Source organism: Stenotrophomonas sp. STEN063, from assembly GCF_056854515.1.
Genome location: NZ_JBXFWF010000005.1, coordinates 1 through 94,632 on the forward strand (window position 1 = coordinate 1; position 94,632 = coordinate 94,632).

87 protein-coding genes, 1 tRNA gene and 1 riboswitch are annotated in these 94,632 nt (G+C 62.9%); of the genes, 48 read left to right on the forward strand and 40 right to left on the reverse strand.

Annotated elements, in window-relative coordinates:
• The first annotated feature begins 161 nt into the window (after positions 1 to 161).
• Both AC1VWL_RS02485 and AC1VWL_RS02490 read left to right on the forward strand, forming a co-directional pair.
• Positions 162 to 881, forward strand: a complete 720-nt coding sequence (locus tag AC1VWL_RS02485; protein WP_482985623.1) for a 2OG-Fe(II) oxygenase — start codon at positions 162 to 164, stop codon at positions 879 to 881.
• 65 nt (positions 882 to 946) lie between these two features.
• The gene (locus AC1VWL_RS02490; RefSeq protein ID WP_482985624.1) at positions 947 to 1,300 is read left to right on the forward strand and encodes a hypothetical protein; all 354 of its coding nucleotides are present in this window, start codon (positions 947 to 949) and stop codon (positions 1,298 to 1,300) included.
• Between the two features lie 593 nt (positions 1,301 to 1,893).
• Here AC1VWL_RS02490 and AC1VWL_RS02495 read toward each other — a convergent pair.
• Genes AC1VWL_RS02495 through coaBC form a run of 3 tightly spaced genes read right to left on the reverse strand, consistent with a single transcriptional unit; the run spans position 1,894 to position 5,966 of the window.
• Positions 1,894 to 4,245: a phosphomannomutase/phosphoglucomutase gene (locus AC1VWL_RS02495; protein WP_482985625.1), complete on the reverse strand. Its 2,352-nt coding sequence runs from the start codon at positions 4,243 to 4,245 to the stop codon at positions 1,894 to 1,896.
• Positions 4,246 to 4,260: 15 nt separating this feature from the next.
• The gene (gene dut / locus AC1VWL_RS02500; RefSeq protein WP_282272235.1) at positions 4,261 to 4,728 is read right to left on the reverse strand and encodes a dUTP diphosphatase; all 468 of its coding nucleotides are present in this window, start codon (positions 4,726 to 4,728) and stop codon (positions 4,261 to 4,263) included.
• Positions 4,725 to 5,966 (reverse strand): bifunctional phosphopantothenoylcysteine decarboxylase/phosphopantothenate--cysteine ligase CoaBC, encoded by a 1,242-nt coding sequence (gene coaBC, locus AC1VWL_RS02505; RefSeq protein WP_482985626.1) that lies wholly within the window; start codon positions 5,964 to 5,966, stop codon positions 4,725 to 4,727. The genes dut and coaBC overlap by 4 nt, the downstream gene beginning before the upstream one ends.
• A gap of 97 nt (positions 5,967 to 6,063) precedes the next feature.
• Here coaBC and radC point away from each other — a divergent pair, with 97 nt between their 5' ends.
• The 7 genes from radC (at position 6,064) to AC1VWL_RS02540 (ending at position 15,027) form a co-directional block, all read left to right on the forward strand.
• The gene (gene radC / locus AC1VWL_RS02510) at positions 6,064 to 6,738 is read left to right on the forward strand and encodes a RadC family protein (protein WP_481533166.1); all 675 of its coding nucleotides are present in this window, start codon (positions 6,064 to 6,066) and stop codon (positions 6,736 to 6,738) included.
• Between the two features lie 196 nt (positions 6,739 to 6,934).
• Positions 6,935 to 8,623, forward strand: a complete 1,689-nt coding sequence (gene argS / locus AC1VWL_RS02515; protein WP_482985627.1) for an arginine--tRNA ligase — start codon at positions 6,935 to 6,937, stop codon at positions 8,621 to 8,623.
• 21 nt (positions 8,624 to 8,644) lie between these two features.
• Entirely contained in the window at positions 8,645 to 9,529 is an 885-nt protein-coding gene (locus tag AC1VWL_RS02520) for an SPOR domain-containing protein (protein ID WP_482985628.1), read from the forward strand.
• Between the two features lie 662 nt (positions 9,530 to 10,191).
• Positions 10,192 to 10,944, forward strand: a complete 753-nt coding sequence (locus AC1VWL_RS02525) for an SDR family NAD(P)-dependent oxidoreductase (protein WP_482985629.1) — start codon at positions 10,192 to 10,194, stop codon at positions 10,942 to 10,944.
• A gap of 457 nt (positions 10,945 to 11,401) precedes the next feature.
• Positions 11,402 to 12,442: a helix-turn-helix transcriptional regulator gene (locus AC1VWL_RS02530; RefSeq protein ID WP_482985630.1), complete on the forward strand. Its 1,041-nt coding sequence runs from the start codon at positions 11,402 to 11,404 to the stop codon at positions 12,440 to 12,442.
• Positions 12,443 to 12,498: 56 nt separating this feature from the next.
• Positions 12,499 to 14,106 (forward strand): hypothetical protein, encoded by a 1,608-nt coding sequence (locus tag AC1VWL_RS02535; protein ID WP_482985631.1) that lies wholly within the window; start codon positions 12,499 to 12,501, stop codon positions 14,104 to 14,106.
• Positions 14,107 to 14,130: 24 nt separating this feature from the next.
• Positions 14,131 to 15,027 (forward strand): hypothetical protein, encoded by an 897-nt coding sequence (locus tag AC1VWL_RS02540; protein WP_482985632.1) that lies wholly within the window; start codon positions 14,131 to 14,133, stop codon positions 15,025 to 15,027.
• 346 nt (positions 15,028 to 15,373) lie between these two features.
• On the opposite strand, the gene AC1VWL_RS02545 is transcribed toward AC1VWL_RS02540, so the two are convergent.
• Entirely contained in the window at positions 15,374 to 15,814 is a 441-nt protein-coding gene (locus tag AC1VWL_RS02545; RefSeq protein WP_482985633.1) for a PepSY domain-containing protein, read from the reverse strand.
• A 120-nt stretch (positions 15,815 to 15,934) separates the two neighbouring features.
• Between AC1VWL_RS02545 and AC1VWL_RS02550 the strand changes: the two genes are divergently transcribed.
• Genes AC1VWL_RS02550 through AC1VWL_RS02560 form a run of 3 tightly spaced genes read left to right on the forward strand, consistent with a single transcriptional unit; the run spans position 15,935 to position 18,230 of the window.
• Positions 15,935 to 16,243, forward strand: coding sequence for a PepSY domain-containing protein (locus tag AC1VWL_RS02550; protein ID WP_482985634.1), 309 nt, complete (start codon positions 15,935 to 15,937; stop codon positions 16,241 to 16,243).
• Positions 16,243 to 16,905 (forward strand): response regulator transcription factor, encoded by a 663-nt coding sequence (locus tag AC1VWL_RS02555; protein WP_482985635.1) that lies wholly within the window; start codon positions 16,243 to 16,245, stop codon positions 16,903 to 16,905. Before AC1VWL_RS02550 ends, AC1VWL_RS02555 begins: the two co-directional genes overlap by 1 nt.
• On the forward strand, positions 16,902 to 18,230 hold the full coding sequence (locus AC1VWL_RS02560; protein WP_482985636.1) for a sensor histidine kinase: 1,329 nt from the start codon (positions 16,902 to 16,904) through the stop codon (positions 18,228 to 18,230). The genes AC1VWL_RS02555 and AC1VWL_RS02560 overlap by 4 nt, the downstream gene beginning before the upstream one ends.
• An 85-nt stretch (positions 18,231 to 18,315) precedes the next feature.
• On the opposite strand, the gene speA is transcribed toward AC1VWL_RS02560, so the two are convergent.
• On the reverse strand, positions 18,316 to 20,205 hold the full coding sequence (gene speA / locus AC1VWL_RS02565; protein WP_482985637.1) for an arginine decarboxylase: 1,890 nt from the start codon (positions 20,203 to 20,205) through the stop codon (positions 18,316 to 18,318).
• A gap of 263 nt (positions 20,206 to 20,468) precedes the next feature.
• Here speA and speE point away from each other — a divergent pair, with 263 nt between their 5' ends.
• Positions 20,469 to 21,326, forward strand: a complete 858-nt coding sequence (gene speE, locus AC1VWL_RS02570; RefSeq protein WP_282267936.1) for a polyamine aminopropyltransferase — start codon at positions 20,469 to 20,471, stop codon at positions 21,324 to 21,326.
• A gap of 266 nt (positions 21,327 to 21,592) precedes the next feature.
• Complete coding sequence (locus AC1VWL_RS02575; RefSeq protein ID WP_482985638.1) at positions 21,593 to 22,249, forward strand: RIO1 family regulatory kinase/ATPase domain-containing protein; 657 nt, start codon at positions 21,593 to 21,595, stop codon at positions 22,247 to 22,249.
• Between the two features lie 152 nt (positions 22,250 to 22,401).
• On the opposite strand, the gene AC1VWL_RS02580 is transcribed toward AC1VWL_RS02575, so the two are convergent.
• Complete coding sequence (locus AC1VWL_RS02580; protein WP_057628415.1) at positions 22,402 to 22,740, reverse strand: P-II family nitrogen regulator; 339 nt, start codon at positions 22,738 to 22,740, stop codon at positions 22,402 to 22,404.
• Between the two features lie 156 nt (positions 22,741 to 22,896).
• On the opposite strand from AC1VWL_RS02580, the gene ubiK reads away from it, so the two are divergent.
• From ubiK to AC1VWL_RS02595, 3 genes are all read left to right on the forward strand, one after another.
• Positions 22,897 to 23,154 carry a ubiquinone biosynthesis accessory factor UbiK gene (gene ubiK / locus AC1VWL_RS02585; RefSeq protein ID WP_482985639.1) on the forward strand — a complete coding sequence of 86 codons (258 nt, stop codon included), beginning with the start codon at positions 22,897 to 22,899 and terminating at the stop codon, positions 23,152 to 23,154.
• Positions 23,155 to 23,164: 10 nt separating this feature from the next.
• Complete coding sequence (locus AC1VWL_RS02590; protein ID WP_482985640.1) at positions 23,165 to 24,679, forward strand: YifB family Mg chelatase-like AAA ATPase; 1,515 nt, start codon at positions 23,165 to 23,167, stop codon at positions 24,677 to 24,679.
• 226 nt (positions 24,680 to 24,905) lie between these two features.
• The gene (locus AC1VWL_RS02595) at positions 24,906 to 26,432 is read left to right on the forward strand and encodes an esterase/lipase family protein (RefSeq protein WP_482985641.1); all 1,527 of its coding nucleotides are present in this window, start codon (positions 24,906 to 24,908) and stop codon (positions 26,430 to 26,432) included.
• A gap of 54 nt (positions 26,433 to 26,486) precedes the next feature.
• On the opposite strand, the gene AC1VWL_RS02600 is transcribed toward AC1VWL_RS02595, so the two are convergent.
• A complete protein-coding gene (locus tag AC1VWL_RS02600; RefSeq protein WP_482985685.1) occupies positions 26,487 to 28,214 on the reverse strand; it encodes an aminotransferase-like domain-containing protein in 1,728 nt (575 codons plus the stop codon).
• On the opposite strand from AC1VWL_RS02600, the gene AC1VWL_RS02605 reads away from it, so the two are divergent.
• The 13 genes from AC1VWL_RS02605 to AC1VWL_RS02665 all read left to right on the forward strand — a co-directional run bounded on the left by AC1VWL_RS02605 (position 28,123) and on the right by AC1VWL_RS02665 (position 41,397).
• Entirely contained in the window at positions 28,123 to 29,379 is a 1,257-nt protein-coding gene (locus tag AC1VWL_RS02605; protein WP_482985688.1) for a hypothetical protein, read from the forward strand. The two genes, AC1VWL_RS02600 and AC1VWL_RS02605, sit on opposite strands and share 92 nt — an antisense overlap.
• On the forward strand, positions 29,379 to 30,335 hold the full coding sequence (locus tag AC1VWL_RS02610) for a hydroxymethylglutaryl-CoA lyase (protein WP_482985642.1): 957 nt from the start codon (positions 29,379 to 29,381) through the stop codon (positions 30,333 to 30,335). Before AC1VWL_RS02605 ends, AC1VWL_RS02610 begins: the two co-directional genes overlap by 1 nt.
• Positions 30,336 to 30,814: 479 nt before the next feature.
• Complete coding sequence (locus tag AC1VWL_RS02615) at positions 30,815 to 31,321, forward strand: RNA polymerase sigma factor (RefSeq protein ID WP_482985643.1); 507 nt, start codon at positions 30,815 to 30,817, stop codon at positions 31,319 to 31,321.
• Between the two features lie 107 nt (positions 31,322 to 31,428).
• Positions 31,429 to 32,385 (forward strand): FecR family protein, encoded by a 957-nt coding sequence (locus AC1VWL_RS02620; protein ID WP_482985644.1) that lies wholly within the window; start codon positions 31,429 to 31,431, stop codon positions 32,383 to 32,385.
• Between the two features lie 185 nt (positions 32,386 to 32,570).
• The gene (locus AC1VWL_RS02625) at positions 32,571 to 35,657 is read left to right on the forward strand and encodes a TonB-dependent receptor (RefSeq protein ID WP_481533107.1); all 3,087 of its coding nucleotides are present in this window, start codon (positions 32,571 to 32,573) and stop codon (positions 35,655 to 35,657) included.
• 85 nt (positions 35,658 to 35,742) lie between these two features.
• Positions 35,743 to 36,582 carry a HupA family protein gene (locus AC1VWL_RS02630; RefSeq protein WP_481533108.1) on the forward strand — a complete coding sequence of 280 codons (840 nt, stop codon included), beginning with the start codon at positions 35,743 to 35,745 and terminating at the stop codon, positions 36,580 to 36,582.
• Between the two features lie 94 nt (positions 36,583 to 36,676).
• Complete coding sequence (locus AC1VWL_RS02635) at positions 36,677 to 38,188, forward strand: surface lipoprotein assembly modifier (protein WP_482985645.1); 1,512 nt, start codon at positions 36,677 to 36,679, stop codon at positions 38,186 to 38,188.
• Positions 38,189 to 38,222: 34 nt separating this feature from the next.
• Complete coding sequence (locus AC1VWL_RS02640) at positions 38,223 to 38,831, forward strand: biliverdin-producing heme oxygenase (protein WP_482985646.1); 609 nt, start codon at positions 38,223 to 38,225, stop codon at positions 38,829 to 38,831.
• Positions 38,831 to 39,202, forward strand: a complete 372-nt coding sequence (locus AC1VWL_RS02645) for a YbaN family protein (RefSeq protein WP_482985647.1) — start codon at positions 38,831 to 38,833, stop codon at positions 39,200 to 39,202. Before AC1VWL_RS02640 ends, AC1VWL_RS02645 begins: the two co-directional genes overlap by 1 nt.
• An 11-nt stretch (positions 39,203 to 39,213) precedes the next feature.
• Positions 39,214 to 39,531: a hypothetical protein gene (locus AC1VWL_RS02650; protein ID WP_482985648.1), complete on the forward strand. Its 318-nt coding sequence runs from the start codon at positions 39,214 to 39,216 to the stop codon at positions 39,529 to 39,531.
• Positions 39,528 to 40,226, forward strand: a complete 699-nt coding sequence (exbB, locus tag AC1VWL_RS02655; protein ID WP_482985649.1) for a tonB-system energizer ExbB — start codon at positions 39,528 to 39,530, stop codon at positions 40,224 to 40,226. The genes AC1VWL_RS02650 and exbB overlap by 4 nt, the downstream gene beginning before the upstream one ends.
• Before the next feature lie 2 nt (positions 40,227 to 40,228).
• Positions 40,229 to 40,651 (forward strand): TonB system transport protein ExbD, encoded by a 423-nt coding sequence (exbD, locus tag AC1VWL_RS02660; protein WP_481533114.1) that lies wholly within the window; start codon positions 40,229 to 40,231, stop codon positions 40,649 to 40,651.
• Positions 40,648 to 41,397 (forward strand): energy transducer TonB family protein, encoded by a 750-nt coding sequence (locus tag AC1VWL_RS02665; protein ID WP_482985650.1) that lies wholly within the window; start codon positions 40,648 to 40,650, stop codon positions 41,395 to 41,397. The genes exbD and AC1VWL_RS02665 overlap by 4 nt, the downstream gene beginning before the upstream one ends.
• Positions 41,398 to 41,560: 163 nt before the next feature.
• Here the strand turns inward: AC1VWL_RS02665 and AC1VWL_RS02670 are convergent, their stop codons facing one another.
• From AC1VWL_RS02670 to AC1VWL_RS02680, 3 genes are all read right to left on the reverse strand, one after another.
• On the reverse strand, positions 41,561 to 44,710 hold the full coding sequence (locus AC1VWL_RS02670) for a TonB-dependent receptor (RefSeq protein WP_482985651.1): 3,150 nt from the start codon (positions 44,708 to 44,710) through the stop codon (positions 41,561 to 41,563).
• Positions 44,711 to 44,788: 78 nt separating this feature from the next.
• A complete protein-coding gene (locus AC1VWL_RS02675; RefSeq protein WP_482985652.1) occupies positions 44,789 to 45,772 on the reverse strand; it encodes a FecR domain-containing protein in 984 nt (327 codons plus the stop codon).
• Positions 45,773 to 45,777: 5 nt separating this feature from the next.
• A complete protein-coding gene (locus tag AC1VWL_RS02680; protein WP_296246780.1) occupies positions 45,778 to 46,287 on the reverse strand; it encodes a sigma-70 family RNA polymerase sigma factor in 510 nt (169 codons plus the stop codon).
• 448 nt (positions 46,288 to 46,735) lie between these two features.
• Here AC1VWL_RS02680 and AC1VWL_RS02685 point away from each other — a divergent pair, with 448 nt between their 5' ends.
• On the forward strand, positions 46,736 to 49,066 hold the full coding sequence (locus tag AC1VWL_RS02685) for a TonB-dependent receptor (protein ID WP_482985653.1): 2,331 nt from the start codon (positions 46,736 to 46,738) through the stop codon (positions 49,064 to 49,066).
• Positions 49,067 to 49,911: 845 nt separating this feature from the next.
• Entirely contained in the window at positions 49,912 to 50,163 is a 252-nt protein-coding gene (locus tag AC1VWL_RS02690) for a hypothetical protein (protein WP_065868077.1), read from the forward strand.
• A 90-nt stretch (positions 50,164 to 50,253) separates the two neighbouring features.
• On the opposite strand, the gene AC1VWL_RS02695 is transcribed toward AC1VWL_RS02690, so the two are convergent.
• The gene (locus tag AC1VWL_RS02695; RefSeq protein ID WP_482985654.1) at positions 50,254 to 50,820 is read right to left on the reverse strand and encodes a TetR/AcrR family transcriptional regulator; all 567 of its coding nucleotides are present in this window, start codon (positions 50,818 to 50,820) and stop codon (positions 50,254 to 50,256) included.
• 277 nt (positions 50,821 to 51,097) lie between these two features.
• Between AC1VWL_RS02695 and AC1VWL_RS02700 the strand changes: the two genes are divergently transcribed.
• On the forward strand, positions 51,098 to 52,798 hold the full coding sequence (locus AC1VWL_RS02700) for a serine hydrolase domain-containing protein (protein ID WP_482985655.1): 1,701 nt from the start codon (positions 51,098 to 51,100) through the stop codon (positions 52,796 to 52,798).
• Positions 52,799 to 53,283: 485 nt separating this feature from the next.
• Here AC1VWL_RS02700 and AC1VWL_RS02705 read toward each other — a convergent pair whose 3' ends face one another.
• Positions 53,284 to 54,354, reverse strand: coding sequence for an SDR family oxidoreductase (locus tag AC1VWL_RS02705; RefSeq protein WP_482985656.1), 1,071 nt, complete (start codon positions 54,352 to 54,354; stop codon positions 53,284 to 53,286).
• Between the two features lie 71 nt (positions 54,355 to 54,425).
• On the opposite strand from AC1VWL_RS02705, the gene AC1VWL_RS02710 reads away from it, so the two are divergent.
• Positions 54,426 to 54,812 (forward strand): MerR family transcriptional regulator, encoded by a 387-nt coding sequence (locus AC1VWL_RS02710; RefSeq protein ID WP_482985657.1) that lies wholly within the window; start codon positions 54,426 to 54,428, stop codon positions 54,810 to 54,812.
• Here AC1VWL_RS02710 and AC1VWL_RS02715 read toward each other — a convergent pair.
• From AC1VWL_RS02715 to AC1VWL_RS02730, 4 genes are all read right to left on the reverse strand, one after another.
• Entirely contained in the window at positions 54,802 to 55,137 is a 336-nt protein-coding gene (locus AC1VWL_RS02715; RefSeq protein WP_482985658.1) for a carboxymuconolactone decarboxylase family protein, read from the reverse strand. The genes AC1VWL_RS02710 and AC1VWL_RS02715 overlap by 11 nt on opposite strands.
• Positions 55,110 to 56,381, reverse strand: a complete 1,272-nt coding sequence (glyA, locus tag AC1VWL_RS02720; RefSeq protein WP_482985659.1) for a serine hydroxymethyltransferase — start codon at positions 56,379 to 56,381, stop codon at positions 55,110 to 55,112. Before glyA ends, AC1VWL_RS02715 begins: the two co-directional genes overlap by 28 nt.
• A 193-nt stretch (positions 56,382 to 56,574) precedes the next feature.
• The gene (locus AC1VWL_RS02725) at positions 56,575 to 57,390 is read right to left on the reverse strand and encodes a YggS family pyridoxal phosphate-dependent enzyme (RefSeq protein WP_482985660.1); all 816 of its coding nucleotides are present in this window, start codon (positions 57,388 to 57,390) and stop codon (positions 56,575 to 56,577) included.
• Positions 57,390 to 58,625: a benzoate/H(+) symporter BenE family transporter gene (locus AC1VWL_RS02730; RefSeq protein ID WP_482985661.1), complete on the reverse strand. Its 1,236-nt coding sequence runs from the start codon at positions 58,623 to 58,625 to the stop codon at positions 57,390 to 57,392. The genes AC1VWL_RS02725 and AC1VWL_RS02730 overlap by 1 nt, the downstream gene beginning before the upstream one ends.
• A 104-nt stretch (positions 58,626 to 58,729) precedes the next feature.
• Between AC1VWL_RS02730 and pdxR the strand changes: the two genes are divergently transcribed.
• The 5 genes from pdxR (at position 58,730) to AC1VWL_RS02755 (ending at position 63,848) form a co-directional block, all read left to right on the forward strand.
• Positions 58,730 to 60,226, forward strand: a complete 1,497-nt coding sequence (gene pdxR / locus AC1VWL_RS02735) for a MocR-like pyridoxine biosynthesis transcription factor PdxR (RefSeq protein ID WP_482985662.1) — start codon at positions 58,730 to 58,732, stop codon at positions 60,224 to 60,226.
• Positions 60,227 to 60,771: 545 nt separating this feature from the next.
• Positions 60,772 to 61,635, forward strand: a complete 864-nt coding sequence (locus AC1VWL_RS02740; RefSeq protein ID WP_482985663.1) for a hypothetical protein — start codon at positions 60,772 to 60,774, stop codon at positions 61,633 to 61,635.
• Between the two features lie 73 nt (positions 61,636 to 61,708).
• The gene (locus AC1VWL_RS02745) at positions 61,709 to 62,083 is read left to right on the forward strand and encodes a helix-turn-helix transcriptional regulator (RefSeq protein WP_482985664.1); all 375 of its coding nucleotides are present in this window, start codon (positions 61,709 to 61,711) and stop codon (positions 62,081 to 62,083) included.
• 11 nt (positions 62,084 to 62,094) lie between these two features.
• Entirely contained in the window at positions 62,095 to 62,385 is a 291-nt protein-coding gene (locus tag AC1VWL_RS02750) for a hypothetical protein (protein WP_482985665.1), read from the forward strand.
• A complete protein-coding gene (locus tag AC1VWL_RS02755) occupies positions 62,385 to 63,848 on the forward strand; it encodes a YfjI family protein (RefSeq protein ID WP_482985666.1) in 1,464 nt (487 codons plus the stop codon). The genes AC1VWL_RS02750 and AC1VWL_RS02755 overlap by 1 nt, the downstream gene beginning before the upstream one ends.
• Positions 63,849 to 64,025: 177 nt before the next feature.
• On the opposite strand, the gene AC1VWL_RS02760 is transcribed toward AC1VWL_RS02755, so the two are convergent.
• From AC1VWL_RS02760 to AC1VWL_RS02780, 5 genes are all read right to left on the reverse strand, one after another.
• A complete protein-coding gene (locus AC1VWL_RS02760) occupies positions 64,026 to 64,763 on the reverse strand; it encodes a MobA/MobL family protein (protein ID WP_482985686.1) in 738 nt (245 codons plus the stop codon).
• A gap of 242 nt (positions 64,764 to 65,005) precedes the next feature.
• Complete coding sequence (locus AC1VWL_RS02765) at positions 65,006 to 65,629, reverse strand: hypothetical protein (RefSeq protein WP_482985667.1); 624 nt, start codon at positions 65,627 to 65,629, stop codon at positions 65,006 to 65,008.
• Positions 65,630 to 65,719: 90 nt separating this feature from the next.
• Positions 65,720 to 66,673, reverse strand: coding sequence for a toxin-antitoxin system YwqK family antitoxin (locus tag AC1VWL_RS02770; protein WP_482985668.1), 954 nt, complete (start codon positions 66,671 to 66,673; stop codon positions 65,720 to 65,722).
• 373 nt (positions 66,674 to 67,046) lie between these two features.
• Positions 67,047 to 67,262 (reverse strand): hypothetical protein, encoded by a 216-nt coding sequence (locus AC1VWL_RS02775; protein WP_062168854.1) that lies wholly within the window; start codon positions 67,260 to 67,262, stop codon positions 67,047 to 67,049.
• Positions 67,263 to 67,284: 22 nt separating this feature from the next.
• Positions 67,285 to 67,983: a J domain-containing protein gene (locus AC1VWL_RS02780; protein ID WP_482985669.1), complete on the reverse strand. Its 699-nt coding sequence runs from the start codon at positions 67,981 to 67,983 to the stop codon at positions 67,285 to 67,287.
• A gap of 134 nt (positions 67,984 to 68,117) precedes the next feature.
• Between AC1VWL_RS02780 and AC1VWL_RS02785 the strand changes: the two genes are divergently transcribed.
• Complete coding sequence (locus AC1VWL_RS02785) at positions 68,118 to 68,492, forward strand: helix-turn-helix domain-containing protein (RefSeq protein WP_312917247.1); 375 nt, start codon at positions 68,118 to 68,120, stop codon at positions 68,490 to 68,492.
• 247 nt (positions 68,493 to 68,739) lie between these two features.
• Here the strand turns inward: AC1VWL_RS02785 and AC1VWL_RS02790 are convergent, their stop codons facing one another.
• Positions 68,740 to 69,234: a JAB domain-containing protein gene (locus tag AC1VWL_RS02790; RefSeq protein ID WP_482985670.1), complete on the reverse strand. Its 495-nt coding sequence runs from the start codon at positions 69,232 to 69,234 to the stop codon at positions 68,740 to 68,742.
• Complete coding sequence (locus AC1VWL_RS02795) at positions 69,231 to 70,190, reverse strand: DUF932 domain-containing protein (protein ID WP_482985671.1); 960 nt, start codon at positions 70,188 to 70,190, stop codon at positions 69,231 to 69,233. The genes AC1VWL_RS02790 and AC1VWL_RS02795 overlap by 4 nt, the downstream gene beginning before the upstream one ends.
• Positions 70,191 to 70,728: 538 nt before the next feature.
• Between AC1VWL_RS02795 and AC1VWL_RS02800 the strand changes: the two genes are divergently transcribed.
• Both AC1VWL_RS02800 and AC1VWL_RS02805 read left to right on the forward strand, forming a co-directional pair.
• Positions 70,729 to 71,508 carry a hypothetical protein gene (locus AC1VWL_RS02800; RefSeq protein ID WP_482985672.1) on the forward strand — a complete coding sequence of 260 codons (780 nt, stop codon included), beginning with the start codon at positions 70,729 to 70,731 and terminating at the stop codon, positions 71,506 to 71,508.
• 266 nt (positions 71,509 to 71,774) lie between these two features.
• The gene (locus tag AC1VWL_RS02805; RefSeq protein ID WP_482985673.1) at positions 71,775 to 72,434 is read left to right on the forward strand and encodes a hypothetical protein; all 660 of its coding nucleotides are present in this window, start codon (positions 71,775 to 71,777) and stop codon (positions 72,432 to 72,434) included.
• Positions 72,435 to 72,957: 523 nt separating this feature from the next.
• Here AC1VWL_RS02805 and AC1VWL_RS02810 read toward each other — a convergent pair.
• The 5 genes from AC1VWL_RS02810 to birA form a co-directional block, all read right to left on the reverse strand.
• Entirely contained in the window at positions 72,958 to 74,175 is a 1,218-nt protein-coding gene (locus tag AC1VWL_RS02810; protein WP_303748442.1) for a tyrosine-type recombinase/integrase, read from the reverse strand.
• Positions 74,176 to 74,347: 172 nt separating this feature from the next.
• A tRNA-Thr gene (locus AC1VWL_RS02815) sits at positions 74,348 to 74,423 on the reverse strand.
• Between the two features lie 105 nt (positions 74,424 to 74,528).
• On the reverse strand, positions 74,529 to 75,353 hold the full coding sequence (locus AC1VWL_RS02820) for an SPOR domain-containing protein (RefSeq protein WP_482985674.1): 825 nt from the start codon (positions 75,351 to 75,353) through the stop codon (positions 74,529 to 74,531).
• 9 nt (positions 75,354 to 75,362) lie between these two features.
• A complete protein-coding gene (locus AC1VWL_RS02825; protein WP_482985675.1) occupies positions 75,363 to 76,100 on the reverse strand; it encodes a type III pantothenate kinase in 738 nt (245 codons plus the stop codon).
• A complete protein-coding gene (gene birA, locus AC1VWL_RS02830) occupies positions 76,097 to 77,062 on the reverse strand; it encodes a bifunctional biotin--[acetyl-CoA-carboxylase] ligase/biotin operon repressor BirA (RefSeq protein WP_482985676.1) in 966 nt (321 codons plus the stop codon). The genes AC1VWL_RS02825 and birA overlap by 4 nt, the downstream gene beginning before the upstream one ends.
• A gap of 125 nt (positions 77,063 to 77,187) precedes the next feature.
• Between birA and AC1VWL_RS02835 the strand changes: the two genes are divergently transcribed.
• On the forward strand, positions 77,188 to 77,475 hold the full coding sequence (locus AC1VWL_RS02835) for a hypothetical protein (RefSeq protein WP_481614669.1): 288 nt from the start codon (positions 77,188 to 77,190) through the stop codon (positions 77,473 to 77,475).
• Between the two features lie 8 nt (positions 77,476 to 77,483).
• A complete protein-coding gene (locus AC1VWL_RS02840; RefSeq protein WP_482985677.1) occupies positions 77,484 to 78,230 on the forward strand; it encodes a M90 family metallopeptidase in 747 nt (248 codons plus the stop codon).
• Positions 78,231 to 78,439: 209 nt separating this feature from the next.
• On the opposite strand, the gene AC1VWL_RS02845 is transcribed toward AC1VWL_RS02840, so the two are convergent.
• From AC1VWL_RS02845 to AC1VWL_RS02865, 5 genes are all read right to left on the reverse strand, one after another.
• Positions 78,440 to 79,867: an ATP-binding protein gene (locus AC1VWL_RS02845; protein WP_282267579.1), complete on the reverse strand. Its 1,428-nt coding sequence runs from the start codon at positions 79,865 to 79,867 to the stop codon at positions 78,440 to 78,442.
• A 23-nt stretch (positions 79,868 to 79,890) separates the two neighbouring features.
• The gene (locus tag AC1VWL_RS02850; RefSeq protein WP_057627010.1) at positions 79,891 to 80,574 is read right to left on the reverse strand and encodes a response regulator transcription factor; all 684 of its coding nucleotides are present in this window, start codon (positions 80,572 to 80,574) and stop codon (positions 79,891 to 79,893) included.
• Positions 80,575 to 80,647: 73 nt separating this feature from the next.
• Positions 80,648 to 81,031: a PepSY domain-containing protein gene (locus tag AC1VWL_RS02855; RefSeq protein WP_343229762.1), complete on the reverse strand. Its 384-nt coding sequence runs from the start codon at positions 81,029 to 81,031 to the stop codon at positions 80,648 to 80,650.
• Between the two features lie 199 nt (positions 81,032 to 81,230).
• Positions 81,231 to 82,238 (reverse strand): tRNA dihydrouridine(20/20a) synthase DusA, encoded by a 1,008-nt coding sequence (dusA, locus tag AC1VWL_RS02860; protein ID WP_482985678.1) that lies wholly within the window; start codon positions 82,236 to 82,238, stop codon positions 81,231 to 81,233.
• Positions 82,239 to 82,460: 222 nt separating this feature from the next.
• Positions 82,461 to 82,808: a DUF3307 domain-containing protein gene (locus AC1VWL_RS02865; RefSeq protein WP_482985679.1), complete on the reverse strand. Its 348-nt coding sequence runs from the start codon at positions 82,806 to 82,808 to the stop codon at positions 82,461 to 82,463.
• Positions 82,809 to 83,103: 295 nt separating this feature from the next.
• Between AC1VWL_RS02865 and AC1VWL_RS02870 the strand changes: the two genes are divergently transcribed.
• Together AC1VWL_RS02870 and pncA are read left to right on the forward strand one after the other, a co-directional pair.
• A complete protein-coding gene (locus AC1VWL_RS02870; RefSeq protein WP_343229761.1) occupies positions 83,104 to 83,436 on the forward strand; it encodes an SMR family transporter in 333 nt (110 codons plus the stop codon).
• A 387-nt stretch (positions 83,437 to 83,823) separates the two neighbouring features.
• Positions 83,824 to 84,444 carry a bifunctional nicotinamidase/pyrazinamidase gene (pncA, locus tag AC1VWL_RS02875; RefSeq protein ID WP_482985680.1) on the forward strand — a complete coding sequence of 207 codons (621 nt, stop codon included), beginning with the start codon at positions 83,824 to 83,826 and terminating at the stop codon, positions 84,442 to 84,444.
• Positions 84,445 to 84,472: 28 nt separating this feature from the next.
• On the opposite strand, the gene purU is transcribed toward pncA, so the two are convergent.
• A complete protein-coding gene (gene purU, locus AC1VWL_RS02880) occupies positions 84,473 to 85,324 on the reverse strand; it encodes a formyltetrahydrofolate deformylase (RefSeq protein WP_481507815.1) in 852 nt (283 codons plus the stop codon).
• 98 nt (positions 85,325 to 85,422) lie between these two features.
• Positions 85,423 to 85,686 carry a DUF2798 domain-containing protein gene (locus AC1VWL_RS02885; RefSeq protein WP_481507814.1) on the reverse strand — a complete coding sequence of 88 codons (264 nt, stop codon included), beginning with the start codon at positions 85,684 to 85,686 and terminating at the stop codon, positions 85,423 to 85,425.
• Positions 85,687 to 85,825: 139 nt separating this feature from the next.
• On the opposite strand from AC1VWL_RS02885, the gene AC1VWL_RS02890 reads away from it, so the two are divergent.
• Complete coding sequence (locus AC1VWL_RS02890; protein WP_482985681.1) at positions 85,826 to 86,764, forward strand: LysR family transcriptional regulator; 939 nt, start codon at positions 85,826 to 85,828, stop codon at positions 86,762 to 86,764.
• Between the two features lie 37 nt (positions 86,765 to 86,801).
• Here AC1VWL_RS02890 and AC1VWL_RS02895 read toward each other — a convergent pair whose 3' ends face one another.
• The 5 genes from AC1VWL_RS02895 to AC1VWL_RS02915 form a co-directional block, all read right to left on the reverse strand.
• Positions 86,802 to 87,911: an NADH:flavin oxidoreductase/NADH oxidase gene (locus AC1VWL_RS02895; protein WP_482985682.1), complete on the reverse strand. Its 1,110-nt coding sequence runs from the start codon at positions 87,909 to 87,911 to the stop codon at positions 86,802 to 86,804.
• 74 nt (positions 87,912 to 87,985) lie between these two features.
• A complete protein-coding gene (locus AC1VWL_RS02900; RefSeq protein WP_482985683.1) occupies positions 87,986 to 88,846 on the reverse strand; it encodes an NAD-dependent protein deacetylase in 861 nt (286 codons plus the stop codon).
• Between the two features lie 11 nt (positions 88,847 to 88,857).
• Complete coding sequence (locus AC1VWL_RS02905; RefSeq protein WP_282267570.1) at positions 88,858 to 89,262, reverse strand: acyl-CoA thioesterase; 405 nt, start codon at positions 89,260 to 89,262, stop codon at positions 88,858 to 88,860.
• 205 nt (positions 89,263 to 89,467) lie between these two features.
• Positions 89,468 to 90,487 (reverse strand): ribonucleotide-diphosphate reductase subunit beta, encoded by a 1,020-nt coding sequence (locus tag AC1VWL_RS02910; protein ID WP_303748362.1) that lies wholly within the window; start codon positions 90,485 to 90,487, stop codon positions 89,468 to 89,470.
• A gap of 143 nt (positions 90,488 to 90,630) precedes the next feature.
• On the reverse strand, positions 90,631 to 92,940 hold the full coding sequence (locus AC1VWL_RS02915; protein ID WP_482985687.1) for a ribonucleoside-diphosphate reductase subunit alpha: 2,310 nt from the start codon (positions 92,938 to 92,940) through the stop codon (positions 90,631 to 90,633).
• A gap of 271 nt (positions 92,941 to 93,211) precedes the next feature.
• Positions 93,212 to 93,428, reverse strand: a riboswitch (cobalamin riboswitch).
• Between the two features lie 269 nt (positions 93,429 to 93,697).
• On the opposite strand from AC1VWL_RS02915, the gene AC1VWL_RS02920 reads away from it, so the two are divergent.
• Positions 93,698 to 94,522, forward strand: coding sequence for a DUF2884 family protein (locus AC1VWL_RS02920; protein WP_482985684.1), 825 nt, complete (start codon positions 93,698 to 93,700; stop codon positions 94,520 to 94,522).
• Positions 94,523 to 94,632 lie beyond the last annotated feature (110 nt).

The following is a 94,632-nucleotide window of genomic DNA, read 5'->3' on the forward strand; positions in this document are numbered from 1 at the left end:
GAGCCATGCTCGGCAGGGGCACTACCGGTACAGCCCCACTGCCGAGCATGGCTCGGCACTACCTCGGCATTGCTCGGAAAACCTCTGCCGAGCATGGCTCGGCACTACACATGCGGGTCGCTTCAGGCCACCATCGGCGGACATGCACTGCGAGGCTGCCGATGACTGCTGTTGATTTCATTGAGGTCTACGACAACGCCCTGTCCGCCGACGACTGCGCGGTCATCGTCGAACGTCTGCGCCACAGCACCCAGCTCAAACCCGGCCAGGTTGGCAGCGGCGTGTTCCCCGAACTCAAACGCAGCCACGATCTGCGCATCAGCGGTAACGACGGCTGGCGCGATGTCGAACAGCGCCTGCAGCAGGCGGTGTTCAACGGCATGCTGCAGTACCTACGGCGTTATCCACAGGTGCTGATTTCGCCCTTGATGCTGCAGGTACCCGATGCGCAAGGCCAAGCGCGCCGCCTGAGCGCAGATGATTTCCAGGGTATGGACGATGCCGCGCTATCCGAACTCGCGCGCACCTGCCTGCGTCCTGGCGCGATCAACCTGCAGTGGTATACGGCGGGCGAGGGCGGCTACCCCTACTGGCATTGCGAGCTGTTCCCACGCGACCCCGGCGGCGAAACCCTGCACCGGCACCTGTTGTGGACGCTGTACCTCAACGATGGATTCGCAGAAGGCGAAACCGAATTCCTGTTCCAGCAACGCAAGGTTGTGCCGCGCACCGGCAGCCTGTTGATTGCGCCTACCGCATTCACCCATACCCATCGCGGCAATCGCCCGCAGGGTGGGGACAAGTTCATCGCCACGAGTTGGATCTTGTTCCAGTCAGCGCAGCGTTTATATGGCGAGCCGACAGGAACCGGTGGGACATGAGATTCCTCCCGCTTGCTCTGACTTCTCTGTTGCTGTCAGCCTGCGCTTGTCCGCCGGCGCCAGCGATGAAACAGGCCGCACCTGCGGTCAACAGCTTTTGTGAGCGCCACATCGGTGTTCCTCAACCCGTTTCCCTCGGCGAGCTCCTCACAAACGGCCAGGAGTACGAAGGGCGTGCTGTCTCTGTTTCGGGGTATTACTCACATGGCTTCGAATACTCCGCGCTGTATTCGGATGCAGGCGTTGATATCTACGCGCGTGATTACACCAAAGGCATTTGGATTGATGGCCTTTCACCTCTCCAAGCCGACCCGGAAACTCATGTACTTCTAACAGGTGTCTACACAAAAAAAACAGGAGGTCATTTGGATAAATGGCCAGGCAGTCTCTGCGTTGTGCAGGTACGACCTGCATCCTGAGCAGTGCGTTTTGGTAGACCGGAGCCATGCTCCGCTGGGACGTTAGGAGTGACCAATGTGGGAGCGGCGTCAGCCGCGAAGCTGATGATCAATCCAAGCTGGAGATACTGGCAACTTCATTGCTATCGGCTTCGCGGCTCACGCCGCTCCTACAAGCTGCATCACGCTCGGCTGGAGCTTTACCGGCTGGCCAACCGCTGTAGGAGCGGCGTCAGCCGCGAAGCTGGTGAAACAACAGGCGTTCGTTGATCTGAGATTGCTGGATACGGAAGCCACTGTGGCTTCGCGGCTGACGCCGCTCCCACAGGCAAGCGCAAGCAGAAGCAACGGCAACCCCTCCCCGGCCCTCCCCTTGGCTGCGCCAAAGGGAGGGAGACAGGCGGCTGCGCTTCGATCTGACAGGCTGCGCGCACTACACCCCCTCCCTTTGGCGCAGCCAAGGGGAGGGTTGGGGAGGGGTGCTTTTCGCTGCAGTCCAAAGCCCTCCAACAAAACTTGCTATGCAAGAAAGCAACTGACGAATGGCGGAGGTCCAGAAAACAAAAAGCCGCCCACGCGATGCGTGGACGGCTCTTGCAGAACGACACCGCCGATCAGAACCCCAGCTCAGTCCCCACCGGCAACACCTGCAGCAACTGCTCGCGGAACACGCCCTTGATCCGCTCCAGCGCCGCTTCATCATTGGCCTCAAAACGCAGCACCAGCACCGGCGTGGTGTTGGAGGCACGCACCAGACCCCAGCCATCGCTGAAGTCGGCACGCAGGCCGTCGATCGTCGAGATGCGCGCGCCTGCGAACGGCGAGTCCTCAACCTGCGCTGCAGCCACGATCAAGGCCACCTGCGCATGCTGCGTGCCCTCTTCCACCGCCACCTTCAACTCCGGCGTGGAGATCGCATCCGGCAACTCGTTCAATACCTCGGACGGTTCTTCATCACGCTGCGCCAGAATCTCCAGCAGGCGTGCCGCCGCATACAGGCCATCATCAAAGCCGTACCAGCGTTCCTTGAAGAAGAAGTGGCCGCTCATCTCGCCCGCCAGCTCGGCATCGGTCTCGCGCATCTTGGCCTTGACCAGCGAATGCCCGGTCTTCCACATCATCGGGCTGCCGCCGTTGCGCAGAATGTAATCGGACAACTTGCCGGTGCACTTCACGTCGTAGATGACCATCGCGCCGGGGTTGCGCGCCAGCACATCGGCGGCGAACAGCATCAGCAGACGGTCGGCGAAGATGATCTTGCCGTCCTTGGTGACCACGCCGAGGCGGTCGCCATCACCATCGAAGGCCACGCCCAGGTCCGCGTCGAAGCGCTTGACCATCTGCACCAGGTCTTCGAGGTTGTGCGGGTCGCTGGGGTCCGGGTGGTGGTTGGGGAAGTCGCCATCCACTTCGCAGTACAGCGGGATCACCTCGGCACCAATGGCTTCCAGCAACTGCGGCGCCACTGCGCCGGCCACGCCATTGCCGGCATCGGCAACGACCTTGAGCGGACGATCCAGCTGCACGTCATCGGCGATGCGCTGCACGTAGTCGCTGATGACCTCACGTTGCTGCAGGCTGCCTTCGTTGTCGGCATGCTGCAGGCGGCCTTCCTGGATGCGCTTGTACAGGTCGGTGATGGCGTCGCCGGACAGCGTCTCGCCACCGATGACGATCTTGAAACCGTTGTAGTCCGGCGGGTTGTGGCTGCCGGTAACCGCCACGCAGCTGCCAGCGCGCAGGTGATAACTGGCGAAATACACCACCGGCGTCGGTGCCATGCCGATATCGATCACATCGCAACCAGCGCGGCGCAGGCCGGTGATCAAGGCATCGGCCAGCTCCGGCCCGGACAGACGACCATCGCGGCCCACCACCACATCGCGCAAACCCTGCGCCTGCATTTCGCTGCCGATGGCCTGGCCAATCAGCGTGGCGACATTGGCATTCAACTCGGCACCAAGCACACCGCGGATGTCGTAGGCACGGAATATGACCGGCAGGACCGCGTCCGCACCCGGCTCGACGCGCGCCGGCGGCGCATCAGCAGCGCGCGCATTGGCCGAGGCCGGCAGCGGTTGCGGGTCCTGCTCCAGCGCTTCCTGCAGGGTCGGGCCGCTATCGTCGGCTTGCACGGCGCTCCTGCGCAGGACGGGTAGATTCGCCAAGCGCTTGCGGCCCAGCAACAACAGCAACGCAATCGCCACCAGCAACAACGCCACGATACCGCTTGGAATCACTCCCAGGCCCATCAAGCCGGCGCTGGCATCCGGCAGCTCAGCGACAACGCGCAGGCCGGTATCGCCGACCGGGCGCGCCAGTGCATCGGCACTGTTACCCAGATCGGTGGCGCCCTTCTGGACGATGGTGAAACCACCCTGGCGCAACCCGAGAAAGGCGCTGTTCGGCGAATCGATGCCATCAAACACGGAGGTCAGCCGGGTCAGCGGCTGACGGATGTAGATCACCGCCGGTTTGCCCTGCAACAGCACCGGTGCGGCCAGGCCCAGCCTCGGGCTACCACCATCGCGGACCACCAGCGCTACCGGCTGGCCGGTGGCCATGGCCTGTTCCAGCAGTGCCAGTCGCGAGTAGCCGAACGCCGCCGGATCGGCATACGCCTCGGTCAGGCTGGCGTCGAGAACCTGCGCGTCTTCCACCCCGGTCCACTTGTCACGTACCGCCAAGGCGACGGCAGCTGCATCACCGCTGGCCAGCGCGGCCTTGACCGGCTCCAATGCCAGCTGCTTGCCGAACTGCGCAGTCTGCGTAGCCAGCGCCTGCTGCACGCCAGCCACGGCCTGATCGCGGGATTGCTCAAGCCCGGCACTGGTACCGGACTGCATCCATTGATCTACCGCACTCCAGCCGAACCAGGCGGCCAACAACAGCAGCAGTAACGCCAGCAGTGGCGTTGATCGACCCAGCGCTGGACGTGGCCGCCCGCTCTCATTCCCTTGGCTCATCGTGCGTTCCCCCTGTCAGCGCACCCCGGTGTGGCCGAATCCACCCGTTCCACGTGCACTGTCGATGAAAGTATCTACTACCTGCAACGTCACCCGTGCAATCGGCATCACCACCAACTGCGCGATCCGGTCGCCCGGTTCAATGGTGAAGGCGTCGCGGCCTCGGTTCCACACACTGATCAGCAGTGGCCCCTGGTAATCGGCGTCGATCAGGCCGGTGCCATTGCCCAGCACGATGCCGTGGCGGTGGCCCAGCCCGGAGCGCGGCAGAACCACCGCACACAGGCCAGGATCGGCGATATGGATCGCGATGCCGCTAGGCAGCAGGGCCGCATCGCCGGGCTCCAGCGTCAGCGCCGCTTCGGTCGCCGCGCGCAGGTCCATGCCGGCGCTGGCCTCGGTGGCGTAGGCCGGCAGCGGCCAGCTGTCGCCGAAGCGCGGGTCCAGCAATTTCACCTGCAAGGGCTGCAGTCCATTACTCATGCGTCCAACCTCTCGGCAATCAAATCCAGTAATTGTTCGGCCAGCTGGGTCTTGGCGGTGCCCGGGAATTCGCGCAGGCCGCCGTTCCAATAGGCCACGGCTGCGTTCTGGTCGCTCTCGAAACCATTGCCAGCGATACCGACCTGGTTGGCGATGATCAGGTCCAGGTGCTTGTCGGCCAGCTTGCCGCGTGCGTACTTCTCCACATCGTGGGTTTCGGCGGCGAAGCCCACCACCAGCTTCAAGGCCTGCTCCTGCACGGCCACTTCGGCCAGGATGTCGGCGGTGCGCACCAGTTCCAGGGTCAGGGTCTGGCTGCCGGCGGTCTTCTTCAGCTTCTGCGGCGAGACCTGGCGCGGCGTGTAATCGGCCACGGCGGCCGCGCCAATGTAGATATCGGCTGGCAAGGCACCGAGTACGGCCTCACGCATCTGCGCGGCCGAGCGCACGTCGATGCGCTGCACACCGGCCGGCGTGGCCAGCTGTACCGGTCCGCTGACCAGCACCACCTGCGCGCCCTGGCGGGCGGCGGCGGCGGCCAGGGCATAGCCCATCTTGCCGCTGCTGCGGTTGCCGACATAGCGCACCGGGTCCAGATCTTCGTAGGTGGGACCGGCGCTGATGAGCACGCGCATGCCGTTCAGGCGGCCCGGCTTGGCCGGGGCCTGCGGGGCCAGGTTGCCGGCAAGCGCAGCAATGATGGTTGGTGCTTCACTGACCCGACCCGGGCCGGATTCACCTTCGGCCAGCGGGCCGTCCTCCGGCCCGATCACCTGCACGCCGCGCTCGCGCAGCAGTGCCATGTTGGCCTGGGTAGCCGGATGCAGCCACATGCGGTGATTCATTGCCGGGCACACGGTCAGCGGCGCGGTACTGGCCAGACACAGCGTGGTCACCAGGTCGTCGGCATTGCCGTGCGCCAGCCGCGCCAGCAGGTCGGCCGTGGCCGGGGCGATGAGGATGCGGTCGGCCCAGCGCGCCAGTTCAATATGGCCCATGGCCTGCTCGGCGGCGCTGTCCCACAGCGTGGTCCGGGTGGGATGGCCCGAAAGCGCCTGGAAGCTCAGCGGAGTGACGAACTGCTGCGCACCAGCCGTCATCGCCACCTGCACGGTGGCGCCGGCATCACGCAGCCGACGCACCAGCTCCAGCGACTTGTACGCAGCGATGCCACCGCCTACGCATAGCAGCAGCTTCTGTCCTTCCAAGGGGCGGGAAGTGGGGGAAACGGCGGTCACGGATGGGGATTCCTAGGTACAGAAGAAGGGTTAGCTTAACCGAAGGCTTTGTTACGCCTGATCCAGTTTTTGGCAAATGGCGGTGAATCTGCCACTCATGCATATCCGTGATTGGCCCAGCGCTGAACGCCCGCGCGAAAAACTGCTGGCACGTGGCGCAGCCGCACTTTCCGACGCTGAACTGCTGGCGATTTTCCTCGGCTCGGGCCTGCGCGGGCGCGATGCGGTACAGACCGCGCGCGAGCTGCTGCATGCGCACGGCCCGCTGCGGGCACTGCTGGACCGCAGCGCACCGCAACTGGCCAGATTGCCGGGGCTGGGTCCTGCCCGCGCCTGCCAGCTCAGCGCCGCGATGGAACTGGGCCGGCGCCATCTGGCCGCCGGGCTGGAGCGCGGCGATGCGCTGACCGACCCAGCCGCTGCCGGCCGCTACTTCGCCCAGCGCCTGCGCCACCGCCCGCAGGAGGTGTTCGCCGTGCTGTTCATGGACAACCGCCACCGGGCCTTGGCCTTTGAAGAGTTATCCACAGGGACGGTAGACAGCGCCGAAGTACATCCGCGTGAGGTCGTCCGCCAGGCCTTGGCCCACAACGCTGCGGCGGTGATCGTCGGCCACAACCACCCGTCCGGGAATCCTGAACCGTCGGCGGCCGACCGCGCCATCACCGCACGGCTGCAGCAGGCCTTGGCGCTGGTGGATATCCGCCTGCTCGACCATTTCGTGGTCGGTGACGGCGCGCCAGTGTCGCTGGCCGCGCGGGGCTGGGTCTGAACGCCTCAGCCTGAACCCCCTCCGGCCTACCCCGGCCCCCAGATCTGTCCGGTCGGACACCGGAATCCCCCTTGAACGCTGGTCGCCACAGCTTTTCTGTTTTTTTGACATTGCTGACCCCGGCAGGCCTGCCGCGGGCGGCCTCGTCGCAGGTCAGGTAAAATGGTCAGTTCCGCGCTTCAAGCAGAATAGTCACGTGAAAGCCCAACTCCGCGCCCTCATCGGCCAAGGCATCGAAGCCTTGCGCGCCAACGGCACCTTGCCTGCCGACACCCTGCCGCCGGATTTCGTGGTCGAGCGACCCAAGACCCGCGAACACGGTGATTTCGCCACCAATGCCGCCATGCTGTTGGCCAAGGCCGCGCGCAGCAATCCGCGCGCCGTTGCGCAGGCGCTGCTTGCCGCATTGCCGGCCAGCGACGACATCGTCAATGTCGAGATCGCCGGCCCTGGCTTCATCAATTTCAAACTCTCGCCGGTGGCTTACCAGCGCGAAGTGGTCAGCGTGCTCAAGGAAGCCGACGATTACGGCCGCAACCTGAGCGGCAACGGCCGCAGCGTCGGCGTCGAATACGTGTCGGCCAACCCGACCGGTCCGCTGCATGTCGGCCACGGCCGCGCCGGTGCGATCGGCGATTGCATTGCCCGCGTGCTGGAAGCCAACGGCTGGAACGCCAAGCGTGAGTTCTATTACAACGACGCCGGCGTGCAGATCGAAAACCTGGCCAAATCGGTGCAGGCGCGTGCACGTGGCTTCAAGCCGGGCGACGAGCAGTGGCCGGCCGAAGCCTATAACGGTGAATACATCGGCGACGTGGCCAAGGCCTACCTGCTGGGTGAGACCGTGGACCTTGAGGGCAGCCAGGTCGTCGGCGCCAAGGATGCTGAGAACCTGGAGGAAGTCCGCCGCTTCGCCGTTGCCTACCTGCGCAACGAGCAGAACCTGGACCTGGCCGCATTCGGCGTGGATTTCGATATCTACTTCCTGGAAAGCTCGCTGTACAAGGACGGCAAGGTCGCCGAGACCGTGCAGCAGCTGATCAGCTCCGGCCACACCTACGAGGAAGGCGGCGCGCTGTGGCTGCGCTCCACCGATTTCGGTGACGACAAGGACCGCGTGATGCGCAAGTCCGACGGAACGTTCACCTACTTCCTGCCGGACGTGGCTTATCACCTGAGCAAGTGGCAGCGCGGTTACGAACGCGCCATCACCGAACTCGGCGCCGACCACCACGGCTCGCTGGCGCGTGTGCGCGCCGGCCTGCAGGCGCTGGACCTGGGCATCCCCAAGGGCTGGCCGGAATACGTGCTGCACCAGATGGTGACGGTGATGCGCGGCGGCGAGGAAGTGAAGCTGTCCAAGCGTGCCGGCAGCTACCTGACCCTGCGTGACCTGATCGAGGAAGTGGGCAGCGATGCGGTGCGTTGGTTCCTGATCGCGCGCAAGCCCGACTCGCAGCTGACCTTCGACATCGACCTGGCCCGCCAGCAGAGCAGCGACAACCCGGTGTTCTATGTGCAGTACGCGCATGCCCGCGTGTGCTCGCTGCTGCGCCAGGCGCAGGAAAAGGGCCTGGACTACAAGCAGGCCGACGGTCTGGCCGCGCTGTCGCGCCTGGGCGACGACGCCTCGCTGGAACTGATGAACGAAATCTCGCGTTACCCGGAAGTGGTGGAAGCGGCCGGCATCGCGCTGGAACCGCACCAGATCGCGCAGTACCTGCGTGAATTGGCACACGCTTTCCACACGTGGTATCACGGCACCCCCGTGCTGGTGGATGATGCAGCCGAGCGCAACGCCAAACTCACCTTGGCCAGCGCCGCGCGGCAGACCCTGGCCAATGGCCTGAGCATCCTGGGCGTCAGTGCCCCGGAAAAGATGTAAACACCTGGAGACGCAGTAGACATGGCAGCACGACGCGGCAAAACCCAAGCCCGGCGCAACAACGACAATGGCACGCCCGGCTGGGTGTGGCTGGTTGCCGGCGTGGCGATTGCGGCGGTGGTGTTCCTGGCGGCGCCGAACCTGTTCAAGAAGGACGGCGACGGTTTCCTGCGCGTAGGCCCGCAACCCAACCCGGACGCACAGCCGGCACCGGTTGCTGACGCCGACGTCGACGCCGGGGTGGAATCGAACAAGCCAGCCACGCCTGCCGGTGCCAAGCCGGAGGAAAAGCCAGCCACCCAGTACGACTTCTATACCCTGCTGCCGGGCACGGAAGTACAGATGTCCGATGCCGAGCTGGCCGCCAGTGCCAAGGCCGAGGAACAGCGTCGTGCGGCTGCGGCCCGCGCTACTGCAGCAGCAACGCCAGCTACCCCTGCCACGCCGCCGACCGAGGCGCAGCGTGCACAAGCTGCGCTGGAAGGTCGTCCGTTGCCGGCACCGGTGAGCGAGACGGTTCGCCAACCAGCGCCGATCAGCGAAACGGCGGCACGTCCGGCGCAGGTTGCCAGCGTTACTCCAGCACCTGCGGCTACCGCACCAAAGCCCGCACCTGCTGCGGCTGCGCCAGCGGCGACTGTTGCAGCTGCCACACCGGCAGCAGCGACCGAGAATGTTCGCTACATCCTGCAGGCAGGTGCGTTTGGTGCGTCGGGTGATGCCGAATCGACCAAGGCCAAGCTCGCGATGATGGGCCTGGCGGCGCGGGTGGAATCGGCACAGATCAACGGCAACACCGTATACCGCGTGCGCATGGGCCCGTATGGCACCGCCAGCGAACTGGCCGAGGCCAAGGCCAAGCTCAACGGCACTGGCTTGCAGGCCATGGCGATCAAGGCGCAGTGAAGTCGCCTACGGCGGCTTCACCCCAAATTTTGTGAAACAAACTTTGGGCCCCGTGCCCGTTACACCCACAACCCCGCGCCTGTCGGCGCGCCCCCTTTAACTAAAGGGGGCTGTTGCGACTGACAGGTCGCTCGAAGCGCTTCTCAATCATTTAGGCCCTGACATCGTTTTGATGTTGGGGCTTTTTGTTGGTGCCGTTGTAGCGTCGGTACGTGCAGGCACCTGGGGCTTTGAGTGCGCGTTTGCTCGAGAGCTGGTTTCTCTTCCGCGGTTGATTTCCTGCGAAGAGCACCCCTCCCCAACCCTCCCCTGCGCCTGCGGCGCAAGGGAGGGAGCGAAGCGCGGCTTCGCTCCGCATCGCTGCGAGCTGGTCGATCGCACAGTCAGCCCCCTCCCTTGCGGCGCAGGGGAGGGTTGGGGAGGGGTGCTTTGGAGCTTGGCTTTGGCTCTTGGCTGTGGCTCTTGGCTTTGGCTCTTGGCTTTGGCTCTTGGCTTTGGCTCTTGGCTTTGGCTTTAGCTTTAGCCCTTCTCCCACCTGCGGGGGAAGGGTTGGGATGAGGGGGCGCTTTAGCTTTGGCCCTTGCTTGAGGCATCAACCTCCCCCCACACCCCCACCGCCGCAAAGTGCGAAAATCGGAATCCCCTGCCCCAAGGATTCCGCAATGTCCAAGACCGCTTTGATCACCGGCGCCACGTCCGGCTTCGGCGCCGCTGCTGTCCGTCGTTTTGCTGCGGCTGGCTGGAAAGTGATCGCCACCGGTCGTCGTGCCGAGCGCCTGCAGCCGCTGGTTGAAGAATTCGGCGCCGACAAGATCCACGCCGCCGCCTTCGACATCCGCGATGCCGCCGCAATGGAGGCCACTCTTGCAGCGTTGCCGCCGGCCTTCCGCGACATCGACCTGCTGGTCAACAACGCAGGTCTCGCCCAGGGCACCGCTGCAGCCCAGCACGCCAGCCTGGAAGATTGGCGCACGATGATCGACACCAACATCACCGCGCTGGTCACGCTGACCCATCACCTGCTGCCCAAGCTCGTAGAGCGCCGCGGTGCGATCATCAACATCAGCTCCACCGCCGCGCTCTACCCGTATCCAGGCGGCAATGCCTATGGCGGCACCAAGGCCTTCGTCAGCCAGTTCTCGCTGGGCCTGCGCTCGGACCTGCACGGCACCGGCGTGCGCGTGACCGCGATCGAGCCGGGCATGGCCGAAACCGAATTCACCCTGGTGCGTACGCACGGCAACCAGGCCGCATCCGATCAGCTGTACGGCGGCGCGAATCCGATGACCGCCGAAGACATCGCCGAGCAGATCTTCTGGGTGGCGACGCTGCCCGAACACCTCAACGTCAACCGCATCGAGTTGATGCCGGTGAGCCAGTCGTTCGCTGGCTTCCAGGTGGCCCGCCAGAGCTGACCATCCTTGGCGATCCAGCACCCCCACGAAGCCCCGGGATCGCAAAGATCCCGGGGCGTTTCATATGCGCCACGCCAGCGGATCTGCTGCAACACCGGACTAAACTTCCGCGCCGCCATGCCGATACCAAGGTGCAGTGCCAAACTGGATCAAGCGTCCCGCGCGGCCATGAAGGAAACATCACGCTGTCGCAGCAAGGAACAAAGGATTGCGTTTCATGGAAGTCACTTTCACACGTACCCGCTCCGCGCTTGTTGAACCGGCCTCGAGCCCTGCGCTTCGCACCAGCACAAGCACTGCCAGGCCGTCGCTGTTCAAGTGATGGCATCGCCACCACGCCGTGGTCCGGGAAGCACCGAAGCGACCGGCGACATGATCTGTCGCCACATGTCCGCAGGCTTGCCTGGTAGCTGCAGTAACCGACTGCCCATGCAGCCATCCCAACTGGTCAGAGCTGATGCCCGATAACGATCCCAAGGACCCTCTCGTACGCAACCTGGTGACGCTCGGGCTTATTCCACGCCATCGCGGCAAGACCACCCAGGAACTGCTGGCGGCATTGAAGGACCGTGGTTTCAACATCACCTTGCGCACCTTGCAACGTGACCTCAACGACAAGCTCAGCCGCCACTTCCCGATCATTCCCGTCGAGGACGGCAAAGTGGTGCGCTGGTGCTTCGACCGTGATGCCCATTTCAACCAGCCTGCACCCGATCCTGCCGAAGCGCTGGCCATGCACCTGGCCGAAGACCATCTGAAGCAGATCCTGCCGCCAGCTGTCCTGGCATCGCTGCAGCCGCAGTTCACCCAGGCACGGCAACATCTGCAATCGCTGGAGCACAACACCCTGAGCAACTGGGCACGCAGCGTGCGGGTACTACCCAATGGCAAGGCCTTGTTGCCAGCCGGGGTCGCACCGCAGGTATGGGAGCAGGTCGCCAACGCACTGCTGGAACGCCGCCAACTGCAGATTGCCTACCTGAGCAGGGTGAAGGGTGAGCCCAAGACCCTGCAACTTCACTGCAAGGGCCTGGTATCTCGCGGCCCAGTCACCTACCTGTTGGCCAACGTGGGTGACTACACCGACATCCGCCATTTCGCATTGCACCGGATCCAGTCCGCATCGGTCATGGATGCGCAAGCCCGGGACGAGGACTTCGATCTGGACGCCTATCTGCCGACGGCCGCTTTTACTCCCAGGCAGGGTACCGGCGTGGTGGAACTGGTTGCCGACGTCCACCCGCAGCTCGCGCAGACATTGCGCGAAACACCACTCAGGAAGGACCAGGTGTTGCAGCGGCTGCCCGATAGCGACTGGGAGCGGCTGTCCGCGCACGTCGCCGATGACCAGGAAACGCTGTGGTGGGTATTCGGCCTCGCTGAAAACATCCTCGTGCATGCACCCGAGTCCCTGCGCAGCCGCATCGAGGACAAGCTTGGCAGGACCGCCCGCATGTATGGGCTGGCGACCACCAGCACACCGCTGTCATCCCCTTGAATGCTGGACCGGAAGTTGCCAGCACCGCATCAACATGTGAGCAGACGAACCCGAGCATGAACACATCAGCCCCCAGCCAACTGGTCATCGAGATCGACGAGGAAGTCGCCGTTCTCATCGCCGAAATCAACGCCAGCCCCGGTGTGTCGTGCAGCGATTTCGCTGACAACCTGAAAGATGTCGTAATTGACTCGGTACTTGGCCCGTTTGGGCTGAGCAGGTCCATGTTCTCCGACAAGGATGGTGGCAGCATCACCACCGCACACAACTTCGAGGAAGCACTTGCAGACGGCAAGGAGCACCTGATCGCACCGCGTGATGCCGAACGCCTGCAATCGCTGAAGGAATCCCGCGAGAACCGGATCGATCGCAGCGCCGGCAACAAGCAGCAAGGCATCGCGCCGGGCAAGCACCATGCCTATGACCAGGCCTTGGAGCAAGCGATGCCGCTGAAATCCGCGACACCTGATACCAAGGATGCGTACACCGGCCGCGATATGAAGACGCCGTCGCGTGACCATGTAATCCCGGTTGGCGAGATTGAGCGCTCGGCCAAGGGACAGCTGGCACAGACGCCCGAAGAGCGCGTGCAGACCGCAACGCTCAAGGAAAACCTGGTCTGGACCGAGAAGTCCCTCAATTCGTCCAAGCAGGACAGTGACCTGATGCTCTGGGCCACCGCGGAGACGGCACCGTTGGCCGGAACCAATGATCGGCGCTACGGCATCGACATGGAGAAGGCACAGGAGATCTACGAAACATCGAAGAAGGCGGTGGAACGGAAGCAGAACCTGGCCATGCTCAGGAAGCAGTCAAAGGAGTTCCTGATCGAGGGCGGCTCGGAAGCCGGCAAGCTCGCCCTGCGGCAGATCCTGGGCATGATCCTGAAAGACCTGGCTTCCGGCCTGATCGACGACGTCAAACAACTGGTCCGCGATGGCTTCCAGAGCCTGAAACAGCTGGCCGAACTGCTGAAGGCCCGGCTGCTGGCAACCGCCAGTACGCTCAAGGAGAAATGGGCTGATTTCCTGAAGGAAGGCGGCATGGCCGGCTTCGCCGGACTGCTGTCCAACCTGATCACGCTGCTGATCAACAGCTTCGTGACCACGGCCAAGCGCATCGTGACCATCATCCGCGAATCCACCCTCGCCGTGATCCGTTCCATCAAGTTGATCGCGCTGCCGCCGGAAGGCATGAGCGGTAGCGATATCGCCATGGAAGTCCTCAAACTGCTCTCCGGCGGCCTGGTCACCGCGGCCACCTTGCTGCTGCAGGAATCGGTGGCCAAGGCAATCGAATCAATCCCGCTGCTGACGCCGTTTGCCCAGGATATCTCCTCGGTGCTGGTGGCCATCCTCAGCGGAACGATGGGCCTGCTCACCGTGCTTGCCTTCGACCGCCTGAAGGAACACATCGCATTCCAGAACAAGCAGCTGGCCGACGTGCATCGCGGCCATGCTGTTGCCCATCTCAAGATGAAACAGACGCTGATGATGTTCGACCATTCATATGCGCATGTGGTTGCCACCACCACCCAGATGCAGCTGGAGCTCTCCAGCACATGGATGGAGATCGAGGAATCCTCGCAACACGCCCACGTCGCAATCGATGGCTATGCGAGCGCCGTGGACAAACTGCGCTTGTTGGCCAAGCGCGCCCCGTAACCCGGCACTCATGCAAGCAGCTCAATGACTATCAGCACCGACGAAACCCATGCATCCGCCCGCAGCACTGCACTTGCCGCCCAGGAAGAATCGCTGAAGGCGCGGTTCATGGCACAGCGCTTCTTCAAGGAAATCGAGTCGCTTGAAGAAGAGATCAAGCAGTCAAAGAATCTCTCCCGTGCCATCGAGGAGCGCGGCATCTGGCAGCGTTTGACTTCCAGCACCGCCAAGGACCTGAGCGAGATCGCCAAGATCCAGGGCAACATCAACAAGCGCATGGTGGAGCTGATCCAGGAAACCATTCGCTTGAACATGCTCAGCTACGCCGGGCTTGTGGTGTTGATGAAGGAAATGCGCGCCGGCATCGATGGTGGCTTCAAGGATGCCAACGGCAACATCACCCGGCTTGGCAAAGAGGGTCGCGACCTGGCGGAAACGGCAACCAGCATCATCTCTGGAATCCTGGACAGCTCGCAGGACACCCAGGATCGGATCGACAGCAACGCGCAAGGCATCCAGGACCTTGTCAATCGCCTCGACGCAGAAGCGCAACTGGCAACCGTACGCAGCAACGCCCTCGATGCAACGATTGCAGCACTGTCCCAACGCAGCCAAGAGAACGACACACTCGACCAATGGCAGAACGAGGCACTTTCCAGCCTGCGAGCCGAGTTGCATGAGAAGCAGGAACTGGATACGTCGCGTGACGCCGTCATCGACAAACAAGCCGGCGAGCTCGCATCCCAGGCTCACCTCCTCAGCACGTTCGAACGCGCACTCATTGCGCAGCAATCGGCTAGCGAGCTGAAGTTCGCTACGCTGATGAAGGCGCATGTGCGGATGCGCACCACCTTCATTGCTCTATTTGCGCTTGCCTTGGGTTGGTTGTCGGCAGTCAGTTGGCACGTATTCCTGCGCTGAGCCGATGGTCCGGATGGCTCACGAACAAGCGCAGTGGGCCGGCGAAAGCACGCATGGCGACATGGATTGTCGCCAAGCTCGCCCAAGCTTGATCACCGCCCGGCGCATCCGATGCCCGGAACCTTCAGCAGAGTCAAAGGGAGCACGCATGTACAAATTCATTGGCGGCGTTGTTGTATACGGTTTCGCGCTGGTTGGCCTCGCCGTCTATCTGGACAGGGCGCACGGAGATGGCCGCTTGTTCGCCAATGACTGACAGGGAGAACGCGGCTGCCTGCAATCGCAGGCAGCACGGCCTTGTTCAGAGCGCATGGGTGGCACACTGCGGGTTCGGCCGAGGCCCAGCTCAGTCCAGCCAGCCATCACGCTCGCTGTGCAGGATGCGGCCATCGACGCCGCTCATGCGCACTTCCACGCGCTGGTTGCGGGCATTGCGCGCTTCCAGCTTCCAGGTGGCGCCATCGCGTTCCAGCGAATGGATCTCGCGCAGGCCAGCGGCGCCGGCACGGGCCAGGATCTGCTCGCTGTCCAACAGGGCGCGACCATCGTGTTCATCGAAGATCTCACCGGTCGCCGGGTCTACCCACACTTCGGCGAAGCGGCCATCAGCGCGCGCCACATCGGCCTCCCACAAGCCGTCGTCCTTCTCGATCTCGTGGATCTGGGTATAGCCGGCGGCACGCAGCTTCTGCTCGACCTCGGCCATGCCCAGCGACTTGGTCTGTGCATGGGCGCTGGTGCTCAATGCCGCGGCAATGGCGGCGGTGGCGAACAATGACTTCAACATGGGGGAGTTCCTTGAGTGCTGCCGGATCAGCCCGGCCCAAACAGTCTCCGCCGCCTGTCTAACAACACCCTAGCCAGCGCTGTTAGTCGATTGTTAGCCTGGCGAGGTATCAATAGCGCCATGTTTTCCTACCGCACCCTTGTCGCCCTCGCTGGCCTGTCCTTGCTGATGGCGGGCACGCCGCTGGCCATCGCCCACGGCCAGGACGCCGCACAGCAGACCGCGCGTCAGGCCTTGAAGCAGGGCCACTACGTGCCGCTGGAAAACATCGTGCGCGACGCGCTGAAGCGACACCCCGGCAAGCTGCTGGAAGTGGAACTCGACGACGGCATCTACGAAGTGGAGATCCTGCGCGCAGACGGCGTGGTCATCGAGCTCGACTATGATGCCCGCAGTGGCGCCCTGCTGAAGACCGAACTGGACGATTGATGCGGATCCTGTTGGCCGAAGATGACCTTGAACTGGCCAGCCGCCTGCAACCCTTGCTGGAGCAGGCCGGCTACGTGGTCAGCCACGTCAGCGACGGCCGTGAGGCCGAGGAACTCGGCCAGATCGAGGAACTGCAGGCAGCCATCGTCGACCTCGGCCTACCCGGCCTGGATGGGCTCAGCGTGATCGAGCGCTGGCGTGGCAATGGCCGCGATTTCCCGGTGCTGGTACTGACCGCACGCGGGCGCTGGCACGACAAGTTGGCCGGCTTCGATGCCGGCGCCGATGACTACCTGACCAAGCCCTTCCAGGCCGATGAGCTGATCCTGCGGCTGCGGGCGCTGATCCGCCGCAGCAACGGCCATGCGAGCGCGCAGCTGAGCTGTGGGCCGCTGCAACTGGAGATCAACGCCGGGCGCTTCCTGCTGGAGGGACAGCCACTGTCACTGAGCCCGCAGGAGTTTCGCCTGCTCAGCTATTTCATCCACCATCCGGGCAGCGTCGTCAGCCGCGAGCGGCTGGGCGAGCAGGTCTTCGACGGCGGCCATGATCCGGATTCCAATGCACTGGATGTGCTGCTGGGACGGCTGCGGCGCAAGCTTGGCGTGGACATGATCCAGACCGTGCGCGGCCAGGGCTGGCGCTTGGTCGCCTCGGCATGAAGACGCTGTCGCTGCGTGCACGCCTGCTGATGGCCGGCGGCCTGGGGCTGGTGCTGGTCTCGGTGCTGGCCGGTGTATTGCTTGGGCGCTTGTTCGAGCAGGCCGCGCGCGACAACCTGGACACGCAACTGGAGCAGGACCTGCTCACCGTATTGGCGCAGGCCGAGATCGACGCCAGCGGCAAGCTCACGCTGCGCCAGGAACCCAACGATGCCCGCTTCCAGCGGGTGTTCTCCGGCGCGTACTGGCAGATCGCCACGACCGATGGGCAGGTGTTGCTGCAGTCGCGCTCGTTGTGGGACGAGAGCCTGCAGCCACCGATCACAGACATTCCCACCCAGGCAAGCGGCGTGGACTTCAGCGGTCCCATGCGGCAGCCCCTGCGCGGCCTCACCCAACAGGTGCGTCTGCCACGCAGCCAGGCGCCATTGCAGGTCACCGTCGCCAGTGATCGCAGCCAGCTGGATGCCGATGTCGCCCGTTTCCGCCAGCGCTCAGCGCTGGCGATGGCGGTATTGATCGCGGCGTGGCTGGCCGTGCTGGTCAGCCAGGTGCAGTTCGGCCTGCGCCCACTGCGCGCGCTTGGCACGCGCGTGGAACAGGTCCGCCACGGCGATGCCGCACAGATCAGCAGCGAGGGGCTGGGGCGCGAAGTTGCGCCGCTGGCCGATGAACTCAACGCCCTGCTCGCGCATCACCAGCGTATGGTCAGTCGCGCGCGCAGCAGCGCGCAGGATCTGGCGCATGCGTTGAAGACACCGCTGAGCGTGCTGCATGCCGAGGCCGATGGCAGCGGCGAGCACTGGCGACAAACCTTGCGCGAGCAAAGCCGGCGCATGCAGGCAAGCATTGATCGCTACCTGGCCTCGGGCATGGCCGCAGACCGGCATCAACGCAGTGCTGTCGCGCCGGTCGCGCAATCGCTGTGCCGACTGATGCAGCGTGTGCACGGCGAGCGCGGCATTCACTTCGTCGCCGACGCCATCGATGCGCAGCTGTGCTTTGCCGGTGCGGTCGCCGACCTTGAGGAAATGCTCGGCAACCTGCTCGACAACGCTGGCCGCTGGGCAGCACATGAAGTGCGCATCCAGGCGCGTGCAGACAATCAGCAGGTGCTGATCGACGTCATCGACGACGGCCCGGGCTTGGCCGAGGAAGCGCTGCAACAGGTGCTGCAACGAGGCGTACGCCTGGACGAGCGCGACGGCAGCAGCGGGCTTGGGCTGGCGATTGTCGGCGACATCGTCAACAGCTACGGCGGCAGCTTGACCCTGCGCAATACCGGCAGCGGTCTGTGCGCCAGCCTGCAGCTGCCACGGGCCTGAGCGCACACCAGACCACGCAGCCAAAGAAAACGCCGCGCAGGCGGACCGGCGCGGCGTTCGCTGTTTCCCTGCATGGGCTGTTGGATCAGCCCAGCGGTTCGTCCGACAGGTAGGTGTAGCCGGTCAGGCCCGCTTCCAGCGCGGCATCCAGCTCCGCCGCGCGTTCTGCCGACAGATCGGCGGCGGCCACGCGCTCACGGTAGGCCGTGCGCAGGTCGTCCAGGCTGTAGCCCACGTAATCCAGCATCACGTCGGTGGTGTCACCACGACGCTGCTGGGTGATTACGTAGCCGTCGTCTTCCACCACCACTTCCACCGCATCGGTATCGCCGAACAGGTTGTGGATGTCGCCGAGGATTTCCTGGTAGGCACCCACCAGGAAGAAGCCGATGCGGTAACTCTCGCCATGACGCACCGCGTGCAGCGGCAGCGAGCTGTCCAGGCTTTCGTTCTCGACGTAGGTCTTGACCATGCCATCGGAATCGCAGGTCATGTCGGCGATCACGCCGCGACGCTCGGGGCGCTCGTTCAAGCGCTCGATCGGCACGATCGGGAACACCTGGTCGATCGCCCATGCATCCGGGATCGATTCGAACACGCTGAAGTTGACGAAGTACTTGTCGACCAGGCGGTCATTCAGTTCGTCCAGCGCCGGGCGATGGCTCTTTTCGTCATAGCTCAGGCGCGCACGCACGCCGTTGGCAATCGCGTAGAACAGGTCGTCGATGCGCGCACGCTGCGGCAGGTCGATCTGGCCCAGTGCGTAGGCGCTCAAACCCTCGGCATGGAAATGCTGGGCTTCCTGGAACAGTTCCACCGCCGGGCGCTGGTCGAGTTCCTCGTGGATCTCACGCAGGTGACGGATCGCCGCCGGCTCGTCGTCATGCGCTTCCGGCACGCGGCCTTCGGCTGCCTGCTCCACTTCCGACACGTTGGCGATCAGCACCGCGTGGTGCGCGGTCATTGCGCGGCCGCACTCGGTGATGATGCGCGGCGGGGTCAGGCCATGCGCTTCGCAGGCTTCGGCCAGCGGCTGCACGATGTTGCTGGCGTAGGCGTTGAGGCCGTAGTTGATCGAGCAGTAGCTGCGCGAACGGGTGCCTTCGTAATCGATGCCCAGGCCGCCGCCGACATCGACGTGGCTGATCCTGGCGCCCAGCTGCGACAGCTCGACGAAGTAACGGGTGGCTTCGCGCATGCCGTTGGCGATGTCGCGCACATTGCTGATCTGGCTGCCCATGTGGAAATGCAGCAGGTTCAGGCAATCGGCGTACTCGGTGTCACGCAGCGCTTTCCACAGGTCCAGCAGCTGGCGCGGGGACAGGCCGAACTTGGCCTTGTCGCCGCCGCTGTTCTGCCACTTGCCGGCGCCCAGCGAGGCAAGGCGCATGCGCACGCCCAAGCCCGGCTTCACGTCCAGTGCCTTGGATTCCTCCAGCACCAGCTTCAGCTCGGACGGCTTTTCGATGACGATATAGGTCTGCAGGCCGAGCTTGCGACCAATCAGGGCCAGGCGGATGTACTCGCGGTCCTTGTAGCCGTTGCAGACAATCAGCCCGCCCGGCCGGCTCAGCGCCAGTACCGCCATCAGCTCCGGCTTGGAACCGGCTTCCAGGCCGAAGCCCTCGCCGTGGTGGCTGGCCAGGGTGCCGGCCACGCCACGGTGCTGGTTCACCTTGATCGGGTAGACCGCGGTATAGCCGCCAGCGTAATCCCAGTCGGACTGGGCCTGGGCGAAGGCTGCCTGCAGCTTGCCCAGGCGCTGGCCGAGGATGTCCGGGAAGCGCACCAGCAACGGCAGTTTGGCGCCGGCGGCACGCGCCGAATCGACAACCTGCGGCAACGACACCGCCGCGCCCTGGGCGCCTGCAGGACGGACCACGACGTGCCCGGCGGCATCGACGTCGAAATAACCATCAGACCAGTGCGGAATCGAATAGGTCTTGCGGGCCTGTTCGAGGGACCAATCGCTCATCGGCGTAGCAACTCTCAGCTGTGGATAAATAAGGACGCGCATTCTAACGCTAGCGGGGCAAGGGTCCGTTACAATCCGCGCCCGCGCCTCCTCCCCTCTCCCCCCGGGAGAGGGGTCGGGGGTGAGGGTAAGCGTGAAACCTGAATATGTCAGGCTTCGCCCTTACCCTCATCCGCCCTTTCGGGGCATCCCCGCCTTCGCGGGGACAGGCTCTTCTCCCGCCCGCGGGAGAAGGGAAAAGTCCATTGCACCCAGGAATCATCATGACCTCCAACGAAAACTGGTTCATCGAACACTTCCAGCCGACCGGTTCGGCTATTGGTTTCCGCATCACCGGCAAGCTGGACGAGGTGCAGTCGCCGTTCCAGAAGATCGAGATCTACGACAGCACCGACTGGGGCAAGTTGATGGTCATCGACGGCGCCATGATGCTGACCACCAAGGACAATTTCTTCTACCACGAGATGATCAGCCACCCGGTGCTGTTCACCCACCCGGCGCCCAAGCGCGTGGTCATCATCGGCGGCGGCGACTGCGGCACCCTGCGCGAAGTGCTCAAGCACCCGGGCGTGGAGAGCGCCACCCAGTGCGATATCGACGAGCAGGTCACCCGCATGGCCGAGAAGTACTTCCCGGAACTGTGCGAATCCAACGGTGACGCCCGCGCCGAGCTGCTGTTCGACGACGGCGTGGCCTACATGGCCAACTGCGCCCCGGGCAGCGTGGACGTGGTGATCGTGGACTCCACCGACCCGGTCGGCCCGGCCGAAGGCCTGTTCAACAAGGCCTTCTTCGAAAGCTGCTTCCGCGCCCTGAAGGACGACGGCCTGCTGGTTCAGCAGAGCGAGTCGCCCTTGGCCCTGCTGGAGCTGATCAAGGACATGCGTTCGGAAATGGGCAAGGCCGGCTTCCAGTCGTTCAAGACCCTGCCGTTCCCGCAGCCGTGCTACCCGACCGGCTGGTGGTCGGTGACCGTGGCCAGCAAGCAGGCCGGTTTCGGCTTCGGCTTCCGCGAGGCCGATTCGGCCGCCAAGCCGTTCGACACCCTGTACTACACCGCCCCGCTGCACACCGGCGTGCTGGTCAGCCCGCCGTTCGTGGCCAAGGCCCTGGGCGAATAAGCCCGCTGCCAGCGCCGTGAATCGAACCCCGCGCCCGCAACGGCGCGGGGTTTTTCGTTTTCCGGCCATGACGCACACAGGCGCGCGTCACATCAGCCACGCCATCGCAACAATCATTTCCGTCACACGATTCCTACATTTTTTTTACATTCAGCAATTCATGGACTGTGCAGTTTTATAATTACCGCACATCCCCGCCCATTCGGGCACGTTAGACCGGCTTTGCAAGACGCTTTCCGCGCCATGCCCGCGTCAGGAAGGTTTTGATGAACACATTGCCCAGTTTCGACGGCGAACACGCGGTTGTTCCCGCCCACCATCTGCTCAAGCGCGGCGAGCGCCTGCTGGAGCCTGACGTCTACCGCACCGAACTGGACGGCCGCCCGGCCGTGGTCAAGGACTACCGCCGCTACCAGGGCACCCCCCTGTCGCCGGTGGCGCGCCTGCTGGTACGCCGCGAGGCCAAGGTGCTCAAGCGCCTGCAGGGTTGGAAGCACGCGCCGGCGCTGCTGGGCACCCTTGGCGGTCTGGCATTGGGCATGGAATTCATCCCAGGCGACACCTTGAGTGCCGGCGTGCAGGGCGTGAGCCAGGAAGTCTTCGACCAGCTGCAGAACGCCTTGGCGCGCCTGCATGCGGCCGGCATCACCCACAACGACCTGCACGGCACCAATGTGGTGGTCAGCGCCGGCGTGCCGGTATTGCTGGACTTCACCTCGGCGTTGCGGGCACCGCGCTGGCTGCGCAACTGGCCGATCTTCCGCCAGCTGCGCCGCAGCGACATGAAGAACCTGGTGAAGATGCGCCAGCGTTTGACCGGACTGAAGCCGTCCGCCGAGCAGGCCGCAGCGCTGGCCGAACCGGGCTGGGTGCAGGTGGTGCGTAATGCGTGGAAACGGCTTTATCGGCAGATCAAGGGCTAAAGCCTACCCCTCCCCAACCCTCCCCTTGGCTGCGCCAAAGGGAGGGAGCAGAGCTTGGCCCCCTCCCTTGCGCGTAGCGCAGGGGAGGGCTGGGGAGGGGTGCTCTAAAGCTCTAAAGCTTCAAAACCCCAAAGCCCCAAAGCCCACAAACCTCAAAGCGCATCCCCATCCAGCTCGCCGGTACGGATCCGCACCACGCTGCCCAGGTCATACACGAACACCTTGCCGTCGCCGATCTTGCCGGTGCCGGCGGCCTTGACGATGGCTTCCACCACCTCGTCGGCCTGCGCATCGGTCACCGCGACCTCGATCTTCACCTTCGGAAGGAAATCGACCACGTACTCGGCACCGCGATACAGCTCGGTGTGACCCTTCTGCCTGCCAAAGCCCTTGACCTCGGTGACGGTGATACCGGCCACGCCGCGTTCGGCAAGCGCCTCACGCACGTCGTCCAGCTTGAACGGCTTGACGATGGCCATGATCATCTTCATAGGTCGGCTCCTTGGGTGATGCCTGAAGCATACCGCGCAGGCTGACGTGCCACTAGCAAGCTTCCGGACTATCCTTACCATTGGCAATAACGGATACCGATGCCCGCAACCAACAGCCGCCCTCTAGGCTCGGCTCACCCCTGCGGAGAAACCCCAATGATCGACCTCAACCACATTGATGCGCTGGCCCGCCGCCTGAGCGACCTGGTGCCGCCGGGCCTGCGCGACTCGCGCGAAGAACTGCAGGCCACCTTCAAGAGCGCACTGCAGGCAGGGCTGGGCAAGCTGGACCTGGTCACCCGCGAAGAATTTGAAGTGCAGCGTGCCGTCCTGCTGCGCACCCGTGAAAAGCTCGACGCGCTGGAACACGCCGTCGCCGCCCTGGAAAGCCGCGCCACCGACAAGAACGCCTGAGCGCCGGGCGGTGAGCCTGGCGCTGGTGCACAGCCGCGCCCGCGCGGGTGTGCACGCACCGCTGGTGCAGGTGGAAGTGCACCTGTCCGGCGGCCTGCCCTTCACCCAGATCGTCGGCCTGCCCGAGGCCGCTGTGCGCGAATCACGCGACCGGGTGCGCGCCGCCATTCTCTGCGCGCAGTTCGACTATCCAGCGCGGCGCATCACCATCAATCTGGCACCGGCGGACCTGCCCAAGGAAGGCGGTCGCTTTGACCTGCCCATCGCCCTCGGCATCCTCGCTGCCAGCGGTCAGATCGACCGCAATGCCTTGGCCAACTACGAGTTCATCGGCGAGCTGGCACTGACCGGCGAATTGCGTGCGGTAGATGGTGCGTTGCCGGCCGCCATTTCAGCCGCCAACGCCCAGCGCTGTCTGATCGTGCCGCCGGGCAACGCCGGCGAAGCGGCACTGGCCCAGCACGCAGAAGTCAAAGTCGCACGCACCTTGCTGGAAGTGTGCGCAGCTTTGAACGGCAGCAAGCAGCTGCCCGATGCACAGGTACCGTCAACAGAACCGGCCGCGCCTGCTGACCTCAGCGATGTACGTGGTCAGCAACATGCGCGACGGGCCTTGGAGATTGCCGCAGCAGGCGGCCATCACTTGCTTCTGCTGGGCTCACCCGGCTGTGGCAAGACCCTGCTGGCCTCCCGTCTGCCCGGCATCCTGCCCGAGGCAAGCGAAGAAGAAGCGCTGGAATCCGCAGCCATCGCCTCGATCAGCGGGCGCGGCGTTGATCCGAGTCGCTGGCGGCAACGTCCCTATCGCTCGCCACACCACACTGCCAGCGCGGTTGCGCTGGTTGGTGGTGGCTCGCATCCGCGACCTGGCGAAATCTCTCTGGCGCACAACGGTGTGCTGTTCCTGGACGAGCTGCCGGAGTGGAACAGGCACGCATTGGAGGTCCTGCGCGAGCCACTGGAGTCCGGCACGGTCACTGTCTCACGCGCGGCACGCAGCATGGAGTTTCCGGCGCGATTCCAACTGGTCGCAGCAATGAACCCGTGTCCCTGCGGTTGGGCCGGCGACAGCAGTGGCCGCTGCCATTGTTCTGCGGAAAGCATCCGTCGCTATCGCGCGCGCATCTCCGGACCACTACTGGACCGCATCGACCTGCATCTGCAGGTGCCGCGGCTGGCACCCAGCGAGTTGCGAGGTGATGCCGCTATTGGTGAGAGCAGCGCCCAGGTGCGCGAGCGGGTGATGCGGGCAAGGGCGCGGCAACTGCAGCGTGCCGGCAAGGCCAACGCACATCTTGGCCAAACTGAAACCCTGCGGGACTGCGTGCTATCCGCCGCCGACAGCGACCTGCTGGAACAGGCGATGGAGCGATTGCAGCTGTCGGCACGCTCGATGCACCGGATCCTGCGGGTGGCGCGGACGCTTGCCGACCTTGCAGGGGAGCCTGGGATTCAACGGCTGCACCTGACCGAGGCGATTGGCTATCGGCAGTTGGATCGGGGTGAGGTTGGGGGTGAGGGGTAGGTTGCTGGGGGTTTTGTCGCTTGCTTGGAGCCACTGCAACAGCAAAGGCTTTACCCCTCCCCAGCCCTCCCCTGCGCTTCGCGCAAGGGAGGGGGCAGAGCTTGGCCCCCTCCCTTTGGCACAGCCAAGGGGAGGGCTGGGGAGGGGTCAGCTCTCAAAGCACCACATTCAAGACAAATCCCAAAAATCCGTTCACCATCGCCAGCAGCCCCCGCGGAGACCGGCCATGGAACGTATCGAGCGCCCCTACTTCCCGATCATCTACGTGCGCGGCTACGCGATGACCCGCGACGAAATCGTCGAAACCACCTCCACGCCATTCATGGGCTTCGAGGCCGGTTCCACCAAGATGCGCCAGGCGCAGGACGGCAGCATCGTCAAGTTCGTCTTCGAGTCACCGCTGGTGCGCTTGATGAAGGACTACAACTACCGCGACGTCTACGAATTCGGCGCCGAGCGTCGCGACCGCATCTCGCCGCGCTGCATCGTCATCCATCGCTACTACGACCCGGCAGACCCGGCCTTCGGCGATGGCAAGACGCCGTCCATCGTCGATGCCGCCGCCGCGTTGGGCAAACGCATCGAACAACTGCGCGACAGCATCTGTGGCAACAACGCGGCCATGCGCAAGGAATTCCGCGTCTATCTGGTCGCCCATTCGATGGGCGGGCTGATCTGCCGTTGCCTGCTGCAGAACCCGGACGTGGCCAGTGCCGAGGTGCGGGCGATGGTCGACAAGGCCTTCACCTATGCCACGCCGCACAACGGCATCGAGGTCGGCGGCATCAACCTGCCGAACCTGCTGTCGATCAACGACATCAACAACTTCAACCGCAGCAACATGGGCAAGTACCTGAAGGTGCCCAGGGACAAGGTCAACACCTTGGGCACCTCGGGATTTCCGCCCGAGCGCCTGTTCTGCCTGATCGGCACCAACGCACGCGATTACGCCGCCGCGCATGGGCTGTCCTCGTTTGCAGTAGGTGCGTTGAGCGACGGGCTGGTTCGTATCGCCAACGCCTATGTCGAAGGCTCGCCGCGGGCCTTCGTCAACCGCAGCCATAGCGGCTACTTCGGCATCGTCAATTCCGAGGAGGGTTACCAGAACCTGGTGCGCTTCCTGTTCGGCGACACCTGCGCCACCGCCCAGCTCGACATCACCGCCCTGCCCTTCCCGCCGGAAATCGAGGCCGCCCGCAAGCGCGGCAAGAAGATCGAGTCCTCGTACTACATCGAGGCCACCGTCGCCCCGCGCGGCGCCTACACCTACGAGCTCACCTCGCGCACCCAGGCCAACCAATGCGCCATCCGTCGCGAGTACGGTGACATCTTCGACGCACAGGGCAACCTGCTGCAGGACAAACGCTCTACCGTGCTGTTCTCGGTGTTCCTGGACAGCAGCAAGATCCTGGCCGGCAGCGAAATCGCGTTCTCGATCGACCTGGCGGTCAGCAACGCCGGCTATCAGGTGGACGGCGCGCTGTTCCTGAAGAACCACATCCCGGGTGAATACCTGTTTCGCAACACGCTGGTGGTCTTCGCCAAGCCCGACGACGCAGGCGGCTGGCGCCTGCGTTATGTCTGGAGTGACGACCAATGGGCAGGTGGACCGAAGAATGAGGCCGAGCTGGATACCGCCCGCACCAAGGCGATCGGTATCAACCAACAGGCACCGAACATCTTCGCGATACCGCTGCAGTCAGCCAAAGGTTTCAACGCCGAATTGAAGCTTTCGCTCTCCGACTGGCATTGAACACTCGCCATGCATCGCCGTACCGGGCGCTCATTCCGTTCCGGCTCGCCATCATCAGGCCATCGCCGCGGCCTGGTCCAATTCCTCGCGCAGGCTGTCGATGAAAACACTGTCATTCAAATAGGCGACGTTCAAACGTGTCCACGGTGACACCTGCTCGGAGTCGATGTTGAAGAACGCGCCCGGCGCCAGCACAACACCGCGCGACAGCAAGCGAGCGGTCAGCGTGCGGGTGTCGTCGATGCCATCGAAACGTGCCCATAGATACAGGCTTTGTTCTGGCGTCGCGTAGACGGTTGCGTCCAGTCGATTCAACACCTCCAACCCCTCCGCGGTGGCAGCGCGCACCCGGTCCTGCAAACGCCCAACGTGGCGCAGGAAATTGCCTTCGCGCAGGATCGCCTCCAACACGCGCTCCCCATACTCGCTGCTGCCGATGTGCAGCAGCATCTTCAGGTCGGCCAGCTCTTCGATGTGTGCGTTCTCGCCGGCGATGAAACCACTGCGCAATGCCGCCGACACCGATTTCGAGAAGCTGCCCACATACAGCGTATTCCTGAACTGCGACAACGAAGACAGGCGAAACGCAGAATTCGGCTTGAAATCTGCCATTGCATCGTTCTCGACAATCAGCACGTTGTGCGCCGCCGCCAGCTCCAGCAGTCGCTTGCCAACCTCGGGCGACACGTCGGTTCCGGTCGGGTTGTGTGCGGTGGTCTGCATGAAGAAGACGCGCGCCTTGCTGGCCAGCAGCGCCGCCTCGAACTCGGCAAGATCGGGACCGTCCACGCGGCGTGTGATGGCGATCGGCTTCGCGCCTTGCAGTTGCAGCTTTCCGAACAGCGGGTAGTAACCCGGCTGCTCCACCAACACCGTATCGCCCGGCGCAACGTAGCGTCGGATGATCAGGTCCAGCGCATGATTTGCGCCAAACGTGGTCACCAGCTGCCGCGGGCCGAGCTCCATGCCATGCATGGCCATGCGGCGGATCAACTGCTGCCGCAGCGGCAGGTAGCCGTAACGGTTGCCGTATCGAAACAAGCTGCCGATGCCACTGCGAGCGACCTGCCGGTGGAAGCGATCAAGTCGCATGTAGGTCAACCAATCAACCGGCGGAAAGCCTTCGGCCAGGTGTGACCGCCCAGGCTCACGGATGGCCTGTTGGCGCATCATCCACAACGTGTCGATAACCCTGCTGTAACCAACGGGTTCCTCATCAACATCCCGTTCCGGCGGCGCTTCCACGCCGCGCACAAAGAATCCTTTGCCGTGCTGTGCCTCCACCAGCGCCCGCTCGCCAAGCAGGTCGAACGCCGAGATCACAGTGTTCTTCGAATAGCCATTCAATCGCGCGTACTCGCGCAAGGACGGCAGCTTGTCTCCTGGCTTCAGTACACCGGCAAGGATCTGGCGACCGATGTCCATCGCTACTTTTTCCGCTAGAGAAATCTTCCGTGGTTCAGAGCGCATAGGGATCCATACAGAATTCTTCGGGGGGCGCTCACTGTATCTATGCGCCAGCGCACGCTGTAAAGAGCATAAATAGACATTTTGATATGAATTGGCAGACACGCCGCTGCAGCCTATCTGTACGAGAAAACTGTACCTTTCGCCCGCACGCTTCAGAGCACACGGCGTTCCGTTGATTGAGTAATGCTCGACGCAGATGGATCGACCGGGACAATCACCGTTGAACGCAATCAATGCACATGCAGAGCACACAGCGTCGTCCGATTCGACGCCAGCAATAGCGCACATTCCGCGCAAACCAGGCATTGGCATAAGACTGGACAGCGCTTCCGGAACAGCGCCAGTGAATGGCGCCGTTCCGATGCCAATGCCTGGCAATCAGCACATCCATTTGAACCAGCCAATAAGCTTCATCGACGAAGTGCCGATCAACGGCAGTAGCCAGCGCGTAGCAATCGCGGAGCGTCAGCTGGGACAGGCACACATCCTGCGACGCATTACCCAGCTCTCGCATCCAACCGGTGGGTTTCATGTGTTTGGTGCCGCCCGGCTGCTGCGTGCCAGCATCCAGTTCAGCGCGATCCGCGACGTGCATGGTGCGCGCAAGCAGGTACTGCAGCTACGCAACCAGCTGGTCGGACTCGTCAACGCGATGACCCCTGGACTCGTCTCGGGTGGCGGCGGCTGCAAGGAGCTTGAAGCAGTGGTGCGCATGAGCAGCGCCATGGAGCCGCAGCTGGAAGTTTCAGTGCTTTTGGAAATCCCAGATCGATCTGACATCCGGGTCATCGACGAGCTGATCGCGAAGCTGGCACCGTTGATTGAGCAGTTGACCATGGGGACGAAGACGGGGGCGTCAACCACCGAGGTCGCCAGTCACCAGTTGCTACGCGCGCAGGTGGCTTTCGACCCGGGCACCTTTTCGCTTGCCGCCGCCACGGGCTATGCGCTGGCAGGACGTGTCGTTGATCTTCACAATTTCACCTGCTTGGCCAGGGAGCGCGTCCACAAGCGCAACGCGGACATTCTCGCAACGGCGAATTCCGTGCTTGCTGCCACTGGAGCTGCGAGCGGCAACAAGCGCACTACCTGGACAGCCATCGACGACTCCGGGGTGCCGCTGGTGATCTGGTACCGCGATCACCACGGTCATCTGGCGGGACGAATCTCGCTGCCGCTGCAGGCGGACGCGGACTACACCGGCACTGCGACGCGCGACGCAGCCAAGATTCCGTTTACGTATCCACTCACTCCCGCAGTCGCGGCGATCGGTTTGGCGCAGAGCCTGATCAACCTGCATGCACATGCTGCCGAGGCGGTCGCTCAGGGTGATCCCGGCCAACACGCCTACGACCTGGCATTGCTGGCAGGCGCCATCGACAGTGAGATCGTTCACGTGGTCAAAGCCCAGTTGTCCGCGCAGAGCATCCACCTGGATCTCGCGATAACTGCGCTCGACAAGTTGCGGCGGCGATGATGGACAGCCACGATGAAGCCCAGGAAGATCATGTCCGCATCATCGAGCTTGGCGCGCGCAGCGGCCTTGAGCGCCAGGCCAAGGCACTGCCGGCCATGGTCCGCATGAACCTGATCGAATTGCTGGAATCGGCCGGCATCAGGGAAATCGAACTGGGCTCGTTCACTCCACCACGCCGGGTGCCGCAGATGGCCGATACCGCGGCGCTATGCACGCTGCTGGGGCCAGCGCCGATTGACCGTGTCCGCTCCGCGCTGGTTTCGGACATGAAGGGGCTGGAGATGGCAGTCGCCAATGGCTTCCGTGATATCACCATCACCGCGGCCGCGTCGGATGCCTATTGCCGCGCAATACTCAACTGCAACATCAGCGAAAGCCTGCGCCGTGCTGACGAGATCAGCGAGCATGCCTTGGCACTCGGCATCCAGGTCCGTGCCACGTTGGCGACGATCATCAATTGCCCATTCGGTGGAGCGGTGACGACGGCGGAGGTCATCCGTATCGTGCGCACGCTCTACCATATGGGCTGCCGTGAGATCAGCCTGTGCGATACCACAGGCAGGGGCACCCCAGCCTCGGTTGGTGTGCTGCTGCGTGCCTGTGCCAGCGAAGTGCCGATGCACCGCGTGGCCATGCACTTCCATGACACCTTCGGCCTGGCCATCGCCAATGTCATCGAAGCACTGGAACATGGCGTGCGTGCGTTCGATGGCGCTGTTTCCGGGCTTGGCGGTGACAGCCATGCTCCGGGTGCGGCAGGCAATCTGGCTAGCGAAGACCTGGTCTATCTGTTCTCCGAACTGGGGATCAGCTGCAACGCCGATCTCGACGGCCTGCTGCTGGCCGCTGACTACATCGACTGCGTGCTTGAGCGCAGAACCGGGTCGCGTGTGGGTCGGGCGCTGCGGGCGGGAAGAAAGCAAAGCAAGGACACGGCCAGAATCTGGACGGGATGAGCTGGTTCGGTTGCTGCCGCTGTTGCATGGCATCCATCCAGCCCGGGTGGCGGCCGCCGTGGAACCCATTGCCCGTGCGTGGCCTGCCCACGGCGTTGACGTGCGCGCAGTCGTGCCAGATCAGCCCAGCCTGCTCCGTTGCCGGTGGCAGTCGCGTGGCGTCGGCAACGCTCGCCCCCTTCATCTCCACGGAACCGCCCAGGTTCTGCCATGTGCCATGTTCCATGGCCGCCTGGAACACTGCCAGCCCAGGCGCGGAACTGACACGCCATCGGCGATGAACGTATGATGTGCCAGTCAGCGAGCATAGCGGCCAGCCGACCACCCGATGCCGGCGCCGAGCGCCGTGGAGAGATTCCCATGCCGCTGCTGTCAAACCACGGGCCACGCTGGCGAAAGCAACGCCATGCGCCTGCCCTGCCCCACATCGCGCCTGCCTGCATGTCTCAACTGCATGCCACCGCCGGCTGCCAGCACTGATGACTGCGCCGAGCTCGCGCCTGATTGATGCCTTCCTTGGCCTGTACGGCGAGTTGAAGCGGCACCTGCGGCGACGTACGGGCGACAGCAGTCGTGCCGAAGAGGTCATGCAGGAAACCTACCTGCGCCTGCTCGAGACCGATAGCCGTGTGCAGCAGGAGCAGATCCGCGACCAGCGCGCTTTCATTTTCCGCGTTGCCGGCAATCTCGCCATCGACGTGGCGCGTCGTGAGCAGCGCGCAGGCGGCAACGGCGAACCCGACCCCCAGCAGGCCGACCCTGTCGCCGGCCCGGAGCGCAATGCCATCGCCCAGGACCGCCTGCGGCAGCTCGATGAGGCCTTGCGTGAGCTGCCGCCCAATGCGCGCCTGGCCTTGCTGCTGTTTCGCGTCGACGGCCTGTCGCATGCATTGATCGCGCGCCGGCTTGGCGTATCCGAGAGCATGGTGGCCAAGTACCTGGCGCAGGCGCTGCGGCATTGTCGCGACCGCCTCGGGCCAATGTGAGGACAATGATGGAAGATGATCACTGCAGCCACTGCAACTTTGGCATTGGCGAAACGTCTTATAGGTAGACACCCCCTTTTCCAGCGCAGCCCCCTAGCCACGCCACGATGTTCGACCGCTTCCGAACCCGGAACAACGCGCTCAATGACGAATCCATCCAGTGGGTGATACGCCTGGGTGCGCGTCCGTCTGCGGGCGATAAAGCCGCGTTCGAGCACTGGTGCCAGCGCTCCCCGGCCCATGCCGAGGCTGCGCGGCAGGCATTCGCGCTGCTCGATGGCGTCGGCCAGACCGCGCTTGCGGCCGAGCACCGCCATTGGGTGCAGGCGCTGACACCTGCACCGCGCCGTATCAGCCGCCGCGCGGTGTTGGCAGGCGGGCTGTCGGCAGCTGCGCTGGCTGGCGTGGTTGGTACGGGCATGCTGGGGCCAGTCAGCGGCGTGCTTGCCGACCACCGCACCCGCATCGGCCAGCGCCGGCAGGCATCACTGGGTGACGGATCGACCGCCTGGCTCAACAGCGAGAGCGCATTCTCGCAGGCGTTCTCCAACGTCCGCCGCACCGTATCGGTGGCCGCCGGTGAACTGCTGTTCGACGTAGCCCCCGACCCGCAGCGGCCCTTCGTGATCGAGAGCCGCGACGGCAGCGTCCATTGCAGCGTTGGCCGCTTTGCCCTGCACCGCGAATCACGCCGCAGCACGCTGACCGTTGTCTCCGGCCTGGCCGAGCTGCGCAACCGGGCCGGCGCCAGTATCGAAATGATCCCCAACCAGCGCGTTGCCTTCAGCGCCGATGTACTGGGCAAGGCCGAGACCGTCGATGCCGGTGCATTGACCGCCTGGGTCCGCGGCAAGCTGATCTTCAACCAGCAGAGCGTGGCGGCCATCGCCGGCGAACTGCAGCGCCACGTGCCGGGGCGCATCGTCGTGATGGGTGAGTCGCTGCAGCAACTGCAGCTCACCGGCGTGTTCGAGCTGGATGACATCGATGCGCTGCTGCGCAATATCGCCGCGCTGGCCGGTGCGGAACTGATCCGCCTGCCGCTGCTGACCGTGATCCGCTGAGCCGCCGAGCAGCGCTGTAACCCTGCAAGCGGCCCGCCGTGCAGGCAGATGAAGCGGCGGCCAAATTTTTTCCTGCTGACGCTGCAAGTTTCGCCCGCGACGGTCGTCTATAGGAATGAGACTTATTCTCATAAAGTCAACGCCAGTACTTCCTGGCGTCCTCTTCCTATTCCTTCGTCGGACCCATGAGCCCTTCCAACTTTTCCCGCCGTTCCCTGCGACTGCCCGCCGTGCTGGCGGTCAGCATCGCCCTGGCACTCAATGCACCGCTGTATGCCGCCGCACAGAGCAGCGTCGCCAGCGGGTCCACGCAGCGCACCGCTTTCGATATCCCGGCACAGTCCCTGGACAGCGCGCTGACCCGACTGGCGGACCAGGGTGGGGTTCGCATCCTGTTCGTGTCCAACGATGTCAGCGGCCTGCAGGGCACGGCCATCAAGGGTCAGCTCAGTGCGGCGCAGGCGCTTGACCAGCTGCTGGCTGGCAGCGGACTGGCCTGGCAATGGCGTGAGCCCGGCACCGCCGTGGTGACGCGCAGCGGCGCTGCTACCGCTGGCGCGAGCACCCCGCTCGTCACCGGCACGCTGAGCGTCACCGGGCAGCAAGGCATCGAAGCTACCGGTGCGCAGCGCGACCTGCGCGGCCAGGACGAGGTCTACGACCTGGACCTCTCCACCGCCTACCTCGGCCGCACCGAGATCGAGCGCTACAAGGGCGCGACGCCTTCGGACCTGCTCAACGGCGTCGCCGGCGTGTTCAGTGGCGATGCGCGCAACAGTGGCGCGCTCGACGTCAACATCCGTGGCGTGCAGGGGCCGGGACGCGTGCCGGTCACCATCGACGGCACCGAGCAGGCGGTCACCGCCTGGCGCGGCTACAACGGCATCGGCAACCGCAACTACGTCGATCCCAACCTGATCGGCGGCATGCAGATCTTCAAGGGGCCATCACTGACCCGCAACGTCACCACCGGCATCGGCGGCGGCGTGGTGATCAAGACACTGGACGTTGACGACGTGGTGCCGGAAGGCGAGTCGTTCGGCGGCGAGTTCAAGATCGAAGGCAGCAGCAATGCGGTGGCACCACGTCTGCCGGGCCGGTTGTACACCGGCATGAACCACCGCGACGTGCCGGAACTGGCCACCGGCAGCCCGACCAATGATCCGACCCTTCGCGTGCAACCGCATACCGGTGGCGGCGGTTACAACGTCTTCGATGGCGAAGACCATGCCTATCGCCTGGCCCTGGGCTGGAAGTCGGACACGCTGAGCCTGTTCGGTGCCTATGCCTACCGCGACCGTGGCAACTACTTCGCCGGCAAGCGCGGCGCTGGCTACTACTCACAGCCGGTGGAGAACATCGGCGCCGGCGACTACATCATCACCATGGCCAACCGCCTGCGCCCGGGCGACGAAGTGACCAATACCTCCAGCCAGATGGAATCGTGGCTGTTCAAGGCGACCTGGAACCCTACGCCCGACCAGGTGCTGCGCTTCGGTTACCGCGACACGCTGTCGCACTACGGCGAGATCATGCCGTCACGCATCAACCGTACCGCGCTCGGCCTGCCGCAGTGGTCGCTGAGCCGGATCGACTCCAAGGCCTACAACCTGGAATACAAGTGGCAGCCGCAGGACAGCCGCTGGATCGACCTGTACGCCAACCTGTGGCGCACCGATACCGACAGCAACGCGAACACCGCCGGCAGCTACCCGAACTACTGGAACGCGGTAACCCAGCCGATCATCATGAACGGCGCGCTGGATGATTCCACCAACACCCGCAACGGCCTGACCCTGAGCAATCTGTTCCGGCTCAGCGATACGCTGGACCTCACCGTCGGCGGCGACTTCCAGCATGAGAAGCTGCGCTCGCATGACGCGTACATTGGCCCCTCGGCAGCCTGGCGCATGTTCCCGCGCGCCGGCCGTCGCGAGGAATGGAACGCCAACTTCAACCTTGAATGGCGTCCGGTCGACTTCCTCAAGATCAATGCCGGTGCCCGCTACTCCTCGTACTGGGCGTACGACGATTTCCTCGCCGACCATCCGAACACGTTCCTGGCCTCGGTATCCGGCTACCAGGCGACCTACCGGACCATGTCTGCGGAGGAGCGCAGCAAAGCTGAGACGCAGGCGCGCACCGTTTACCAGGTCTGCACGGCGATGCCATTCTACTGCGATCTTTTCGGCATTCCGGCGGGGATAAGCGAAGCGGAGTACGTCGCTTCCAAAATTCACGAAGCCGCCAAATCGAACACCATTCAATGGCTTCCTGATGCCGAAGGAAAGTTCCATCGCGTCGACAACCCTTGCACCAATGGCATGCTGAACGGCATAGCCGATCTGTATGAGGGCGGAAACTGCAGCATCGGCCTCACCGCCAACCCGATTGCTTCCCGCTACGCCGTGGCAAAGAAGCGCCGCGATCGTGGTTGGGCTCCATCACTCACGGTGACCGGCTTCTTCTCCGATTACAGCCGCGCCTACTTCAGCTACAACGAGGCACTGCGCTACCCGAACATGTTCGAGAGCGTGATCGCCTTCGGTGCCAGCGTCAGCCCCTTCCGCGACCTCAAGCCCGAGCATACCTACAGCTACGAGCTTGGCTATATCCAGGAGCTTGGGCACCTGTTGGGTAATGACACCATCGCCGACGTCAAGCTCAGCTACTACCACCGCCGCACCGATGACCTCATCGAACGCGACAACAACTTCCTGTTCCGCAATATCGAGAAGCAGCTCGTGCAGGGCGTGGAGTTCCAGGGCCGTTACGACAATGGCCGTTTCTTCACCGACCTCGCCGTTGCGCACACGCTGAAGAACGAGGTCTGCGATGAACACACCTCCATCACCATCGATCCCAACGTCAACGGCACCCCCACCTGCGTGGACCAGGGCTTCATCGGCAGCTGGCTGCTGACCCAGGCCTCGCCGGAAACCTCGGCCAACTGGTCGCTGGGCGGACGCTTCCTGGACAAGCGGCTGGAACTGGGCACGCGTGTTGTCTATTACCAACGCCGCAAACCCAACCGCGACCTGGAAGCGTTTGCCGACGTCACCAACCAGAACCTTGCCGTGTTCAACGTGCCGTTCTCCTGGGACACCACCTGGCTGTTCGACGCCTATGCCAGCTACCGCGTCAACGACACGGTGCAGTTGGAGCTGATCGGTACCAACCTCAGCGACCGCTATTACGCCGACCCGGCCACCCGCTCGCTGCTGCCCGCCCCGGGCCGCACGCTGAAGCTGAGCGTGACCGCGCGCTTCTGATCAACCCGTAGCACCAAGGAGTCCACCGCAACCCGAACCGTCACTGCAGTTCAAATTTCTTCATCACTTCAAGAGAGAAATGATCATGAAAATGCACAAGCGCATCTCCCAACTCGCCATCGCCCTTACCGTGGTGTCCCTTGCGGGTACCGCCGCTGCCGCCAACATCGTCGGCGCCCAGTCCGCTGGCTCCGGCACGTCGACCATCAGCGTCGGTGAGTCGCAGGTTCCGTTCGGCCCGCACACCGCAGGCAAGGCGGGCGTCGGCATTTCCAGCTATGCCGGCGGGATCAAGGTCGACTTCCAGGGCCTGACCCCGTCCAGTGCAGCCACCGTGCTGCACCCGGGCACGGACAAGGGTATGACCGTGTACCAGCTGCACGACCCGATCACCACCGGCACCCCGGGTGATCCGAACAACCCGGCGCACGCAGGCCTGGGCAGCTTCAACTTCGTCAAGGTCGGCACCGGTGATGTGTGGTTCGGCGAATGGTCGACCAACGGCAATACCGGCAGCCCGACCTACCAGAACCGCCAGGTCTATTACGTCGGCGACAAGACCGGCTATACCGCCGCCACCGGTACCGCGGTTGGCTACACGCTGACCGGCCTGCATCGCTACGGCGCCAACACCCACCTGACCGGCAGCCTGACCGCCAACTTCAGCAGCCGCAGCTTCCACGGTGACCTGTCGATCGGTGCAACCCAGATCCGCCTTGGCACCAGCGGCAGCCAGATCGCGTTCGACACCAACGGTCATTTCGATGCGGCCAATGCCGGCCAGTGGGTGATCCCGGGCAACCTCGTGCTCGCCACCGGCACGGTGAAGGGTGACTTCTTCGGCGCAGGCGCGACCGCCGTCGCTGGCATCGTCGATTTCGGCAATCCCGCTCTCAACATCGCCTGGGGCGGCACCAAGAACTGACGGCTGAGTCTTTCCGTCAATCGCTGTAATTCGACTGCTACCGGCAAGGACCAGCCAGCGTCCGCCAATCCTTGCCTCCCTCGATGGCCATTGCATGCACTCTCGCTCTTCCACCGACCGTCGACGCCGGTCTGTCTTCGCGCTTCCCGCCGCAGTGTTGCTGGCCGGCCTGCTGTTGCCCCTTGTCAGCTTCGCACAGGAGCAGGCCGATACACGCCGCCTGCTGGACCAGCACATTGACCAGCAGGCGCAGGCGCGCGAGCGTGAGCTGCTCAAGGACGAACTGGATGCCGAGCGCCCGACGCTGACCATCGACGGCGAGCGCCACGTCATCGGCCACAACGTCGACGACGTCGGCCGCGCACTGTACCTGGCGCTGCAGCAGCGGCAATGGGGCCTGGCGGCACACTTCCTCAACGAATATCTGACCCTGCCCAACCACGATAAACTGCTGGTGCATTACGCCCAGGGCGGCCTGCTGCGCATCCAGGGCAAACACGCGCAGGCAGCCACCGAGTACCGCGCACTGCTCGCCCTGCAGCCGGACTTCATGCCAGCCAGGCTCGAGCTGGCCCGCACCTTGTTCGAAGACCAGCAGGATCGCGAGGCAGACGCGTTGTTCGCGGAAGTCGGCACCAGCATCGATGCCAACGACCCGAAGACCGAGGGTGTGCGCACCACCATCGCCAGCTTCCGCCAGGCCTTGGCCCAGCGCGAGCGCTGGAGCGGCTCGTATGCTGCCGGACCAAGCTGGACCGACAACGCCAACCGCACCTCGGCCAGTCGCACCTGCCTGTTGCTGCTGGTCACCGGCGACTGCCTGATCGAGCGCAAGTTGCCCGAGGCCATCACCGCCACCGGAATTGACTACGACGCCACCTTCAACAAGCGGCATGCGCTGCGCGGCCACCATGGCGTCTACCTGCGCGCGCTTGCGTTCGGCCAGAACTACCGCGACAACAGTGCGTACAACGAGCTCAACGCGGCGGTCCAGGCCGGCTACAGCTTCCGCAGCGCTCGCCACACGGTGGCGCTTGCACCGTCGTTCGACTACTACGCATTGGGCAACAGCGCCTTGTTCGGCGCGCCGGGCGTGCATGCCGAATGGAGCTGGACGCCTGGCCAGCGCTCCATGCTGAAACTTGAAGCTGACTGGAAGGATCTCAGCTACCGGCAACGCGACTACGCGCGCAATCTCGACGGTGTGCAGCGCACCGCTTCGGCCACCTACTTCCGCAGCCTGGGCAGCCACTGGATGGCCTTCGGCGGCCTCGATGCACTGGACAGCGATGCCCGCGACCGCAGCAACAACTACCGCTCGCTTGGCGCCCGCCTCGGCGCATCACTGCAGTGGCCGGAAGGCTTCAGCCACACCCTGTTCGCCTCCTATCGCCGCCGCAGTTACGACCTGTACAGCCCGATGCTCGGCGTCCGCCGCGATGACGATGAGCGCAACTACACACTGATCATCAAGGCCAAGCGCCTTGCTTTCGCCGGCTTCACGCCCTTGCTGAGCCTTCGCTACAACGTCGTCTCCAGCAACGTCGACTGGCTTTACAGCTATGACCGCAGCACCGCCAGCCTGAAGCTGGAACGCAGCTTCTGACCCCAACCACTTCCTGCATCACCGGGGATTGCACTTGAGCACACACAGCACCGTTGTTTCGCGCAGCCAGCAACTGAAGACCGCCACCCACAGCACCCACGACAGCCTGGACAAGCGGGTCATGGCAGCCGACATCTTTGCCAGCCGTGACAGCTTCACGCGCTTCCTGCGCGTGCAGTATCGCTTTCACCGCGATATCGATGCGCTCTACTCGCATCACGGACTACTGGCGTTGATCCCCGATCTGGCCGAGCGCCGGCGGTTGGCCAGGATCGCACTCGACCTGCAGGATCTCGGCAGCGGTATTCCCACCGGCAGCACTCCTGCAGTGGACGCCAACATCGCCCTGCCCGACGCCCTGGGCTGGCTGTACGTGGCCGAAGGCTCCAAACTTGGCGGCGCCGTGCTGTTCAAGCTGGCGCGGGACCGACTGCAGCTGCACGCCGACTTCGGCGCCCGCCACCTGGCCGCGCATGCCGACGGCGCAGCGCGGCACTGGCGCAGCTTCACTGCCGCGCTGGACGCCGCACCGCTGGCGGCCACGCAGGAAGCCTCGGTGGTGGAGGGGGCACGCGCGGCGTTCCAGGCCGTGCGCAGCCATGTCGAAACGGAACTGCATGCCGACCCGGTGGCGGTGACCTGATGCGCTGGCTATGGTTCTGCGCCGGCTGCTGGATGCTGGCACTGGGTATCATCGGCGCACTGCTGCCGGTGATGCCAACCACCATCTTCCTGATCCTGGCGCTGGCCTGCTTCGCGCGTTCGTCACCGCGGCTGGAACGCTACCTGCTGCAACACCCGCGCTACGGCCACAGCCTGCGCCTGTGGCGTGAGCAAGGCGCGGTCAGCAGGAAAGGCAAGACCTTCGCTGCGCTCGGCATGGCGGGGGGCTACCTGGTCTTCTTCTGCACGGCGCACCCCGGCTGGAAGCTGGCGCTGGGCATCGGCCTGTTCTTCATCGCCAGCGCCGGCTATGTGCTGTCGCGCCCCGCACCGCGTGCGCTCATCCATTGAGGATACTGATCATGCCCCTGACAACGCCGGCCAGCCTGCCGCTGCCAGTCCGCAACATCCACTCGGCGATACTGCGTGGCGCCGGCATCCGGGTGACCTCGGCGCGGATTGCCACCTTGCGGCTGGCGCCGTTGGTGTTGGCCGCGCACGGACGCCTCAGCCCGCAGCTGTTGCATGCCGCTTCGCTGAAGCAGGGCGACATGCATGTCTCCACCAGCGCCTTCTATAACACCTTGTCGACGCTGGGTGCAGCTGGCTTGCTGCCATCCCCCAAGCAAACAGACTCATCACCACCCGCGGACAGCGCGACCATCCAGGAGCACGCATGACGACCAACCTGCCCAGCAATCTCAGCCCATGGCAGATGTTCCTGCATGCAGACTGGGTGGTGCAGACGGTGATGGTCGGTCTGGCCATTGCCTCGCTGGCAACGTGGACGGTACTGCTGGCCAAACACCGGGAGCTGCGGCGCGAGGCGCAGCGCATGCAAACCGCACGCGGCGCACTCGCAGCGGCGGACAACCTGCTCACGGCATTGGCCACGTCCGGGCGGGAAAGTGCCATCGTCTCGGCGTTGCTGGCCGAGGCACAGGATGAGCTGCAGCGCTCGCCCAGCGTTGGCAGTACCGACGGCATCAAGGAACGGGTCGGCTCGCGCCTGCAGCGCATCGAGCTTGCGCATGCACGCCAGCTGCGCAGCGGCACCGGACTGCTGGCGACCATCGGTGCCACCGCGCCCTTCGTCGGCCTGTTCGGTACGGTGTGGGGCATCATGAACAGCTTCGTCGGCATCGCCCAGGCCAACACCACCAATCTGGCCGTGGTCGCACCCGGTATCGCCGAGGCCTTGCTTGCCACCGCGCTTGGGCTGGTCGCGGCGATTCCGGCGGTGGTCATCTACAACCAGCTGAGCCGGCAGCTTGCAGCGCTGCGCGGCGACAGCGGCGACCTGTCAGCCTGCGTGCAGCAACTGGTCTCGCGCGACCTCGACCACCGCGCCTTCAACCCCTCCGGAGCGCCGTGAGCATGGCGATCAGGACCGACGAGCAGGACGAAGCGCCCGACGAGAACCACGAAATCAACGTCACGCCTTTCATCGACGTGATGCTGGTGCTGCTGATCATCTTCATGGTCGCCGCGCCACTGGCCACCGTGGACGTCGCCGTCGATCTGCCGGCATCCACGGCGCAGCCGCAAGCGCGTACCGATGAGCCGGTATACCTGACCGTGCAGCAGGATCTGTCGCTGCGCTTGAACCAGGACCCGGTCACTGCACCGACTCTTGCCGCGGCACTGGATGCACTCACTGCCGGCAACCGCGAGCAGCGCGTCTTCGTGCGCGCCGACAAGGGTGTCGCTTACGGCGATTTGATGGATACCTTGAACAGCCTGCGTGCTGCCGGCTATTTGAAGGTGGCCTTGGTCGGGCTGGAGCAGGCCGCGCCGTGAACTGGACACCACTCGCGACCGAGGGCCCACGCTGGGGGCGCAGCCTCTGCATCGTGCTTGGCGTGCATGCGCTGGTGGTCGGCGGCGCGGCGGTCTGGTCATCGTGGTCGCCGCCACCCGCGCCGCCGTCGCCTCCGCAAGCGGTGATGCTGGAGCTGGCGCCACTGCCGAGCGCACCACCGGTGCCGCCCACCGATCTGGCACCGGGGCCGTTGCAACAGGAACAGCAGCCGCAGCCCGCGCAGGCAGCGGCGACACCAACGGCGACAGTTGCGCCGCCCTCGCCCATCCAACCCGCAGATGCAGCGCTGCCGCCGCCAGCCGCCGAGCGACAGCAAAAACGCCCTCCCTCAGTGGAAACTGCCGAGGTGCTGCAATCAACTGCGCCACCCAGCGTGCAGGCCCCCAGCGGCACCCGCTATGCCGCTCGGCAATCTTCGGCCGGTGCTGACACACCGTCACAGGCCAACTGGCAGGCATTGGTGCTGGCGCATCTGCAGCGCTACAAGCGGTATCCGCGCGCAGCGCAGCGACGTCGCAGCGAAGGCGTGAGCCTGGTCGAGTACGCGGTGGACCGCAGCGGCGGCGTGCAGTGGGCACGGCTTGCCCGCAGCAGCGGCAACGCCTTGCTGGATGGCGAGGCGCTGGCCGCCGTGCAGCGCGCCAGTCCGTTGCCGTCACCACCGGAAGAGGTACAGGGCGATCCGGTGCAGATCACCACGCCGGTCGAATTCTTCATTCGCTGATTGGCCTGCGTGGCGCTTTCGCGCTGGTCTGCTCAACCGCAAGCTGCGTATCACTGCATCCTTGTTGGCTGCTGCTCGCGGCAGAAACAGCAAAGCCCGCCCGGATCCAGATCCGGGCGGGCTTTGTCATTGCACGCGGCGCGCTGGAACACGCCGCGCTGGATCAGAACCGATAGTTGAAACTTGCCTTCAGCGTGCGGCCCGGCGCCAGCATCGACGAGCGGGTCAGCGGATCGATGTAGTACAGGTTGCCCAGATTGGTCCCCACCAGTTCAACTGTCGCACGGTCGTTGACGCGCCACGTGGCGTAGGCGTCGTAAGTAGTGATGCGGCCCCATTGCAGCGGCGTGTTGAGGTAATAGGAAATCGTCGCCGACTGGGTACCGTAGTTGTCCTTGAACACGCTTTCCTGCGGCGCGTGGTGGACGATGCGGCTGCCAAGCTCCAGGCGGCCATCAAACAGGCGCGTCCCCACCGTCCAGTTGAAGGTGTAGCGTGGGATGGCCATGGTCACCAGGTAGCCACCGACGAAGCCGGTTTCCACGCAGTTGGAGACGCCGCCGGTGTTGTCCAGCAGCATCGCAGTGTGCTCGTCGCAGACACGGTTTTCCAGATTCCACGCACCGCTGATGTCGGTGAAGAAGCGGCCGTTATCGAAGCGACCCTGCACCTCGACGCCGCGAATGGTCTGCTCGTCGATGTTGGAGAAGGTCAGCTGCGGGCTGCGCTCGATCACGTCACGGGTGCGGTGGTGGTAATAGGCGATCTTCAGGTCCGCCAGCGGATTGCCATCCAGCAGCTGGCCGAAGTCCTGCACCCACGACACCTCGGTGTTGTAGGCATGCTCCGGCTTAAGCCCGTAGCTGTCCTGGACGCTGGAGAAGCCAATCGTGCTCTCAAACAAGGCCGGGAAGCGGCGCACCTGGCTGTGGCGCAGGTAGACGCGGCTGTGCTCGCTGAACTCATAGGTCGCGGCGAACGACGGCACCCAGCCCGCGCCGCGCTGCCTGCGCGCGGTGTTGTCGACCGTGGCGAAGGGAATCAGCTCGCCGTTGACGCTTTGGCCGGGATAGGGGCCATCAGACCAGCACTTGCGGCCGCCGCTGAGCTCGACGTTGCTGAAGTCGATGGCGCCGTTGATGCAGGGATTGTCTGCGCGGTTGTAACGGCCCTGGCCATCGTGCTTCCACAGCATCTCGTTGTTGGCGGTGTAGGTGGTGCGGCTGCGGACTTCGTCGAGGGCTGGGGTCAGCAACTCCGCCACGAACTGCTCACGTGTATAGCCGAAGAACTCCTCGTAGATGGGCCACTGGCTTTCCATGATGTCGGTCATCTGGGCCACCGACGTGTCGATCTCGGCCTGGGTGTAGTGCTCCAGCGTGTTCCACTTCATCACCCGACCCGAGGCCTCCTGGCTGCTGGTCGGCAACACGCCGGCCCGCTGCTGGCGCGCGAGGAACTCATCGAACGACTGCCAGTTCTGGTAGCGCACGCCTGCGCTGAGCAGCAGCTTGTCGATCGGCCGCCATTCAAACAAGGCACTGAGATCATACTCACGGCGCCAGCCTGCGCGCGGCTTGCCACGCCAATAGCCGGTGATTTCCGGATCGTTGTAGGCGTCCTTGGAGCTGAGGGTTTCCTTCTGCAGGTTGCCGCCGACCGTCAGGTCCAGGCTGTCGCCCAGCTGCATCTTGTTGTCGAACGAGAAGCCGGTGCGCGCGTTCTTGCTGTTGGCTACCGCGGTGTTGCGGAAGTGATCCGGGGTGACATAGACCTTGTCGACGTCGTTGTACCAGTTCATGCGATCGTTCGGCAGGCCGCCGCTGCTGTAGGTCGCACTGTCGGTATCGGTGCGCCACAGGTTGGCGCGCAGGTCCACCCAATCCAGGCCTGGGCGCCACTTGTATTCCAGGTTCACCGCACGCGCATCCACCTGGCTCAGCGGCCACTGCGGAATGCCATCGGTGACGGTGTTGTCCCACTGGATGCGCGAGGGCATGATCTCGCCATAGCGCGACTGCGTGTCGCGCACGTTGAGCTGCAGCACCTGTGTGTCGCTCAAGCGCCAGGTGCCCTTGACCAGCCACGATTCCATGCGACTGGAGGAATTGAGGATCTCCGAACCCGGCACATAGACCTTGGCCAGGTACGGCACATAGTCCCAGCTGGTGGTCGGTTCGTTGTCATAGAACGAACTGCCATGCTTGCCGGCGAAGTGATTACCCTTTTCGCGGAAGGCGTAGGCCGCCATCAGGTCGAAGTTCTCCTTGCGCAGGCCCAGCGCCAGCCGCCAGGCCTGGTCACTGCCGAAGCTGCCGCTGCCACTGGTACGCGGATGCTGGTACAGGGTCGGGTCGTAGAAATTGACCTGGCTGGCCGGGAAACCCGGCACGCTGCCGAGCGGCTTGCCAGTCAACAGGGTCGGCAATTTCGGATCGATGGCGTTGTCGCTGGCCTCCATCTTCAACTCACCGCCGAAGCTCTCGCCTTCCAGCAGGATGTCGTCCACGTCCAGCGTCTTGATCTGCACCGCGCCGCCCACCGAGGTGTTGGCACCACGCAGCATCGCCGGGCCCTTGATGACCTGCATGCCGCCGATCAGGCTGGGATCGATGTAGTTGCGGTTGTTCGCGCCCATGTAGCCGCGCCAGACCGTCAGCGCCTGCTCGGTGCCGTCGATGGTCAGCGGCACCCGACCCGGCCCCTGGATGCCGCGGATGTTGGGATCCAGCGCACCGCTGTTGCGGGCATCGCCGCTGTAGACGTTGACCATGCCCTTGAAGATGTCAGCCGGTGCAGCGCCCTTGTAGCGTTCGATCTGCTCGCGTCCGGCGTAGACGGTGGACAGGTCCAGGTCGTAGACATCGTCATAGCCGCGCTCATCGCGCTCGATGCCGGTGGGATCGGCCGAGCGCTCACCACCAACCCGCAACGTACCGATCACCACGGCATCGCCGTCAGTGCTGGCCACGCGCTGGATGCTCCACGCACCCGGGCTGACTTCGCGTGCCACCAGATCCGTGCCCTGCAACAGCCGCGCAAGCGCTGCGCGCACCGTGTAGCGGCCCTGCAATGCGGGCGCAGCGCGGCCGGCAACCAGTGCCGGGTCATAGCTCAGCGAAACGCCGGCGGCCGTCGCGGTGTCATTCAGTGCCCGCGCCAACGGCGCGGCCGGGAGGTTGAAGCTCACATTGCCCTCGCTGGCTGCAGATGTGCCGCTCTGGGCGAAGGCCGGCTGTGGCAATGGCAGCGAAAGCGCGACCAGGCAGGCCAGGGCCAGCGAGGTGCGGACAACAGGGGGACGCGAAGACATGGCAGGGTCCGTGACAGAAAGGAATTGAAAGGGTTCACTTCCTTGCCCGGCCAACCGGCAAAAAGGGACATCCCGGTCTCAGGCGGGGTCGACCATCACCCACAGGCGGCTGCGGTAGCGCACGCGCAGCGGGAAACCCGCCTGCAGCAGCGCGAGCACGGTATCGGTGTCGTCCAGCTGGAACACGCCGGACACCAGCAGGCCGGCGATCTCCGGATCACAGCGCACGACGCCGCTGCGGTAACGCGCCAGCTCGGACAACAGTTCCCCCAGCGGCATGGCCTCGGCATGCAGCACGCCCTGCACCCAGGCTAGGCTGTTGCGCTGTAGCGCGGTGACCGCGCTGATGCCGGTCGCGTTGAAGACCGCCTGTTGGCCTGCGCTCACCAGCTGGGTGACATTGCCGCCATCACCGAGCTGGATCCGTACCGCGCCCTGCTCCACCGCCACGCGCGCATGGTCATCCCACATGCGCACGGCGAAGCGCGCGCCCAGAGCAGATAGATGCGCGTTGCGCAGCTGCAGCAGCAGGGGTCGTGCTGGAACGCGATCATCCGTCGCTTCCTGCAGCAGCACTTCACCGCGCAGCAGCTGCACTTGCCGCCGCTGCTCATTGAAGGTGAGCGCAATCCGCGTATCGGTGTTGAGCTGCAGTTCGCTGCCATCTGCCAGGCGCAGCGCGCGCCTCTCACCGATGCCGGTGCTGCCGTCGGCAACAAGGTGTTGCCAGGGCTCGCGCTGCCACGCCAGGCGCGCCAGTGGCGCACCGACCATCATTCCCATGATGGCCGCCAACGCGGCGCGGCGGCCCTGCCGCGTACGGCGAGCCTGCTGCAAGGGCGCACTGCCTACCGCACCCGGCACATCGTCGAGCAGACCGGTCAAGCGCTCCGCGCGTTGCCAGGCGCGCCTATGCAGGTCGTTGCTGGACAGCCAGCGCTGCCAGGCCGCGCGCTCCCTGGCATCGAGTTCACCTTCGCGGAAGCGCAGCAGCCATTCGGCCGCTTCATGCAGCACCGGCGCGGGAATGGGCACATCGATCCTGGCCAATGGCTCCTGCATGCGGATCAATCCATGGCCTCGAGGCAGGCCGCCATCGCCAGCACGATGTCGCGCTTGATGGTGCGCTCGGTGACGCCCAGGCGCGTGGCAATCACCGCATAGGTCTGCCCGTCCAGCTGCGACAGCAGGAAGGCCTCACGTGCGCGCGGAGGCAATGCGTCCAGCATGCGGTCGATGCGCAGTAGCGCTTCCAGGGCTATCTGTCGCTGTTCCTCATCAGGTACCAGCGCCTCGGGCAGGCTGGCCAGCACCTCCAGCCATGCCCGCTCCAGCGCGCGGCGCTGCCACAGATTGATGACCAGGCCGTTGGCGATGCGGGTCAGATAGGCGCGCGGCTGCTCCAGCGTCGGCAACTGTGGCTTCTGCAGCAGGCGCACGAAGGTGTCCTGCGCCAGATCCGCTGCTGCCTCGTCCGCGGACATGCGTCGGCGCAGCCACTGCAACAACCACCCATGGTGCGCGACGTACAGGCCCTGCAGGGAATCAGGCGCCGGTGCCGGCGAAGCGTTGACCATGGGTAAATATTGCGAATAGGAATCAATATCATCCAATAAGTTGGGATTGCACGCAAACCGCACATGCCGCCGGCAGCTGCAGCAGCGACCGCCGACCAGCGAAGCGACCCGGTTGCCTCGTTGCCTCGTTGCCTCGTTGCCTCGTTGCCTCGTTGCCTCGTTGCCTCGTTGCCTCGTTGCCTCGTCGCCTCGTTGCCTCGCTGCCTCGCTGCCTTACTGTCCCCGAAGCTTCGGGAGCTTCGCAGCAATATTGGCGGAACCCACGGGCAGGCTTCCCGTCATCTCGACGCCGGCTCCCTGCCCCAGCGCGCAACACCGGTGCGCGAACGATCTCCCCGGCGAGCACCACCTCCCACGGAATGCCCCGCACTTGGCCGCGGCAGCAGAGGGCCTTTCGCTTTTCTTTAAACGATATATTATAACATTCCAATTTCCACGGGGATGATCCATGCGTCAACACGTACTTGCGGCCGCCGTGCTGCTCGTTGTCCAGAGCGCCTACGCCGCAGACGACACCACCCTGCCCACCGTCAAGGTCCGGGCAGACAAGGCTTCAAGGATCGACAGCATCGTTGTCGTCGAGAACACCCAGGCGCAGAACCGCACCCTGGGTGGCATGCTGGAACGCGTGCCGGGCGTGCAGAACAGCGCCTTCGGCCCGAACGCCGGCGCGCCGGTCATCCGCAGCCTGACCGGCAATCGCGTGCAGGTGCTGGAGGATGGCCAGTCCATCCTCGGCATGAACGCGCTCAGCGGTGATATCGCCATTCCCTTCGATCCGTTGTTCGTGCGCAGCGTCAGCGTCAACAAGTCATCGGACAGCGTCCGTCACGGCGGCAACGCGATCGGCGGCAGCGTCGATGTCGACTCCGGCCTCATCTCCACCAAGATGGAAGACAAGGACCAGGAGATGGAGCTGGTGTTCCGGCAGGGCTTCAATGCCGCTGACGCGCAGGGCTTCCGGATGAATTTCAACAACCAGCGCAACTTCTCGACCAACCTGCAGATGTCGCACCAGCGCATCTCGCACTACGACATCCCCGGCAACAGCAAGGCCAGTGTCTGTGACAGCCAGCTGTTCCCGGCCGGCGGCGGGGTCAACAGCGGCCTGGCCGACAGCTGCCAGAAAGAAGCCCGCATCCAGCAGGTCTACAACAAGGCCTCGCAGCCCTACATCGACCAGTTCATGACCGAGAACCCCGACTGGGCGGACGGCAGCTTCTCGTTCTATACCAACCAGCCGTCATCTGTCTGGCAGGGCAAGACCTACGTGAACCCGGCAAACCCGGACTATGTGGCGGGCACGCCTTCGTATGTGCAGAACAAGATCAACCGCGACGTCACCCCGAATTACCGCGGCACGTTGGGCAACAGCTACTTCCGCAACACCCACCTTGCCGGCGGTACGACCTACTTCTTCGACCGCGGCTACGTCGGCATCAGCATAGACGCCAAGGACAGCGAATACGGGGTGCCGGGCTTCTCGATGGACAACCTGTCCTTCGGCGCCGACCACAGCCAGAGCCGCCCGGTCGGCGTCGTACTCAAACAGACCAAGTACGCCTTGCAGGCCAACGTGCAGGATCCGTTCCCGCTGTTTGAAAGCGCTGACCTGCGCATGTCGCAGATCAGCAATACCTCGGCCGAACAGCTGGGGACAAGCACGGCCAATGAGTACCAGTTCGATACCTACCAGGCCGAAGCACTGCTGGCACAGCGTCGCGCCGGTCCGCTCAGCGGCTTGCTAGGGCTCAGCCAGCGCACGCGCGATATCAGCGGCAGCGGCACGTTGCGCTACCTGCCCGATGTGCAGAGCGTGACCAATGCGGTATTCCTGAAACAGAGCCTCGACTTCGCCGCGGTCTCCTTCGATGCCGGGTTCCGCCACGAACGCGTGGATCATGACATCCGCAGCAGTGCCTTCAAGACCTCACGCAACTCGGCCAACTCGAAGCTGGAGGACAGGTCGTTCACGCTCAACAGCTACAACCTGGGGGCGCGTGCCGAACTCGGAAGCCACCTCAGCGCCAAGGCCCGCTATGCGTCGTCGCAACGGGCGCCGGAGGTCAATGAACTGTATGCCAGCAACGCCCACTACTCGGTCATGACCCAGGAAGAGGGCAACCAGAACCTGAAGCCCGAGCGCGCCAGGAACGTTGAATTCGCCCTGCTGTTCAACAACCGCGGCTTCGACATCTCCGCGACGGCCTATGTCATGAAGTACGAGAATTACCTCTATCAGGGGTATTCCGGCCTGCAGACCGCCAATCGCCTGCCGCTGAAGTACTGGAAGCAGACGGACACCACGGTGAAGGGCTTCGAGGTCGATGTCTCGCAGACGCTGGAACTCGGTCGCTGGGGCAGCTTGAACCTCTCCGCGTTCTCCGACCTGGTGAAGAACCGAGCAGACCATCCGGATTCACTGCGGGCACACAACGACGGCCTCTACCTGCCCAACATGCCAACCAACCGCTATGGCGCCAACATCGGCTGGCAGAAAGGCGACTGGAAGGCCGGCATCTCCAGCACCTATTACGACAAGCAGAAGTACCTGGGCAAGAATGTCAGCGAGGAAGTGCCACTGGATGGCTTCAACATGCTGGACATGCAGGTAAGCCGCCGCTTCCAGCCGCGTGGCGGCTACGTCAGCGCGATCGAGGTGTTCCTCAATGGCTCGAACCTGCTCGACGCCGAGGCACGTCCGCACAACTCACCGTTGAAATACATTGCGCCCCTGCCGGGCCGTGCATTCCAGCTCGGGGTGCGCATCAACCTCTGAGGGCGTGCCACTCCGGCAGTGCTGCAAGCGGCTGCAGATGGTCACCGTCGGAAACGCGTATCGTCCTGCCGCCAGGCCTGGCGCTGCGCTGGTGTCGATGGAACCAGCGCATGCAGGGCTGCAGGCTTCCACCGAAGCGTCACGTCCCGGCACCATCTCAAGGAATCCGGGCGGCAACGGTTCCACTACTCGTTCTGGAAGGGCTGAAAAGCAGAAACCCCGGATTTCTCCGGGGTTTCTGCTGTCCTGGGACTGGCCCGGACTTCAATCTGGCGCGCCCGGAGGGATTCGAATAAATTCTACATCCATCTGATTATCATGAATTTTCAAAAATTAGAACAACCATAATGCCCCCGTGCATGCCCCCAATCGATCTCGTGACAAGGGTTGCAATCCGCAACGCATAATTGTCGCTGAACTGATCATAAGCAACGGGCATCCTTGGATCCAGCTAGCCGGCCAATACGCTGCACAGCGCCGATTTGCGCGCCTCAGGCAGCCTGCTTAGCCGACATTGATCACAATGTGTAAGAACGTCGTAAGGCGAAGACTTCACTTTTCCCACGAGCCTGTTAAACCTCAGCTAGGTAGTCGAGCTGATCGCCTCCTGGTTGGTCCGCTTGGGCACTCCCTTCCACGCCTTTCGGGGGATGATGCGAGGCCTCCAAGCCCTCTATCCTCGCCGACGTCCAACGCTTCATTGCGGGGGCCGGAAGCGCCGAAATGTACACTCAATGAACTAGCTCCAGTTCACGCTGACTCGATCTTCACAGAGATGAAGGAATCATCTGCGCTCCTCTAGCGGGACCGGAGGATGTCTTGAAAAAGTCAAAGGGAGATTTTCCATGGGGTCAGTCGCAATGTACCTGGAAGGGCCAGGTCAGCAACGCCGCTCGGTGAGCATTCTGTCACGCCAAAACAAGCGATTGTTTACCGGCAGTGTCGACAGCATTCGCATCAAGAATCGCTCGATCTCAGAGATCGAAGTGAAGACGTTGGTAGACGAGAATGGAAACATTGCCGTTCAGTCTGACTACGACGGATTCCGCTTCAAATACCCGGACTCTGAGATCCACTGGAGCCTGGTAATCGGCTGAACAAAAGCCCGGCTCCGGCCGGGCTTTTTCGTGATGAGAACAGCAAGTCAGGACACATCAACTTCACCCTGCATAGTGGAGCATAAGCACTCATAAGCCAGCTTTTGGAAGCTGTATGAAGACCGCGCCGCCGCATTCGCGCCGACCCTCGCTATGGGGCTTGGTGCGACGCTGGCACTGCACGTAGTCCAGCGACTCCAGCAGTTTCATGCCTTCCAGCGCGAGATACGCCAGCATCGCGCTGCGCGGGTGCGTGGCCTGCTGCAGGATCTCGGCCAGGATCTGCGCCTGGTTCTGCTGGATGGGCGCGCGCAACTGTGGGTCCTGTGCCATGGCCGCGCACAACGCCAAGGCCACCGGCTGGAACGCTTCGGGAAACGGTTGCTCGGCTGCGGCAAGGCGCCCACGCAGCACTGCATCCTGGTCAAAGCGCTTGGCAGCCTCACGGTTGAAGGCGTTGTCACGGGCGACCGCACGTTCAACCACGGCCTGGATGAGACCGGCCTTGGACTGGAAGTCATAGATCACCGATGCCTTGCTGACCCCGGCTTCGGCGGCCACCGCATCCAACGTCAGCCGCGCCGCCCCCACCTGAGCGACCACCCGCTCGGCGGCATCCAAGACGTGCTGCGGATCAATGCTTTTGCGGCGACCCATCGACGGGCTCCATACTTAACCATCCGGTCGATTACAAATTAGACCGCGATGTTGTAAAGCCCGGCGGGCAACCTATAGCGCGCCGTAGAGTGCGCCCAGCTGGCCCAGGATCTGCGTGGCCGCCGACAAAGAGGTGATGGCAGCAACCGGCGACGTCATAGGCCCTGCAGCGCGTAGCCTTCTTGGACGATATCTTTGAAGGACAGATTACCGCTGAGGCAGAAATCATCGGCCGCCATCTCTAAGCCCGAATACTACTTAAGCTAGGGACGTCTCAATGAAAGCGAAGAAAATCTCCCTGTTCCTGGCTACATTTTCGTGGGTTCTGCCGCAACTTGCGTGGGGCGCCGAACCGCGGGCGTCTGCCGATATCGCAGAGCTAAGCCATTGGGTGGAGCAACGCCAGAAGGACAGCAACGTGGTCGGCCTGTCAGCCGCGTTAGTCGTAGACGGAAAGGTGGTGTGGAAGCAGGGCTTCGGCTATGCGGATAAGGAAGCTGGCATTGCCATGACCCCCAGCACCCAAGTTGGCATCGGCTCGGTGACCAAGACGTTTACCGCGCTGGCCACCATGCAACTGCAGGAGCAAGGCCTGATCGATATCGACCAGCCTTTGTCCCGCTATTTGCCCGAATTCCGTATCCGAACGCATGGTGAGGACCGCCGCCAGGTCACGCTCAGACGCTTGATCACCCACAGTTCCGGTGTGCCCACCGATGTGTTCCGCGACATGCAGAGCGATCAGGCCCGCTACACGGACGTGGTTACGCTACTCAACCGGACCGGATTGGCGCATGCGCCAGGCACGGTGGGCCTGTACTCCAACGCCGGCTACAACTTGTTGGGGCACGCGCTGGCAAAGGCCAGCGGGGTCGATTACCCGAACTACCTGAAACAACGGATCTTCGCACCGGTGGGCATGAAGAACACCGGATTCGCCGATGACCCGCACACGGATGGACGTAGCAAGGCCTACGGGCCCGACGGCACCGAGGCGGCGGTCTTCGAACTACGCGATATCGCTTCAGGCGGCATCTATTCAACGGCGGAAGATCTAGCCACCTACGCGGTGGCCTTAATGGATACGTATCACGGCGCGCCATCCTCTCTCGTCAAGGAGGCCACAATCCGATCGATGTTCACGCTGCAGACCGACATACCAATCGACACAAACAAGAAGGGGTTGGGCTGGTTTCAGTTTCGCCACGGCAGCCGCTTCGCTGCTTACCACGCCGGCAGCACGTTCTACTCCAATGCGGCGGTGCTATTGATCCCGGAGCTAAACTCCGCCGCGGTCATCCTGGCCAACACCGTGGGTGGTGATGCGGTCTGCGAGCAGTTCGCGTTCCGCTGGCTGGAAATCCATGGCCTCTCCGTGAAGGATATCGTCCCCGACTCCGCACCACTGCCTGCGCCTTCCGATACTCCTCGTTCGCGGCATGTGGGTTACTACGCACAGAAGAACAGCTACGCCAAGGTGGAGGAAACCGAAGCGGGCCTGTCCGTTCGGCGCGACGCGGAAACCTATCCAGCGACCCAGATCTCGCCTGGTGTGTTCGTAGTACAGGCAACCGGCGAAGCTGACGGCGATCTCTACTACTTCCGCGATATTGGTCCGTATCACGTTTTGTTCTGGCGCCGCGGGCAGCGTGAGCGGCAATTGGGCTACCGCATCCCAGATGAAGCGCTCAGCTCCGCGTGGAAGCAACGGCTAGGCCGCTACCGGCCATTCGGATACACGATGCCGGGGTTCGAGAAGATTGCCGAAGCCGAGGTACGTCTGCAGGACGATGGCTTGCCTGTGCTGAAGATCAGTTACAACACCGGCACTTTCACCTATCCATTGGTGCCGGTCACAGCGGACGAGGCACGTACCGGCGGGCTGGGCCCGAGCATGACCGGCGACGCGGTGTCCTTCGGCATGGATACGAGGTACCAGGTAATGACTTATCTGGGGTTGACCTTTCGAAAGGACTGAAAAGTGACCAGTACGCTGTGGGGCTGTTCCTCGCTATAGAAGCGCCGCCCCCCCTTCGGTCTTGCTCCTTGCGTCAGCCATTGACAAGAACTAATGCTGATTCAGTAACTGATGCCGAAGACGACCATCGAGACCATCTACAAGCGTTGTCGGCCAACGCGCCTTGTCGGAGAAATCAGCTCCACGCTTTTCTCATACGCCTGACGATCCTTTACCTGTCCGGCGAACTCGCTACCATTGTCCACCTAGTGAGAGCCGTGACAAGGCCACCCTCGGGCGCTTGATCACAGCCAGCTTCGATGTGCCAACTGGTGCTTTTCGAGACATGCAGAACGATCAGACCCGTTACGTCGATGTCGCAAAGCTCATTAACCGGACCGCGTTGGCGCATTTCCAAGCCACGGTGGGCCTGTATTCGAACGCTGACTCCTTCGCTTTTCCACCGATCAATATGTCCGATTCGAAGGGTCATTCATGGAACAACCCTAGTCTCTAATGGTGTAGTTTGAGTCAACGAATGCTGCAGTGTTACGGAGGGACTGACGCATGTCCGGCTTGCCTATCCCATGCTGTTGGCGGAATCGCTCAACCTCTTCTGTGTCGAAACGCGCAGTTTGTATGAAGTCCAAGGATTCAGAATTCGCATTCAAGTAGCGCGCAACGGGACGAATACTCAGCAGTAGTTTCAACAGCCAAAGAGGAACGTGGTGCTTTGGCGGTTTAGCGCCAAGCGGCTTTGCCACCACTGTCAGAAGTTCTCTCAAGCCAGGGCTTTGACCATCAAGCGCCAGCAGCTCCTTTCCACCCATGCCAGGATCAAACGCGCATGCCGCCGCCAGCTCAACCAGATCGTCCACGGTGACCAGCGGCAGCCAATGATCGGCAGTACCAGGGACAGCCGTCAGCTTGCCTTGTGCAAGATTGCGTATCAATTCGACCAGCGGCTGGCCGTCGAGAATATGCCCTGTGCGACTGTGGCCGCAAACGGTGGCCGGGTGGACAACGGCCATCTCCCCACCCGTAGCTGATATCACTCCCAAGGTTGAGAAATGCGCCTCTAGCTTGCTTCCTTCGTAAGCACCCACACGACGATAGACGGCCAACCAGTTGGTCAGCTCTGGATGGACAATGTCAATTCCAATGCGTTGAAGGTGTTCAACGTTTTTCAGCATGTAACCGCCGAACATTACCAATCGGCTACCTTGCTCTGCGGCCAATAGAGCCACGCGCCTCGAACCTTCAACGTTGACCGCACGGGCTTGCTCCATTGAAAGCCCCCAAGCGAAATTGGCGCCCAGATGGAACACAACCCTGGATTGTCTTACCACCTCCCGGTCCGCATGGCTCAGCCCAACGCTCTCTTGAGCAAGGTCGCCGGCTACGGCAAAGACCTTTGTTGCAACCCCTCCCAATTGGTCGACTTGCTCGCGCAACGCAACCAAGCGCTCCGGGCGACGCATCAGTACCCGAACCGTATGCCCCTTCGAAGTCAGGCATGCCACTAGATGCTGCCCGATGAAGCCGGTCCCTCCCGTAACAAAGCACTCGACGCCCACTTCCTTATTCCTTGGTAGGTGAAAAATCGAGTGTAAACTGTAGACCTAACTCTATAGTCAAGAGCTTCTTCATGAGAATCGGCGAACTCGAGATCCGTAGTGGCGCTAGTCGCCATACCCTGCGCTACTACGAAAAGATCGGCTTGATCTCACCGTCGCGGCGATCCAACAACTACCGTTTCTACACAGCACAAACACTGCAGGACGTGGAGTTCATCCAGCATGCGCAGAGCATGGGCTTTTCGCTTGGTGAAATAGGCGAAATTCTAGGTGCTCGCCGAAGCAAGGCGATCGATTGCGCTGCAGGCGTGGCTATCATCTCCAAGAAGATGGCGGATATTGAAAGCAAAATATCGCGCCTCAAAATGATTCATGAGTATTTGAATAAGGAACGCGCCACCCTCAGTGCCAGTGCGGCCAAGCAGCTTGAACTTCAGCAGCAGCAAACTACCTTTTAGTCTGCAGCCAGATCATCGTCCGAATGCCGCCTGCCCGCAGAACCGCGGCGTGCATCCCGAGACAAAACGCACAGCCTTTGATCTGTGACATGCACAGATAGACTAGCTCGATCAGCGACTTGCCGAACGGACTATTGTCCAGGAGCTGTACGCGAGCGCGGAGATCCGATAGGCCTCTAGCGCTAGGGTCTGGTACGGCAATCGAAGAGACAACATCGACGAGCTGCTGAAAGAATGAGGAAGGACGCTGCAAGGCGTACGGTGCCGCGCAACGTCCCCTTGGTGCTCTGGAGCTGCTCAGCTGTACACCGGATAGCGCCTGCACAGCGCCACCACCTTCGTACGCACTTGGTCACGGGTGCTTGTCAGTACTTCGCCACCAAACTCGAGCGCATCGAGCACATCGCACAGCCACGCCGCCAGTTGCTCGCATTCGGGCACACCGAAGCCGCGTGTTGTCACCGCCGGCGTTCCGATGCGTAGCCCTGAGGTTACGAACGGCGAACGGGGGTCATTGGGTACGGAATTTTTGTTAGTGGTGATGTAAGCATCGGCTAGCGCAGCGTCGGCGTCTTTACCGGTGTACGGCTTGGCAGACAGATCGATCAGCATAAGATGGTTGTCGGTGCCACCCGATACGATCGGGTAACCACGTTGCTGCACCACCGCAGCCATCGCGCGAGCATTGGTCACCACTTGGCGTTGATACGTCTTGAACTCGGGGCGCATCGCCTCCTTGAATGCCACCGCCTTGGCCGCGATGCCATGCATCAACGGCCCGCCCTGGGTGCCGGGGAACACGGCCGAATCGAGCTTTCTGTAGAAATCGCTGCCCTGCCCCTTGGCTAGGATTAGGCCGCCACGCGGGCCGCGTAGCGTCTTGTGGGTCGTGCTGGTCACGACATGGGCATGCGGAAGCGGATCGGGGTATTCGCCCGCAGCCACCAGACCGGCGACATGCGCCATGTCCACCCAGAAGATCGCGCCCACCTCGTCGGCGATCGCGCGCATCCGCTCCCAGTCCTTGTGGCGCGAATATGCCGAGAAGCCGCCGATCAGCATCTTCGGCCGCGTTGCATGCGCAATGCGCGCCATCTCATCGTAGTCGATCAGACCTGTATCGGGGTTGAGCCCGTAAGGCACGATGTTGTAGTGGCGACCGGAGAAGTTGGCCGGATTGCCGTGCGTCAGGTGACCGCCCTGCGCTAGGTTCATGCCCATGACGGTGTCGCCGGGCTGGGCCAGCGCCAGGAACACCGCTGCGTTCGCCTGCGCGCCGGCATGCGGCTGGACATTGGCGTAGTCGCAATTGAACAACGCCTTGACACGTTCGATCGCTAGACGTTCGGCGACATCTACGAAGCCGCAGCCACTGTAGTAGCGTTTGCCGGGGTAACCTTCTGCGTACTTATTGGTGAGCACCGAGTTCTGGACCGCCATCACGAGCGGACTGGCGTAGTTCTCAGACGCAATTAGCTCGACGTGATCTTCCTGCCGGCGCAATTCATCTTGGATGGACTGCGCCAGCTCGGGGTCGAAATCGGAAAGGGCTAGAGTGGCGTCGTACATGGGAATGTCCTATCGGGTGAAGTAATTTTTGGGGGAGGCATGACCACCAGCAGACTGGCCGGGACAAGGCAGTCAACGCAGACACGTTTGCTACCTGCTTCCAAATAGGACACGGTGTAGATTCGCGCGACGACCAGCGGCACCCCCGTGCGCAAGTTCTCGAACGCCAGGTGGCGGATGACCTCAACCGTCTTCATGCGGGCGCCATTTCAGCACCCGCATCTTCGGGCCAGTAGTAGTGGTCGGGCAGCAAGCGCGCACCGAAGATCGCCTGCCCGACGCGCACAACCGTCGCCCCTTCCTCGATCGCGATCTCGAAGTCACCCGACATGCCCATCGACAGTTCGTCGAGTGCAATGCCGGTAGGCATATCCTGTCGCAGCCGGTCGCGCAGCTCGCGTAGCAGGCCGAAGCAGCGGCGCACGCGCTCAGCCTCACTGGAAAACAGCGCCAGGGTCATAAGGCCGCGCACACGCAACGCCGGGTACGCAGGCAGCGCTTGGAGGAAGGCTGGCACGTCATCCGGCGCCAGTCCGTACTTGCTTGCCTCACCCGAAGTATTGACCTGCAAGTAAACATCCAGCGAACGGCCCTCGAGCTGCAGACGTCGCTCCAGCGCCTCGGCGACGCGCAGGCTGTCGAGCGCTTGGAATTCGCTGGCGAACCGCGCCACCTGCTTGGCTTTGTTGGTTTGCAGATGGCCGATGACCGACCACTGCAGATCGCTCAGATCCTGCATCGCCTCCCACTTGCGGTGCGCTTCCTGCACCTTGTTCTCGCCCAGCAGCCTGCAACCCGCGGCATACGCCAGGCGCAGGCTGGCCTCGGGCTTGGTCTTGCTGACGGGCAGCAGGCGCACCGTCGCCGGATCGCGTCCGGCGCGGTGGCAAGCGGCCTCCATGCGCGCATGCACGGCTGCCAAATTGCGCTGGAAATCCTCGACGCTGGTTGCTTCGGGATAGCGGCCGTGCCGGTCGTGACCTGTGGGGGTGAGGTATGTAACCGGCATCAATGGGGCCTCCCATTCAAAGGCATTGCCGTGGCCACCGGCACGGTCTGCGACGATCGACCGTTGAGGATCGCGTACGCCACCAGCCCGATCACCAGACCCCAGAACGCCCCGCCAATGCCCAGCAGCTTTATGTTGGCGGCCGCAGCCAGGAACGTGATCAGAGCGGCTTCGCGGGTCTTGGCGTCGGCCAGCGCGCTGGCCAGGCTCCCCCCGATGGTGCCCAGCAACGCCAGACCAGCGAGCGTAGCGATGAAGGTCGCCGGAAACGCCATGAACAGCGTCGCTAGTGTGACGCCGAACACGCCGACCAGAATGTAGAACACACCGGCGGCCACGCCGGCAACCCAGCGTCTGGAAGGCTGTTCGTGCGCCTCGCGGCCGGTGCAGATCGCCGCGGTAATGGCGGCGATGTTGAACGCGTGCGAGCCGAACGGCGCCATCAGCAACGAGCCCAATCCGGTCAGCGCCACGATGGGGCTGGCGCTGGTCTTGAAACCATCATTGCGCAGTACGAGCATGCCCGGCATGTACTGGCCGGTCAGCGTAATCAGGAACAGCGGCAACGCTACGCTAAACAGGGCATTGAAGGAGAAGGCCGGCACGGTGAACACCGGTGCGGCCAATGCCAGACGCAGCTCAGCGACATCGACCCGATCCTGGAACAACAGGAACGCCAGCCCCAAGACCAGGACACCCACCACCGCATAACGCGGCGACACGCGCTTGAGTACCAGATAGCCGACGATCAACAGGCCCGCCAGCAGTGGATCCAGGCTGACGCCGGCAAAGGCACCGATACCGAATTGCAGCAGGATGCCGGCCAGCAGTCCGGCGGTCACACCAGGCGGAATCAGCCGAATCACGCGCTCGAACCAGCCCGACAAGCCTAATAGCACGAAGGCAGCCGCCGAGATCAGATAGGCGCCCACAGCTTCCGCGTATGGGGTCGTGGTCAGCGCGGTGACCAGAAATGCTGCAGCCGGCGTCGACCAAGCGGTGATGATCGGCTCGCGGGTCGTCCAGCTCAAGACGATGCCGGTGACACCGACTCCTATGGAGACCGCCCACACCCACGAGGCCGTCAGTTCCGGGCTTAGGCCCGCGCTCTTGGCGGCCTGGAACACCAGGATAAAGGTGCCGCCATAGTTGACGATGACAGAGATGAGCCCGGCGATAACCGGGTGAGGGAGGTCCTTCCAGTGAAGGGACGCAGATGTGGGGGCATCGGCCATGTGTAACGGGCTTCTCCTGCAGCGGCAGTGGACTTGCGGTGCCCATTTATAGGCGGACAATGGCCCGATTTCCCCCGCCACTTTCACCCTATAGAGCAGACCATTTGTTCAAACATGCCCAACTTGAATCGGTGAAGGCCGCGATCGGCGACCCTGCGCAAAGCGCCTTGCCGCTGCATCTCCGGGTGCAACGCGCGATACGCCAGCTCATCCTCGATGGCATGCTCGATGTCGGCCGGCCCCTGCCCGCGTCGCGTGCGCTGGCGAAATCGCTGGGCGTCTCACGTGACACCATCGAGACCGCCTACGGCCAGTTGCATGCCGAGGGCTTCATTGAACGCCTCGTGGGCAGCGGCAGCTTCGTTTCCGAACACACGCAACGCCGGCCCGGACGCAGTAAGGCACGGCATACCCCGCCCGTCCGTACGGCGCCGCGCCTGAGCCAGCGCGGCAGCGCACTCGTCCAGCGCGGCGGCGTGCGCGACTTCCTCGCGCCGCGCGCATTCGCTCCCGGTGTGCCGGAGACGCGCAGCTTTCCCCTGCAGATCTGGAAACGGCTGGAACGGCAGGTCCTGAAGGAGTACGGCACCCGGGCATTGCTGCACAGCCCCGCGCAGGGCATGGCGCCACTGCGACAGGCCATTGCTGACTACGTCAACCTGGAACGCGGCGCGCGTGCCACACCCGATCGCGTGTTGATACTGACCAGCTCCCAGCAGGCACTGACGCTGTGCGCGACTCTGTTGCTCGATGCAGGAGAGCGGATTTTCATCGAGGACCCCGGCTACCACGGTGCACGCAAAGCTTTCGAAGCTGCTGGGTTGCATTGCGTGCCTGTTCCGGTCGACGCGCATGGACTGCAAGTCGACCGCCTGCTTGAGGCCAGCCTGCAGCCCGGCGGCGCTGCACGCGCTGTGTTCCTAACACCCTCGCACCAGTTCCCTACCGGCGCAACGCTGCCGCTGGACCGGCGCCTGGCCATCATCGAGTGGGCCAGGGCGCACGACAGCTGGATTATTGAGGACGACTACGACAGCGAGTTTCATTACGCAGGCAAACCGACTGCCTGCGTACAAGGGCTCGATCCATACGAGCGCACCATCTACATCGGCACCTTCACCAAATCACTGTTCCCCGGTCTTCGCATCGGCTACATGGTGCTTCCACCTCCATTGATCGCGCCAATGACCGCCGCACGCACCCTGCTTGATGGCCACAGCGCCCCCATCCCCCAACTCACGCTCGCGCGCTTCATCGAAGGCGGCCACTTCGGAGCCCATGTGCGTAGCATGCGCGCGGTGTATGCAGAACGAAGGGACGTGCTCGCAGAGCTGGTCCGACAACACCTGTCCGAATTCATGGAGCCCCGCGTGCCGGCAGGCGGCATGCAGATGCCCTGCGTCTTCGTCGGCGACCTGCCCGAAGCCGACGCCGTGGACGCCGCACATGGCGCCGGCATCGATCTGCTCGGCCTAACCACGTTATCCGCATCGGACGCCCCTACGTCGGGCTTTCTGATGGGCTTCGCTGCCCACGCCCCTCCCGAACTCGAAGAGGGAGTCAAGACGCTGGCGAAAGTGATACGCGGGCTGCGTCGTTGAGTCCTAGAGGGACTTCAATCGAGTGCACTTTCCATTCTTTCCCTGAGCCCCTACTGCTGTCTTCGTTCTGTCGGGCGCCTTCAAACTAAAGCGATTTAGAATTTCGTCTGCACCAAAAATTTGCACACGCTCGCTTCCGGCTTTCGCAAACTTTCCGGCGTGCTCAATTTGAAGTCAGTACAGCGAAATTTCGGGGCACAACAAGGGGACGCAAAAGCCGCCGATGGCTAGAGCAAGAACCAGCGCAACGTCAATCCCCCAAAATGATGAACTTTAAAAATCGGCTTTCTCGCTACATTAGATTCTGAGTCAGCGAGAAGCTCGCATTAACGTGTCAACTGCAATTAACAATGCAAAGCAGCAATTCATTCAAGGAAGAGTCTATGCCTATCGAAAATCTAGTGAGCACCCTTTCCCCCAAGACTTCGGTCGCTTGGCGAATGTACCCCTCGGACCAACCCCTGGTTCCAACATCACCGAGGCCATGCAACCGTCATCCAACTGGAACCTATGACAGCGGCGAAAGACTGCCCACGACCGCCCTGTTGTTCGAGCGCTTACTCGCCAGAATCCGAAGCGCGCATGAGAACAGAAAATTCGATCCTTGCCCTTTCTCAGAGCTATGGGAAAGAGCATGCAAGCATCTAACGAAGCACGGCAACGCTACCGACTATGCAAACTGGAAGGTCCGGAAGATCCTCAAGAACTCTAAAGCGTTCGCCGACCTCGATAACCAGATCGCTGAGGCATGGGCGGGCGTTCAGCTCTCCCGTATCGAAGGAGAAGGGGCATACTACAGACAAGTCGCGTACTCGAAGTTGCAGCACCTTCAACTACAGCGCGACACGCTCAAGCCCAAAGCCACCATCGATGTGGACGATGCGCTTGAGATTGCCATCGCCTTCTGGATTGAAGCAAGGAATGCCTACAACGCTTCGGATGAAGCTCGGGCACTACACGCGCTTCTAGAGGGAAACTTCTACCTCGGTACGACTTACTCGCCAATCACCGAGGCAGAAGCACAGCGGGCAAGAGGCAAAAAGGGAATAGACACTGCTCCTAGAGATGCAATCGTCGCCATAGCAGTGGAAGTAGTCAATTCCTACAAAGTCTCCAGAAATATCAGTATTGCCGATGAGTTATGCGCCGTCATCGCGGATCTGATCGCGCTCGATCCTAAGTACTCCGAAGCAGTTGCTGCTTACAAGAGCTGGAACAATAAAGGCAGCGCCGCCGCTACATCCGTGAGCGAACGCATGCACAACATGCTCATGGCGCTGACAAAGAAGAAGCAAGGCATTCGAGAGAGTTCCGGGTTCAGGAAGGCATTCAAAGAGCTACATGAGCGGACCAAAACATACGGCCTATCAGATAGTAAGAATCAAGTAAAGAACCCCGCCGGCGGGTAAATTCTCGAAATTGGCACTAAAGGTCATTCTCCCTGCACCCCGCAAAACACCGCGGTCAACCAAGGAGAAACCCGTGTTGCACAACGCTACAACTGCTACTAGCAGCTGCCCCGCCGCTTCCCGTACTAAGGAAGCCAACCTCGCCGCAGCCAGCGCCAACACGCTGCCTATCAGCAGCGAAACCATCGAACGTCTGGAGGCCATCCTCCAGACGTTCCAACGCAGCCCTGTGCTGGACCAGGCAATCCGCCTGCCCGAGGTGCTGTCGATCGTCGGCCTGTCCAAGAGCACCTGGTATGCCCGCCTCAATGCGCGCCTGCCGGCGTACGACGCCCGCGCTCCGAAGCCTTTCAAGCTCGGCGCCTCCGACCGTTCGCCTACCGCGTGGTGGCGCTCGGAAGTGATGGCTTATGTCTTGGCCTGCGCTGCCGCGCAGCCGGCACGGTAAGGGGAAGACAGATGAATTCCGACAACATTACCGTCATGCATGCCGACGACCGCCTGCTGGACCAGGCCAGCCGCTGCACGGATGCACTCAAGGCGCTGCAGCCCAAGCAGCAGCATCAGAAAGCCCAGCTGTTTGCATTGCTGTACCCAACCATCGTGGAGCTGCTGAACAAGCAGGTGAGCCAGAAGGCAATCTTGGAGGTGCTGGAGACCCAGGGCCTGAAGCTGCACCCCGCCCGTTTCAAGGAACTCATGGCAGCGCAGGCCGCCACCCATACCTCCAGCACCGACAAGGCACTCTAATGAACAAGCGCATCCCCACCTTCGCGTTCCCGGTGAACGAGTTTTACAAGCCGGTTGCACTGGCCATTGAGGAAACCATGGAGACCATCCAGGCGCCGGATTCCCTGGTTGCCACATCGTTCCTGACTGGCATGTCGATCGCATGCCAGTCCGACGTCGATGTCATGCTGCCTTATGGGGCAACAACGCCCTGTGCGCTTTATCTGGCGACTGTCGCGGAATCCGGCGAGCGCAAGACGGCCACGGACAAGCTGGTTATGAAGCCGATCTACGACTATGAATTGTCTTACGCCAATGTGTACAAGGCCGCGATGGAGCAGTACGAAGTCGATCACGGCTTCTGGGAGATCGAGAGCAAGGCGATCAATCGCTTGATTACGAGCACCATCGCAAAGGATGGTGACACCACCGAGTTGCGCCAGCGCTTTGCCGTGCACAAGGCAGCCGAACCCGTGAAGCCTGAATGCACTCGCATCATTGTGCAGGACGCCACCGAGCGGGGCTTGATCAATGCGGTGCAGGGCGATGGCAAGTCCATCGCCATGCTTAGCGATGAGGGAGCAACGCTCCTGAAGAGCGGCGCGTTCCGCAACTCTGCAACCCTGAACAAGTTGTGGGATGCTCCTTCGCTGCTCATGCTGGACCGCGCTGACGAGGTAGTCCAGGTCACGGATCCGCGCTTGACGCTCAGCTTCATGATCCAGGAGGATCTGTTTCAGGATTTTCTGAAGATGAAGAACAGTACGGCACGGGCATCCGGGTTTCTTGCTCGCTTCGTGTTCTGCCATCCCGAGTCAACCCAGGGTTACCGTGCTGCCAAGGAGCTGACCGACGAGGAGCCGGCGCACGGCGCTAACGTGCTGGCCTTCCACAAGCGCATGACCGCGCTCTTAGAAGCTCGCGACCACCGCCATGCCGATGGCAACTACAGCAAGAAGGTGCTGCGCTTCTCGACCGATGCCAAGGCACTGTGGAAGGAGGTCTACGACATCATCGAACCGCAGCTCGCAGAGGGCCGCGCCTACCACAGCATCCGTGATGCGGCCTCCAAGACCATGGAGATCGCCAGCCGTATCGCCGGCATCTTCCACCACTTTGAGGGTATCGAAGGTGAGGTTATCGAGCGTGCGACGCTGCAGCGTGCCATCAACGTCACACGCTTCTATCACGATGAGTTCCTCGATAAGTTCGGCGACCACAACGACCTTCCAGAAGACGAGAAGGACGCCCGGGCCTTGATAGGGTGCATGCGCAGGAAGTACTGGACCCGCGGTCGCACCTGGGTCTACCGCAATGACGTTCGCAAGGACGGCCCTGTTCGCCATCAGGCACGCTTTGTTGCCGCACTGGACCTACTGGAGGAGGAGGATGTCATCCGCGTAGTACCTGAACGCCGTTACGGACGTGGCAAGCTCGTCATTGAGCTCAACCCCGCCTTCTTTGATCGTCCCGGGGCGCTTTGACCCCAGCCGTCCCGCACAAGAAAGGCCGCTCCGAGAGGAGCGGCCTTTCTCTGTCCTGGTGACTACCAGAAGGAAGCGGCCCCGGCCTTTTCAGACCGGAAGCACATGCACACGATGCGACAATGCCCCAGTTGGGGCAAAGTCGCACGGTTTTCTGGGCTCCCTGCCCCACCATCCTTAAAGCACCCTTTGCCCCCGCATGGCTTGGCGGGCATCCACGTAGGCCGACCGCTCGTTCTCCGACATGCCCCGGATACGGAACGCCCCCAGATGACGCTCCGCCCTGCGTCCAACACCCTGTTCCTTCAATGTCCGGTGATCAACACGCTCCGTGATGCCATTGCGCTGCAAGTGTTCGTTAATGATGCTCGCAACCATTTGGCGAATTTCAATCAAGCTTTCACTTACCTGCACGCTCGTTCTGCCGCACGCATCCTTCCTGCATCCGCCTGTTTCAGGCCTATAGGAGTTGTACCTCCGGAACATCTGCCGGGCGGATCGTTGGAACCCATCCGGCATGCGATCTGACACCATCAGATGCAGGTGCATATTCATTCCTCCTTCGAGGGACGCCTCGGGTACATGCACCGCGTACTCGTAGGTCTTCGTTCCCGCCAGGAAGTGAATGAGATCCTGCACCAGCTCTCTCGACCGGATGCCGACGAGCTCGTTTGGAAGCGCAACGATGAACTCCCTGTACGCGACACCATTCATGCGCTCGTGTGCATCCGCTGCGGCCCAGAACGCTCGAGCACTTCCCTCAGCCCAAGAAGGTAGGTTCCCGAACCCAACGTCGATCAAGTCCTCCCGTGACCGATACCTTCCTTCGCGACAGATATAGGCGCTATGCCCTACGGCTCTGCCCTTGGCGCCAGTCTTTACCTCTAGATGAAATGTTGACACGGTGACCCTCATTGTCTGGAACGAAGAAAGGCCAGTGACGTTTGTCACTTGCCTCTATGGGGTGGCTAGAAAGCTACTTAGCCTGATGAGTTTGGAGAAACGGTAAGTGCGCGCTCTGCATTCCCCCCTCCCTTCCATTGCATCTAGTGCATGTCGTTGGCTGAGGGTTGTGTAAGTACTAGTGGCCGGCTTCTCTCATACCTTATGCACCTAGGAGTAAGAAACTACTCATCACGCTCCGAGCATCAGTTGAATCAGTAGGCTGCACTGATAGGCTTAGCCTCAATCAACTTCCCGTTTTGAAGAACGTAGCTCACATTCTTCTCCACTGAAGGACAGCAGATGGCATCCTCAGGTCCCTGTACCAGGGTCTTGATCGCAACCGTTCCTTCTTTGACCGTGAAACCCTGAACGCCCTCACCGTACCCAGACACCGGCAGTGAGTCGGCATATGCCAGTGCGCCAGCCTCTCTTACAAAGACAGCCAGATGCGTTGCGTAGGCGTTACCACCATTGGTCGCCTCCAGTACGAACAACACGGCCTTATCGCTGACACCGTCGCCATTGAGGTCACCTTCAGCGAACTTCCTCGCTTCAACGTTCTCATCCGCCTGATCGAAGATGAAAGCCTGCCGAGCCAGTGCTTCATTGATAATGCTCTCATCCGACGCAGCTACTGAGGGCTCTGCTGCGATATGAGGCTCTGCCAGCGCTGGTGCGCAGCTGATCGCCTCCGCCTGTGCAGCCGTCAAACCTGCCGGCACTTCGCATCCGGCTAGGTTGATGTCACCGGCCTGGGTGAGAGCCGCTTCCTTCTTGCAACCTACAAGCGCCAGTACAGCCAACATGGCTCCCACCAACATACCTACCTTCTTCATACCCTCTCCTGGAGTCGTTTTGGAAAAAACTAACCACGCGCATGGAGCGGGCGTGCTTGTGCACGCCCGCTATCTTCCTTCACTACCGCATCAGTTCCTCTTGTCTGATCCGTCACAGACCCAACAGTCCGGATCCAGACCGCGAGCGATCTTGTCAGCCCGAATGCTCTCCTGCTCCGCCTGATACCTCGCCTCGCGCTGGGCCGGCGTCAGCAGCCGCACCGCGTTGTAGCGTTTCTCCGCCTCTGTAAGCAGAACTTCCTGCTTGGGCGTCAGAGCGAAATCATCACTTCCCGAGATCGAGCGATGGAGCGCCCACATTTCCGGCTCCGTCAGGTATTCCGTGCCGTCTTGCAGATAGTGGGTCTGCGAGACTAGCTTTCCGCCTTCGTACAGGCCTCGCTCTGAGATTGCTCCGTTCTCTTCCCAGTAGGCCTCCCACAGCCCTACAGGCACGCTACCTTTGAAGTTGGCCTTTACCTTGACCTGGCCGTTGAGGTAGTAGCTGACCGCCTCTCCTTCCAGACCGCTGTTCACAGCCGTAGCCTGGTAAGAGAGCTGTCCCGGCTTTTCGGCGAAGTAGATCTTGATGGGCCCTTCCACGCGACCGTTCTGCATCGTCAGGATGACGCCAGGACTGCCCGTCTTCGTATGGAATACTGTCTCCCCATCCAGACCACCGTCGGTCCGCTTGCCTTCGTAGGCGACCACCTGTGACTGCGGATAGCGGCAAATGTACTGGCCACCTACCAATCCTTCTTCCACCTCCACATCGCAGACATAGTTCAAGTTGCCCAGCAATGCGGTCATGCTGGTGGTCTGATTGGTGTTCAGGTTCTGAAGGATGGTCCTCAGAGAGCCCAAGAGCGGTTCGAGCTGCTTGTGCGGTACACCGGTCACCCGTCCGTCGAAGGGTTCATTGGAGCCGGATTCATAGATCTTGCCGTTACTCAGTTCTGCATTGCGCCAGTCCAGGACTGGCTTGCTGCAGCCACCAAGAAGAAGCGCAGCCAGCATGGCTGCAACGTAGTTGATACTTTTCATGGAATTCCTTGTATCGATGGTTGAACGGCCAACGTTCGGCCGCCAGGGTTAACCAGCGTCCTTGTCGGCACGCTATTTCTTGAACATGGCGCCAGGATGCGTCAGCGGTTTCGACACTGACCCGCTGCTACAAAGAGCCGATCGGAAAGATCAGGTGGCGGGGTGCTCTGCTTCTCGATAGCCAGCAACCCCTGTTCCCCGTAGTGTTCCTGCAACTTGTCAAAGGCACATTTACAGCTGGATTTCGGTGCTCCACCGGCCACACAGTTATCGACGAATTGACCACGCAACTTGTCCAGCTCGCTGCTGCAGGCACTGAGTGCCAGCACGACGATCACCATTGGGAGAAGTGCTCGTTTCCGAAGAGTCATGTCTATCGCCTCTTCACCAGGACAAGCAGGGCGAAGATCACCACGATCCAGACCACACCGCCGATCAGCTTTCCGAATGACGGGAAGACCACTACGGGCCAGACCAGGCCCTGCCCGAGGTTGTAGAAGAACCCCTTGTAGGCATAGCGCCCCCAGATATCGAAACATATGGCCGCGATCAGCACGGTCACGCCGTATAGGCCTATCAGGTACTTCATGTCATTCCCCTGTTGGTTGAGATCAGTTGGTTTCTTGCAAGTAGTGGCTGACGGCTCTGAACAGTCGTCGCAGGTCATCCGGGTTGGGAATGCTCAAGCTGATGAAGGGCTCGCCATGGATCCGGATGTGCGCACCGTGGGCGGTAATCTCCGTCAGACAACCCAGTAACCGGATCTCAGCCTGCTCGAACTTGGCCTTGCACCGAATCTGGGTTTCGGTGATCAGCACGCCCTCCCTGGCACCACCGAACACGGTGTCGTCGATGAGCACGACAACGTCTTGGGCACGCAGCCTCTCCCCGTAGCTGTCCAGCGCCCCTTGCAGCTTTTTCCTTGGGATGTTAGGAGCCACGAACACACGCTCGAAGGGCTCGTTACTGAACTCGAGCCCTTCCAGTGCTTCTCGGAGTGAGCGAAGCGGCGGAGGCTCTGGAGCCCTGGCCCGCTCCGTCCAGGGACCTGGATTAGGTGGCTTCGCCGCCGCTTGGGTACGGTCGAAGCGCTCGCGTTGGTCCGGATCTTTGAGGACCGCATAGGCCTTGTTAATGGCCTGCATCTTGGCGGTCGCCCATGCCACGGACGCCTCGTCCCCCGCGGCGTAGCGGTCAGGGTGGTACTGGCTCCGCCGGCCCTTGTAGGCCAGTTCTATTTCCCAGAGCGGTGCCTCGGGGCGTACCCCGAGGACTTCATAGTGGTTTTCTCCGGACATCAGTTTCTCCATAAGTGACTGCATGCCATTGGCTTTAGCAGCCGCTTCCCGCTTGACTCCTTAGGCCTCTATCTGTGAAATAGAGTCTGCCACACTGATAGAGGCTTCGTCATGATGGGTGCCCATCCGATCGCATTGATTTCAGCGTGTCCGAGGCCCTCCGCTCTCTATTTGCCGCACGACTTGTGCAGGCCCGCCAAATGCGCGGGCTGAGCCAGCGCGCCTTGGGAGATCGCATGGGACTAGGAAAGGAAAAGGGTTCTTCCCGAATCAATCGCTACGAACACCAAGTCACGGCTGTTGGCTTCGATAGCCTAGATACCTTGGCCCAGGTGCTTGAGGTTCCACCTGCATATTTGCTGGCTGACAACCAGGAAATGGCGCAAACGATCTTGTTGTTTTCCAACATCGCTCCGGAGAAGCAAGCCTCTGCTGTTCAACTTTTGCAACTACTACAGCAGCATCCTGACTTGATCGAAAAGCTACACGCGCTTGCACCCGGCTTGGTCACCAAGCCGTAAGCGCGAGTTACTAGTCCCGTTGCTCCCATCGGAGCGCTTCGACTAGATACGCTCCAGCTCGCAATCTAAGCCCGGTGGCGGCCTCTCTAGCCCGCGCCTTCATGCGCCAGTTTCCGTCGGTAGCTGAGCGCTCTACCTCCCGGGCCTGCCGGTCTAAATCAGCCGCTTTGGCACGAGCCATTGCCGCCCTGGTCGATGACCAGGCCGTCTCCGTTTCCTTCATGCTGTTCTCCTAGGTATCCGGGCCTTAGATCTGCCCGAGTTGAGCCATCGAGGTCCCTTGGCTTGCAGACACCACAAGGTGGTCGATGACCCTCACCTCCACCATCGCCAATACTTCCTTCAACCGCTTGGTGATGGCTCGATCCGCTGCTGACGGCTCGCAATGTCCGCTGGGGTGGTTGTGAGCTAGCAGGACCGCTGCCGCATTCAGTGCCAAGGCACGTTGGACGACTATCCGCGGATGGATCTCAGCCCCGTCTATGGAGCCTGAGAACAGCCTTTCTACGGCGATCAGGCGGTTGCGGGCATCGAGGAACGCCACCTCAAAGTGCTCGCGGATTTCACTGCCGAGACGGAGACGGAAGAACCTTCCGGCAACCTCCGGATCTCCCAACAGAAGGCCACTGACCATTGCTCTGCTCTCAAGAATCTCCAATGCTTGGGAGAGGACGGAGCTGTCACGTTCGTTCAAACTTCCAGGCAGCTCTTTCAGGCGTTGCTTCTGCGGCGATGTGCTCATGCGCCTTCCCCTAACAGTTCCTTCCACGCCTTCTGTTTTAGCAAGGCACCTGGGCCGAACCAGGCTGCATCCAAGCGGTTCTCCGTACTCTGCGCCCGGCGATGGTGGTCCACGAACTCGGTGATACTGTTGAGGAGACCGAAGGCGGTGCCCTTGCTGGTCTTCAAGCTAGCTCCTCTCCCCTGCCCGTCGTACAGCGCCCGCACCTTGGCTACAGCCTGCTCATTCACGACTGCCGCCTTCCCATTCTGACCAGCAGGATACGTGAGCAAATTGCGCAGCACCCCATCGACTGCGTCAGGGTTCACAGGTGTCTCACAGAGGATCCGCATCCGCTCCACAAAGGCATGCCAGCCCTCAACAGCAATACCCAACTGGCTTTTGACTCTGTCCGCATCGAAGGCACTGCGATGCGGGACCTTGATGGCTCCGGTTCGATCCCCGACAGCGATCTGCAGGGTGTTGTTGCAAACCACACGAACTGAGGTGAACTGGGCGGTGGTAGCCAGCGTTCCGTCACAGGCCGTAGCCAGAAGAAGATAGCCGTTGACCTGATCCTGGCCGTTCAAGGCCACACCCTGTCCAGTACGGGCCAATGCCCAGAACTTCCGCCCTCCACGAAGCACCCCTGCCGTCTCCAGCTCAAAGCCGCTGTACCGCGTCAGGTCGCGGTAGAACTCAAGGATCTCCCGCGGCTGGACTACTTGATAGCGCTTGGACACCACGGCCAGCGGTCGCTTGGTGTCAGAACGATAAAGCACCTTCTGCCCGGGGAATGCCCGAACGGGATACTGATCTTCAGCCTCGGCGGCGAATCGCACCACGGCCTCCTCCAAGGACCAGTTCATGCCGGCGCGCTCGCGCCATACTTCGATGGACTGGCCTGGGGCCAACTGGCTTCCGATACCATGCCAAGGAACTTGGCCGGCATAAGCCATGGTTTCAACGTGATGCATCTCGATCTCCTTTGATGGACGGCATAACGCACAAGGCCCGGACAGTGCCGGGCCTTGTGGGTCTATCTGGATTGTTGGTTTAGTCGTAGGAATCGCGGCCGAACTGGTCGGGACGGGTGAATGAACATCGGGCTACGGCCGACAAGATGGCCGCAGCCACAACAAAGACGCAATAGAGGAACTCAGATTTATCTTTCATGCCTAGTACTCGAAGCGATACGCCGATGCGCGGCGCAAACGCAAAGCAGGAGGATCCTGCTTCAACGTAGTACTAAGGGTCTGAAATTCTTTCAGATAGGGGTCTGCCTCATCACCGGGACATTCGATCCGTGTCTGGAGGACTAACGAACGGCGGCTTTCGGCCAGAAGCAGACTCTCGGGGGAAGCCCAAGCAATGGTATGGCATCATCATGCCGACCGAGCTGAAGCGGACGAGCTGATCGAGATTGGCCGCGCCGGTGTACTGGACTAAGCACGCTCACGCGATTCGATCACCTAAATTAGTGTCGATAAGTTCTGCTACGAGGTAGGTTCCTGGATGAAATCGTTATTGCAGTGCGTTGAGTGCACCAAGTCAGGCGGCGTCCAACCGTACCTGTTCGTAGGCGACTACTACGATGGACACACGGTCGAGGCCACATGCCCGCATGGCCACGAAGCATTCTCCATCGTCCAGAACCCAAAGTTCGAAACGCTGCTGACCGCTGCTGCAGACGCACTGATCCATGATCAGACGCTTCAAGCTGTCGCATGCCTGGCTGCGTCGCGCGAGCGACTTTTCGAGCTTGCGATCCGTGTCTTCGCCCGGTCCAGCCGTGTTGATCCGGGCAACTTCGAGGCTTCGTGGAAGGAGGTGGCCTCGCAGTCTGAGCGGCAATTCGGCGCTTTCTTGTTTCTCTATCTTGCTGCGACCGGAAAGCCGTACGAGTTCGACAAGAAACTGGCTGCTGCTCGGAACGGGGCGCTCCACAAAGGCGAGATTCCCACGACAGCCGAAGCATTCGATTACGCAGGTAAGGTCTACCAGGAGATCTCGAACCTGGCGAACTACCTGCGGACTGATCACAAAGAGTCGCTGCGTGCCGTGCTCCACGAAGAGAACATGCGCAAAGCCGGCCGAGCTCCTAAGGGTGTTCCAGTAGGCACCATTGCGTTCTACAACATCTACGGAATCGAGGCAGAAGAGAACAGGGCAAATTTCAAGGAAGCGTTCGATCAGTACAGGGACTGGCTGCCAGCACTACTGGAAATTTCGGAATCGACACAGAAGGCTTTTGGTGCACATATGACAAGGAGTCATCCGCCGCACTCCGAATAGACTCCCGCCTCCATGGTTCGCTGAGGCGGGATCCGCTTCGAACCGATTCCGATCCATGTGAGGTCGCATGATTGGGACGTTAATTGAGCACTTCGGACTGCCTCTGTTCGGAGGCAATTTTTTGCGTCAAGGCATGCTACAGATACCATTTCGCAACAGGCATACTTGATTCACCTCAGTAACCTTCTCACTCGCACATGTCGAGCTTTCTAAATCCTAATGTTCTGCGGCTCTTCTTCGGCCCCCATTTCGACGTGGATGTCGCCATGGACGCGGTCATGCGGTACCAAGGTGTGAATGTCCTCAAGGGCGAACTTCGTGATTCAGCGACCACAGGTGTCCCGCACACGGGTATCCGGCTTGTCGGCCATCACGACGTGGACACCGGGTCTTCGATTTTCACTTTGATGCTGGAGCCCGGCCAGATGAGCGGGGTCAGTTTTTTCGCTGAAAGCAAACATCGCTTGTTCGGAGGCAGCACACTGGTGTACGTGCCCCTGCTTTACTGCTCGACGGAGTACACACCTACCGGTGATCACATCGTCTATCGGCATACTTACAAACGGCCGCTTTTCACTCAAGAAGAGCTTGATAGAATTCAAGAAAGTGGAACTGCAGAAGAGCAATTAAAGGCGTTTGTTTTCACCAAAAGCCGTATCGGCTACGAGACGATCAAAGGCATGAGCTATGTCGGCCGATCCCGGCGCTCGTGGCAGCAGAGATACATGGAGCACGTTGAAGATGCTCTGGAAAAGAACTCGAACCGCCGTTTTCACGAGGCTATGCGGGCGATGCAGGGCCAGAACGTGATATGTGTGCACGACATCTCGGCTTATGGGATCCCTGAGGCCTCAGCCAATATAATCGAAAGGCAACTGATCAAGACTTCCACGTTGTATCCGATGGGACTAAATATGCGGATCTAGATTCGTGAGGATTCATCCGCAACGTCATCTTTCTGGTGGTAGGAAATCGACCACTAGCGCAATGTCCGCTTCCGGCCACAAGGCCCTGGATGACGTGGCTGCGCATGCGCCCGTTCGAGAGGATCTTTACGTGGTTGGGCTTCGTCCGGCTCGTGTCAGGTCGGCGATCACGGGAGGAGCCCTTCTGGATATTGCCCATCCGAACCAGATCGTAACGGCTACTGGCAAGGAAGGTCGTTGGCTCAAAGTCCGGTACAGAAACCACCTAGAGGATCGAGAGGTAGAAGGGTGGGTGCTCAAGCACTACCTGATCCGACAGGCCGCAGCTGAGAGCAAGAATTAAGTTCGATTCTAAGTACGAATACGGGGTCAGCCATGAAAAGCTATGAGAGGAACGTATAGCCGGACTGAGCGACCAGAGACGGAACGCTTCCAGATGGGAGTCTCGAGCCTCCGCAATGGGTCAATAGCGCCCTGCGCGACAGCAGCCGCGCAGGGCAATCTAAGACATAAAAGCGGAGAGTCAGCCCACCAACTTTAGGTGCGGCTGACCTTTCCCCTTCAGCTTATCCAAGTAGTCTGCCCACGCTTGCATCATCTTCCTGCGCTCAGGCAAGTGCTCCGCTCGATTGTAGGCAGCCTTGATGGGATTTCTTTCAGAGTGAGCAAGCTGTCTTTCGATCGCATCTGATGTCCATCCCATCTCATGAAGCAAAGTGGACGCCATGCTTCGGAAGCCATGCCCGGTCATATCGTCAGTCCCGTAGCCCAGGCGACGAAGAGCTGCATTGACGGTGTTCTCGCTCATTGGATCCCTTGAACTCCGAACGGACGGAAACACGTAGCGTCCATTCCCCGTGACCGGTCGCAGTTCCTCAAGTACTGCAACTGCCTGCTTGGAAAGCGGGACAACGTGAGCTACCCCCATCTTCATTTTCGCTCCAGGGATGTTCCATTGCTTCGCAGCAAGATCGAATTCCTCCCATTCCGCCTTACGCAGCTCCCCCGGACGAGTGAAGACCAGGGGAGCAAAGCGGAGCGCACACTGCGTGACGAGCTGCCCCGTGTACCCATCAATTGCCCGCATCAGCTCACCAACCTTCGCCGGATCGGTGATTGACGCGTAGTGCCTATTCTTCGCCGTCTTCAAAGCACCACGAAGAGCACTGGTCGGGTCACGATCCAACCTTCCGGTGGCCACGGCGTAGCGAAAGACCTGCCCACAGATCTGGCGAAGACGTTGCGTGGACTCGATCTTTTCCTGAGCTTCTAATCTGCGCAGCACCGCCAATACCTCAGCAGTGCCAATCTCGTTGATCTGCCTCTTGCCCAACCAAGGAAAGGCATAGGTCTCAAGCATCCATGCTGCTTTCTCTCGCGTTGACTGCGCCAAGTCCCCCCGGGACTCTAGCCATTCCATGGCTATCGCCTGGAAACGGGTATCCACTGACAGCTTGGACGTGAGCTTGCTCAATTGTTTGTGCTCGGAGGGATCACGTCCCGCACGAAGCTTCGCCCTAGCCTCATCCCGGGCTTCTCCAGCTTCCTTCAACGAAACCTCGGGGTACACCCCAATCGCCAGTAGTTTCTCCTTGCCATCCCAGCGGTACTTCATCCGCCAGTATCTAGCCCCGTTGGGCATCACGTGCAGGTAGAGGCCTGCCCCTGCCGCCAGCTTGTAGGGCTTGTCCTTTGCCTTCGCGTTGCGCGCGGCCATATCTGTCAATTGCTTAGCACCCATTGGGGGTACATCCTCCTTGCTGAACTCCATTTTCCGAAATGTACCCCCACTTGTACCCCCAACGTCGCTGGATGTACGTGGACAAGCTCGGACCAAAGCGCACAAAAAAGCCCGCATTTTTGCGGGCTTAGTATGAATTCTGGACTTGCCTGGACGCCATAGGATCAGGCGATGGTGCCGCTTATCCGAATCGAACGGATGACCTACTGTTTACAAGACAGTTGCTCTACCAACTGAGCTAAAGCGGCAAGGCGTGTTACGTGCTGCGGTCGCGCGATGGTAGCGCTGCAGCCTGGGGAAAGCCCGGTCGACACCGGTGCTTCCCGATCCCCGCCGTGGCGGGGCGCGCCATTCTACCGCAGACGCGCGCAATCCAACGACTGTTGTTGGGGGGCAGCTGCACGCTGCTTCAAGCTGGCCGGGGTGGCGGCACCGGCGGTGGCGGTGTCCACCCACCAGCTGGGCGCGATTTCGGTACCGCTGGTGGCCAGTTTGGCCGGGAAGCCAGCAGCGATCAGGCTGGCCAGGCGGCGCTCGGCGCCTTCGCGGTTGCGGTACTGACCCAGGGCGACGGCATTGGCTTCCTCGCCCTGGGCGACAACGAAGTAATCGCTGAAACCGGCCTCAACGATGCGCTTGGCGGTGGCCTGGGCTTCCTCGCGTGAGGCCGCCGGGGCGATCAGCACCCGGTAGCTGCTGGCTGCCTTGCCGGGCACCTCGCGCAGACGCGGGCGGGCGGCATCAGCGCCCAGCGCGGTCAACGCCGCCTGCGCCTGCGCCTGCGTGGCATACGGACCAAGGCTGGCACATTGCACGACGGTTGCCGGCCTGGCCTCGGCGGGCTTGATCTCGGCCGGCTTGGCCTGATCGGGCTTGGTCTCGAGCACTGCGGTGGCGGCTGGCGGCAGCGCAGTCGGCTTGGCCTCCGTAGCGGCAACCGCCGCAGGCGCCGCGTTGAGCGGTGCAGCATCCACTGCCGCTGCAACCGGGGTTTCAGCAGCAGCCGGGGCTGCTGGACCGACATTCCCGGGCGCCGGCGAAGGAAGCACTTCCAGACTGGCGACGCCAGGCTCGGCAGGCGGCACGGCAGCGACCGGCTCAGCGCGCGGCACCATCCACCACAGCGCGACACCAACATTGAGGATGGCCAGCAGGACGATAAGGAGACGGGTCAGCATGCGGTGATCCTACCGGGCACACGCGCCGTGGTGAACTGCCCAACGCGCCAGACCATCCAGCACCAGCGCCGGTCGGTAGTCGGCCCCGGGCAGCAACGGCAACAACGGCGATGCGCCGCCACCATGTACTACCAGCACCGGCTCGCTGCCGAGCAGCTGCTGTGCCTGGCGCAGGCTGCGTTCGACCAGCGCCACTGCGGCACCATCACAGCCGGAAGCCAACGCATCAGCCGTGTCATTGGCGAACTCGGTGTAGTCGCCGCCGCTGGCGGGCAACTGCACGGCGCGCGCATGCAGGGCTTCGCGCATCACCGTTGGCGAAGCGCCGATGCGGCCGCCGCGATGCAGGCCATCCGCATCGATCAGGTCGATGGTAAGCGCGGTGCCGACGCCGACCACCAGCACCGAATTCTGCGCTGGTGCGACCGCCAGCAAGCCGAGGAAACGGTCCACGCCGAATTTCTCCGGGCGTGCATAGGCCACGGTTACGCCCGCACACTGCGGCAGGGTCTTGGCCACCTGCACCGTGGTGAAGCGCGCCTGCAGGATCTGCATGACTTCTTCCGTCAGCGCTGCCGAGGCAACGCTGGCTACCCAGGCGGTATCGCCTTGCGGCAGTGCTTCCAGCGCGCTGGCGGTCATCGCCTCGGCACCATGTGCCCAGGCCTGCACGCTGCCAGCGCGATTGCCTTGCAATGGCGCGAACTTGAAACGCGAGTTACCCAGGTCAAACAACCAATCGCTCATGCCGCCCTCACGCTGACTTCGCCGGCATGGAAACAGGTTTCCCGCCCATCAATATTCACCCGCAATGCGCCGTCCTCGGCCAGCCCGCAGGCCACGCCATCGTGCAGCACGCCGGCTTCTTCCACTCGCACTGCGCGGCCCTGCAACACGTCCATGCCCGCATAGCGCGGCAGGAACGGGGCCAGGCCGTCCTGCTCGAATTGTTCCAGCGCGGGCAGCAGGGACGCCAGCAAAGCCGCGACCACGGCATTACGCGACACCTCACGGCCGGCCAACGTATCCAGATCGGTCCACGGTTGAGTGATGTCGGCGGCGCTGGCCTGCGGCATGCGCACGTTCAAACCCAGCCCGATCACCGCTCGTGCCGGGCCGGCAAATTCGCCGCCGCCCTCCACCAGCAGGCCGCCGAGCTTGTGCCCGTCCACGACCACGTCGTTGGGCCACTTCAAGCCGGCGTTGCGGAAGCCCAGCCCGTGCAGGGCTTCGACCACGGCCACGCCAACCGCCAGGCTCAGCCCGCCCATCCGCGACAGGCCGCCACCAAAGCCGCGCGACAGTGACAGATAGACATGTGCAGCCAGCGGCGAGGCCCAATGGCGGCCGCGACGGCCACGACCACCGGTCTGCCGTTCGGCCAGCAGCACCGCCGTTCCGCGCTCAGGCGCGCTGCGCTGCAGCAATTCCGTGTTGGTTGAGCTCAATGACCAGGCTATTTCCAGCTCGGCCAGCAATGGCTGCACCGCCGCCGACAGGCCCGCGCGGATCTGTGCCGGGTCCAGCAATTCAACCGGCTGGGCAAGTCGATAACCGTCGCCGGCGCGGCCCTCGATCATCACACCAGCGGCGCGAAGCCCTTGAATACGCTTCCAGACGGCCGCCCGGGTCAGCCCAAGCTCACGCGCCAGCGTATCGCCGGACAACGCTCCGGCCCCCAGCTTGGCCAGCAATTGGCGGTCATCCACAGCAGCTTCCTCACAACAGACCGGGAAATTATGCGGCAAGCTCCGGAGGCCGCCCAGCGCCACTCCCCTTTTCCGGAGAAAAAGCAGGCTAGAATCGGGAATTAGCCCGCCTTTGGATGTTGACGATGCGCCACCTCGCTCATTGCCTGATCCTGTTGCTGGCGCCGGTTGCAGCGCAGGCTTCGGATGCGCTCGGCGGCGCTGGCCAAAGTGCGTGCAGCTACGCGCCAGCCGAAGTGGAGCGGGTAGCCGCCCCGGCTGCCGCCGTTGGCATCGCCAACGCCCCGCCGGCAACGCCGGCCCCGGCCAAAACCGCTACCCCGCGTGCTGCCGGTGGTGGCAGCGACGATGATCTGCTGCCGCGCCTGCGTGCACCGCGCTGGCATCGCCTGCTGCCCGGGATGTTCCGCTGATCAAGTCGTTGTTGCGCTGGTGGCAGCGCACACCGCCTCCACTTGATGACACGCTCTGGCAGCAGACCTGCCAGCAATGCCTGTGGCTGTCCGGCTTGTCCGCCGAGCGCGAGCGCAAGCTGCGGGCGTTGGTGGAACTGTTCCTGCAGCGCAAGACCATCACCCCGGTTGCCGGGCTGGAGCTGGACGATGGCCAGCGCATGGTGCTGGCCGCCCTGTGTTGCCTGCCGCTGATCGAGTTCGGCCGCGAGGGCTTGCATGGCTGGTCGGAACTGGTGGTGTACCCGGATGCCTTCCGCGTGCGCCAGAGTCATACCGATGCGGCCGGGGTATTGCATGAGTGGGATGACGAACTGATCGGCGAGGCCTGGGGCAGCGGTCCGCTGATCCTGTCGTGGGCTGATGTGCAGGCTGACATCGCCGATCCGCAGGCCGGCTTCTGCGTGGCCGTGCATGAGATGGCACACAAGATCGATGCACTGGATGGCGCCATCGATGGCACGCCGCCGCTGCCGCGCGACTGGCAGCGGCAATGGGCGCGGGATTTCCAGCAGGCCTATGACGCGTTCTGCGCGCAGGTGGATGCGGACGTTGAGACCGTGATTGATCCGTATGCGGCGGAAGCGCCGGAGGAATTCTTCGCCGTGGTCAGCGAGTACCACTTCTCCGCACCGGAACTGCTGGTGCAGACGATGCCGGCGGTGGCGGCGCACCTGCGGCGGTTTTATGGGCCGGTTGAAGCTGGGCTGCGGTAGGGCACAAGAGCAAGATCAAAAGCCAACCCCTCCCCAGCCCTCCCCTGCGCACTGCGTGCGCAAGGGAGGGAGCAAGCTTCGCCCCCTCCCTTTGGCGCAGCCAAGGGGAGGGTTGGGGAGGGGTCGGTTTTTGACTTTGGCTTCAGCTCCCTCGCACACCCAGCACGGAGAACAAGCACGCGGCCGGCAATACCCAGGCCTTTCCGGAACTAGATCCCAGGCGGCAAGGTCACTTCAAACCGGGCGCCGCCCAGTTCTTCGGAACGCTTGACCTGCAGCTCGCCGCGATAGGCCTTGATCAGGTCCTGCACGATCGACAGACCAATGCCGTGGCCCTGCACGCGCTCATCGCCACGCACACCGCGCTGCAGCACCTTGGCGATGTTGTCCTCGGCGATACCCGGGCCATCGTCATCCACCGCCAGCACCAGGCCGGCACGCTTGCCGTTGCCTGCAGTGATCGGCTTTGCGGTCAGCAACACGCGGCGGTTGGCCCATTTGAAGGCGTTCTCAAGCAGGTTGCCCAGCAGCTCCTGCAGGTCGCCCGGCTCGCCGTAGAAGTTGACCCCCGGCGTTACCTCGAACTCGCAGAACACACCCTTGGCGGCGTAGACCTTCTCCAGTCCACGCACGATCTCTTCGGCGGTGGCCTCGATCGGCACCGGTGCCGAGAACAGCTTGTGTCCAGACGATGCCGCACGTGCCAGCTGGTAGGACACCAGGTTGTTCATGCGCTGCAGCTGCACGCCCACTTCCTCGCGCAGGTCAGCCTCATTGCTGGTGCCGCTTTCCAACTGGGTACGCAGCACTGCCAATGGCGTCTTCAGGCTATGCGCGAGATCGGCCAGGGTGTTGCGCTGGCGCTCGAGGTTTTCGCGCTCGCTTTCGATGAAGGCGTTGATGCTTTCGGTCAGCGGCTCCAGCTCGCGCGGATGCAGCTCGCTCATGCGCTCGCGTTCACCGCGCTGCACGCGGGTCAGTTCGTTGATCACGCGCTTGAGTGGACGCAGGCTCCACTGCAGCACCAGCGTCTGCAGCAACAGCAGGATCAGGCCGGTAACGCCCAGCCAGAACCACACCGCCGCGCGGAAACTGCGCAACTGCATGCCCAGCGCGCGCGAATCCTCGAGCACATAGATGGTGTACGGAAACTCGGATTCCGGCGCGCCGTCGCCGCCCCATACCAGACCCATGCCATAGCGATAGACCTCGCCGGGCGTGCCGTCGATCTGGGTGATGGGCAAGGGGCCTTCGAACACTTCCTCGCGCGGCTTGAGCGTGCGTTCGCTGACGTCCGGCAGCATCGGGCCTTCGGCCGACATCGAGTTCGCTACATGGCCAGGCATGACGACCTGCAGGTACAGGCCGCTGCCGGGGAAATCAAAGCGCGGATCCGGTGGCTGTTCGCGGATGTACAGCGAGCCATCACGGGTGAAATCGATGCCACCGGCATAGGCGGTGGCGTAGTTCTTCAGGCGTTCGCTGAGGTTGTCACGCGCGGTCTGGCCGAAAGCCGCATCCAGCGCGTAACCGGCCAAGGCCAGGAAGGCCACCAGGCCCACCGAGGCAGCCAGCAGCTGGCGGGCCTGCAACGAACGGGGCCGCCAACGCTTCAATAGCCACTGACGGCCCGTCATCACGCTCTACCCCTTGGCGGGGCTCAGCCCTCGTTGCGCGGAATCGCGAAACGGTAACCGCGGCCACGCACGGTTTCGATCGGCTTCAATTCGCCATCGGGATCGAGCTTCTTGCGCAGGCGGCCGATGAACACTTCCAGCACGTTGGAGTCGCGGTCGAAGTCCTGCTGGTAGATGTGCTCGGTCAGGTCGGCCTTGGAGACCAACTCGCCGGCATGCATCATCAGGTACTCCAGCACCTTGTACTCGTAGCTGGTCAGGTCGACATTGCTGCCGGCCACGCTCACGGTCTGGGCGGCCAGATCCAGTGCAACCGGGCCACATTCCAGGGTCGGCTTGGACCAGCCAGCGGCGCGGCGCAGCAGCGCGTTGACGCGAGCCAGCAGCTCTTCGACATGGAACGGCTTGACCAGGTAGTCGTCGGCGCCCTGCTTCAGGCCCTCGACCTTGTCCTGCCAGCTGGAACGGGCGGTCAGGATCAGCACCGGGAATTTCTTGCCCTCGTCACGCAGCGCGCGGATCAGCTCCATGCCCGACATCTTGGGCAGGCCCAGATCGATGATGCCCACGTCGAACGGCACTTCGCGGCCCATATACAGGCCTTCTTCGCCATCCTGAGCGGCATCCACGGCGAAACCTTCGCGCTTGAGGCGGGCCGCAAGGGTTTCCCGCAGCGGGGCTTCGTCTTCAACCAGAAGGATACGCATGAACTCTCCCTAGTACTTTGGGCCGACCTTACGGCCAGCGTGTGTATTCAAAAACCACAACCACTATCGCTGTTCAGGAGTTATCGCCGCGTGGTGGCAGCTCCGCCCGCTGGTCGCGCGGGTGGTCTCGTGAAGGCGCAGGGTCGTCCATGTAGCGTACGCGCCCACGGTCATCCATGTATTTGACACGATTGATGTCGCGGCCGTCATACGGCACGCGTTCGGCCCCAAGAATGCGCCCACCGGTCTCGCGTTGCACGCGCCGGACGGCATCGGACAACGAACGGTCATTGCCCTGGCGGGCCACGCGTGCACCGCCATCAGCGCTGGCGACACGGGCGCTGTCGCCCCGGGACTGCTGCGGCTGCTGCGCCGACGCCACGACCACGCCCGGACCGGCCACGACCAACGTGGCAATCAGGGTGACCAGCAGACGACGACGGGAAAGCGAATGCATGGGACAGATCCTAGCGGACGGCGAGGCAACGTTCAAAATTCGTAAACCACGACCCGGGAAGATTTTCCACGAGCCTTACGAAATTGAGCCAAATTCTTGATTTTTAGGGGTGAATCCGATCTGAACCCGTCCCCCTGCCCTGCGCACTTGTTCAGCAAGCTGACCGGACAAAGAGCCCTTCCCCGCCCAACCCACCGGCTCAGGCGACCCGCTCTGCCTGCCTGCGGGTGACCTGCAACGCCTGCTCGACCAAGGCCCACTCAGCGCCGGGTCGGTGCGCGCCTTCGCTGAGCACCTGGCGGAAGCCACGCCCACCCGGCTGCCCGTGGAACAGGCCGAGCACGTGGCGGGTGATGTGCTTCAGCGCCAGGCCGGCGGCCAGCTGCGCTTCCACATAGGGACGCAGCGCGACCAGCAGTTCCTCGCGCCCGCGCAGCGGCTGGCCGGTCTGGGCACAGTCCAATGCATGCAGCACATAAGGGTCGTGGTAGGCGGCACGGCCGAGCATTACCCCGTCCAGGTGCTGCATGTGCTGCTGCGCGGCCTCGACCGTGGCGATGCCGCCATTGATCACCAATGGCAGCGTCGGGCGCTCGCGCTTGAGCTGGTAAGCCCATTCGTAGCGCAGCGGCGGGATCTCACGGTTCTCCTTGGGCGACAGGCCCTTGAGCCAGGCATTGCGGGCGTGCACTACGACCATCGCCGCGCCGGCCTGGACCTGCCGGTCCACAAAACCAGCGAACACCTCGTAGTCCTTGTCCTCGTCCACGCCCAGGCGGCATTTCACGGTGATTGGGATATCCACCGCCGCCACCATCGCCGACACGCATTCAGCAACCAATTCAGGTTCGCGCATCAGGCAGGCACCAAAACGCCCGGCCTGGACCCGGTCCGACGGGCAGCCGCAATTGAGGTTGACCTCGTCATAGCCCCAATCGGCAGCGATACGCGCGGCCTGGGCCAACGCATCGGGATCGCTGCCACCCAGCTGCAGGGCCAGCGGCTGCTCGACCGGATTGAAGCCGATCAGCCGCTCGCGATCGCCATGGATCACTGCGTTGGCATGCACCATCTCGGTATACAGCCGCGCACCCGGCGCCAGCAGCCGGTGAAATACCCGGCAATGCCTGTCGGTCCAGTCCATCATCGGGGCGACGGACAGGCGCAGGGAGTCGGCGTAGCGGGTGTTTTGGGGCAGGGATGGCATGCAGCGCGGGGTCTTGTGATGCGTGGATCGGCTATTTTCGCCCAAGTCCCGCGTTCACGCTGGCATATCGGTACTGGCTTTCAGCTTGCGACCGGGTTTGTGTGCGGCCGTTTGGCTGCAACCAGTGTCAAAAGCAGTCGGATCACGGCACGCACCGCAGCTCGGACGAACCGCGGCGCAGCATCTGGATTGCGCTCATCAGGGCAAGCCGCGCAGCCTTGATCAGGGTAGATCCGGCACCAGCAACAACAACGCCAGCCACAGCACCTTGCATGCCACGTGCAGGGCCTGGTCCAGGTTGTAGCTGATGCGATGGCCACACTTGAGGTCATCTATCAGCATGTGGGTCAGGGTTTCCAGCACCGCAAGCACGATGCTGCCGGTGATCCAGCCCACCGCGCCGCCATGGATCACACCATGCGCGGCCAGTGCCTGGTACCACGGCACATCGGGCACCGGCGCATGCCGGTTCTTGGCCCGCGACAGAAACTCACCCTGCAAGGGGTAGTCGGCCACGACATGGGCAAAGACCAACAACCCAAACATCTGTAGCAGCGTGTAGTAGGTCATCTAGGGTGTGCGTTGGGGCGTGGATCGGAGTCTGGCATCACTTGGGGTACCGGCGCGATCTGTGCTGCACAAACTTCCGGGGATCCATATCCGGCGACACGCAAGCCCGGCACGCCCCCTGCGTGCGCCCTGCATGCCGACTCGGCAGCACCCGCGCTGCCTGGCCACTTACCCACCTGTGCTTGTTGTCTTGGCGCCTGCCATGCAGACCGTGGTCGTCATGGCAGGTCGAGTCTAGACCGGTGACGTAAGAACAGCGCCGCTAGAATTGGCGGCCCCCTATTCGAGCACCGTCATGAACGCCTATGCCCTGCTGGCCTGCGCCATCGCCCTGGAAGTGCTCGCCACCTCCCTGCTCAAGGCGTCTGATGGCATGAGCCGGCTATGGCCAACCGTTGGTGCCCTGGCCGGTTACAGCGTGTGCTTCTGGTTGCTGGCGCTGGTGATGAGGACGATACCCACCGGCATCGCCTATGCGATCTGGTCCGGTGTCGGCATCGTGCTGATCTCCTTGATCGGGTTGTTCGTGTTCAAACAGAAGCTTGATGCGGCCGCCATCGTCGGCATTGGCCTGATCTGCGCCGGGGTGCTGGTGATCAACCTGTTCTCGCGCTCGTCGGCGCATTGAGCTGGGATGGCTCCGTTGGGGATCGCCGGTAAGGCCCCTGCCGAGCATGGCTCGGAACTACCGCTTCGCGCCCTCCCTTTCGCGTAGCGAAGGGGAGAGTTGGGGAGGGGTGACTTGGCTCTTGCCTGCTTCGTGGCTTACGCCGCTCCCACTGGGATTGCTTGCAACGCCCCTGCCGAGCGTGGCTCGGCACTACCGCTTCGCGCCCTCCCTTTTGCGTAGCAAAGGGGAGGGTTGGGGAGGGGTGCTTTGGCTCTTGCCTGCTTCGCGGCTTGCGCCGCTCCTACTGGGATTGCTTGCAACGCCCCTGCCGAGCGTGGCTCGGCACTACGTGGCATTGATCGGCACTGCCTTAAACTGTGTGTCCCCCGCGTCAGGAAGTTGTCGATGTACGGAACAGACGTTGCGCTGCTGGTTATCGATCTACAACCGGATTTCATGCCCGGCGGTGCCCTGCCCTGCCAGCACGGCGATGCCATCGTGCCCGCCATCGCTGCGCTGCTGGATACGCGTGAATATCAGACCGTGGTTGCGACCCAGGACTGGCATCCGGCCGATCATGCCTCGTTCGCCAGCCAGCACGCGGGGCACAAACCCTTCGACTCCATCCAACTGCACGGCCAGCCACAAACGCTGTGGCCGGACCACTGCGTGCAGGGCAGCGCAGGTGCCAGCCTGGATGCGCGCGTGGACTGGAAACATGCCGACCTGATCCTGCGCAAAGGCACCCAGCGCGACGTGGACTCGTATAGCGCGTTCCGCGAGAACATCGGCCCACAGGCCACGCGCGCGCCTACCGGACTGGCTGGCTGGCTGCACGAACGCGGCATCCGCGAAGTCCATGTCTGCGGACTGGCACGTGACTACTGCGTGTTGTGGAGTGCGCAGGATGCTGCGATCAGCGGTTTTGCCGTGCGCTTCCTGTGGGAGCTGACCCGTCCGGTGTCGGCAGCCAACGATGCCGCCACCCGCATCGCCTTGAACGAATGCGGGATCCACATCGACTAGGCCCGATCTGCGGATCCGGCTCGACTGATCAGCGGAACACCACCGTGCGGTGGCCATTGAGCAGGATGCGATGCTCGACGTGGCGGCGCACCGCGCGCGCAAGCACCTGCGACTCGGTGTCACTGCCCAGCTGCACCAGGTCACGCGGCGTCATCGCGTGATCCACCCGCGCCACGTCCTGCTCGATGATCGGGCCTTCGTCCAGGTCCGAGGTCACGTAATGCGCGGTCGCGCCGATGATCTTGACCCCGCGCGCATGCGCCTGGTGGTACGGCTGTGCGCCCTTGAAGCTGGGCAGGAAGCTGTGATGGATGTTGATCGCGCGGCCCGACAGCGCCTGGCATAGACGCGGCGACAGGATCTGCATGTAACGCGCCAGCACCACCAGATCGATGCGTTCACGCTCGACCAGGTCGATGATCTGTTGTTCCTGCTGCTCGCGGTTCTCGGTGCTCACTGGCAGGTGATGGAACGGCACATTGTAGGAACCGGCCAGCCCGGCAAAGTCGTTGTGGTTGGATGCCACCGCAGCGATATCCACCTTCAGCTGGCGGCTATGGGTGCGGAACAGCAGGTCGTTGAGGCAATGGCCCTGCTTGCTGACCAGCACCAGCAAGCGCGCGCGGCGACGCGCGTCGTGCAGTTCCCATTGCATCGCGAACTCTTCGCCCAGGCCCTGCAGCCTGGCACGCACCACCGGCTCATCCCCGCTGGTGCTCATGTCGAAATGCACGCGCAGGAAGAAGCGGCCGCTTTCATCGTCACCAAACTGCTGGGCATCGAGGATGTTGCAACCCGACTCGAACAGCAGGCCGGACACGCGATAGACGATGCCGGTGCGGTCCGGGCAGGAAAGGGTGAGGATGAAATCAGGACGCATGGCCAACAACATTTATCAGTGGGGTCGTGGAAAGTAACCGTTCCAGTCGATTCCCAGCAAAGACAGTTGCAGCTGACACGGTTTGCCCGTCGGCCTGTTCAGTGCGGATGCACCGTCAACGCCACCAGCCGCATCACCAAGGGCCGCACCAGCAGCACGCAGCAGAAGGCGGTCGGCATCGCCAGGCAATAGGCGGACAGCACCCGCGCCGGGAACTGGCCATCGATGCCGGCATTGGCGGCGGTGATCACCAGGCACATCAGCATGGCCATGATCGAGGCCATGAAGAACGCGAAAACAACAGGCGTGGTGCGCGCATGCAATTTCCAGCGGGCAACGGCGACGGAACGGGGGTCTGGCATCCAGCGAGGTCCATGCATGCAGCAATCAGGCGCTGCGGGCCGGGCACGATAGTCGGCGAGCCGGGGGACGGCTAGATCGCGTCGGCTTGGGGCTTTATAAAGATTTACTTTGCAATCCTCCCGGAAAATGCCGACCGGCATGAACATTCTCCACTCCATCCGCAGTTTCATCCGCACCGCCGACGCCGGCAGCCTGGCCGCTGCCGCGCGCACCCTGGGCATCAGTGCGGCAGCGGTGGGCCAGAACATCGCCCGTCTGGAAGCCCATCTGGGCGTACGCCTGTTCAACCGCACCACCCGCCAATTGGCCCTGACCGAGCGTGGCGCGCTGTATCTGGCGCAGGTGCGGCATATCGAGCGCGACCTGCAACGGGCCCAGGCAGCGGTGACCGATCCCGACGCGATACCTGCTGGCCGCCTGCGCATCGCCAGCAGCGCGGCGTTCGGCCGGCATGTGCTTGCGCCATTGCTGCCGGCCCTGCAACAGCGCTACCCACGACTGGAAATGGAGCTGCTGCTGGCCGACCGCAGCATCGATCACGCCCATGAGGACGTGGATGTCAGCATCCGCATCGAACCGCAGTTGGAAGAGGGATTGGTGGCACGGCCCATCGCGCAGGTGCCGTTCGTGTTCTGTGCCGCGCCGGCCTATCTGGCCATCGCCGGCACGCCGCGCTCGCCCGATGAGCTGCGCGAACACCGCTGCCTGTTGTTCCGCTACCCGCTGGATGGGCGCTACCTGCGTTGGGGTTTCGTCCGCGATGGCCTGCGCTTCGATGCCGAAGTGCAACCGGCATTGGTCAGCGACGACATCGATGCACTGGCAGCGATGGCGGCGCGCGGCGGCGGCATCACCCGACTGGCAGCCTTTGTCGCCGCGCCCTACCTGGCCCGCGGCGAATTGCAGGCCTTGTTCCAGGATGAAGCCAGCGGCGATACACGGGCCTCACCGGAGCCGATGCGCCTGTTCCTGTGCGTCAGCGACCGCCGCGACCTGACCCCGAAAGTGCGCTCGCTGCTGCAGCACATCCTCGATGCCCTGCCGCCGGCCTGGCGCATCGACATCGATCACGCCTGAGCGCCAGCAGCCACGCCGCTGGCGCCTCCGCCGAACGTCAGCCTTGCCTGGCGAGCTTGAACAGACCGCGCGCTTCGTGCGGCTCGCAACGCATGTACTGCGGCGACACCGTCAACTGTGCGCCCAAGGCCGCTGCCGCATGCCAGGGCCAACGCGGGTCGTAGAGGATGCCGCGGGCGATGCCGATCGCGTCAGCCTTGCCATCGACGAGGATTTCCTCGGCGTGCGTCGGCTCGGTGATCAAACCCACCGCGATCACCGGCGTGCCGATTTCGGCCTTGATCGCAGCGGCCTGCGGCACCTGGTAGCCAGGCTCGACCGGAATCTGCTGGCGCGGATCCAGCCCACCGCTGGACACATGCAGGAAGTCGTTGCCGCGCGCTTCCAGCGCCTTGGCCAGTTCAATGCTCTGGGCAACATCCCAGCCGCCGTCCACCCAATCGGTGGCGGAGATGCGCACGCCCAAGGCCACATTGGCCGGCACTACCGCGCGCACCGCATCGAATACCCGCAGCAGCAGGCGCATGCGGTTTTCCAGCGAGCCGCCATACGCATCGTCGCGCTGGTTGCTCAACGGCGACAGGAACTGGTGCAGCAGATAACCATGCGCGGCATGCAGCTCGATCAGCTCCAGACCAAGCCGCACTGCGCGCCTGGCGGCAGCGACAAAGTCTTCGACCACGGCTTCGATGCCGGCCTCATCCAAGGCTTCAGGCGTGGGATCGCCGGCCTTGAACGGCAGCGCCGACGGCGCCAACACCTGCCAGCCGTGTTCCTGACCCGGGGCGATCGCGCCACCACCATCCCACGGGCGCGCGGTGGACGCCTTGCGCCCGGCATGCGCCAGCTGCACGCCTATCGGCATGTTCGACCAGCGTCGCGTCGATGCCAGCACCTTGCCCAGCGCTGCCTCAGTAGGGTCGTCCCATAAGCCAAGATCGGCCCAGCTGATGCGCGCACGCGGCTCAACCGCCGTGGCTTCGATGATCAACAGGCCAGCGCCGGACTGCGCCAGCTGACCCAGGTGGATCGTGTGCCAATCGGTGGCCTGCCCGTCCTGCGCCGAGTACTGGCACATGGGCGCGATGACGATGCGGTTGGAAAGGGAAAGCGGGCCTAGCGACAACGGTGAGAAAAGCTGGCTCACGTGGGGAACGTCCATCAACAGTGGGGGCGCCCATTGCACGCCGCACCGGCCGTTGATTCAACCGGCGGGATGGATCACTGCGTCTTGATGCCGTCCAACAGGAAGGCAAGTGCCTGGGCGCAGGGCATTTCAACCTTCAACGACAGCAGGTGATCGGCGCGGGTGCGGCCAAGATTGACCGCAGCTATCGGCAAACCGGCCTTGGCGGCGGCATCGACGAAGCGGAAACCGGAATACACCATCAGCGACGAACCCAGCACCAGCACCGCGTCGGAACGCTGCAGGTGCTCATGCACCGCCGCGACCCGCTCACGCGGCACATTCTCGCCGAAGAACACCACGTCAGGCTTCAACACGCCCCCACATGCATCGCAGGCAGGCACATCGAACGAAGAGAAGTCAGCCTCGATATCGGCGTCACCATCGGGCGCGATGCCAGCCTCCAGCACGTCCCAGCCCGGGTTGGCATCCAGCAGGCGTTGCTGCAGCAACTCACGCGAGCTGTGTGCTTCACAGCCCATGCAGCGCACCTGGTCCAGGCGACCATGCAGGTCGATCACGGTCTGGCTGCCCGCCGCCTGGTGCAGGCAGTCCACGTTCTGGGTCAGCAGCAGCTCGATGCGACCATCGGCTTCCAACGCCGCCAGCGCGCGGTGCGTGCCATTGGGCAGCGCCTGGCCGAAGCGTGGCCAGCCCAGCAGGCTGCGCGCCCAGTAACGCTTGCGGGTTGCTACCTCGCCCATGAAGGCCTGGTAGCTCACCGGCGGCGTGCGCTTCCATTGACCATCGCGGTCGCGATAGTCGGGGATGCCGGAGTCGGTGCTGCAACCGGCACCGGTGACCACGAACAGGCGCCGATGGCCGGCGATGAACTGCGGCAGTTCGGTGATCACTGCTGGCGCCAAGCGCCCCGTCTGTGCCGATGAAGTGGTCATCGCCGTGCGGCTCAGGCCTGCGTCGGCAGCGTCGGCACGGTGGTCGGATGACCTTCGCCATCGAGTGCGATCATCACGAAGGTGCCCTTGGTGCACAGCGCACGTTCGCCGTTATGCAGGTCCTCGGCGATCAGTTCGACTTCCACATGCATCGAGCTGCGGCCAACCTTGACCACCCGGCCGATGGTTTCCACCATCTGCCCGATGCGGATCGGCAGCTTGAAATCGACCTGGTCCGAGCGTGCGGTGACCACGGTGCAACGCGAATAACGGGCAGCGGCGAGAAAGGCCGCCTTGTCCATCCACGCCAGCGCCTGGCCGCCGAACAGCGTGCCCATATGGTTGGTGTGGTTGGGGAACACGATTTCCGCCATGCGGACTTCAACCGGCGGATTGGTTTCGACGATGGGGGTCATGGAGGCATCACCTGTAAGTTGGCGCAGATGATACGCCCGCGAAGCTGTGCAGCCGGTGAGCGCTCTGCCCCCTCCCTTCGGCGCAGCCGAGGGGAGGGCTGGGGAGGGGTGCCTTTGCTGTTGCTGAAGAACCCCTCCCCAACCCTCCCCTGCGCTTCGCGCAAGGGAGGGAGCCAAGCGCGCTTCGCGCAAGGGAGCGCGTCGATCAGAACGCCATATCAAACGCGACTTCACCCTGCACGCCGACCTGGTAGGCAGAGGCGCGGCGCTCGAAGAAGTTGGTCAGTTCCTGCACATCCTGCAGTTCCATGAACGGCAGCGGGTTGCGCACGTTGTACTTCTTGGCCATGCCCAGCTTCAGGAAATGGTTGTCGGCGCAATGCTGCAGGTACTCGCGCATGTCGCGGGTGGAGATGCCGGCCACGCCGCCGGACAGCACGTCCTCGGCGAACTGCACTTCACAGTCGATGGCCTCCTCCAGCATCTGGTAGACCTCCTGCTCCATCTTCGCGTCGAACAGATCGGGTTCTTCGGCGCGGATCTTGCGCACGCACTCGAACGCGAACTCCATGTGGCAGCTCTCGTCGCGGAACACCCAGTTGGTGCCCGAGGCCAGGCCCGGCAGCAGGCCGCGCGAACGGAAGTAGTACACGTAGGCAAACGCGGCAAAGAAGAACAGGCCTTCGATGCAGGCAGCGAAGCAGATCTGGTTGAGCAGGAACTGGCGGCGGTCGTCGCGGGTTTCCAGGCGCTTGGTTTCCTGCAGCGCATCGATCCACTTGAAGCAGAACGCGGCCTTCTTCTTGATCGAGTCGATGTTCTCCACAGCGGCGAAGGCCTTGAAGCGCTCTTCCGGGTCCGGCAGGTAGTTGTCCAGCAGGGTCAGGTAGAACTGCACGTGCAGCGCTTCTTCGTACAGCTGGCGCGACAGGTACATGCGCGCTTCCGGCGCGTTGAGGTGCTGGTACAGGTTCAGCACCAGGTTGTTCGACACGATCGAGTCGCCGGTGGCGAAGAACGCGACCAGGCGATGGATCAGGTGCTGGTCGGCCGGCGACATCTTCTGGTGCAGGTCGGTGATGTCGATCTGGAAATTGATCTCCTCCACCGTCCAGGTGTTCTTGATCGCGTTGCGGTACATCTCGTAGAAGTCCGGGTAACGCATCGGACGCAGGGTCAGCTCGAAACCGGGATCGAGCAGCATTTGGCGGGGGGAATCGGACATTTTGGGTCTCCATTCCCTTCTCCCTGCGGGAGAAGGTGGCGCGTAGCGCCGGATGAGGGTTGGTTCCTTGGGGGGCGCTACGTGCTTTTAAGAGCGCCCTCACCCCAACCCCTCTCCCGCAGGCGGGAGAGGGGCTTTGAGCTTTACTGGCAGGCTTCGCAGGCTTCCGGGCTTTCCAGCGAGCAAGCCACGGCTTCCACCGGGGTGTAGCTGCTGACCGTGGTCTTGGCGATCTTGGTGGCCGGGCGCGAGCGCAGGTAATACGTGGTCTTGATGCCCTGCTTCCACGCGTACATGTACATGGACGACATCGCGCCGATGTTCGGGCTTTCCATGAACAGGTTGAGCGAGGCCGACTGGTCGATATAGGCACCGCGCGCGGCGGCCATGTCGATCAGCGAACGCATCGGCAGTTCCCATGCGGTGCGGTAGATGTGGCGCAGGGTTTCCGGGATCTGCTGCAGGCTCTGGATGGAACCGTCGGCCAGCTTGATCGCATCGCGCACTTCCGGTGTCCACAGGCCCAGCTGCTTCAGCTCGGCAACCAGATGGCGGTTGATCTGCAGGAAGTCGCCGGAGAGGGTTTCGCGCTTGAACAGGTTGGATACCTGCGGCTCGACGCACTCGTAGCAACCGGCGATGGAAGCGATGGTTGCGGTCGGCGCGATCGCGATGATCAGCGAGTTGCGCAGGCCGTGCTGCTTGATGCGCTCGCGCAGTGCGTCCCAGCGCGCGGTGTCTTCCGGCACCACGTTCCAGGCGTCGAACTGCAGCTCGCCGTGGGCAGCGCGGGTGTCGTTGAACGACGGGTGCTTGCCGCGTTCCTGGGCCAGTTCGCAGGACACTTCCAGCGCGTGGAAATAGATGGTCTCGGCGATCTTGGTCGACAGCGTGCGTGCTTCGGCGGAGTCGAAGGCCAGGCGCTTGCGGAAGAACACGTCCTGCAGGCCCATGCAGCCCAGGCCGACCGGACGCCAGCGCAGGTTGCCGCGGCGTGCGGTTTCGATCGGGTAGAAGTTCAGGTCGATGACGCGGTCGAGCTGGCGCACGGCCAGGCGCACGGTCTCGGCCAGCTTCTCGAAATCGAAATCGCCATGTGCATCGAGGTGGTTGCCGAGGTTGATCGAGCCCAGGTTGCAGACTGCGGTCTCGTCGTTGGAGGTGATCTCCAGGATCTCGGTGCACAGGTTGGACAGGTGGATCACGTTGCCGGCGCGCAGGGTCTGGTTGCTGGCCAGGTTGCACTTGTCCTTGAAGGTCATCCAGCCGTTGCCGGTCTCGGCCAGGGTGCGCATCATCCGCGAGTACAGCTTGCGTGCCGACACGGTCTTGCGCGCCTTGCCCTGGGTCTCAGCCTGCACATAGGCCTGCTCGAAGGCCGGACCGAACAGATCGGTCAGCTCCGGCACCACGCGCGGATCGAACAGCGACCATTCCTGGTCGGCCTCGACGCGCTGCATGAACAGGTCCGGCACCCAGTTGGCCAGGTTGAGGTTGTGCGTGCGGCGCGCGTCATCACCGGCGTTGTCACGCAGTTCGAGGAAGTCCTCGATGTCCGCGTGCCAGGTTTCCAGATAGACGCAGGCCGCGCCCTTGCGCTTGCCGCCCTGGTTGACCGCAGCCACCGAGGAATCCAGCGTCTTCAGCCACGGTACGATGCCGTTGGAGTGGCCGTTGGTGGACTTGATCAGCGAGCCACGCGAACGCACGCGGGTATAGCTGACGCCGATGCCGCCGCTGAACTTGGACAGCTGCGCGATGTCGGCATAACGGTCGTAGATGGATTCCAGCGAATCCTGCGGCGAGTCCAGCAGGAAGCACGAGGACAGCTGCTCGTGGCTGGTGCCGGCATTGAACAGGGTCGGGCTGGACGGCAGGTAATCCAGGCTGCCCAGGCGCTGGTACAGCGCCAGTGCTTCAGGCACGTCCTCGCTCAGCGCGCTGGCGATGCGCAGGAAGAACTGCTGCGGGGTTTCGATGACCTTGCGCGAATGCGGATGCCGCAGCAGGTAGCGGTCATACATGGTGCGCAGGCCGAAGTAATCGAAGTTCAGGTCGTAGGAGAGATCGATCGCATCGTTGAGCTTGCGTGCATTGACCTGCACGAAGTTGAGCAGGCGGTCGTTGATCAGGCCGACCTCGTGGCCACGGCCGACCGACTGCGAGAACGCATGGATTTCCTGGCCGGAGACTTCCTTGCCGATGAAGTTGGCCAGCAGGCGTGCAGCCAGGCGGCCGTACTCGGGCTCTTCGCCGATCAGCAGGGCGGCGGTGCGGATCGACAGCTCGTCCAGTTCCTGGGTGCTGGCGCCGTTGTACAGGCCGGAGATGGTGCGTGTGGCCACCCGCATCGGGTCCACCGCGTGCAGGCCTTCGCAGCAACGCTGGATGGCGCGGACGATCTTGTTGAGGTCTACCGGCTCGGTGCTGCCATTGCGCTTGGTCACGCTCATGGCGGTGGCGGTCGGCGGCGGGGTCAGTTCAAAACCGGCTTCAGCCGGAGCGACGTCAGTATGAGTGGCAGTCACGACGATGGTGTCCTTGCAAACGTTATGCACGCAGCTCCTGCCCGCGCAGGAAGCAGAGCCGGTACGGAGCAGCGAGCATGGAAGGACGGCGTCGCAGCAGCCGCGACAGCGCACGACCCAGGGTCGGCAGCAGCCACGGCACCACGTCACCAGCCGTCTTCCCCTCGAAGACACCGCAGCCGGCACCACGCGGTGTGCATCGCGTGGCTGTCGGCAGGTCTTCGGACTCATGGGCAGGAAGGCGGGGGCCTTCTCCTACTCCGCCGCTTCCCAAGGCCTGTGCCTCAGTGCTGTTGGCGGGGTCGTTCCCAATTACCGCTGCGGGGCAGTGCCGGACTAGCCTTGAAGGCATCACCGGCTTCCCTATTAATCCGACGGAAAATTCCGCCAGAACCGACGGAGCACAAGATAGTGGGGGTGTATTACAGGGTCAACACCAAATCTAGTATTTCTTTGCCAAGCCTTGTGGCACAAGGCCTGGACTGTCTGGCGCCCGGACCGGACACCGGAACCTGCTCGAACGGCGTGCGCAGTCAAGCCTTTTGCAGAGTTTTTTTGTAGGAAAACCACCTGACTTGACTACGTAAATTTCTGATGAAATTTCTGGACGTGACTTCCGGCCGACGCAGCTCTTGCCGCGAGCGGCCAAGCTGGCCGCGCCCACCCGCCACGAGCTTCTGCCATGCGCCTGCCCATCGCCACTTCGCTTGCTCTGCTGCTGCCGCTGGCCGCCCAGGCAGGCACGGTCAAGGCGCCGGAGCTGTCTGCCGACCAGTGCGGTGTGTCCACCGACTACAACGTGCTGGTCGACGGCGGCGGTATCTGGTTGCGTCGCGATACGCTGCCGATGCGCGAGATCGTGTTCCACGACGGCCAGCTGAGCATCGACAACCGGATGCAGACGGTCTCAGCGGAAGATGCACAACGGCTGCGCGCCCTGGAGGATGGCGTGCGTCGGCTGATGCCGGCGGTGACCGGTATCGCCACCGAGTCGGTGGGCATCAGCTTCGATACGTTGGACTCGGTTTACGAAGGCCTCACCGGCAACGCCAACTCCCGCAAAGTGCGCAAGTTGCGCAAGGAGGCCGAACGCTTTGTCGAACAGACCATCGGCCGCGGCCGCTGGGACCAGGACCTGTTCAATGAAGGCTTCGAAGCACGGGTGCAGGATGCCGCCGAGAGCCTGAGCGGCTCCATCGCCCGCAGCATGCTGTGGGCAGTATTCACCGGTGGCGAGGAGAAGCTGGATGCACGTGCAGACAAACTCGACGCCGAACTGGAGCAACGCCTGGAAGGGCGCGCTGCCGCCCTGGAGCAGCACGCGCGCTCGCTGTGCACGCAGGTACAGGCGCTGGATAAGCTGCAGTCGGCACTGGAGTTCCGCCTCGATGGCCAGCCGCTACAGATGATGCGCGTGAGTGGCGATGGCGCGACGGTGACCGCGCGCGAGCAAGGCCAAGACGACAGCATTCCGTTGCCGACAAGGGAAAAAGCGCGCCATCGGTAGTGGCGGGCCCGGGACGGCAGAGGCCGTGGCGGGGAACCCAGTGCGCCCCACGGGGGGGCCCGCAACCCCAACAGGGGTGGGTGGGGCGGGAGCCCCCCAGCGAGGCAAAC

Coding starts and splice junctions, on each gene's coding strand:
- AC1VWL_RS02540 (WP_482985632.1), top strand. CDS start 14,131: ATGACTATCAGCACCGACGAAACCCATGCATCCGCCCGCAGCACTGCA.
- AC1VWL_RS02920 (WP_482985684.1), top strand. CDS start 93,698: ATGCGCCTGCCCATCGCCACTTCGCTTGCTCTGCTGCTGCCGCTGGCC.
- exbB (WP_482985649.1), top strand. CDS start 39,528: ATGACGACCAACCTGCCCAGCAATCTCAGCCCATGGCAGATGTTCCTG.
- AC1VWL_RS02685 (WP_482985653.1), top strand. CDS start 46,736: ATGCGTCAACACGTACTTGCGGCCGCCGTGCTGCTCGTTGTCCAGAGC.
- AC1VWL_RS02645 (WP_482985647.1), top strand. CDS start 38,831: ATGCGCTGGCTATGGTTCTGCGCCGGCTGCTGGATGCTGGCACTGGGT.
- AC1VWL_RS02905 (WP_282267570.1), bottom strand. CDS start 89,262: ATGACCCCCATCGTCGAAACCAATCCGCCGGTTGAAGTCCGCATGGCG.
- ubiK (WP_482985639.1), top strand. CDS start 22,897: ATGATCGACCTCAACCACATTGATGCGCTGGCCCGCCGCCTGAGCGAC.
- AC1VWL_RS02690 (WP_065868077.1), top strand. CDS start 49,912: ATGGGGTCAGTCGCAATGTACCTGGAAGGGCCAGGTCAGCAACGCCGC.
- AC1VWL_RS02575 (WP_482985638.1), top strand. CDS start 21,593: ATGAACACATTGCCCAGTTTCGACGGCGAACACGCGGTTGTTCCCGCC.
- AC1VWL_RS02805 (WP_482985673.1), top strand. CDS start 71,775: ATGGACGCGGTCATGCGGTACCAAGGTGTGAATGTCCTCAAGGGCGAA.
- AC1VWL_RS02630 (WP_481533108.1), top strand. CDS start 35,743: ATGAAAATGCACAAGCGCATCTCCCAACTCGCCATCGCCCTTACCGTG.
- AC1VWL_RS02610 (WP_482985642.1), top strand. CDS start 29,379: ATGGACAGCCACGATGAAGCCCAGGAAGATCATGTCCGCATCATCGAG.
- AC1VWL_RS02730 (WP_482985661.1), bottom strand. CDS start 58,625: ATGGCCGATGCCCCCACATCTGCGTCCCTTCACTGGAAGGACCTCCCT.
- AC1VWL_RS02780 (WP_482985669.1), bottom strand. CDS start 67,983: ATGGAGAAACTGATGTCCGGAGAAAACCACTATGAAGTCCTCGGGGTA.
- AC1VWL_RS02600 (WP_482985685.1), bottom strand. CDS start 28,214: ATGCCAATGCCTGGTTTGCGCGGAATGTGCGCTATTGCTGGCGTCGAA.
- AC1VWL_RS02755 (WP_482985666.1), top strand. CDS start 62,385: ATGAACAAGCGCATCCCCACCTTCGCGTTCCCGGTGAACGAGTTTTAC.
- AC1VWL_RS02900 (WP_482985683.1), bottom strand. CDS start 88,846: ATGACCACTTCATCGGCACAGACGGGGCGCTTGGCGCCAGCAGTGATC.
- AC1VWL_RS02495 (WP_482985625.1), bottom strand. CDS start 4,245: ATGAGCCAAGGGAATGAGAGCGGGCGGCCACGTCCAGCGCTGGGTCGA.
- AC1VWL_RS02750 (WP_482985665.1), top strand. CDS start 62,095: ATGAATTCCGACAACATTACCGTCATGCATGCCGACGACCGCCTGCTG.
- AC1VWL_RS02885 (WP_481507814.1), bottom strand. CDS start 85,686: ATGCCAGACCCCCGTTCCGTCGCCGTTGCCCGCTGGAAATTGCATGCG.
- dut (WP_282272235.1), bottom strand. CDS start 4,728: ATGAGTAATGGACTGCAGCCCTTGCAGGTGAAATTGCTGGACCCGCGC.
- exbD (WP_481533114.1), top strand. CDS start 40,229: ATGGCGATCAGGACCGACGAGCAGGACGAAGCGCCCGACGAGAACCAC.
- AC1VWL_RS02635 (WP_482985645.1), top strand. CDS start 36,677: ATGCACTCTCGCTCTTCCACCGACCGTCGACGCCGGTCTGTCTTCGCG.
- speA (WP_482985637.1), bottom strand. CDS start 20,205: ATGAGCGATTGGTCCCTCGAACAGGCCCGCAAGACCTATTCGATTCCG.
- speE (WP_282267936.1), top strand. CDS start 20,469: ATGACCTCCAACGAAAACTGGTTCATCGAACACTTCCAGCCGACCGGT.
- AC1VWL_RS02825 (WP_482985675.1), bottom strand. CDS start 76,100: ATGAGCGATTGGTTGTTTGACCTGGGTAACTCGCGTTTCAAGTTCGCG.
- AC1VWL_RS02810 (WP_303748442.1), bottom strand. CDS start 74,175: ATGGGTGCTAAGCAATTGACAGATATGGCCGCGCGCAACGCGAAGGCA.
- AC1VWL_RS02765 (WP_482985667.1), bottom strand. CDS start 65,629: ATGAAGAAGGTAGGTATGTTGGTGGGAGCCATGTTGGCTGTACTGGCG.
- AC1VWL_RS02725 (WP_482985660.1), bottom strand. CDS start 57,390: ATGCCGGTTACATACCTCACCCCCACAGGTCACGACCGGCACGGCCGC.
- AC1VWL_RS02850 (WP_057627010.1), bottom strand. CDS start 80,574: ATGCGTATCCTTCTGGTTGAAGACGAAGCCCCGCTGCGGGAAACCCTT.
- AC1VWL_RS02775 (WP_062168854.1), bottom strand. CDS start 67,262: ATGAAGTACCTGATAGGCCTATACGGCGTGACCGTGCTGATCGCGGCC.
- AC1VWL_RS02650 (WP_482985648.1), top strand. CDS start 39,214: ATGCCCCTGACAACGCCGGCCAGCCTGCCGCTGCCAGTCCGCAACATC.
- AC1VWL_RS02700 (WP_482985655.1), top strand. CDS start 51,098: ATGAAAGCGAAGAAAATCTCCCTGTTCCTGGCTACATTTTCGTGGGTT.
- AC1VWL_RS02790 (WP_482985670.1), bottom strand. CDS start 69,234: ATGAGCACATCGCCGCAGAAGCAACGCCTGAAAGAGCTGCCTGGAAGT.
- AC1VWL_RS02760 (WP_482985686.1), bottom strand. CDS start 64,763: ATGAGGGTCACCGTGTCAACATTTCATCTAGAGGTAAAGACTGGCGCC.
- AC1VWL_RS02770 (WP_482985668.1), bottom strand. CDS start 66,673: ATGAAAAGTATCAACTACGTTGCAGCCATGCTGGCTGCGCTTCTTCTT.
- AC1VWL_RS02485 (WP_482985623.1), top strand. CDS start 162: ATGACTGCTGTTGATTTCATTGAGGTCTACGACAACGCCCTGTCCGCC.
- radC (WP_481533166.1), top strand. CDS start 6,064: ATGCATATCCGTGATTGGCCCAGCGCTGAACGCCCGCGCGAAAAACTG.
- AC1VWL_RS02525 (WP_482985629.1), top strand. CDS start 10,192: ATGTCCAAGACCGCTTTGATCACCGGCGCCACGTCCGGCTTCGGCGCC.
- AC1VWL_RS02555 (WP_482985635.1), top strand. CDS start 16,243: ATGCGGATCCTGTTGGCCGAAGATGACCTTGAACTGGCCAGCCGCCTG.
- AC1VWL_RS02675 (WP_482985652.1), bottom strand. CDS start 45,772: ATGCAGGAGCCATTGGCCAGGATCGATGTGCCCATTCCCGCGCCGGTG.
- AC1VWL_RS02490 (WP_482985624.1), top strand. CDS start 947: ATGAAACAGGCCGCACCTGCGGTCAACAGCTTTTGTGAGCGCCACATC.
- purU (WP_481507815.1), bottom strand. CDS start 85,324: ATGCGTCCTGATTTCATCCTCACCCTTTCCTGCCCGGACCGCACCGGC.
- AC1VWL_RS02535 (WP_482985631.1), top strand. CDS start 12,499: ATGAACACATCAGCCCCCAGCCAACTGGTCATCGAGATCGACGAGGAA.
- AC1VWL_RS02560 (WP_482985636.1), top strand. CDS start 16,902: ATGAAGACGCTGTCGCTGCGTGCACGCCTGCTGATGGCCGGCGGCCTG.
- AC1VWL_RS02695 (WP_482985654.1), bottom strand. CDS start 50,820: ATGGGTCGCCGCAAAAGCATTGATCCGCAGCACGTCTTGGATGCCGCC.
- AC1VWL_RS02625 (WP_481533107.1), top strand. CDS start 32,571: ATGAGCCCTTCCAACTTTTCCCGCCGTTCCCTGCGACTGCCCGCCGTG.
- AC1VWL_RS02795 (WP_482985671.1), bottom strand. CDS start 70,190: ATGCATCACGTTGAAACCATGGCTTATGCCGGCCAAGTTCCTTGGCAT.
- AC1VWL_RS02910 (WP_303748362.1), bottom strand. CDS start 90,487: ATGTCCGATTCCCCCCGCCAAATGCTGCTCGATCCCGGTTTCGAGCTG.
- AC1VWL_RS02615 (WP_482985643.1), top strand. CDS start 30,815: ATGACTGCGCCGAGCTCGCGCCTGATTGATGCCTTCCTTGGCCTGTAC.
- AC1VWL_RS02580 (WP_057628415.1), bottom strand. CDS start 22,740: ATGAAGATGATCATGGCCATCGTCAAGCCGTTCAAGCTGGACGACGTG.
- AC1VWL_RS02545 (WP_482985633.1), bottom strand. CDS start 15,814: ATGTTGAAGTCATTGTTCGCCACCGCCGCCATTGCCGCGGCATTGAGC.
- pncA (WP_482985680.1), top strand. CDS start 83,824: ATGTACGGAACAGACGTTGCGCTGCTGGTTATCGATCTACAACCGGAT.
- AC1VWL_RS02680 (WP_296246780.1), bottom strand. CDS start 46,287: ATGGTCAACGCTTCGCCGGCACCGGCGCCTGATTCCCTGCAGGGCCTG.
- AC1VWL_RS02845 (WP_282267579.1), bottom strand. CDS start 79,867: ATGACGGGCCGTCAGTGGCTATTGAAGCGTTGGCGGCCCCGTTCGTTG.
- AC1VWL_RS02520 (WP_482985628.1), top strand. CDS start 8,645: ATGGCAGCACGACGCGGCAAAACCCAAGCCCGGCGCAACAACGACAAT.
- AC1VWL_RS02865 (WP_482985679.1), bottom strand. CDS start 82,808: ATGACCTACTACACGCTGCTACAGATGTTTGGGTTGTTGGTCTTTGCC.
- AC1VWL_RS02595 (WP_482985641.1), top strand. CDS start 24,906: ATGGAACGTATCGAGCGCCCCTACTTCCCGATCATCTACGTGCGCGGC.
- AC1VWL_RS02620 (WP_482985644.1), top strand. CDS start 31,429: ATGTTCGACCGCTTCCGAACCCGGAACAACGCGCTCAATGACGAATCC.
- dusA (WP_482985678.1), bottom strand. CDS start 82,238: ATGCCATCCCTGCCCCAAAACACCCGCTACGCCGACTCCCTGCGCCTG.
- AC1VWL_RS02710 (WP_482985657.1), top strand. CDS start 54,426: ATGAGAATCGGCGAACTCGAGATCCGTAGTGGCGCTAGTCGCCATACC.
- AC1VWL_RS02530 (WP_482985630.1), top strand. CDS start 11,402: ATGCCCGATAACGATCCCAAGGACCCTCTCGTACGCAACCTGGTGACG.
- AC1VWL_RS02670 (WP_482985651.1), bottom strand. CDS start 44,710: ATGTCTTCGCGTCCCCCTGTTGTCCGCACCTCGCTGGCCCTGGCCTGC.
- AC1VWL_RS02835 (WP_481614669.1), top strand. CDS start 77,188: ATGCGCCACCTCGCTCATTGCCTGATCCTGTTGCTGGCGCCGGTTGCA.
- AC1VWL_RS02890 (WP_482985681.1), top strand. CDS start 85,826: ATGAACATTCTCCACTCCATCCGCAGTTTCATCCGCACCGCCGACGCC.
- AC1VWL_RS02915 (WP_482985687.1), bottom strand. CDS start 92,940: ATGAGCGTGACCAAGCGCAATGGCAGCACCGAGCCGGTAGACCTCAAC.
- AC1VWL_RS02870 (WP_343229761.1), top strand. CDS start 83,104: ATGAACGCCTATGCCCTGCTGGCCTGCGCCATCGCCCTGGAAGTGCTC.
- AC1VWL_RS02550 (WP_482985634.1), top strand. CDS start 15,935: ATGTTTTCCTACCGCACCCTTGTCGCCCTCGCTGGCCTGTCCTTGCTG.
- AC1VWL_RS02820 (WP_482985674.1), bottom strand. CDS start 75,353: ATGCTGACCCGTCTCCTTATCGTCCTGCTGGCCATCCTCAATGTTGGT.
- AC1VWL_RS02800 (WP_482985672.1), top strand. CDS start 70,729: ATGAAATCGTTATTGCAGTGCGTTGAGTGCACCAAGTCAGGCGGCGTC.
- glyA (WP_482985659.1), bottom strand. CDS start 56,381: ATGTACGACGCCACTCTAGCCCTTTCCGATTTCGACCCCGAGCTGGCG.
- AC1VWL_RS02855 (WP_343229762.1), bottom strand. CDS start 81,031: ATGCATTCGCTTTCCCGTCGTCGTCTGCTGGTCACCCTGATTGCCACG.